Genomic DNA, 111,351 nt, shown 5'->3' on the forward strand with positions numbered 1-111,351 from the left:
CCTGGATCCATGAGTGCAAGACCCAGAAACTGCTCAAGCACGAGGGCGATCAAAGCTGGACCTACACCCAGTTCAACACCCCGTGGCCAGTCACTGCCCGTGATTCGGTATTGCACATCACTACCAGCGAAGCGGCCGACGGCAGCCTGACCCGCAAACTGGAGGGCGTGCCCACCTACATCCCTGAAGAGAAAGGCTTCGTGCGGGTGGCCCAGGTCGAGGGCTACTGGAAGTTCGTACCCAAAGGCGCCGACCAGGTGGAAGTGACTTACCAGGTGCACACCGAGCCGGGTGGTAGCGTGCCGTCCTGGCTGGCCAACAAGTTCGTGGTGGATGCGCCGTTCAACACCCTGAAGGCACTCAAGGCTCGCGCCGAAAAGCCTTGATCGGCTGAGTTTTGCCAGCATTACCAGGGCCGCCTTCGGGCGGCCTTGTCATTGATGTGTTCCGGCAGCGCGGTGGAACGATTGCCCGTTGCTCAGGGTCGAGATGTTGTCAGCCCACTCATGGGGCTATCGAGGAGGCACTGATGCAAAAGTGGCAAGTCACTTTCGTTGACGATCATGGTGTCCAGTCCGTCGAGCATTTCGACTGCGACCAGCAACCGACGATGGAACGCGCCGCCCAACTGGTGCGGGCCAAGTTGTTGCCAGTGAGTGCCGAACTGGACCTGAACGATCTGGACGGGCGCACCGAGGATCCCACCCTCAAGAGCCTGAAAGAGCAGAACAGCATTCAGATTCTCAGTATCACGCCGATCTAGAGAGGGTAGAGCGCGCTTCGCAGCAATTTCTGGCGACGTCCAGAGCAAGGCGCTAATCTGCAAACGAGATCAGCGAATTCTTCGCTAGGCTCTGATCTTGTCAGCTCCATGCTTGTTTCCTGACGACCCGCCCCGGGTCGTGATGCTGGTCCCTTTGGCCTGCGGTTCGGGAAACACGGAAAGTCTATCCATCGGTTTGAGGAGGACGTTTCATGAGCACAGCCGTTCAAGAAGACATCAGCAGCAGTGTGCTGCGCCGCATGAAAGAAGGCGGTTTCGACTTTTCACGATTCCATCCCATCGAGTTCTACGCCATTTTTCCGGATGAGGAGCGGGCACGCAGGGCGGCAGGACATTTTCGCGGTGAATCCTTGAATGCCCAGGTCAGCGTGCGTGACGACGGCGCCTGGTACCTGGAACTGAGCAAGGTGATGTACGCCACCTATGGCGGCATCGGGGATTTTGAACAGGACTTCGAGGCGGTGGTCGAGCCCCTGGGCGGCATCATTGAGGGCTGGGGAGTGAAACAGGAGATCCGTGGACGGCTGGTATAGCCTGCGCTAGATATACCGAGACAGACAATTGGCTGGCCCCTGGGCCGGCCAATTGTGTTTTCGGGGCCCGCACAAGATAAAAAAAAGCCACCCGAGAGGGTGGCTAAAAGGGAAGACCGGTCAGGAGAGGGAACCGGTCGGGAGAGCCCGGACCCGGTTGTCATCGGTGTCATCAAGGTTGCAGCAGCGACTTCATCAGGCTTGGCGAAGTGTTTGCTCGATGGACGCGATTATCCCCAGTGGCCAGCGGGCAGTGAAATCAACTCTGACTATGCTGGTGATAGCCAAGACCGATGCCAGCCATGGCCCGGGCAGGGGCGGTCCGCATGCATCGGTTATGCGGGCATCGGCCTTGGGCTGCAACGGACTGATTTTGGGGCGCTTGTGCCGAAGGCACAGGGCTGGCGAAGCCCGGGTGTGCAGGTGACAGGGAGTACGGCATGAACCACAGCGCTGTTGATGAAATGCATGGGGCCGACGGCCAGGTTCGCGAGCATTACCGCGAGTTCGCCCGTTGGTTGGCCAATACCCCCGACGAACTCCTGGCCCGCCGCCGTCGCGAGGCCGACCTGCTGTTCCACCGTGCCGGCATCACCTTCACCCTGTACGGCGATGAGCAGGGCACCGAGCGGCTGATTCCCTTCGACACCATTCCCCGCATCATCCCGGCCCGGGAATGGCGGATCATCGAACAAGGGTGCATCCAGCGGGTACGGGCGCTGAACCTGTTTCTGGCCGATCTCTACCACCAGCAACGAATCATCCGCGCCGCGATCATTCCCGCCGAGCAGGTCCTGGCCAATCAGCAGTACCAGCTGGCCATGCAGGGCCTGGACCTGCACGGTGATGTCTATGCCCATGTCTGCGGAGTTGATCTGGTACGCGACGGCGACGGCCGCTACTGCGTGCTCGAGGACAACCTGCGCACCCCCAGCGGCGTCAGCTACATGCTCGAAGACCGCAAGATGATGATGCGCCTGTTTCCCGAGCTGTTCGCCGCCCAGCGCATCGCCCCCATCGACCATTACCCGAACCTGTTGCTCGATACCCTGAAAAGCTCCAGCCCCCTGGACAATCCGACGGTGGTGGTACTGACCCCGGGGCGCTTCAACAGCGCATTTTTCGAGCATGCGTTCCTGGCGCGGGAGATGGGAGTGGAGCTGGTGGAAGGTGCCGACCTGTTCGTGCGTGACGACCGGGTGTTCATGCGCACCACCGCCGGCCCGCAGGCGGTGGATGTGATCTACCGTCGCCTCGACGATGCCTTCCTCGACCCCTTGGCGTTCAACCCCGATTCCCTGCTCGGCGTGCCCGGCCTGTTGGCAGCCTACCGCTCGGGCACTGTGGTACTGGCCAACGCCATCGGCACCGGGGTGGCCGATGACAAGTCGGTGTACCCCTATGTCACCGAGATGATCCGTTTCTACCTGGACGAAGAGCCGATTCTGCAGAACGTGCCGACCTGGCAGTGCCGCCGGCCCGCCGAGCTGTCCCATGTGCTGGCCAACCTGGCGCAACTGGTGGTCAAGGAAACCCAGGGTTCCGGCGGCTACGGCATGCTGGTGGGGCCGGCGGCCACGGCGGCGCAGATCGAGGAGTTCCGCGTACGGATCAAGGCCCGGCCCGAGGCGTACATCGCCCAACCGACCCTGGCGCTGTCCACCTGCCCGACCTTTGTCGAAAGCGGCATCGCCCCGCGGCATATCGATCTGCGGCCCTTTGTCCTTTCTGGTGGTGAAACCCGTGTGGTGCCCGGTGGTCTTACCCGTGTGGCCCTGCGTGAAGGTTCGTTGGTGGTGAATTCCTCACAGGGCGGCGGGACCAAGGACACTTGGGTGGTCGAGGATTAAGGAAGCCTGCCATGTTGAGTCGAACCGCGTCGGACCTGTACTGGATGTCACGCTACCTGGAGCGCGCGGAAAACCTGGCGCGGATGCTCGATGTCAGCTATTCCCTGTCGCTGATGCCCCAGGACGGGCGCGGCGATGGCCTGCACGAGCTGGCCATGCCACTGCTGATCACCGGCACCCTGGAGGATTACCACGCCCGCCACCAGGCCTTGCACGCCGAGCAGCTATTGCAGTTCTTCGCCCTGGACCCGGCCAACCCCGCCAGTATCTACAGTTGCCTGGGATCGGCCCGGGCCTGTGCCCATGCCGTGCGCGGGCGGATCACCGCCGACATGTGGGAAAACGTCAATGCCACCTGGCTGGACATCCACCAGATCGCCAGCCAGGGCCTCAGTGCCTATGGCATGAACCGCTTCTGCGAATGGATCAAGGAGCGCTCCCATCTGTTTCGTGGCGCCTCCTACGGCACCATCATGCGCAACGACGCCTTTCGCTTTATCCGCCTGGGAACCTTCATCGAGCGCGCCGACAACACCCTGCGCCTGCTGGACGCACGCTACGAGATGGCCGGCGACCAGGCCGATGCGGTGTGCGACGGCACCGCCCATGCCTATTACCAGTGGAGTGCGTTGCTGCGGGCCTTGTCTTCCTTCGAGGCCTACACCGAGGTCTATCGCGAGGCGCCCGGTGCCCGGCATGTGGCCGAGCTGCTGTTGTTGCGCGCCGACGTGCCGCGCTCGCTGCGGGCCTGTACCGAGGAGATCGACCAGATCCTCGCCAGCCTGCCCGGCGACAACGGGCGCCCGGCCCAGCGTCTGGCTGCGCAGATGGATGCACGCCTGCGCTACATCGGTATCGATCAGATTCTCGACGAAGGCCTGCACGCCTGGCTGACCGACTTCATCCCCCTGGTGCGCCAGTTGGGCAACGCGATTCACCGCTCTTATCTGGAGGCGGCATGAGACTGTCCGTGAGCCATGAAACCACCTATCGCTACGCCGATCCGGTAGGCGCCAGCATCCAGTACCTGCGCCTGACACCCCACGACAGCGAGCGCCAGCAAGTGCTCTGCTGGCAGCTGGATCTGCCACGACCGGTGCGTGCGCAGCGGGACCCCTTCGGCAACATCCTGCACGTACTGACCCTGGACGAGCCCCACGAAGCAGTGATCATCGGCGCCCGTGGCCAAGTGGATATCGATGAGCTGCGCGAGGCCGAGCATGAATGCCAGTCGCCCTTGCCGTTCCTGCGTTTCACCAGCCTGACCGAGGCGGATGCGCAACTGCGCGAGTTCGCCGGCCGGCAATGCGCAAGGCGGCGTGATCGTACAGGGTTGATCGACCTGATGCATGGGCTGCACCAGCTCATGGCCTACACGCCTGGGGCAACGGGCGTGACCACCAGCGCGGCGCAGGCTTTCGCCGGGCGCGCCGGGGTCTGCCAGGACCACACCCACGCCTTCCTTGCCTGTGCCCGTAGCCTGGGCGTTCCGTCACGTTTTGTTTCCGGTTATCTGTACCGCGAGGACAGCGGGCAATTACTTGGCCACGCCTGGGCCGAAGCCTGGCTGGAAGGCGCCTGGTACAGCTTCGATGTGACCCACCAACTGGCGCGGCCCGAGCGCCACCTCAAGCTGGCGGTGGGCCTGGACTACCTGGATGCCTGCCCGGTGCGCGGCATGCGCCGGGGCGCCGCCGGTGAGCAGATGCACGCCAGGGTGCTCCAGCAGTAACACGCGTTTTCGCTAGGCGCCGGCTGCCGGCGAAGGCGCCAGAGGTGGCAAAGGCGATGTCGCAAGGCTCAGGGAACCTGCTTGCGCCCCGCCATGTGCCTGAGATACCCCAGCAGCAGGTCCAGCTCCTGATCCGGCAGCACGTTGTTGTTGAACCCGGGCATCTTCGCCTGGGGCCAGCGCCTCATGCTTTGCGGATCGCGGATATAGCGCTTGAGGAAATCGCCGCTGAAATACTCGGTGGGGCTGTAGGGGATATTCAGGTCCGGACCGAACTGTGAATCGCCGGTACCGTTGAGCCGGTGGCAGGCCAGGCAGTTTTTCTGGAACAGGGCAAAGCCCTGGTTGATCGGATCAGTGGCCGCCAACTGCGGATCCGGAAGCAGGGCCGGGAAGCGCTGCGCCACTGGCTCCAGGCGCTGGATGCGCGCCACCTGGAACGGCCATTGCTCCGGGCTGATATGCCCGGCGGCAGGGTCGGTCCACACCAGATAGAAAGGCCCGGCGCTGGGTTTGTCGGCAGCCAGCGCAGGCCAGGGCCGGCTCGGGTCCTCCACGGCCAGCCAGGCCTGGGCGCCCTGGCGTTCAAGCAGCGGCGCGGCGCTGAGCTCCGCGGCAAAGCCGTCCAGGGCCACGGCTTGAAGATGGTCTTCGGCCTTCAGGCCCTTGAGCAGGGTCGCCATGGGCACGGCGCGGTACTGCATGTCGCGCTTGTAGGACACATCGTCCTTGATGGTAATGGTCTGGGCCTGGGGGTGCCTTAGCAGTTCCTCGGTCTGCCAGGTGTGGCTGGCGGAGCCCAGGTCGATCAGCAGTTGCGCGGCGTGCAGCGGGCTGCTCAGCAGCAGGGCAGCGCCAAGGAGGAATACTTTCAATTGATGGCCGTCGGGTCGTCGTCAGTGGGTTCGTCGCCGGGAAGCACGTCGTCCGGTCGCGACACATGGTCGAACAGGGCGTCCCGGAGCTCTTCGTAGTTGCCGCCGTTCACGATACCGAAATAGCCGTGCTTGACCAGCGTGTCTTCGGCTTCAAGGGCGTGCTGGTTGGTGTCGCTGTAGATCACCACGGTGGCGTTGGGGTCCAGCACCACTTTGCGCAACTGGTAGGCCAGGCCCTCGGCGCTGATGCCGGTGCCGTCCTCCAGTTCGAGATTGACCTGCAGCGAGTTGTGCACATTGCCGGCGGCAAAGTCGCTCTCGTTGCGCAGATCGAGGATCAACGCCCCATCATTGATTTCGTCCACCGCGCGGTTGACGTCGATGATTCCGGCGTGAGCGTGAAAGGCGCTCAGGAGTGTGGCGAGTGCAATCCAATGGCGCATGAGTCTTCCCCTTGGTGTTCCTCAGGAAGACTGGCACACAAGTCCGTGCCCCGGTAGGAACCGGGGACAATTTTCCGTCTTGTTGATCGAGCAGCCACAGATCAGCCGATCACTTTGGTGAGATTCGGCAAGATCAACAGCAGTGTGGTTGCGAAAAGAATGAGCCCCGCCTGACGTACTTTCGAATGCTTGAACATGGCTGAATGCCTTTTGTTGTTATTCCTGAGCGTCAATGCATGCCGGTGGGTGAACTCCATTACGAGTCACTATGAACCGGCTATGTGTCCTTTTTCTTACTTGCCCCAGTGCAGAATCCGTCTGGAACTTCCTACAGTTTCTACCTTAGGGGCCTTGAATCCTCTGGCTTAGATCCAATTCGTATGAATTTATATTTCTGATTTATTAAAAGGCTATATATCGGCCCGGGCGTGCCTTGGCCGCCCTCTGGCTAGACAGCTCGCGACCCTTCATCGGCAGAGCCCTTAGCTGCCTACCGTTCGTCTGAGCGTCGGCGTCAAGGCGGCTGAGCGCATCGGTCATTGAATCCGACGCTGCCGCGCCTAAGGTGGGAGCTCGACATTTTCCCCTGCACAGCGGTTCGAGGACGTCATGACCCAAGCTTTGATATTCGATGCGTTACGCACGCCCCGCGGCAAAGGCAAGGCCGATGGCGCCTTGCACAGCGTGAAACCGGTGAACCTGGCCGCGGGCCTGTTGCGCGCCCTGCAGCAGCGCTGCGAGCTGGACACCAGCCAGGTGGACGACGTGGTCCTGGGCTGTGTGACGCCCATCGGTGATCAGGGCGCCGATATCGCCAAGACCGCGGTCCAGGCTGCGGATTGGGATGTAAGCGTGGCCGGGGTGCAGATCAATCGCTTCTGCGCTTCCGGGTTGGAAGCGGTCAACCTGGGGGCGATGAAGGTGCGTTCCGGGTTCGAGGAACTGGTGGTGGTTGGCGGCGTCGAGTCCATGTCGCGGGTGCCCATGGGCAGCGACGGCGGGGCCTGGGTGCTGGACCCGGAGACCAACCTGCACAGCCATTTCACCCCCCAGGGGATTGGCGCCGACCTGATCGCGACCCTGGAAGGCTTCTCCCGGGAGGACGTCGACCGCTTCGCCCTGCACTCCCAGCAGAAGGCCGCCCGCGCCCGGGCTGGCGGGGCCTTTGCCAAATCCCTGGTGCCGGTGCAGGACCAGAACGGCATCGTGCTGCTGGACCATGACGAGTTCATTCGCGCCGATTCGACCCTGGAGGGCCTGGGCAAGCTCAAGCCGAGTTTCGAGATGATGGGGCAGATGGGCTTCGATGCCACGGCGCTACGGGTCTACAGCCATGTGGAGCGGATCGACCATGTGCACACCCCCGGCAACAGCTCGGGCATCGTCGACGGCGCGGCGCTGATGCTGATCGGCTCCGAAGCCAAGGGCCGCGAGCTGGGGCTCAAGCCCCGGGCGCGGATCGTGGCCACGGCGGTCACCAGCACCGACCCCACCATCATGCTCACCGGCCCGGCGCCGGCCACCCGCAAGGCCCTGGCCAAGGCCGGGCTGCGGGTCGAGGACATCGACCTGTTCGAAGTCAATGAAGCCTTCGCCTCGGTGGTGCTCAAGTTCATCAAGGACATGGCCATCGACCCGGCCAAGGTCAATGTCAACGGCGGCTCCATCGCCATGGGCCACCCGCTGGGGGCCACCGGCTGCGCGATCCTCGGCACCTTGCTCGATGAGCTGGAAACCCGGCGCCAGCGCTATGGCCTGGCGACCCTCTGTGTCGGCGGCGGCATGGGTATCGCCACCATCATCGAACGCCTCTGAGCCCCGACTTCAAGGAATCCCTTTCATGACCGATGCCATCCGTTACGAAAAAGGCCAGGACCAGATCGTCGTCCTGACCATCGATATGCCGGGCCAGAGCGCCAACACCATGAATGCCCTGTACCGCGACGCCATGGCCGGTGCCGTAGCGCGCTTGCAGGCCGAGCAGGAATCGATTGCCGGGGTGATCATCACCTCGGCGAAAAAGACCTTCTTCGCCGGCGGTGACCTCAATGAGCTGATCAAGGTCGGCAGGCCCGAGGCCAAGGCTTTCTACGACATGGTGCTGGCCCTCAAGGGCCAGCTGCGAGCCCTGGAAACCCTGGGCAAGCCGGTGGTCGCTGCAATCAATGGCGCGGCCCTGGGCGGCGGCTGGGAAATCTGCCTGGCCTGCCATCATCGCGTTGCCCTGGACGATAAATCGGTACAGGTCGGCCTGCCGGAAGTCACCCTGGGCCTGTTGCCCGGCGGCGGCGGGGTAGTGCGCATGGTGCGCATGCTGGGCCTGGAAAAGGCTCTGCCCTATCTGCTGGAAGGCAAGAAAGTGCGCCCGCAGCAGGCGTTGCAAGCAGGCCTGATCGATGCCCTGGCGACGGACCGCGACGACCTGCTGGCCAAGGCTCGGGCCTGGATCCTCGCCAACCCGGGCGCGCAGCAGCCCTGGGATGTGCGCGGCTACCAGATCCCTGGTGGCACGCCGTCGAACCCGAAGGTTGCGCAGATGCTGGCCATCGCCCCATCGATTCTGCGGACCAAGACCCAGGGTTGCTTCCCCGCGCCGGAAAAGATCCTCTGCGCTGCCGTCGAAGGCGCCCAGGTGGATTTCGACACCGCGCAACTGATCGAGACCCGTTACTTCACCGAGCTGACCACAGGCCAGGTGGCGAAGAACATGATCGGCACCTTCTGGTTCCAGCTCAACCAGATCAATGCCGGCAGCTCACGGCCACAGGGCATGTCGCCGCAGGTCACGAAAAAGCTCGGGGTGCTTGGCGCCGGCATGATGGGCGCGGGCATTGCCTATGTCAGTGCGGTGGCGGGTATCGAGGTGGTGCTCAAGGACATCAGCCCCGAGGCGGCCGAGAAGGGCAAGGCCCACTCGGCGGCGCTGCTGGAGAAAAAGGTGGCTCGCGGGCAGTTGAGCCGCGAGCAGCGGGACGCCACCCTGGCGCGGATCCGCACCACCGCCGAGGATGCCGACCTGGCCGGTTGCGACCTGATCATCGAGGCGGTGTTCGAGGATCGCGAGCTCAAGGCCAAGGTCTCCCGGGCTGCGCAGCAGGTGGTCGGCGGTGACGCGGTGATCGCCTCCAACACTTCGACCCTGCCCATCACGGGCCTGGCTACGGCGGTGCCGAACCCGGACAAGTTCATCGGCCTGCATTTCTTCAGCCCGGTGGAAAAGATGCCCCTGGTGGAAATCATCAAGGGGGCGAAAACCAGCGATGAAACCCTGGCCCGCGGCTTCGACTTTGTCTTGCAGATCAAGAAGACCCCGATCGTGGTCAATGACAGCCGTGGCTTCTTCACCTCCCGGGTGTTCGGCACTTTCACCAACGAAGGCATCGCCATGCTCGGCGAGGGCATCGCGGCGCCGATGATCGAGACCGAAGCGCGCAAGGCCGGGATGCCGGTGGGGCCGCTGGCAATTTCCGACGAGGTTTCCCTGAGCCTGATGAGCCATATCCGCCAGCAGACCGCCAAGGACCTGCAGGCCGAGGGCAAGCCGGCCATCGAACATCCGGCATTTGCCGTGATCGACCTGCTGCTCAACGAATACAAGCGCCCGGGCAAGGCGGCCGGTGGCGGTTTCTACGATTATCCGGCCGGTGCCCAGAAGCATTTGTGGCCGCAGTTGCGCACGCGCTTCTACAAGGCCGACGGGCAGATCTCGCCCCAGGATGTGCGGGATCGCCTGCTGTTCGTCCAGGCCATCGAGACCGTGCGTTGTGTGGAGGAGGGAGTGTTGCACTCCACGGCGGACGCCAACATCGGCTCGATCTTCGGCATCGGCTTTGCCGCCTGGAGCGGGGGCGCCCTGCAGTTCATCAATCAGTACGGGGTGCAGGATTTCGTCGCCCGTGCGCAGTACCTGGCCGAGCAATATGGCGAACGTTTCCGGCCGCCGACGCTGCTTCTGGAAAAGGCTCGCCTGGGCCAGTTGTTCTGACGCCGACAGGCGCTCAATGAGCTGATCCGGGGCTTGCCTTGCCGTGGTATTTCAAGGCAGGCTCTGGACTGTTCATTATTGCCATCGCCTTGTCAGGAATTTTTTATGTCGCTACGCATCTGCATTCTTGAAACCGATATCCTGCGTCCCGAACTGGTCGATCAATATCAGGGTTACGGGCAGATGTTCCAGCGCCTGTTTTCCCAGCAGCCCATCGCTGCCCAATTCAGCGTCTACAACGTGGTCCAGGGGGAGTACCCCAGCGATGACCTGGAATTCGACGCCTATCTGGTGACAGGCAGCAAGGCCGATTCGTTCGGCACCGATCCCTGGATCCAGACCCTCAAGACCTACCTGCTGGGGCGCTACGAGCGTGGCGACAAGCTGTTGGGCATCTGCTTCGGCCATCAGTTGCTGGCATTGCTGCTGGGGGGCAAGAGCGAGCGCGCGAGCCAGGGCTGGGGTGTCGGTACCCACAGCTACAAGCTGGCGGCCAAGGCGCCGTGGATGAGCCCGGTGGTGGAGGAGCTGACGCTACTGATCAGCCATCAGGACCAGGTTACTGCCTTGCCGGAGAACGCCACGGTGATCGCCTCCAGCGATTTCTGCCCGTTCGCGGCCTACCATATCAATGATCAGGTGCTGTGCTTCCAGGGCCACCCCGAGTTCATCCACGACTATTCCCGCGCCTTGCTGGACCTGCGCCAGGAGTTTCTCGGCGAGCAGATCTACCAGAAGGGCGTGGCCAGCCTTGAGCACGACCATCACGGCACCACTGTGGCGGAGTGGATGATGCGTTTCGTCGCTCACAAGCCCGAGGCTGCCTGAACCCGGCCATGGCCCTGCCGCAAGGCGCAGGGCCGTCGCTCCCTCAGAGCCAGCCGGAACGCTTGAAGCTGGCCCAGAGGCCGACACAACCCACGCTGATAAAACCCAGGACGCCAAAGTAGCCGTAGTGCCAACTCAGCTCCGGCATGTTCTGGAAGTTCATCCCGTAGATTCCCGCCACCGCCGTCGGAAACGCCAGGATCGCGGCCCAGGCGGCGAACTTGCGTTGCACGATGCTTTGCCGTGAAGCCTCCAGCAGTACGCCGATCTCGATGGTCTGGCTGGCGATATCGCGCAGGGTCGAGAGGTCTTCCATCTGCCGGGTGACGTGAATCTGCACATCCCGGAAGTACGGCCGCATGTTCTTGTCGATAAAGGGAAAACTGAGCTTCTGCAGCTCTTCGCTGATCTCCACCATGGGCGCTACATGCCGGCGCAGGCGCAGCACGTCGCGGCGCAGGCCGTGCAGGTGCTGGATGTCCCGTTCGTTCAGCGAGTCGCAGAGGACGTTGCGCTCCAGCTCGTCGATTTCCGCGTGGATGGCTTCGCTGACCGGCTGGTAGTTCTCGGTAACGAAGTCCAGCAGGGCATAGAGCACGAAGTCTTCACCGTGCTCCAGCAGCAGCGGGCGCGCCTCGCAGCGCTGGCGCACGTAGCCATAGGAGGCCGAGTGGCCGTTGCGCGCGGTGATGATGTAGCCGTTGCCGGCAAAGATGTGGGTTTCGATGAACTCCAGCTTGCCCTGCTCGCGCACCGGCGAATAGGTGACGATGAACAGCGCGTCGCCGAAGGTTTCCAGCTTCGGCCGGCTGTGCTTTTCCAGGGCATCCTCGATGGCCAGTTCATGCAGGTTGAACTGGCGCTGCAGGTTGGCCAGCTCGTGGGCGTTGGGTTCCTCCAGGCCGATCCAGACGAAGTGGCCGGGCTTGGCGGCCCAGGCGGCCCCTTCGTCGAGGCTGATATCCGTGACTTTCTTTCCGCCGCTGTAGACGGCGGCAGCAACAACTCTACCCATGGTTCCGGTTCACTTCTTCTTATCAAGGGGGCGGTGACAGATAAGGTGCAGCTTAGCCTGCAATGCTCCATCAGAGTCACTGGCCGCGAGGGAGTTCGCGGACAAATAAAAGCCCGCGCAAGGCGGGCTTTTTGTGGCGTCGGGGTTCAGGCGGCCTGCAGTTGGCGGTCCATGCTGGCGATGCATTCGCGCATCTGTTCGCGGCACTGGGCGATCAGCAGGGGCATGTCGTCCAGGGTCAGCCCGGCCGTGGGGATGGCGGGCAGCGAGCGGATCAGGATTTTGCCGCTGTTCCAGCGATCCAGGCGCATGTGCTTGATGTAGCTGCTGACGCACACCGGGACTATGGGCACGCCTGCGGCGATGGCCATCTGGAATGCACCTTTCTTGAAGGGCAGCAGCTCTTCCCCGAGGTTGCGGGTGCCTTCCGGGAAGACCCAGATCGAGGTGTCCTCGTGCTGCAAGGTGTGGGTGGTGGTGAGCATCGAGCGCCGGGCCTTGTGCGGGTTGCCACGGTCGATCAGCACGTTGCCTGCCAGCCAGAACAGCTGGCCGAACAGCGGCACCCATTTCAGGCTCTTCTTGCCGATGCACACGGTCCTTCGCGGCACCACGTTGCCGAATACGAACAGGTCGTAGTTGGACTGGTGGTTGGCGATGATCACGCAGCCCTGGGGTTTGTCCATCAGCGGGCCGATCTCGGCCTTGACCCGCAGGCGCAGGATGCACATCGCCGGCCAGGCGTAGAGGCGGGCGCACAGTCGGCTGTTGTCCGGGTTGAATGGGCGGCACAGGCCGAGCAGCAGGCCCAGGCTGCCTGCCAGGATAAAGTGCAAGCCCATCAACGACATACGAAGCAGATACAGCATCTAAACGGCCCACCCGGGGACAAAAGGTGGCGCAGTGTACGGATGTGCACTGTTTTCGGCAATTGCCGTTCTCAGCCGGGAGATGGGCGATGTTTAAGTACATGTTTCCAGCAATGGCTGGCGATGGTGATCTAGAGCGGTCGCGGCTTGTTGGCAAGGCATGCAGTAAAAAGCCCGGCGCGAAGGCCGGGCTGGTTCAGGTAGCAAATCCGCGGGTTTCAGCCCAGGTGCTCCTGGTCCTGGATGATCGCGTTGTCCAGGGCATCCAGCAGTGCCTTGCGCACCTTCAGCTTGGTGTTCTTGTGCGCCACCATGTTGATCTTCTTCAACTGGCGTGCAGCGGCCAGGGCGGCGCCTTGCAGTTCATCGGGCGCTACCACCTTGTCGAGGAAGCCGGCATCTACCGCGCTTTGCGGGTCGAACATCTCGCCATTGATTACCGAACGATGCAAAGCCGAGCGACGCAGGCGGTCACGGGCCAGCTCGATACCCGCGTGGTGCATGGTCATGCCGATCTGCACTTCATTGAGGCCGATGCTGAAGGGGCCTTCGACACCGATGCGATAGTCCGCCGACAGCAGCAGGAACGCGCCCTTGGCCACCGCGTGCCCCGGGCAAGCGACGATCACCGGGTAGGGGTGGGAAAGCAGGCGGCGGGCCAGGGTCGAACCCAGGGTTACCAGAGCCACGGCCTCCTTGGGGCCGGCTGTCATGACCTTGAGGTCGTAGCCGCCGGAGAGAATCCCCGGCTGGCCGGTGATGATCACCACCGCGCGATCGGCGGTAGCCTGATCCAGCGCCGCATTAAAGGCGGCAATCACGTCCGGGGAGATGGCATTGACCTTGCCATTGCTCAAGGTCAGGGTCGCGATACCGTCTTCGAGATGGTAGGAAATCAACTCACTCATGACGCAATTCCTTGTATTGAAGTGCTGCAGAAGTTACCCACCACGGTAGCTGCGGTAAAGCGCCATGACTGACTGGTGAGTCAGCCCCGAGGCCGCTAAGGGCCCTGCATCACACAGCGGGTAACGCATGGTTTCTTCTATAGGGTTGTGGGCAAGGCTGAAGAATGGCCGGTTTGCCTTATTGCATGGGGGGCTGCATTGCCCTTGGCCGGGGATCGAGCTTAAGCGCATGAAAATTCTGAAAAAAAAGTTTGCCATCTGAAAAGCGATCGACTACATTAGCGCGCCTCGACAGACTGAATCGGTTTGAAGAGATACGGTGAAGTGTCCGAGTGGCTTAAGGAGCACGCCTGGAAAGTGTGTATACAGGAAACTGTATCGAGAGTTCGAATCTCTCCTTCACCGCCAAATTTGAAACGACTAAACCCCTGAAAACGTTAAAGTTTTCAGGGGTTTTGTGTTTTCAGGGGGGCAAAAAAGGCCCATATGGGAACAACCATGGGAACACAGGCTGCCGGGGTGTCTGCGTTCTGACCCCGATTTATGGGGTTTCGTTACCACCTGGTGGCTGCAAGCCCAGGGCGTGCTGCAGCATTCCGATGACGTCGGGGCCGTCCTCGTTGATCCACATGCCATAGTGCTGTCGGATCATGTTCGCGCTGGTGTGGCCCATCTGCTCCGCAATCCAGTCGATCGATGCCACGCCGGTAGTCAACAACTGGCTGGCATACGTGTGACGGCACTGGCCAGGGCCGCGATATCTAACGCCGGCCGCTTTCAAGTGCGCTTTGAAGAACCTGTCCCTCACGACAAAGTCGCTGACGTGCGGCAGGCCGCTCTTGGTGTTCAGGAACACAAAGTGCAGTTTGTGCTTGCGGACTGTCTTGTTGTCCCGCTCTACAACATCGACGGTGTCCACGGTCTTGAGTTGGTTGATGGTGTCAAGCTTGCGCAGGGCATCCCACGCGGGCTCCAGCAAGCGCACCTTGCGCGTCGAGCGCCGGGTTTTCGTCACGCGGTAGGCTCCGCGCACCTTTGACCGACGGAAAGTCACTGTCCCCTGTTTCAGATCGACGTCCTCCCAGGCCAGCGCGATGGTCTCTGATACACGCGGGCCTGCCCAAATCATGAATTGCACCATCAGCAGTTCCTGGGTGCGGTTGGTGGGTGTCTCCAGGATCTGCTTGATTTCCGCCCTGGTGAACGGGTCGGGCGCTTCTGGATCGGGAAGGCGCACAAATAGCCCCTCTGTGGGGTCATGCGCGACCTTCTTCCGTGTGCGATAGAGCCTGAACACCTGGCGCACATTGCTGATGATGTCGCGGATGGTTTTGTTCTTCAGTCGCTTCGACAGCGGCCCCTGAATCCACTCTTGCAGGTCCAGGTGGTCAATCTGATCGATCTGAATGTCACCCCAACGCGGCCGCACGTGAACCTCAGCCTTGTTCTTGTACCCACGGAAAGAGGTCGCTGCCACGCTGTTGCTCTTGATCGTCAGCCACAGGTCCAGGTAATGCCCGAAGCTGTTCTCGACGAGCTTGGTCGACTCGGGAAAATGCCGGCGGTAATCGAAGGTACCAGCTTGTATCTCGTACTCGATTACCGTGACCAGGCGCTTTGCGTGCTCCCGGTTAGCCGGTGTGTTTCCGCCGGGCACCAGCTCCCGGCACAGCTCGCCATTGAAACGAAAATAGACCCGTACTGAGTTGCCACGGGCCTCTACGCCATCAGCCATATGCGTCCCCACGCGATGTATTGAAAGATCCAGCATGCTGAAAGAAAAAAGGCCCGTTGTCGGGCCTTTGTGTTCTGGGTTTAGTGTTGCCGATCACTGCTGGCGAAGTAACCAGAACAGGCCGGCACTTTTTCTAGGTGCGGGAGCAACCCCGGAATGAGCTTCCTCGGCCCGTCGCCGTGCATTGAGGATCTGACGTGCTTTGCTGCACTTCTGGTGGTTGCCGTGGGCACGGGATTTTCCGCACTGGTCGCAGATGCCGGTCAGGTCTAAGTTCCAAGGGAAGGATTTGTTGTTGCTCATGGAGTCCCCCATCACATCCGAAACGATTGATGGTTCAGTTGCGGTTGTAACTGCTGGGCAGCATCGATGTCGCCGGCTGACTGGATATCGCAAACGAAATAGAGTCTTTTGCGGTTCCTATCGGTGAGGTCCGCCGTGAGTTGTCGGGCGGAGGTACCGCACTGCTGATAGGAGTCAGGCCCAATCCAGCGTTGAACCGGGACCACCTGACAATCTGTGCGAGCGGCACTGGTGCACAGGTACAGCAAAAGGAATACGTTCATAGGGCCTCCTGCTGCGCAACGCTCAGCGCGATCGCTACGGGCTGAACCCAGACCGGCATGCTGTTGAGCATGAACGTCTCGCCGGCCTCGGCCAGGAGGAGCGTGGTGCCCATTACCTGGGCGATCGCTTCGGCCGCTGCTGGTGGAACTGCGTTGCCGATCCGTTCCCGCCAGGCCTGGTCGCTCAGGCCGTCCAGCTCAAGCCATTCCTCTGGCTCGACCAGACTCTGCAGAGCGGCCAGCTCCAGGGTGGTGAAGGGGCGGTGCCAGGTGCCGTCGAGGCTTTCGATTACACAGGTGAGCTTTTCATTGGGCTCCGGCATGCGAGGGTCTGCGACGGACCAACGGCCGTTGTCCTGGCGGGCACTCGCCGAAACAGCTCCGGCCTGGCCGCTCCAGTCGACAACTCCGTAATGGCCACCGGTGAGATAGGCGTCGCCCTTGTCGCGCTTCATTCCCGGGCGAGGGTCAGCGATCGACAGTGCCCCGCTGGCCACCTGTTGCGAACCAGTAACAGTTCCAGCCGTCTTGTCCCAAGGGCAGACCCCAAGCTTTCTGGTGCTCGCGCCGGCGTGCCAGTTGATGTAGCGAGGATCTTGCACGGCGAAAGCGCTCTGGCCGGTGGTGCTGCCAGCGATTACTGTGCTGCTGGGGCGCTCCCACGGTGTTACCAGGTACTTGCCAAAGCTACCTTCGGGCTGACGCGGGTCAGCAACGCTGAACGTCCCTTGCCCTGGTGACTTGACTCCAATCACCGCACCGCTGGTTTCATCCCAGCGCCGCACGCCGTACTGCTGGTATTGCAGCGCGCCGTCCCTGGCCCGTGGATCTGCCTCGGAGAACGCGCCATTGGTTGGCCGGCTCCGGCCGGCGACAACGCCCATTGAGTCGTCCCACTTGTTCACGCCGAGATACCCGCCGTAAGCCTCGGGCACTATCACGAAGTCGCGCAGATACCCGTCCTCGATGGCTAGGTCATTCAGGCTGCGCCAGTCCTTGCCGGCCTGAACCAGTGCCAGGCGCACCCAGGTTTTCCAGTGCAGCGATGGCACCCGGTGCATCGGGCCCGCGGCCTTGATATCGCCGGCCATCGGCATGCGGCCGAGGATCGATCCCACTGACTTAAGCGTCTTTTTCTCAGGCTCGTACAGGAAGGGCGGCACCTTCTCGATGTGGCGGGCCACTAGCAGGAACCGCTTGCGGCTCTGGGCCAGACCGCCAATGACGCCGCAGTCGTGTGTGGTTTCAGCCGAGGCATAGCCGTAGTGGCTCAGTAGCTTGTTGATCTGGTCCAGCAGGTGCCGGCCGCGGGTGGCGAGCCGTGGCACGTTTTCGAAGACGATCAGCGGCACCGGATCATCTGGCCAGGCTTCGCCCATAAGCCAGATGCAGCGCAGCGTCAGCTCGTTCAGGGCCTGGTATTTGGGGGTGAGGCTCATTTTTTCGGACAGCAGGCCCGAGGCGCCTTTGCAGGGACTGGAAATGAAGATCGCGTCGGGGCGCTGGTTACCGGCGGCGCGCCGAATGTCCTCCGCCGTTGCCTCGCGCCACCCTTGTGGTGGCTCTTTCCCGTGGAAGCGAACGTATTGATCGCGGGTGAACAGATCCAGCTGGGTGCCTGGGACGCCGGCGAGGCGTTCGAAGTCGCGCAGGCCCACCGGGTCAACGTCGACGCCCCCGATGCATCGCCAGGTGCCCAGCATGTTGCCGACTACGGATCTGGCTTGGTTGAAACCCTTGGCGCCGCCGCCAAGGCCGCAGCAGAAGTGAAAGTGCTTGAAGATGCGATTAATCATGCTGCACCTCCTTCAGCTCGACGCTGTAGAAGTTGATGGACGCAACTTCTGCCGCTACGCAGCGGATGCCACACCAGCCAAAAGGACTGTCGTCGGTACCGCCCCAGCCGTCTGCCTCATGAACATCAGCCGACCAGATCAGGCCAGGATGCGGGTCACCATCTGGGGACTCGTAATCAGTGCTGAAGTCGGTTCCACCCCCTTGGCTCATGTCGCTGATGATCCAGCTGCCGAAAAGGCGCACGGCTGCACGTACGGGGTTCCCGTCTTCGGATTCGACGTAGCTCCCTAAACAGCTCCAGAAGTTGCAGATCTCGGTAGCCCGCTCGGGTGTCAGCTTGTTGAGGTCAACTTCGAGCAGGACGTTATTGCCCCCGAAAGTTTCCTCCACACGGTAAAGCGCGGTGTTGCTGGCTTGGGGCACGGTGGCCGCAGGTTGGATGGTTTGCATGGTGCTTCTCCTTTTGGGGCGATGGGGAGTTGCAGCTCCCCGTTAAACGCCCGTTTTCCAGTTCAGCGCGCGAAACGCCGAGGCTTGTTCTGCTTGGCTGCGGCCTGTTCGGCCATGAATGCTGCCCACTCCGCTGTTTTGCGCTGTTGGCGGGTCTTGCTGCAGCGTTGGTGGGTGCGGGTGGATCTGGCCTTGCCGCAGATGTCACAGCGGCTCGGCAGGTCCAGGCGATGACTTGCCATCGCCGGGCGGGAGCGTTCGGCCATGTTCAGCGCTCTCCGCACAGCATGCGGGTCAGCTCGTTGGGCTGGCCGTCCGGAGTCAGCTTGGTCAGCGGCAGGGTGGTGCGGTGGCCGTTGCCGATACGAACCACTGCGAGCGGGCCATTGATCTCTACGATCACGCCATTGCGGGCGCTGAGCCTGTACCCGTTGCCCTGGGCTTTCAGGGCGGTGTAGCTGACCTTGTCGCCGACAGCGAATGGGGTTGTGGTAGCCTCTGCGGTGCCGCCTTTGGGTTGATTCACTTGCATGGTGCTTCTCCTTTGGGGTGGTCGGTGTCGAGGGATTGCAGTCCCTCGGCACCACTTCTTTTGCCGGCCGTGCCGGTGTCAGCTCAAGCGGTACTGCTTGCCGTCTTCAATCACGTAGAAATTCACATCGCTCAGTTGGTACACGCCGCCAGGGCCGCCGTGCACCACGTAGGCACCATAGGGCGCCTTGCCTACTCGAACCTCGAACAGCTTGTCGGTCTGGTGGGCGTACTCGCTGGACTTCTTGATCAGGGCGTAGAGCTGTTGACCGCTGCGGTGGCAACCCTCCGGGCCGTGCGCAGCCTCGAAGCCCAGCCATGCATTGCGGGTTTCCAGGTTGAGGAAATCGCCACCACCAGGGCGGAGGGTGAGGTCATAGCCCCGAGGCTCTGCCCAGGACTGAAACGCGAGGTGCATTTCCAGCTCGTTGAGGTTTAGTTCGCTCATTGCTGTGCCTCAGTAGGGAATGGTGTCGAGGAAGGCGATGTCGCGAATCAGCTTCCTGGCCTCAAGCTGAAGCTCCTGCGAGATCGAAAGAAGCTTGCAAAGCAGATCGATCAGACAAATCATCTGTGCGCAGTTGAGGGCTGTACGCGCGTTCAGGCTTGCCCCGTATTGACGCGCCAGTTGGCCCTGGTACGCCGGTAGAAACGCTTGAAGGTTGTTGCAAATCCAGTCTTCGGATTGATCCACCTTGATACCGAATGCACTTGCCTCGCAGGCGTCGAGGTCGCCGATGGCTTCTGGTCGAACTCTTGGCGTAGGGGCGTCAGTGGCGGATAGGTCGACCAAAATCATTCGGCTACTGACGGCTTCGCTGCACTTCAGCGGTTGGTTTGCGGTGATCACCAGAGCGCCGCGAAAAGTCCCCTTTTCCTTATCGCGCGCTGCGGATCGCAGAAAGATGCTGCCCGAGTTGTACAGCGGCTTCAGTTCATCCCAATCAACGGATCGCCCTGATTCATCGTTGTCTTCGCAAATGACGACACGCTGTCCTGCGAGGGCGAATGTGTGTGCTCGTCCGGCTGGTGTGGCGTGAGCCAGCGAATGACCGTAAGGCGTTTGCCCGTTCAGCTTCTGGAGGTAGTCGAGCAGCAGAGATTTACCGCTACCAGCTGCGCCGATGATCTGCAGGAACGGGAAGCTATTTTGGTCCTGGCGGATACGGGCGGCATGTGCAGCCCCCATCCACCAGGCCAAAGCAACTACACCCCGAGCGCCGAAGTAGGCGACAAAATCATTGAAGCGGATGGTCGATTTCAGTTCGTTTTGCATGGTGCTTCTCCTTTGGGGTTGCCCAGGCGTTGCAGCACCTGGGCGGTTGGGTTAGCGGACGATGGCCAGCAGTACGTCCGGCGCGAGGTTGCCCAGGACGATCAGGACAGCCAGTGCCGCGGCACTGCAGGTCAACGTGATCGCGTTGTCACTCAAGGTCGGTTCGTTGTCGTCTTGCATGGTGCTTCTCCTTTGGGGGGCCGAAGCGTTGCAGCGCTTCGGTGGTGGGGTTCAGGGCTGGAATACCCAGCAGCGAATGGTTTTCGGTTTGTCGAACGCGTCCAGCAACCGGGCTGAGTTGACGCCCTTGTTCGACTCCAGAAACTTGGGTGACTTGCTCGTTTTCAGCAGGCGCTTCAGATCGCTGAGCGCAGGCACCTGCTGGCGCTTGTTGGCAGCCATCTCGACGAATTCATTGAGGTTCACGGCGATTAACCCGTCCTTGCGCGCATGGTTGAGCGCGCCTTTCTCATCCATGCCGTTCAGGAATTCGTACAGGTCCCAAAATTCGCGCACGGTCGGGTGATCGGCGTTGATGGCCTGCTGGCGCTCCAGGGCCATGCGGTTGATCTCGGCGTGTGCGAGGGCCTTCCGGTGTTCGCCGAGGGGCACCACGTCTGCCAATGCATCCACCAGGCTGCGCAGTTGTGCATGGTTCTTGGCGATACGTACGGTACGAACGCCGGGCTGGGCCAGCAGCTCCTGCTCGTAGCCGGAGGTGTTTTCCTCCATCAGGCGCATGGTGTTGGCTTCGCGTTGCAGTGCCTTGATCAGGAAGCCGCTGATGTTTTCCATCGGCATGCGCTCCAGTTGCTCGGCGAACTGCTTGGTTTCCGGGGTGTGGTGCTCCCGGGTCAGGTGGACGTGGCAGAGTCGCTGCAGGATCGGCTCCGAGGCGTTCACCGGGTTGTTCTGCGCGATCAGCAGGGCGGCGCGGAAGGGCGGTTCGTGGGTGTCGTTGCCGTTGTTCTTGACGCCTGTAGAGCGAACGCTGCGGCCGTTGTAGGCGGTTTTCAGTTCGTCCCAGTCGAAGTGCTTCACCGGCTGGCCTTCTTTTTGCTCACGCTCCGACTCAATCAGCACTACGGGCAGGTTGCTGACCTGCGAGAAGTTGCGCGCACGGCTGGCGGCGGTCGCTTTGGATGGGTCGAAACCTTCGTAGTCGGTACGGCCGACCAGTTTCCACAACAGCTCCACCAGGGTCGTTTTACCCGAACCGGCTTCCCCTACCAGCTCCAGGAACATCAGTGATTTATGGATCTGGCGGATCTGCTCGGCGTGCAAGGCACCCAGCCACCAGGCCAGCACTACCAGACCCTGCACGCCAAAGCAGCGCCAGTAGATATCGAACCAGCCTTCGTTGTAGGTGTTGAGGTCGGTGTTGATGTGCAGCACCGGCGACTGGCTCTGCGACTTGATGCTCAGTTTTCCAAGGTCGAAAAAGTCTTCCTTGTTGCGCATCTGGATCTTCCCGCCGAAGAAGGCGAGGTCGTTGAAGACGTAGGCTCCGTGCTCGCGGCTGTAGCCGATCCATTCGATGGTGTTCACGGTTTTCAGGCAATCGAGCTGGGGAGCGAGAATCCGTTTCAGCTGTTGGGCGCTGCCCTCGAACATCGCACCGTTGGAGACGTTGAGCAGGCGATTGGCGAACTCAGGCGCCGAGGTGAGCTGCTTGGCCGTGAAGGTGCTTTTGATGATGGCCCCTTGCGGGCGCTCGATGCGGAAGTAGTACCAGGCCTCATCGGTCAGGTCGTTGCGCATGTAGTACAGCGCTTGGAAATTGCAGTTGGCGATGCTGGTCACTGAGCCTGACTGGCGCAGGGCCTTGTAGCGGCGCTGTTCATCACTGAGCAACTGGTCTTCATGACGCTCTGAGCTCTCCAGGTCGTTCATGGCGCGGTCGTAGCGCTCAAGGTCCAGCCGAAACCAATACAGGCGCTTGCGGAACGAAAAGTGGAATTCCTTGCGTTCGTCACGCAGGTAGATGAGAAAGCCCTTTTCCTCAGCTGAGTCGGCAAGTAGCAGGTCGCCCTGGTGAAGGGCCTCTTCCAGATCTTGCTGGATGCGTTCGGCCCGTTCGTCCTCACCCTCGATAGACTTCCAGCGCAGGTGCAGGTCGTTCCAATCGACTTTTTTGCCATTGGGCTGGGGGATCACGGCTGCCTTGCAGGTAAAACCTAGGTCGCGTGCTTCCTTCGCCCAACGGCGCATGTTGGCCTTGGCGACTGGCTCGTTATCGAGTGCCCACACCAGGCGTGGCAGGGGTTTGTCAGCGTCGCGGCGCAGTTTGACCAATGCCTTGAGGGAATCGATAGGGCAGGGGGCGCTGGACATCATGGACACGGCCGAGATGTCGTTGTGGCCCAGGGCAATGGCGTCAAAGATCCCTTCGTTTATCCAGAGCTCATCGACTTCCAGCAGATCCACGCTTGGAGGGCACCACCAGACGCCTTTGTAACCTGGCTGGCCCTCGCCGGTGGGGCGGAAGCGCGCCTTCATCTTGCCGAATCGTTCAGGTCGATCGATCAGGCGCTCCCAGTAGCCGCCTTTCTCCAGTGGGAAGCGCACCGTGGCGCTGCCGATGTTGAGGAGGCTGTCCCAGTAGTTTTCCTGGGTGAACCAACCGGCGATCAGCTCAAACTTAAAGCCCCGTGCAAACTCAAGATAGGCGCGCGCCGTGGCGAGCGGGTTGTCCGGCGTCGACGGGGCAGTCTTGCTCCAGTCGTTGAACAGATCGTCGTAGACGTCCTTTATATAGACACGGTGGTCGCACTTTTCTGGCCGTCCGCAGATCAACGTCCAGGGCGAGTCGTAGAAGGTGTACAGGGTCTTCTGGCCGCAACTTGGCGCAGGGCAAACACCCTTGCGCATGTAGTTGGTGCCGGGCATGTGCTTGAGCTGGTAATCCCGCTCAATGCGCTGGATGACTTCGGCTCGCAGCCTATGTTCCATTTCCATCGTGGCTTACTTCGCTTCGTCGAGACTATGTTTCAGGGCGCCAATCAGGCGTTTTTGCGCAGCCATGACCGGAAAGGCCACGAGCAGCGAACCGTGCCGGAGGCCTTCGGGGATCATGCGAAAGCGATCGTCATACCAGTGCTCGTTGAACTGGGCGCTGTAGTCAGCTCGGAGTGCTTGAAGCAGGGCTTCGGCCTGTTCGCGGGGCAGTTTTGCGGTGATGGCGATGTCGATTTCCATGGTTCACCTCAGATTTCGGGCAAAGCTCACCCAAACCCACGGGAAGCGGGGCAGGGCAGGGTGTTTTAAAAGGGTGTTATCGAGGGTGCGGCTTGTGCGCAGAGGCGCGCTGGGTGAGCAGAGTCTGTGGCAGAAGCCTTGCCGGAACTGGGTAGCGCAGATCGGCTCGGGTATCGATCAGATGCACGACCTTGCAGCCAGGACTGGAGCCCCAATCGACACCAATCCATTTGCGCTGCTGGATCACCTGTAGCTCGGTCCAGGCGTTGTGCACCAGCTGTTCAGCCATGAACACCGGCACTTCCAGGGCAGTCGTCAGGTGTCGGACGCAGTTGTCGTACAGCCTGTCGGAATCCACCAAGTACTGCGCTTCATGTCGTTGCAGATAGGCAAATGCCGCACGCTGCATGCTGCTGCGGTAGTCATGGGGCAGGTGTTCGTGATTCATGGCGCACACTCCATTTCCATTTGGTCGAGCAGATCGGGTTGATCGTTGGCGGTCTTCATTGCCGCACGGCGTAAGGCGATGTCGGCGACCGGAAGGCGCACGGATGGGTTAGCCATGCCGCTTGGGCTCATCTCGTGGGTCATCTCGAATTCAGCGCGTACTGACCAGCCACAAGCCTCGTTGGTGCACTGCAGGTAGGCCACCCGCAGAAAAATGTGGGTGCCCTCGCTGGTACGGATGCGCATGCGGCTGAGGCAGTGGGGGCAGACCAGTTTGTAGGTGCTCAATGCTGGCGCTCCTTGCTGTGCAGTAGGATCGTGGCCAGCACCTCAGAGTGTCGTGCCGACATGTAACGGTGATGTGCGGCGAGGATGGCCTCCGCTTCTCCAGGCTCTATAACACCGTCGTTCAGGGCCTTGGCGATGATCTGGTCGACATAGCCGCGCTTGGCGGCGGCATTCACCGAGCGGCTGTAGAGATCGACGTTGTCCAGGGTTTCGGGGTTGGCCAGGGGCACAAACATTCCACCGTAGAGGCTGGCGATGTACTCGGGTAAATGAGTAGTGCGGGAGTCCTGTTCCAGCAGGTGGATCTGTTCATCGCTGAGCGGTCGGCTGCCGGCATTCTCGTAAACGTGGTTGTCGAATTTCTTGAGTTCGTAACCGAGACGTGCGGCTGCGCACTCACGACCACCTGGGTAATCGCAGATCACCGCGCTCATCACCTGCCGTTTGGTTACTAGAACCGGGCGTTTCATCTTCTGGTTTTCTCCCTGAGCCAACGGGCCTAGTTTGTGACGACGCCGTCTTTGATTCCGAGTAGTACCGCGGCGCGGTGAGACTCTCCGCGCAGGCATTTCTTCTGTCCATTCAACACGGCATACACCGTGGATGGGGTGAGGTTGTGCTGATCGGCCCAGTCCTTGGCTGACAGACCTTGATGCGCGAGCCTCTCGCGGGCTTCCATGCACGCTTGCTCCGTGGGGTATCCGTTCGGCATAGTCTCGTTTCGTGTGATTTCGTGTGATGACAGGCGAAGTATTTCCCATGAATGTGGGAATGTCAATTCGCTGTGGAGACATTTGTGGGAATTGGTGATCGCCTAAAAGAAGAGCGCGAGCGGCTGGGCTTAAACCAGACCGAATTTGCGGCAAAGGCTGGTGCCTCGAAAAACAGCCAGTACAACTATGAGAAAGGCGAACGTAGCCCGGACGCGACGTACCTTGCGGCGGTGGCTGAGCAGGGCGTTGATGTGTTGTATGTAGTGACCGGTGAGCGCAAGTCCATGACGGTCGAAAGCATCGGTGCTGATGCGGCCAAATTTCTTGAGTTCTATCAGCACGTCACTGACCTGGATCGTGAAGTCTTGTTGCGCATGGTTTCGGCCTTTGCGAAAGCCGCGAGCATTGATGGGAAAAAGGATACCGACTGACCTGGTCAATCACTGTTCAGGTGAGTGGATGCAACACGCCGGCTACTATGGCCGGCTATTTCATGGATTTGAAAGGAGCGGTACGAATGGCGTTGAAGCCCTGCAAGTCTTGCAAGCACCAAGTTGATACCTCCGCGAAAACCTGCCCAAACTGCGGTGTAGCAAATCCTGGCGTCACTACATCACAAACCTTTGGTGGCTTGGTCATTCTTGGCATCATCGTTGCCGTGGGCTTTTCGATGTGCTCAGGCGGCAGCAAAGACAAAGCCGAAGAGAAAACTGCGAAAGTCGATGAGGCCGCATGCCGAAAGGACCTCCAGTGTATGGGCGACAAATATACCGTCGCAGCCGGTGTCTATTGCAAGGACCCCATCTCGCGCCTGGGGCAGTACTCCGCACGTTGGACCGATGGCACCTTTGAGCCAAAAATGAGCCACTTCCGCTGGCTGGACAAGGAGAAGGGGACCCTGACGTTCATTGGAGACAAGATCGAATTTCAGAATGGCTTCGGCGCCTATCAAAAACACATCTACGAATGCGACTTCAACCCCATGGGTAATCAAGTGCTGGCCGTACGTGCTGAGCCAGGGCAGCTCTGAAAGGGCGGTCCTTGAAGGAGTAAATAGTACTTACATTTCCGAAGTGGTGTGATTTAGCAGGGGCGGTCGTCTGTGCGGCGATCTCATTCAAACCGGTCTCAAGATTTTTCATAAAGAGGCTGGTGGCACAGAAAGATGTGCTGAGGATGGGTGACTCCCGGGCGAATCAGGTGGTGCAAACCACTGCGCCCTTCACAAGGAAATGGAGTACGCACTATGGTAAACCTTACCCCTTTGGAGCACCTCTTTTTGCAGCTCCTTGCAAAGCTGGATGACCAGCAGCGGCAAGACGTGCAGAGGATCATGGAGGCGTTCATACAGTCGTCGAAGTAAGGTTCCGAGCAAGGAAGCTGCGGCATTACGCTGTGGCTTTCACCGGACTCCCCGTTCTCCTTTAAGAATATGAAGCGTAAGTCGACAACCTGACTGTAAGGGGAGTCTCGGTGAAGCATTCGTCAAAGAGGAGTTCTGAGTACTTATGCTGCTCAGGTGCTTCTAAAAATCAAGTCTCCATAATCAGAACACATGGAATAGGAAGGATCTGTGATCGTTGAAAACGAAATAAAATCTGCAAAGCGCTTGTGGCGTATCGGACTGATCATCGTGATTGTGAGTTCTGTATTCATCCTGGCCTCGGTTGTGCTCTCGCTTTACGACTATGCCGATATCCATGGGTGGGAGCGCTTCAAGAGCTTTTTATACTCCATCTACAGGGAAACTCAGTTTCCGATTCTGGGCACGATCTGGAGTATTGCCGCTCGCCCGTATTTCTATGAGCCTTTGCATCTTCACAATCTCTGGTTTTTTGGTGAAGTGGTGGTTTGCATGATTGGCTTGGCAATGATGGGTGTTGCTGACAAAAACCTTAGAGACATTGCCGATGCTGCTTTCAAGGCAAAGCAGCAGCATCGCCAAGATCAGTTTCAGAAGAAAGAGCAGGAAAAGCTGAAAGAGCGAGAGAGAGAAAAGGACAAAGATCTTTCATAACCGCCTGAAGCGTAAGCCCGGTTCTATGCCGGGCTTATGCATTTTCTACTTGCATTCGTTTCCATTCCCGATCTACCGCCCTTTTCGCCGTTTTCTCTGTGGCATACAACCACCGTAACCGTCGCGGCTTACTCTGATTCCCTGCCGTGACCGTCTTTTCCTTTCCAGTTTTCTTGTCACGGTAGTAGGCGATGATCCCCGTGTAATCCCCTTTGTTCTCCTCTGCCAACCCTTCTACGGTGTCTTCGGGCAACTTGCTTTCCAGCTCCAGGCTGACGGTGTAGCCGCTGTCGGCGCTGAGGCTGTGCTGCACGTTGCCGCCGTACCAGATAATCGCATCGATCTCGGGCTTCACGCCTTCCAGGGTATAGGTCAGTTCGGGGATCAGATCCGGCCGGCCCACGGCCAGGGTGTAGCTCAGGGTGGCGCTGCCACGCTGCAGGCGGTTGAATTCGGCCCGGGCGGCTCGCAGTGCTGACTGGCGGTCGCTGAAGGTGTGACGCATGTCCTTGAGGTTGTCGCCGCCGCCGGCGATCGCCTCTTGTTTCTTGGCACTGTTCACGTCGTAGAAGTAGGCACGCACGCCGTCGTAGCTGTCGCGGTCGGCCTGCAGATAGCGGTGCTGGTCACCGTCGGCACGGGTGAGAGTGATGTGCGGGAGCTCCATGCCGCTGGCGGTCTTGCCGCCACCGGCCGGAATGCACAGCAGGCAGCCAGCCTTGACGGTGACCACGGCGTCGAACTCTTCACCGACTCGGCTGATCAGGTTGGCGTCTGATTCGTTGGCCTGGTCCAGCTGCAGGATGGGCAGGCCGTCCAGGGCGCCGGCGATGCTAGCAGTCAGGCCGTTGCCGATGGCGATATCGCCCAGGACATCGCCGAGGGTGGTGTTGCTCCAGCTCCGCTCGCGCTTTGTTTTCAGCCCTTTGCGCAGATCGGCCGAGCGCGCCCGGATGCTGAGCACGTCCGGAGCGCCGCTGTGCTCGGTCTCGTCGACGGTGTAGGTGCCTTTGTCCACCAGGCCAGTATCACTCCAGCCCAGCCATAGCCTGACCACGGCACCCTTCGGCGGAATGGCCAGCAGCCCGTCGTGATCGCTCAGGGTGATGCTGAGCTGATCGGCTTCAATGCCGCGGTTGTCGGTCAGTTGCAGGCTCATCAGGCGTGGGCTGATGAGTTGGGCGATATCGTTGCCGTCTACGGTGATGCGGAAGGCCGGGACAGCATAGGCGGCGTCGCGGCGGTACCGGTCGGCAGCGTCTTCGATAAAGCCCGTAACACGGACGAGGGCGGCATCAATCACAGCAGCATCCTCAAGATACTTACGCCAGTGCTGCCGGCGGCGCCGATCAGATCTATCCGGTCGTCATCGATGCGCTTGAGGTTGAGGGTGAACTCCAGACGCCGGGGTGTGCCATCACGGAAAAACACCGTCTTGGTCTCGCTCAGGCTCTCGATCACCCACAAACCGTAGATCCGGCCGCTGCCTTCGACCATGGGCCAGGCCTTGCCGGTGTTCGCCATCAGCCGCAGGGTGTCGAGGCTCAGCACAGATCCGGCCAACTCGGGGAGGATGACGCCAGGTAAGGTGATCGAGTCATCGCCTCGGCCCACAAACTGCCTGGCTGGAGCGGCACCGATGCGGGTATTGCTGACGTGCCGCCACTCGGTCTGTCGTTGCAGCTCCTGGTAGGCGGCTGTGGAAAGGCTGAAGACGAACATGCCCAAGGCCATCATCATGGCGATTTACTCCAGGTCGGACAGTTGGCTGCGCTTGCGGGCGCCTTTTTCGCTTTCAATGCGCGCAAGTTCTGCCCGCACGGCGCGGCCGATTGCCAAGGCATCCATGCCAGGCGTGGGGTGGATGTTGATTTCGTAGTTGTCGTGGCTGTCGTAGGCGGTCGCAGCGGCTGGACTGATGGGAGCGCGGGTATCGACCGAGAGGCCGGGCATGGCAGCAACGCCCAGGCCCATGCTGCCCGCCGTGGTGAGTTGCTGGCCGAGGTTGTTCACCGCGTTCAACGGGCCTTTCTGGCCGGCCTGCAGCCCTTGTGTCAGCCCTTCCATGGTGAAACCGCCGAGTTCGGCAAACACCCGTGATGGGCTGTGGATGTCGAGCTTTTCCTTGAACCAACCAATGGTTGAATCGCCGATCGCGCTGATGGTCTCTTTCACCTTGCCCATGCCGGCGAGGAGGCCATTCACCAGGCCATTGACGATCATGTTGCCGAACTCGGTGAACTTGGTCGGGAGATCGAGGCCAAGGTAGTTCAGGACCTCGGCGAATGCCCGGTAGATGATCCCGATGGGGCTGAAGTTGGCCAGGACGGTCAAGATGCCGCCAATGCCACCAGAGAACCCGGCTTTGATCTCGTTCCAGAGGCTGATGACATAGGCCTTCACCGCGTCCCAGTTCTTGTAGATCAGGTAGGCGGCACCGGCGAGGACTGCCACGACGGCAGCGATTGCCAGTACTACCGGATTGGCCGCGAGCCCCCACATAGCGATGCTGACTGTGCGCAGAGCAGCGATCAGCGGGCCGCCCAGGGCCATAGCCAGCACGCGGACTCCCTGGCCAATCAGGCCGAGGGCGCCACTGCCCTTGATGCCGAACAAGGTCAGTGCGTAGCGCACCATCGCGAAGGGACCAATCATGCTTGCCAGGCCGATGCTGAGGCCGCCCATGATGGTCATCAGTATGGCGATACCGGCGACGGTCTTGGCGATCTGGCGGGTCAACTCGGGGTTGGCCTTTACCCAGGCGCCCACACGGTTCGCAACCTCTCCCAACGACTGGATGAGTTCCTTCAGCTCTGGGGCCATCACGTTGCCGACGTCGGCCATTGCGTTGGTCCAACTGCCCTCGGCGGCTTCCAGAACGTTCGCCAGCGTCGACAGCTGCACGTTCACCCGGGTCCGCAGGTCGGCCTGGGTCTGCATCTTGCCCTCGACTTCGCGATAGCCGGCAATGCCCTTGGCCATCATGGTGTTGAGGGTAGTCAGGGTCTCGCTGTCGTCGCCGAACATGCTTTTGATCAGGTCGAGGCGAACCTCGGTGTTCAAGCCCTTGAGCTTCTCCAACTGGGCATACATCTTCTCGATGCCGCCGAATTCGCCTTTGCCGTCGGTGAAGTCGAGCTTCAGCGAGATCCCGCGTTCGGCCTTCAGGTCATCCAGTGACTTCTGGATTTTTGCGTTGGCCATCGCGCCCTGGAAAATCTTCCGGTAGGCGTTACCCGCCGCGCCGCCTTCCATACCGGCCTGATCCATCATCACCAGCAGGGGAGTGAGCACCTTACTCGCTTCCAGGCCCTGTTTCTTGATGATATCCATCACCGGGGAGATCTTGCTGAAACCCTGCAGCATGTTGCCGCTGTCGACGCCCAGGTAATAGGTGCGCTGGATGGTGTCCATCAGCGCCATCATGTCGCCTTCGGTGGTCCGGGTGGCATCCTGCATTTTCGCCGCGAACTCTGCGGCGGCGGTCACCGGCATCTGCAACTGAACGCCCAGGTACGCAGCGGCCTCGCCGGTACCGCCGAGGATGTTGGTGGCAGTAAGCCCCTGGCGGCGGAGCATCGTCATCATTTCCTGGAAGTCGGCAGTGGTGCCGGGCAGGCGGTCACCGAGCTGCGTGGCCAGGGTCGTCATTTTTTCGAACTCGGCAGCAATGGAGCCGTCCGGCGCCATCATCGATACCTTCAGCTGGGTCGCGGCGTTCTCTGCGGGGGCAAAGGCATCTACTGCCGCCTTCAGCGGCCGGCTCAGGGCGTAGCCGGCGCCAAGCCCCGCGGCTCCGCTTGCAGCCATGCCCCCGGATACGCTCTGAGCCTTCTCGTAACTTCTCTTCGCGTTGGCGAGCTGTCGTTGCTGTCCGGCCAGACGCCTGAGTTTGGCTTCTTGCTGCCCTATGGTCTGGTTGGTCTGGGTGATTTTGCTGCGTAGGTCACGCTCGGCTTGCCCGAGATTGCGCGTGCTGATGCCTGCGTCGTAGAGCTTCGTGCGCAGGCCCTGGAGCTGCTCGCCCTGTTGCTGGTGCTGTTGCTTGAGCCGCTGGGCCTCGCGAATCGCTGAACGCATGTTCCGAGTCATGGCCTGGGTCGGCGCACCGGTGGCGGCGAACTGCTGACTGAGCGCTCGCACGCGATCACGGGCGGCGCCGAGAGCTTGCTCGGTTTGCTCGGCGGCGGCGCGCTGAGTGCGCCAGGCGCTGATGTCTTTCTGCTGCGCGTTGAGCTGCTTGAGGTTGTCCCGGGCATCCTTCAATGCCCGGGCAGCACCGATGCTGCTCTTGTTGATTGACTTCAGGGGGCCGGTAGCCCTGTCGATGGCGTTCAGTAGCACCTGAAGTTTGAGGTCATTCGCCATCGGTGGAGCTCCGCACCCTGGCGCGCTCGCGCCAGTCCATCAGTTCCTGCAGGCCCAACTGGTCCATGTCAGCCGGCGCCCAGTGAAAAACTATGGCCAGATCGGCCATGGCGTCCTCTACGCAACGAGGGATACTTCCGTCTTCACCGACTTCTGCAACAAAAAACCGGAGATCTTGCTACCGCAGGCCAGCAGGTCGGCAGGGTCCATGGCCGCGGCCTCCGGGGCGGTGATGCCTGGGCTGCTGATGCGAGGCAGGATCTTGATCAGGGTGGCAACGTCCATGTTCAGCAGTTCGACCAGGTGCACGCCGCGCAACTCGCCAGCTTGGGGTTTGCGCAGGGTGATCTTGTCGATGGTGGTCTTGCCCCGGGGGATCGGGGTGTCGAGGACCACGGTGTTGTCTTCGACTTCGGCAGGGGCTTGGGTGTTGTCGTCGGTGTTCATTGAGTGCTCCAGGTTGCAGTGTTATCCGCTCTCGGACTGAGAGTGGCAGGGGATCAGATGCCGAGGGCGTTGCGCTGTTTCTCCAGCATGTCGACGCCGTTGACCTTCTCGATGAAGTTGAGCAGGTCGATTTCGATGATGTCTTCGTTGTCCACGGTCAGCTTGTAGTAGCTGCAGGTGGTGGTGATGCTGTGCTCGGTGTCTTCGCCGGGGGAGCCGTCGCCCATCTCGATGGTTTCGTGCCGGCCGCGTACCACCACCTCGACGGTACTGACTTCGCCGGTGTCGTCCTGCTGAAAGGCGCCGGAGAAGCGCAACATGATCCCGGAGGCATTCACCGAGCCGAACTGGCGCAGGGCGATGAGGTCGAGGCCGCCGGTTTTCCATTCGAACTGGATGCCGTCATCGGAGAAGCCCAGGTCTGCCTTGACCGAGCCGTTCATGCCGCCGCCCCGGTAGGCTTCCATCTTGCGGCCGAGGGGCGGCAGGGTGACCGACTTGACCACACCCAGGTAGCTGTTGCCGTCGTTGAACAGGTTGAGGTTTTTCAGTTTGCGAGGCATGGCCATGGTGGTGTTCTCCGGTGTCCTAGCACGGGGTGACTCCCTTCGCGGGGGAGCCCCTGGTTAGCTGTTGATCTTGCTGGCGAAGTCCATCAGGTAGCGGTCGGTGATCCGCTGCCGCAGGGTGAGGTCTTCCAGCGGTGGAACCGGCGTGTAGTCGTAGTCGATGAACAACTTGCCGGCCTTGAGGGTGTCCTTGTCGTTGGCGTCTTCCTGGTACCAGCAGTTGCCACCGATCAGGTACCCGGCCGAGATCAGCTCGCGGAACTTGGCGTTGATGCCGTTGATGATGTCTTTCACCAGGGTCGGGGTCATGGGCTTGTCTACGGCCCACATGTGCGCCTCGGCCATGGTGTCGGCGAGGATCTGCGCGGTACGGGTGTAGTTCTCGAAGGCGAACAGCGGATCGTCGCTGCAAGTCCGGCTGCCCCAGAAGCGGAACCCGCCCTCGTTGATCAAGGTGGTGACCTCGTTGGAGTTGAGGTAGTTGGCGTCGGTGGCCGGGTTCTGCAGGTCCCAGAACACGTCGGCGCTGATGCCGGTGACCCCGTTGACCGCGACGTTGGACAGGGTCTTGTGCCAGCCGACCTCCTGGTCGATCTTCGCCCGCAGGCCCAGGGCGCGGGCGACGGCGGAAGCTTTGGTGGTCGCATTGGCGGTGGTGTCCCAGTGTTCGAAGTCCGGCCAGATCACCATGACTTCGCGGGCGCCGAAGTTCTCGCGATAGGCGACGGCCTCTTCCTTGGTCTTGCTGTCCCGGGCGCTGACGTAGCAGAAGGCCCGCAACTGCTGGCCGATCGAGACCAGTGCCGTCGCCACCGGCAGGCTGTCGAGGCCTGGTACGCCGAGGATGCGTGGCACCAGGCCGACACGGGCTTTGGCGGCGAGCAGGGCTTTCATGCCGGTGTATTTGCCATCGGCGGTGGTGGTACCGATCAGGGCGCTGGTGGTCGCGGCTTCGGTTTCGCCTTCCTTGACCCGTACCACGATGACGTAAGGCTTGGTCTGGTCGGCAATGGTCTGCAGGTTGGCGCCCAGGGTGCCTTTGGTGCCGGCTTTGCCGACTGCGGTCTGAACGTTGGTCAGCAGGACCGGGGTGTCGAGCGGGAATGCCAGCGGATCAGCGTCGTCGGCAGTGCAGACCAGGCCGATAACAGCTGTGGGGATGGTGCGAATGGGGCGGGTGCCGTCGTTGAGTTCGAGGACCCGCACGCCGTGAAGAAAATCGGCCATGGGTTTTGCCTGCGCAGTAATGGGGTGACAGTGCACAGGCTGCCGCGCGCGCGTCGGATCGGCGAGCGCGCAGGTTTGTAGGGGAGGGGGCTACAGGTGTTCGGGCAGCCAGGCTGGTGCTAGCGGGCGGTGTTCGCTCAGCGGGAACCCGCCTGACTCCGGCCAGGCCCGTAGCGCCCGGCGGTAGGCCTGCAATTGGGCGTACTGCTCGGCGGTGAGAGTGGTCGCGGTACCATCTTCCAGCTCGTCACGGTGCCGGGTAACCACACCATCTGTCGCTGTGAGGTGCTGATCCCTCCATGCCCGTTCAACGGCTGCAAGGTCCTCCGCGCTCGGTGGCGGTGGGTCGATAAGCACCGGGAAGCCGTCCTTGCCCCAATCAATGACCTTGCCTGCGGCCTGACCTGTCATTAACTCAGCATGCCTTTCAGCGGCGATTTCGACGACATCCTTCGGCATAGAAATGTGAACAGTGGGATCGTAGAAGCTGCGAGTGGATTTCGAACTGAACATAGACCCTCCTCAATTTCCTAGGGCGATGAAAAAACCGCCAAGATCGGCATTCGGCACCCCTGTAGTACTAACCATTGCCGTGGCTTTAATTCCGTTTGTGCCCTTGCTTACCAGGGAAAACACTGTCGACCCTCCGTTGCCTAGTATTGCAGCGCTGTGGCACGCATTCGGGAACGCAATGTAAAAGAGAGCATTCCAGTTACCCGTTGCTCCTCCGGCCGACACAGCACTCCCCCATTGCAAAATTAAGCCCCCCGGCAGTCTCTGATAACCGGCTGGTGCTAACGACGCAGCAAAGCTCGCGGCATACTTGAGCATCGCCACACCCGAGGCGATCCATTGCGTCCCATTGCTTACCAGCGATACGGACTCGCCATCGTTCACGGTGATGCTGGATGCTGGCGCAAGCGCACTGTTCAGAAAAATAGTGTCAGTGCCCTGGCGCAGAATCGAACACGACAAAGACGATGCACCAATGTTGATTACGGACCCCACCGGCACGCTACTTAGCAGAGGCAGGGTCAACGTGTTGCAGGTCCCGAACACGTTGATATGAGCATTGACCTGCGATGGCTGAATAACCTGCCCCGCCGTGCCGTAGCTGAAAGCCCGGCCGAATCCGCCGATGGCCCGCTGTACGAACTCTGCCGTAGCCAGCGCCTTGTTGTTGGCGAACTGTGCGGGAGTCGGGGCCGTCGGATTGCCCAGGAGAATCGGCGAGTTGATCGGCGCGAACCCTTCGGTCACGTTTTGAAAGGCCAGGGGCGTTGTGCCCACGATGATGGTGCCGTCGGTGATCAACTGCCAGCGAGTGTCGGCCAGGGTGCTCCCTTGTTCCACGGACACAATCAAGGCCGAGGTTACCTTCGCGCTGGTGTCCGCATCTGCGGTGCGTGTCCAGACGCCCACCGCTGCGCTGTACAAGCCATTGTCCTTGGTTTCGGCCTGGTTTTTCACCAACACTCGATCACCCACCACCAATGCCACCCCGTCCACGCTTTGCAACCCGGCCAGGGCGATGTTGGCGGTGGTGGCAGCCCGTACCGATTGTTTGCTGTCGAGCTTGTAGATCTCCTCCAGCACCTTGGCATCGACGTAGGAGCGGGTGGCGAGCACGACGCTAGGGTCGATCTTCAGCTCTACGTTAGCCGTGTTGCTGACGATCAGGTTCATACGCACGACCTGAGTCCGACCGGAGCCTTGGGACAGCAACGGCTTGAAGCTTGGCGCGCAGTTGGCAACGGCCACCAGGTCGCCGGCGGTGTCGTACAGGCCAATCTCGCGAATCCACCAGCCGCCGACGCTTTCAGGAATTACCTGTTCGGCGATGATGATGTTGGGGTTGTTCGGGTCAACCTTCAACTGATTCAGCGGCGCCCGTCGGCGTTCGTTGATCAGTTGGGTCTGCTGCTCGTTTGGCATCGGTTCGGTGTTGTTGGCATCACCCACACCCATCTGGGCGAAGGTCCAGGGCACGCCCAGGGCGTCGGCGTTGGCCTGCTTGGCCTTACCTACGGCAGTGAGGATTGCGAAAAATTGGCTGTTCTGGTCTGTCATGGGTAGATGTCCATGGTGTCGATGTTGTGTTCACGGCCGCCCAGGCGGATAACGCCGCAGACCTCGATGTCGCGTTGGGTAGGGGGGTAGACGTCGATTTCGTCGCCATCGCTAAAGCCGGCGCCGAGGAAAATGCGGCCGGTGGTCTCCAGGCTTATAGCCATGCCGGTCAGGTGACGAGTCACGGGCCTGGCGTCATCCACAAGCCAGGTTAGTTCCTGGTACATCTCCTCGGTGATGCCGGTTTCGAGCACGCCGATCTTGATGGCAAAGGTTCCCGGCACACCTTCCGGTACTGCCTGCCACCATTCGAGGACCTCGATCAGGTACCCCAGCGGTTCCACCACGCGGCGCAGGGCGCCGATGGTGCCTTTGCGTGAGTGGATGTAGTGGGATGAGCGAATCGCCGAGCGCTTGGCAGTCTCAGGCCAATTGCTGTCCCAGCGGTCGACAGAGAAGGCCCAGGCGAGATAGGGCAGTAGCTCAACCGGGCAAGTGCCGGGGTTCCAAAGCTGGCGCAGCGGAATCGGCACACGCTGGATCTGCGCCAAGGCCACAGCGGCCTGGCGTTCGAGTGCTGTGGAGTTGCCAGGCAGCAGCGGCTGAGCGCTCATCACTCATCCCCCCGGCTCAATACGATGTTGGTGCAGTAGGGCGCCTGGGCTTTGCTGGCGACGATATCGACCCAGTTGTCCAGCAGCACCTTGCGCATGCCTTCAACGTGCAATGCCGCGTGGACTGCTGACTCGGTGACCTCCATCCCCAGGCGTCGGCGCTGATGCACATAGGCCTGCAAGCTCTTTTCCGCCGCGGCCAGTATGGGTTCGGCTTCTGGGCCGCTGGATAGCGGGTAGAGCTTGGCCTTGACCTGGTAGCGCAGGATGGTCGCGCCCTGGACGATCAGGCGGTCGGCCACCGGGCGGCGGTCGTCATCGCTGAGGTAGCTGCTGACCACGGCGAGCAGGTCCGCCGGCGCTGTGCCGTCGCCCAGCAGGCTCTGCACCGTCACGACTGCCACGGCCGGCGATGGGCTTTCGGCGGTGGCGTCGGCGACACGGCCATCAGCAGCCCGGGCGTGGAAGATGTAGCTGTTGCGAGGGCCGGCCGTGCTCAGGCCTTCCCAGGCCATCTGCGCGCGCTCACGGAGGCTGTCGTCGCCCTCCATAATTCGAGGTAGTGGAGGTACGGCGCTCGGCTTGGCCTCCTGAACTACCAGACGCTTGACGTTGTAGTTGGCGGCCAACTGCTCCAGGTCGGTGCCTTTGGCGGTCGCCAGTAGGTTGGCAAGCGCTGCCTCGTTCACCCGTTGGCGCCAGACCATTTCCCGGTAGGCGTTCTCCTGCAGCAGCTTGGCCATAGGCTCGGAATCCATATTGAGGCGGGCAGCGATCTCGGCCTGCTCCTCGGCCGGCCACAGGCTAATGGCATAGGCCTTGCGCTCGGCGAGGATCAACTCGTAATCGATCTGCTCGACGATCTGTGGCGGTGGCAGCTGGCTGAGATCGATGGCGGCGAAGGTGTTCATGCGCTGGCCCCCAGTTGGAGTGTGACGGCCAGGTTGAGCGGTTCATTGGTATCGACTCGACGACATTCAATATCCAACACCGACTGCCCTTGCAGCGTCGCACCCTTGAACTGCACCTGACTCAGGCTGACGCGGTGTTCCCAACGCATCAGCGCCATAACGGTGGCGGCATAGACCCGCAGACGGGTTAGATCATTGAACGGGTGGTCGACCAGCTCGGGCAACAGGCTGCCGTACTCCCGGCGCATGACGCGGGTGCCGAGGCGAGTGCTGAGGATGTCGCTGCACGACTGTTCGATGTGTTCGGTGGTGCTGATCGCTGCGCCGGTATCTCGGTTCATTCCGGGGCTCCTGTCTTGGCTCCGCCCGGCATCACTCCACCATGCAGGTGCTTGACCAGGCTGATGCCGGCCGCGACCACGTCCTGCGACACGGTGACCTTGCCGGTGACGGTCTGATTGCCGGTCTGGGTGTAGTCGCCCTGGTGGGTGATTGGGCCGACGATGGTGATGCCGCCCTCGCTGACCAGGTTGGTGGTACCGCCCGGGGCCAGGGTGGCATTCAGGTGATGGGCGACGCTGTCGTACTCGATCACCGTGCCGTCGCTGTAGCTGCGGCGGTGGAGTCCGGCGCGGTCACCGTTGGCCGGGGCGTTGTCGCTGAACAGGCCGGTTAAAGCCACGCCGTTGCCAAGTTGGCCCGAGGGGCTGATCAGTAAGACTTGCTCACCGGCGGTGGGCGGGTCCCACTCCTTGTCGGAACCGGCGCGCAGGGTCAGCCATGGCAGCCAGGTCGTGGTCAGTTCACCGGTTTTCACACGCACGCGCGGGGGCTTCATCTGGACTTCGGCGACAACGCCGAAGCGGACAAGGTTTTCAATCAGGCGGGCGAGGGTGGCTAGATCGTTCATGACGCCGATGGTGGCGCCGCGTGCGTGCGGGTGCAGCTTTGGCTCCTTGTATGAGGAACCGGTACAATCGAAACGCGATTAAAATCGCAGTTTTGATGGTTAACAGGGAGGTGATTATGTTGCTTGAGATATTAGGTAAGGCACCGACTGAGGCTTGGGTCGGTCTTGGTGGTGTGATATTTGGTTCGCTTCTTACGACTTTTGGTGTTTGGTTAACAAATCGGTCAAACGCTAAACAAGCTGCTCAGAGATTGGAGCATGAAGAAAGAGTATCTAGTGAAAAGGTTCGTAAAGAACGCTTAGAGGAGCTTTATGTTCTTGTTGGTGTTTGGGGTGATAAGGCTGTAAGTGATTTTGAAGATTTTGTTTCTAAGATGCGCGGTTTTAACTTGGATGAGCCTAGCTCTTCAGATGGAAAAGTACGTGGCGAGTCGCCGTTAATCAGGATTGGAATGATAATCTCCATATATAGTGATACGGCAGTCGATAGCTTTGGAGCTGTTCAAGAGTCTTTTGGTAAAGTAGGTAATCTTCAGTTTGAATCCTATATGGTCGCTGACGAAGTGGTTAAGCTTCGAGAAGTTATGGGTCTTATGAGTGTGGCTATTCAAGAATTTCAGACTGCGCTTAGAGAGTTTAAGGCCGCCATTGCCGTCGAGGCTCGATCGGTCTAGGTTTTATTTATTGGCTTGTTAGTTTTTTTAGTAGGCTGTCTCGAATTAAATCTAAATCTTCATTAGTAAAACCTAATACTTCCCGCTGTTCATACTTCACCTCTGGCGCCCCACGCTCGGCCCGGTCCTTCAGCCCGTATTGATGCACACGCGCAATACGGGCTACCCGCCCAGTAAACCCAACACTAATCGCATTGCCATCCCCCTGAACCTTCAAGAAGCTCGCTGTGCGCAGCTTCTTGAACATCTGGACCTGGCGCTTGATGCGTCCCTGTTTGCCCCGCAGGTTCCGCTGTTTACGCGGTGCGTACTTGCTCCCGTCCGGGTTGAGCTGGGCAATGATCCGCTGTTGCTGGTTGCGGCGCAGGGCCTGGCCGATGCTTCGGGCGAGCTGATTGCGGGCTGCGGGCTGTAACTGCCCCAGTAGACCCGCGGCCCAGTCTTCCAGCGCTTCAAGATCAGCCATTGGGCACTATCCATTCCGGGCCGCTCTCGGGCCATGTGGGGTTGCGCTGGGGTTCACCTGGGTGGCTGATAGTGGTGTTGCCTGCATCATCAGTACGAACGACCACCCGCTCGGTGAGGGGAAGGGTCAAGCTCATGTCGACCTTGCTCTTGTCGATGAGGTCCGCCTCGAACTTGATGCCGTCGGCGGACTTGTCGAAGTTCTCCAGCAATTCGGACTGGTTCACGCGCAGCCACTCCAGAAGAGGCAGCATGACGCTGTCTGGATGGCCGGCGAAGTCGGTCAAGATCACCTGCAGATCATAGTTGTACTCGAACGAAAGGCTGTGGGCCGCGGTGCAGCGGACCTTGCCATTGTCGATGAAGATCAGCAGCCGGTCGGGGTTATGGCGCAGTTCCGCGACCCGCTCCAGCAGGAACACTCGCAGGCTGTCGGGTTTGTTCATGGTTTGGCCTGCTGGTAGCGATAGATCATGTCGACCTGGCTTGCGCATTCGGCCCAGGCGGCCTCGCTACGGTCCTGGTCGGTGATCAGGTCGCCGTTACTGCTTGGGCTGGTCGCCGGCAGGCTGCAGGGCACCACGGCCGGACAGCCACTGACGATAAGCGTCGGCGCCGGTGAGGGCGGGGCGCTCGCGCAGCCGGCGAGCAACATCAGGCAAGGGCTGGTCAGCCCAAGCGCGCAGATCAGCGTTTTCACGTTTCAGCCCCTCGATGGTGAGTTGTCGTTTGGCGAGCCCCTGGCGTAGCAGGTCCTGTTCCGTGCGCAGGAGGGCCTGGGCCTCGCGTTCGCCGGAAAGAGCAGCCTCCAGGGCGTTGGCTTTGCCCTCGCTGCGTCCGGCCGCGGCCAGCGCGTCCTGGGTGTTTTTCTCGGCCACCTCCCTGTTCTTGTCGGCGACCTCGATGCGTTGTTCCTGATTCCAGGCGAGCAGGCCCAGCACGCTGACCAGGGCCAGGCTCAGCAGGATCTGGCGGATGGTGCTCATTTGAGGAACTCCCCCAGGACCATCTGGCGGTATTGCTCGTCGGTATAGATCGCGCGGGCCTCATTGAAGTAGGCCTCATCGATTACCCCCGGTGTCAGAAGATGGCGCTGATAGCTGCCGCCGTTGAGCTCGATCAGTTGCAACAGCAGATCCGTTTCCGGGGTATCGATCCCCAAGTCGCGGACTCGGCTCGCCGTTGTTGCGTAGTACCCGCTGTTGCGGACCTTGGCCGACTTGAGCCAGTCGAACTCGTCGTAGATCCAGATAGCTTGTTCCTGGTCGACGTCATCAGGAGGGGCCTGACGGTCCGAAAGTACGACTACTCCTGGCAGGCGCCCGTGTAAATTCTTCGCTTTTCGGGTGACGAAAATCACCGTCTCGCCCTGGGCGGTGAGCTCGTTTGCGAACTTCACCAAGCGGGAGGTTTTCCCTGTCAGGCGACCGGAAATTTCGAGGTAGGCGATCTTGGCTGTCATGCGCGGTACCAGCCCAGTTTGTTCATGGCGCCGACGTCCAGGTGTTCGAGCGGGCCGCGGATCACAATCACCCGGCAACCTGGATCGACGAATTGCAGCGCCTCGGCCAGCAGCTCCATGGCTTCTTGCTCGGTGTTTTCCGGCACGACCAGGACGTCACCGTCCGCTACCTTGAGCTTGTGCACCGCTTCGAGATCGATCATGCCGTTACCTCCTGACCGCAGCTGCAGGCGCTGTGCCTCTCATAGGCGCGCTGGAGCTTGGTGTCGTACAGGTTGCGTTGGTAGTTCGGTCCGTTGTACTGCCTGGCGAAGTCCGCCCACTTGCGGGCCTTTAGCGCCTTATGGAGGGCCGGATCGGTCTCGATGAAGCGGACAAAGGCGTCGAACTGGCGGGACTCGTTCGCGCTCATGGCCGTCACGAAGTCCTGCACGCTGGCATAGCCCAGGCGCTTCCAGTGAAAGCCCATGATCTGGAAGGCGCCCCAGGAAGCGGATTCGAGGGCCGCGGTGTCATCGATGAGGCGGGCCGTGGCTAGGCGCTGATGCTCAGCAGGTCCGCCGGCATAGCCACCGGGGTTCGGGTTGATGATGGCCGGGTACTGCGCCGCGAGCTCGTCGGCGTGGCACTTCAGTTCTGCCGGGTCGTCGCCTGGGTGGCGTGGCGTTTTCAACTGGCGGTACATGATGTGCCGTTCAAACAGGATCGCCGGCTTGCCGTTGGCGAAGAAGCCCTTGCCGTTCGATTCGACCTCATTGACCGCGTAGACACTGGCAAGAGGCAGATCCAGGCGTTGGGCGGCGCTGACCAGGTCGTTGTTCTTCAGCAACAGAGCGCAATCGCCACCGGTCAGGCTGGTTTGGGTTTTCTCGCCGGCGATACCGTCCACCACCAGGCCGGCCTTGAGCTGGTAGGCGCGCACGGCCATTTCGGTGGCGTCGCCGTAGTCGCCGTCCACCACCAGGCTGGCCCCGTGGCTGTTGAGGTTCTTCTGCAAAGTGCGAACCGCTTGGGAGCGGTCGCCGTGCCGGAGTGTGTTCATAGCTGCTCTACCTTGCGGTTGAAAAACTTGCGGGCTGCGGCGCGGGTGCCCTCGACGCCGAGTAGGCCGATCACGCCGCCGAAGAACGGGGCGGTCGATGCCGGGATGCCGAGCAACGCCAGGCCGTGGCTCGCAGCCAGGGCCAGCGCCCCGCAGAGCGGCGCCTCGATCAGCACCCGGCGCAGGGTGCCCCCGCCGTACATGATCCGTAGGGCCGCGATGATCAGCGCCAGGACGCCGGCGTACAGGGTCGGCCAGTTCTGTTCGAGCCAGGCGGCGAGCCAGGCCCAGGTGTCGGGACGGTCAGGCATTCGCTTCATTCCAGGGTCCAGGGTGGTAGGTCTCAAGGAGGCGGCTCAAATGGATCAGTCCCATAGGTTCACCATCTGCCGCTGTGAGGCTGTGGTCTGGGCTTCGGGCATTTGAACAGCGAGGCCTTGCGGCAGGGTGGGGCCGTGATCAGCCAGCCCGGGGTTGGCCTCAAGCACCGCCTCGGTGACGCCGGCGGTGCGGCCGTAGTGACGCCAGCAGAGGGCGTCGACGGTGTCGTTTTGCAGGGCGCGAAGGGTGACGGCCATCAGATCAGCTCCACGGTGGTGCGCTTGGTTCCCAGGAAATCGCGGATGGCCCAGCGCTGGTCGCGGTGGTAGTCATCGATGTTCGGGGCCAGTTCTTCGGCCTTGCGGTTGCCCGTGTTGGTGCTGTCATAGGAGCGGTAGCGTTCACAGACCTCAGCGCCAACGCCGGCCTCGATCGCTCGGCGGTACAGGTGGACCTGGGCGGATTCATCCTTGACCAGGGGGCTGGGGACGTCTTTCAGTTCGGCATAGCCTGCAGCTTGCTGGGCTATGCGCCAGTCATCGAGCTCCCGATTGACGCTGATGGCGGCGTTGATCACCGCTGTTTCCAGACGAGCCGGGGTGACGCTGCTGTCGATGCGCAAGGTGGCGCGCAGCTGGTCCAGGTCGATCGAGGGCCAGAATGGGTCGGTGTTGATGTGGCCGCTTGGCGTGGTGCCGCCGGCTACGAATCCGCTCATGGTGCTGCGCTCAATAAGTCGCCGGTGGTCGGGGCTTCACGTTCAGGCGGAGCGGTCTGGCCGATCCGCCCCGAGCCGGCGGGGTGCGTGGGGACGCTCGGTTAACTGCGTACCTTAAGGGGCGGGCGCAGTGTGTTTCTTGAGGAGGCGCTCGACGCGCTCCAGATCCTTTTTGCCGCCGCAGTTGCTGTGCAGCTCGATGGCGCGGGCCAGGTGTGTCTTGGCCTGTTCCAGGGGCTGCAGGGCAGTGTCTGCGGGGGCGTCATCAGCGACCTGAGCAGAAAGCGCCTTGCCGATGGCCAGGTGCAGCTTGGCCCGGGCCTGGTCCGGCATGTCTTCCTTGGTGGTGATCTGCTCGGTACGCAACAGCAGCTCCAGGTCAAAGCTGCCGCCGGACTTTTGGGCCTTCAACGCGGCTTCGGCGATCTCCTCGGCGACGATGGTGCCGGTGGTGCGCTCGAAGCGATCCGGCATCAGCAGTTGGTGCTCGATCACGTAGGCGGCGATGTCCAGGGCACCCTTGAAGTCGCCGGCGTCCATGCGCCAGACCATCAGGGTGGTCAGCACCTGGTCTTGGGCGCCTTTGCCCTCGGCGAGCATGCCTTCGACGTAGGGCTCGTACTCCGGCAGTAATTGCCGCTTGAGCTCTGCCTTGCCCTCGGTGGATTGCACCTGTTTTAGCCGCAGGTAATCCTGTTGGAGCTTGGCGAGGTGCAGCTCGTAGATGGTTGCGCCATCCATGGTCAGGGCTGGCCCGGCGACAGCAGCCGCTGCAACGGCTGCTGTTACGCGCTGGAAGTGACGACGGCAGGGGTTGGTCATGATTGCCGGCCTCAGCTCAGGGTGATGTTTTCGGCCATGGCAGCGCAGCCCAGGTCTTCAATCACGTAGCTTTCATTGACCGATTCGAAGTTTTCGATGCGGTCGCGTTTGGCGTTGTCGACGACGGTGCGGCGGCGGGTGCCTTCCTGCCAGTACAGCGACAGGTTGTCGAGGCGGGTCACCAACAGGCCGTTGGCCGGGAAGTGCGGCACCCGAACGGCTGGCAGGTTGCCAATGCGCTTTTGGCTGGTGACGATGTCGGCCGCGAGCATCTCGGTCGGCGCCTGGGTTTTGTTGATGATCGGGAAGTACTTGTCGGCCAGTAGCTGGCGACCGCAGACCACCACCAGTTCGGTGTCTTCCTGGTACCAGGGCTCAATGAACTCGTTGACCATGCTGACGACCAGGGCGTCGATGTTTTCGAAATCCTTGCCCGCGCCGATCTGGATCTTGCCGCTGCCGTCGACCACTTCGTGCAACACGCGAGCAGCGTTTTCCAGGCGCATTTTCTGCAGCCAGCCAATGTTCACGTCCTGCAACAGCGGGTTGGTGGATGGGTTGGAGGTCGCGGCACGGCTGGTGCCGTTCCAGCCGATCATGATTCGGTTGAGGGCCTGGGCCTTGATGATGGCGTCACGGATGCGCGCCTGAAAGTCCTTGAACTTGGCCCACTGGTCGAGTTTCTGGTAGCGAATCCCGGTGTCGAAGTTGGTCTGGGTGCAGGTGTACCCGCGATTGTCCAGGCCGCTCGGGTCGCGGGGCTCACGGTCCTTGACGGTGGTGTCGGTGGTGCTGGCAATGGTCCCGTCGATGCCGATGCCGATCTTCTCGCCCGACTGTTCGGAGACGCCGTAAACGTTGATGGCGCTGAGGAAGGCGCTGGACTCCTGAATGCGGGTTTCCAGGGTCTGGGCAACGCTGGGGGCGGCCGTGAATTTGGTGGTGACGTCGCTCACGCCGTGCAGCTGCGCGAGTTGTTGCAGGTAGGCGTTGTATAGGACGCGGGTATCGTTACGCATGGTGTTCTCCGATGTTCCTTGGCTTGGTGTTGTCCGTGTTGGGGTCAGCAGTCGGTGACGAGAGCCCCGTCACCACCCGTAGCCGCGGGGCGAGCGGTGAACTGCGGTTGCTGGCTGGTGCCGGCCGGAGTTTTTTCGAGTTTTTCCACCAGCGCCGAAAAGTCGGTAGCCAGCTTCTCGTGCTTGGCCAGCAGGCTTTCGCGGGCAGCTTTCTCGGCGGCGAAGGCCTGGCCCTGGCCGGCGACGTGCTCAGCCATGGCCTCGACGGCCTCGCCGAGCTCGGTGAATAGAGCGGCGTCCTTGCCTTCCTTGTCCTTGCTCTTACCGAGCAGGTCGAGCACGCGGCTGAACAGGCCAGCGACCTTGCCGCTTTCGTCCTCGACTTCCTCGAATTCGAGGGCCACCTCGATGGCCTCGGAAAACAGGTTGCTGGCGTCGCGCTTGCGGGCTGCCAGCGGGTTTTTGTCCGGGTGCTGGGCGCTGAACGTCAGCATTTCGGTACCCAGGCTGGCCGGGGTATCGGTCACCGCGATGCCGTCCAGGTAGGCGCGGCCGGTATCGGCGAACTTCGGGCGGATTTCGATGCTGGTGTAGAGCTTCTGCCGGGCCTTGTTCATGTTCACCAGGTCGGCAGTGGGTTCGATCTGGGCGAACAGGGCGAGCTTCTTGGCGCCGGCAATCTCGACCTCTTCGGTCTTCAACGCGACCACGTCGCCATAGGCGCGGAACGGGCTGTCCGGCAGCAGGCTACGCATGTGCTCAATCCAGACCCTGGCGCCGTAGGTGTTCAGGCTGTAGGTCTCGGCAGCGTCGACCAGCCATTGCCGTTCAATCTGGCGGCCATCGGTGGTGGCGCCTTCAACGGCGACGCGGAAGAACTTGGAACGGTGTTTCTTGGCTGGGGTGTCGGTTTTGCCGGCCATGCGTGAATCCTCAGTGCGGTGGCTGTGTGCCTTGGCGATGAGGGCATGTTGTTGAGCGCGGGCGAGACGGGCAACGAGGCGCTGTTGTAGATCCACGGCGTACAAGGGGCGGCGCGGGAAGTGTTCGCGCGCGGGCGGCAGCATCTGCGCCATGAATGCCATCGTCGATTTGCCAACCGATCACCGCCGCCACGCCAAACACCTGTATTGGCAGGGCTATCGCGTGTGCGAGATCGCCGAGCTGATCGGGGAGAAGGAAAAGACCCTGCACAGCTGGAAAGCCCGGGACGAATGGGACCGGGCCACACCATTGGAGCGCATCGAAGCGGCCACCGAAGCGCGCCTGGTGCAGTTGATCCTCAAGGACCCCAAGTCAGGGGCGGACTACAAGGAAATCGACCTGCTGCACCGCCAGCTGGAGCGCCAGGCGCGGATCCGGCGCTTCAACGAGGGCGGTACCGAAACCGAGCTGAACCCGAACCTGGCCAAGCGCAACGAAGGGCCGAAGAAGGCACCGAAGCGCAACGAGTTCGATGAAGAACACATCGAAAAGCTGACCGAGGCGTTCATCGATGGCTGCTTCGGCTATCAGCTGGACTGGTACAAGGCGGGCAACCAGCGTACCCGCGCCATCCTCAAGTCCCGGCAGATCGGCGCGACGTTCTACTTCGCTCGGGAGGCGTTGATCGATGCGTTGACCACTGGGCGCAATCAGATCTTCCTGTCCGCCTCGAAGAATCAGGCGCACATCTTCAAGGCCTACATCCAGGCCTTCGCCCGTGACACGGTCGGTATCGAGCTGACGGGTGATCCGATCATCTTGGGCAACGGCGCCGAGCTGCACTTCCTGGGCACCAACGCCCGGACCGCCCAGGGCTATCACGGCAACTTCTACTTCGACGAATTCTTCTGGACCTTCAAGTTCAAGGAACTCAACAAGGTCGCCAGCGGCATGGCGATGCAGAAGCAATACCGCCGGACCTACTTCTCGACGCCGTCGAGCATGGCGCATGAGGCCTACACCTTCTGGACCGGTGAGCGCTTCAACAAGGGCAAGCCGGCGGCTCAGCGGATCAAGCTCGACGTGTCCCACAATGCCCTGCAACAAGGGCGGCTTTGCGAGGACCGGATCTGGCGCCAGATCGTCACCATCCTGGACGCGGAAGGGCGGGGCTGTGATCTGTTCGACCTGGACGAGCTGCGGCTTGAGTACGACGCCGAGGCCTTCCAGAACCTGCTGATGTGCCAGTTCATCGACGACGGGGCCAGCATCTTCCCGCTTGCAATGCTGCAGCCCTGCATGGTGGACAGTTGGGACCTCTGGGCAGAGGACTACAAGCCCTTCGCCGCGCGGCCGTTCGGCGATCGCCAGGTCTGGGTGGGCTATGACCCGGCGGAAAACGGCGACAGCGCGGGCATGGTGGTGATCGCTCCCCCCATGGTGCCCGGCGGCAAGTTCCGAATCCTGGAGCGGCACCAGTTCCGGGGCATGGACTTCGCGGCCCAGGCCGAAGCCATTCGACAGGTCACCCAGCGCTACTGGGTGACCTACATCGGGATCGACATCACCGGCATGGGCTCAGGCGTGGCGCAGCTGGTGAAGTCGTTTTTCCCGAACATCACCACCTTCAGCTACTCGCCCGAAGTCAAAACCCGCCTGGTGCTGAAAGCCTACGACGTGATCAAGAACGGACGGTTGGAGTTCGATGCCGGCTGGACGGATATGGCCCAGTCGCTGATGGCTATTCGAAAGACCGTCACCGCCTCCGGGCGCCAGTTCACCTACACGGCCGGTCGCACCGACGAAACCGGCCATGCCGACTTGGCGTGGGCGACCTTCCACGCCCTGCACAACGAACCCCTCGAAGGGCAGACCACGGCGAACACCGGATTTATGGAGTCCTACTGATGAGCAGACGTAACCGCGGAAAACAGTTGGCACCCGCCAATGCCCCGAAAGAAGGGGAGCTGCTGCAGGCCGAGGCCGGCCCGGTGGAGGCCTTCACCTTTGGGGACCCGACGCCGGTGCTGGATGGCCGCGAAATCCTCGACTACCTGCAGTGCTGGCTCAATGGCCGTTGGTACGAAACGCCGATGTCCATGGATGGCCTGGCCAAGACCACCCGGGCCAGCGTGTATCTGCAATCGGGGCTGAACTTCAAGCGCAACATGCTGGCCCGCACCTTCATCCCCCACAAGCTGCTCAGCCGTCAGGCCTTCGAGCAGTTCGTCCTGGACTGGCTCTGGTGTGGCAACTGCTACCTGGAGAAGCGCAACAACATGCTGCGCAACACCCTGGGCTTGGTCCCGCCGCTGGCGAAGTACATGCGCCGCGGTGCCGATCTGGTGACCTACTACCAGGTGCGTGGCTGGAAGGACGAGCACGAATTCGCCCCGGGCTCCATCTGCCACCTGCGTGAAGCCGATATCAACCAGGAGATCTACGGCCTGCCGGAGTGGCTGGCGGCGCTGCAAAGCGCGCTGCTGAACGAGAGCGCCACGCTGTTTCGCCGCAAGTATTACAACAACGGCAGTCACGCCGGCTTCATCCTCTACATGACCGACGCGGCGCAGAAGGAAGAGGACATCGATTCGCTGCGTACCGCGCTGAAGAACTCGAAAGGCCCGGGCAACTTCCGCAACCTGTTCGTCTACGCACCCGCCGGGAAGAAGGACGGCATCCAGCTGATCCCGGTCAGTGAGGTGGCGGCAAAGGATGAATTCAGCTCAATCAAGAATATCAGCCGCGACGACCTGCTCGCGGCCTTGCGTATTCCGCCACAGTTGATGGGCATTGTGCCGCAGAACGCGGGCGGTTTCGGGTCCTTGCGAGAGGCTGCTGAGGTGTGGGCGGTCAACGAGCTGGAGCCACTGCAGGCGCGGCTGGCTCAGGTCAACGAGTGGCTTGGCGAGGAGGTTGTTAGTTTCAAAACGTTTGAAATAGCGGTATAGGAGGAGTAATCCCGCCATGTATTAAGGAGGCGTTGGGCTGAAGCGTGAGCATCAGCCCAATGTTGAGTTACTTAAGCACACCGAGTGTTCCAGATACGTTTTCTTCTATTTTGCGGTTAGGGCAAGCCTTAGACACTCTAAAGTCGCAGAGATTGTGTCAATGTTTTATAGGGTGGTCTAAAGAGTGAATTATATTGTTGTGAACGTCGTTGATTAGATTGATGTTGTCCTCGAATAATACGACTGCGTACTTCTTGAACTCAGAAAGCAATCCAATTTCAGAAAGTAGACCTCTCATTACTCCTGCTTGGCACCTACTAGTTGCATAAATCATTACTGTGCTAAATAAGTCGAGCGTTTCTTTTCTAAAGTCCACGCTACGAAAGCCTGAGTGTACGGAGTCGTTCCGGAAGTTGCGGATTTTTTTAACTACTTCCTTAAGTTCTTTTTGCCAGTATTTGTATTTTTTGTGATTTTCTAGGTTGGCCTTTATAGTGTCTGAAATAAGTTTTAATTGGCCGCCGTTGGGGAAGCCTAGAAATAAACGGATATAGCTTTCGACGCAGTTATCAGTTTCATCTTCTTTGAATAGTGCTTCTATGGAGAACCATAGAAATATAATTTTTAATTGTTGGTTTGTTTCGTTTTTGCTATTTCTTGCCCAGTGAAGCGAGCGCTTATAACGTTCGCTCAACTCGTTATTTAATGACAGTACATAATTAGTACTGTCGAAGCGTTGAATGGTTTTAGGATTCATAATAAAAGAGATTGAAGGTTCGAATCCAGTTTTTGTTATAGGGGTTAGCGTTCCTGTAGTTAAGTCTTTTATTAATCCGATTGGAGATGTTTTAATGTTCGAGACAGAAAACTCTGTTGATTTAAAGTCCAGGACTTCAAGGAATCTGTTGTCAGCAAAGTGAATCGCCTCAATAAACGTTTCGCACTCGACGATGGTTGCAATTCTAGCGCATACACTATATTTATTGAAGTCGAGCCCTCGTTCAGTGGCAGATATTTTAAGTGCGTCAACCTCTTGCTTTGTGTCTGCAGAATAAGACCGAATTTCTACGTCTCCATAAACCATTGTAGAGGGTATAGAAAAGCTTTGGTCGTCAAGAATTTTAATAACTAGGAAGCAATTCATTTTCGTCCTTGGATTGTGTTTATTAGTTTTTCTATAAGTATTTGCTTTAACCGTCTTTCTGTTGGTGGGCTTAATACTAGCTTATGCTTTGCGAGGACTTTAATTAAAGGTTTTGCAATTGAGTAGCTTCGCTGCTCTAAACATACCTCCAGAATGGTGGAAATGTGTTCAAATTTTGAAGACTCTTCAAGTAGTTTGCTGCTTACGAGTTCGCAGGCCAAGAGGTTGTTTCGTGAGTGATAGTAACGTAATTGAAACCATAGGAGTTCACTGGTTTCGGGATTTGAATCAACAAGCAAATTGTCGTATTTAATAAGCATGTCGTTATCAAAAGTGGCTATTGCAATCGTGTAGCCCAGTCTGATTGTTTTTTTATGAAGTGGACTTATTTTGCTTAGTTCTGAGAAAAAGTGTTTTGCCTCTATGTTTCTGCCATGCTTGATTAGGGCGTAGATGTAATCTGTAAGTCTTTTGGCATACTTTTTATTCGTGCTGGGTGTGTCTCTGTAGCTTTTTTCAATGTCTTCCAAGGCGCGGAACTCCTTTCTCAACGTAACATCCAATTTTTAATGTTTGCTGACGGTGTTTGTCGCTGAGTGTTGATCTGCAGCTACGAGTGGCAGTTATTTGGTGGGATTTAATCTCGCTCCGACATCAGCCACGCTGACCTACAGGGTCTGTAAACTCTATAACTTGGTACTGCACTCTGCCTACAGCATTGTTCAGCAATATCATTCAATCGCCTCGGGTGGTAGTCCAGCGATTTCTAAAATTTTGATCTAACCCTATCCTTCGCAATAAATCCGTGTCCCTCACAAACGGGACAATCTTCTCGCGCGGCAAACCGGTCCAGGCAGGCTGTGCACTTCCTGAATGCCGCAGCGAGGAGAAGAGGGCGAGTTCTTCTGTATGTTTCGAAGTCGTGATTCTCCAGGGCAATCAACGCTTGGTCCGCGAGGGTTCGGTATGCGTCCGGGTCCTCGATGTTCGCGTACTCGCGTCCGTTGATGCGTTGGCCAGTGATCACCAGGTCATAAAGGCTGCCGTCGGCCGTTGTGATCGTCAGGCCGTCCATTGACCACACATCCGAATTGATTCGGAACACTAGCCGACGACTTTCTTTCTCATCGATCACCTGGGCTGCCCATTCCTCCGAGCCTTCCGGGTAGTAAGTCCTTCCCCAGAGCTTGCCCAGCCGCGGCCCGCCGCCCCGAGGAACCAGGTCGTAGAAGGCGGACGATATGAATTCAGGTTCGCAATCGATCAGCGTCTCAACGGCGTGCCAGTACGCAGCGTTTGCGAGCTCATCCAGTTCGAACTTCTGAGCCTGATCGATGACCTCAACATCGACCATGTCTTTGCTGATGGCCAGGCAGCCTTGACGGTAAGCCTCGGGGTAACTCATGCGGAGTTCGTGGTCGTCCAGGTGTCGGCGCCAGTGGGCAAGCCACTCAGCTTTAGAGGGGATACTCATGAGATCAGACTGCTATAACTTATACTGTATGCACATACAGTAATTCAGCGGAGTCAAATCGGCGAATCAGGGCGACGAAGTGCTCAGCGCTAGCTCGGGGTAGTGACGTGCCACAAAATCGGGGCAGTGACGTGCTTCAGCGCCTGGCGCGCGCCGTCGTCCCCCCACCTCGCCTGCGGGCTAAATGGGTCGCTTTTTCTGCGCACCTGCAGATTATTCCCGACGGCCTCAGCTGGGGGCCTGCTGGGCTTTTCTGCGGGCCGAAAAGCCTGCGGAACCCTGCACCGAGGCCAAATTTATGAGGAGGCTTAGAAGCTTCCAGATTGTTGGAGGTAGCGGGGATGTCTGAGAAAGAGTAATTTCAGTAACCAGGGGCTGGTTCTGCTCTGGAGGTCCCATAAATCAAGGCTTCAGAGATTACAAAGAGTAGTAACACCGGAGTAACTCAAAGAGTAATTATTCTGTAAGTGGTTGAAATATAAGGGTTTTATAAAAGGAAAATATCACCTTATAAATAGGTAATCTGATTACTCTTAGGTTACTTAAAAATTACTTTTTGAGATCCGAGAAAAAACCTTGCAAATCAATGACTTGTGTTAATTTTTCGGCCAGGATTACTGATGTTACTCTTTTTTTGCTACCCCCCTGTACCTTGGATTTCAGCCCCTTATGCGTGTGATGCGCGCACGTACTGAGCTGTACGTTGAGGGCCATGGGAATGGCGTGGGAACGTTTTCTCGCTGCTGGCACCGCTGGAGCCCTTGTAAACCGAGGTGCTGCCCGGGCGATCGAGGGTGCGGGCACTTTCGAATCTCTCCTTCACCGCCACATTCTACAAACACAAACCCCTGACTTTCCTAAAGAAAGTCGGGGGTTTGTGGTTTTTGGCGTCTGAAAAATGTCCCGATGGAGCGGGTAGGGGGAAGTTGTGTTGGGTTGACCCCGGGGCAGCCTGTAGCAGGCTCTGGTGCGTGCTCATTCGGCAAGCCACGCACCAGCTACGCCTGAAGAGTTACCACTGGCCGCTTATGAGGCAGCCGACGATTTCCCAACCGCTGTATTCCCACCAGGAATATCGGCTATCGGAGCAGCTTCTGGCCAGGCTGGCCATCTGGATTTCGCCCGCTGCTTTTTGGGTTCCGAAAGGGGTGTCAGTAGAAGCTGTCACCTGATTGACGGTCTGCGGAGCCTTGATCGGGGTTGGATGTACGGAAGCGTTCGCGACAGTTGCGGTGAAAGCGATCGTCGCGGATACGGCCAGAGCAGTTATGGACTTTTTCATGTTCGAATCCTTTCAGTCATCTGACAAGCGGCTTATACCTGAGCCTGACCTGCCTTTATCAATAGCCTGAACAGATCGGGCGCTCGCATGGTGTGACGCCAGGAAAGCCTAGCACCGCGCTACTTCCCGCACAGTCGCTCAACGGCACTATTGACAAAGATATAAAAAGCTGGGTTTTTAAGGTGGTGGCGGCTGGTGAAGTAACGAAGAGCTTGAGCACATGCTTCCAGGCTGGTCTTTAAAGCTTTAATGCCAGCTGTAGTAACCCGACGGTAACCGGTCCATTTTCAGCTGTTGCCTGCGGTCGGGAGGTGGAGCGATCCAGCGTCGCCCCTGGCATGCAGCCACTCGTCGGCGCCTGTCTGTTTTGAACGGCGGGTCGGCAAATGACTGTCTAGTCTGAAATGCCGTGACGAGCAGTATTTTCCAGGCAATCAGGAGCTTGCCGGTACTGGTCGGTTGTTGGAGGGAGCTGGGTATGAGGAGTCTTGCTTATATTGAAGACAACGGGGATGAGTTCCCAATCAACAACTTGGTGCGTTGCGGTCAGGCTGCATTCGAAGCAGAGGTTGAATCTTCTGGCACAGTTGTCAGCAAGAGAAAGGCGGCGGTGCCTGTAGCCAGCAACAAGATGTTTTTCCCCAGGGCGTTGCCGAAGAGAAGGTAACGCAGGATGCAGGCGGCCCCGCTTTATGCGGGGCTTTTTATTGCCTGGAGGTTTTTCAGGGGAAAGATTGGCGAGGTCCCATTGTTTGCAAGGGAGCTTTTTGGGCTATTTGTTAAGATATTTTTTATTGGTTTAGGAATTTTCTTATCTCAATTTGTTATAAGTGGCGATATGTTCCTTATCCCGATTCAAACGGGGCTGCGCATCCAGCGATGATGCCTTTTATATGAAACGCGATAAGGAAATAAACGTGAAAGCCATTTTCAAACTCCTCGCATTGTCCACGCTTGTTGCCACCGCCGCAGGTTGCACCAGCTACAACATCAGCCAGCCATCTTCGCCAATCGACAGTCAGGTCAAGGCTGACCTGAAGGCGGATGTAGCAGTGGGCGAAGCGATTTCCGGTCAGTCGTCGGTCAACATTCTGTTTGGTTTCCTGAAGTTCGGTGGCGATAGCCAGTTTGCCGACGGTGTGGCTTACGGTGGTGATGGCGGTGGTGCACTGGGTGGCCTGGGCTTCGATCCGGTCAGTGCGGTCAAGTCCGCTGCGGCTTTCAAGGCAGTCAAATCTTCGGGCGCCGACCTGATCGTTGCTCCGCGTTATGAAGTGAGTGAAGAAAACTACTTCGTCTTCAAGAAAGTCTCGGTCACGGTCAAAGGCAATAAAGGCAGCATCCGCAGCATTCGTTGAGTGCAACTGCGTTCGAGCCTCTGTGGCGGAGATCGGGGCGTTGCACTGGTAACGTTCCAAGGCGTTGCCTGCCAGCGGCCCGGTCTGAACATTTCGGTAAGGTGAGCTGAAGATGCCTCGGGATAGGTGAAGCTCAAGGTCTGTTGGTGTTGCTCCCACTGACAGGCTCTTTTCACATAATCTTCACATTTGCCTGAGTAGGCTCGAACCATCCGTTAAAAGCAGCATCCCTAGCCCGTTCCCCAGCGGGCTTTTTTTTGCGCGGGGATAAAACTCTTTTAAAATCAGCTGTCCAAGGCACCTGGGAGTAACCGGGTGCGGCCGCGATAGCTCGAATTGGGCCGCGTGGCGCTGGGCTTTCTTGTCAGTCCGACAGTCTTTCTTTGAGGTTCAAGTCATGCGTTTAACTTTACCTGCCCTGGTTGTGGGACTTCTGCTGGCTCAAGGCGCTATGGCCGGCGATGGCACTGCGGCCATTGGTGGCGGGCTTGGTGGGGCGTTGGGCAATGTGGTCGGGCAGAAGCTCGGTGGCAGTACCGGGGCGGCAATCGGCGCGGGTGTTGCCGGTGCGGCAGGCAGTGCGGCCGGGGCGCGCAAAGGCAGCCGGGCCAAGGCGGCCATCGGTGGTGGCCTGGGTTCGGCCGGTGGCTCGCTGATCGGTAATCGTCTGGGCGGTAGCACCGGCTCGACCGTCGGCGCCGGTATCGGCGGCGCGGCCGGTGGCGCCCTGGGTAGCAGCATGGGTCACAAGAAGCGTCACTGATTCTGCCTTGCCTGAAGAAAACCCGGCCCTGCGCCGGGTTTTTTGTGTGGCTTGCCCCTGGCTTCGCCATACTCAAGGCTCTGAGTCCCGATGTTCAAGGAGACGATCATGCACCGCGAGACGCCAGGCCAGGCACAGCCCGCTTCCGACGAGCCGGAGGTGATCAACGACCCCGGGAATGAAGACCCCGGTTCATTGCAGGACGATGCACGCGTACCTCTGCAAGAGGCGCCAGAAGGCGACAAGAGCCCGCCTGGTGCAGCCGACTAAGGTCCGCAGCAACCGCCGTCCAGCCCCCTCGGTTGCTCCCGACCCAAGCCCGCCGCTATGCTGCTGAATCCTTTAATTGATGAATTGCCAAGAAGAACTGGCCGTACCTGAGCCGCTCCCTGGAATGTATTTTTGCTAACGGATCAGATGCGATGAATGCACAGTTGAATGATTTGGGGCCGATCAAGGCCGTCATTTTCGACATGGACGGCTTGCTCCTGGACACCGAGGGCATCTACACCGAGATCACCCAGTTGATCGCCGAGCGTTATGGCCGCACCTACGATTGGACCATCAAGCAGAACATCATCGGCCGGGGAGCCGGCGACCTGGCGCACTATGTGGTCCAGGCCCTGGACCTGCCCATCAGCGCCGAAGAGTTCCTGGTGATGCGCGAACCGTTGATGCGTGAGCGCTTTCCCCGCGCCCAAGCCATGCCCGGGGCCCAAGAGCTGGTGCGGCACTTGAAGGAACACCGGATTCCCATTGCCGTGGGCACCAGTTCGTCGCAGATGTCGTTCGGCGAGAAAACCACCCGCCATGGCGACTGGTTCGCGCTATTCGACACCATCGTCACCGCCGACGATCCGGAAGTGACGGCGGCCAAGCCGGCGCCGGATATCTTCCTCACGGCTGCCCGCCGCCTGGGGGTGGCTCCGGCCGAGTGTCTGGTGTTCGAGGATTCGCCGTTTGGCGTGACCGCGGCCAGGGCCGCTGGCATGAGCGTGATCGCAGTGCCCGATCCGGCGATGGCCGATAGCAAGTTTGCCCATGCCCACGGGATCATCCGTTCCCTCAAAGGCTTTCAGCCGGCTGCCTGCGGCTTGCCCCACCTGCACTGGGACTGATGGGCTGAGCGGCGGCAAACCGCTGTTTTAAAGGCACTGAAAAACGGGCCGCCGGTCATCGACGGCCCGTTTTTTTGCGGGGGATCAGGCGCTGAAGCCACCGTCGATGCTCAGGCTGGCGCCGGTGATGTAGCCGGCCTCGGGGCTGGCCAGGTAGGCGACGAAACCGGCGACTTCTTCGGCATGGCCATAGCGACGGATAGCCATCAGGTCCATCAGGCTCGCGGCGAAGTCGCTGTCCGCCGGGTTCATGTCGGTGTCCACCGGGCCGGGCTGGACGTTGTTGATGGTGATGCCCCGCGGGCCAAGGTCTCGGGCCAGGCCCTTGGTCAGGCCCACCAGTGCGGCCTTGCTCATGGCGTAGGGGCCGCCACCGGCGAAGGGCATGCGTTCAGCGTTGGTGCTGCCGATGTTGATGATGCGGCCACCTTCGCCCATGTGTCGTGCGGCTTCCTGGGTGGCGATGAATACGCTGCGCACGTTGATCGCCAGGGTCTGGTCGAAGTCCTCCAGCTTGAACTCGTCCAAGGGTGCGATGGCCAGCACCCCGGCGTTGTTGACCAGGATATCGAGGCGGCCAAAGGTCTTGACGCTGTCGTTCACTGCGCGGCGGATGGCCTCGGCGTCGGCGCTGTCGGCGTGGATCGCCAGGGCCTTGCCACCCTTGGCGATGATGCTGTCCTGCAGGGCCTGGGCCTTGCTCGCCGAACTGACGTAGGTAAAGGCGACGCTGGCGCCTTCTGCCGCCAAGCGCTCGACAATGGCTGCGCCGATGCCGCGGGAACCGCCCTGGATCAAGGCTACTTTGCCGCTGAGGTCATATGTGCTCATGTGCTTCTCCAGAGATTCAAGGCCGGGTGCCTTGTGCTTGGAGCGAGTATCTGCCGCTGATTAGCCTCTGTGTAGCCGGTAATTTCTATACTCTGTGTAAACCAGAAGTTTAGAGTGGCCTCTATGGAAGCCTTTAGCAGTATCGAATGTTTTGTCCGCAGCGCTGAAGTCGGCAGCTTTGCCGAGGCGGCGCGACGGCTCGGCCTGACCCCGGCGGCGGTGGGCAAGAGCGTGGCCAAGCTGGAAACCCGGGTTGGTGTGCGCCTGTTCCAGCGCAGCACCCGACGCCTGACCCTGACCGAGGCCGGCCGCCTGTTTCTCGCGGAAGTCGCCGACAGCCTGCAGACCATCCAGAACGCGGTCAGCACCCTGGCCGATGCCCAGGGGCGCCCGGCGGGGACGCTCAAGGTCAGCATGGGCACGGTGTTCGGCGGGCTGTACATAGTGCCGATGCTCGGCGCCTTTTTGCGCCGCTACCCGGATATTCATCCCGACTGGCATTTCGACAACCGCCAGGTGGACCTGATCGGCCAAGGTTTCGATGCGGCCATTGGCGGCGGTTTCGAATTGCCCCAGGGAGTGGTCGCCCGGCGGCTGTCGCCGGCTCACCGGGTGCTGGTGGCAAGCGCCGATTACCTGCGGGGGCGGGCACCGATCAACGGGCCCGAAGACCTGCGGCATTGCGGCGGGATTCTTATCCGCTCCCCCCAGACCGGGCGCATCCGCACCTGGCAGATGACCGGTCGGGGAGGGCTGATGTGCCCGCTGGAGCTCAAGGCCAGCATGACCATGAGCGATTCCGAGGCCGCCTGCATCGCCGCGGCCCAAGGGCTGGGCCTGGCCTTGGTGAGCATGCCGTTTGCCGTCAATTACCTGCGTTCCGGGGCCTTGCAGCGGGTGTTGCCGGACTGGTACGTGGACGATGGCTTTACCTCGATCTACTACGCCGAGCACAAGATGCTCCCGGGCAAGACGCGGGCCTTCGTCGACTTCGTCATTGAGCGGTTCGCCGAGCAAGGCCTGGCTCAGGCCTTCAGCGCCTTGTAGGAGCCGGCCTGGCGACGACTCTATGTACCGCCGGCCTCAGCGCCCCGCCCGCAAGGGCCAGCCCTGCACTCGCTTGGGCCGGGGCGTGGCATAGGTGCGTACCTTGGAGGTGGATAGCCCCAGACGCACCAGGGACTCGGCAATGGTCACTGCTGCCGTTACTCCGTCCACCACCGGCACCCCGGTGCGCTGGCGAATCTGTTCATCCAGGCCGGCCATGCCCCCGCAGCCCAGGCAGATGACTTCGGCCTTGTCCTCGGTCACCGCCCGTTCGGCCTGGCGCACGATGGCTTCCACGGCGCGCAGCGGGTCTTCCTCCAGCTCCAGTACCGCCAGGCCGCTGGCCCGCACCGAGGCGCAGCGGTCATAAAGGCCGGAGAGCTTGAGCCGGTCTTCGATCAGCGGCACGGTGCGGTCCAGGGTGGTGACCACCGAGTAGGCGTGGCCAAGGAACATGGCAGTGCTGGCGGCGGCGTCGGTGATGTCCACCACTGGCACGTTCAGCAGTTCCTGCAAGCCTTCGCGGCCGTGCTCGCCGTAGCCGGCCTGGATCACCGCGTCATAGGGCTGGTCGTAGGCCAGCACCCGGTCCATTACGGCGATGGCCGCCAGGTAGCTTTCGAAGTTGCCTTCCACCGATTCGGCACCGAAGTAGGGAGTCAGGCCGATGATCTCGGTACCCGGCGCTGCCACGCTTTGTGCCTGGTGGGCGATGGCCTGGGTGATGGAGTCGGTGGTGTTGACGTTGACCACGAGAATTCGCATGAGGGTTCCTTGCAGGTTGGGCAGTTCAGGCCCGGCGCGCCGGGCCGGGCAGGTTCAATGGCTGACGTTGTCCACGGCGATGCTTTCGCCGCTGACGTCCGCGTAGCCAGGTTGGCGCTTGGCGATGATCAGGTAGAGCATCCCGGCGATGCCGGCGCCGATCAGCCAGGAGAATGGCGAGACGCTGGCAAAACCCGGCACCAGGGCCAGCACGATGGCGATCAGCGCCGCGGGAATAAAGGCCGCCACTGCCCGCAGGTTGACCCCGTGGCTGTAGAAATAGGCGCCTTGCGGGTCTTCGCTATAGAGCTGCGGCACGTTGACCTGGGCTTTGCGCAGGATCCAGTAGTCCACCATGATCACCCCGTACAGCGGGCCGAGCAGGGCGCCCAGGCCGGAGAGGAAATACACGATCACCAGCGGGCTGTTGTACAGGTTCCACGGCAGGATCAACACCGCCAGCGCCGCGCTGATCAGCCCGGCGCGGCGGAAGGTCAGGTACTTGGGCGCCAGGTTGCTGAGGACGAAGGCCGGGGCGACGAAGTTGGCCATGATGTTCACCGCCACGGTCACGATCAGAAAGGCCAGGCAGCCCAGGACCAGGAACAGTGTGTTGGGGATCGAGGCGATGATCTCCGTGGGGCTTTCGATGACCCGGCCATTGATCTGGAACTGCGCGCCGCACAGCAGCACGGTGATGGTGGCGAACACCAGGATGTTCACCGGCAGGCCCCAGAAGTTGCCGACCTTGATGGTCTTGCGGCACGGCGAGGAGCGGGCGAAGTCGCAGAAGTTGAGGATCAGGGTGCCGTAGATCGCCAGCCACAGGGCGCCGCCGGCGAAGATCTGCCGCCACATTTCGCTGCCGGTCAGAGGTTCGCGGATCGACCAGGCGATCTGCCCGTCGGCCTGGGTGTACATCCAGGCGGCCAGGCAGGCCACGGTCAGCAGGATGATCGGCCCGGCGAAGGCTTCGTAGCGCCGGATCATTTCCATGCCATAGGCGAGGATCGCCAGTTGCACCAGCCAGATCACCAGGAAGCAGGCCCAGCCCAGGGTCGAGAGGCCGAGGATCGAGTTGTGATCGTAATCGGCGAAGCCCGGATGGATGGCCGTGAGCAGCACGCGAAACACCACCGAGGCCAGGTAGGTCTGGATGCCGAACCAGGCGATGGCGATCACTGCCCGGATGAGTGCCGGAATCTGCGCGCCATGGATGCCGAAGCTGATGCGGCTGATCACCGGGAACGGCACCCCGGTCTTCTGCCCCATGTAGCCGGACAGGTTCATGAAGAAATACACCAGCGCCGCGCCTATCCCCAGGGACAGCAGGATCTGCCAGCCGCCCAGGCCCAGGGCGTAGAGGCCGATGGCGAAGGAGTAGTTGGCGATGTTGTGCACATCGTTGGTCCACAAGGCGAAGATGCTGTAGCCACCCCAGCGCCGGCCTTCGACCTTGGTCGGTGCCAGGTCGCGGTTGTGCAGGCGTGGGCTGAGCGCGATGGGGGCCGCATCGGCGACAGGTTGTTGGACGTTGTGCGAATGCGGCGAGGAGGGCAGATCCAGTGCGATGTTGTTGGAAGGGCTGGTACGCATTCCGGCATGCTCCTGACTCCGGACCTGGATGACTGTGCTTGAGCGAGGGGGCTCGACAATCTTCGTCACAGGGGAGGAATCACTGGGTTCGGGGCATCTGCAGCTTGAGTCGTGGGTCAGGCGTGCGGACGGTTAGTGTATGTATGTTTTGGTTTTTTTGTATACAAAACATAAATCCACTAAAGCCACTTCTGTGCCAATTTCACGACTATGAAATTGGCTGCTGATTTCGTTTTGTTATGGGTTATTCCTAACCTTCTGAAAAGACGAGATTAAAAATTGACCGTTTGAACAGGTATTTATTTTTCGCCAGGCACGGCTTGGCGCCCAATGGATATCGGCGCAGGAAAGGCTTGTAACCTTTTGGGGCGGGGAATCTTTGAAGTGCACACAAAAATGGCACCGACGGTGACATTCTTGTGTACAGGTTTTGCTGCGGGTTGGCTTTCAGTGCGGACGTCCTTCAGGCGCGCCCGCAGGGAAGGGGGTCAGGCTTTGCTGATGATGTTGCCGGCGTGCAAGCCACATTCTTTCTGGGTGGCTTCCTCCCACCACCAGCGGCCTTCGCGCTCGTGCTGGTTGGGCAGTACCGGGCGGGTGCAGGGCTCGCAGCCGATGCTGATGAAGCCGCGCTCATGCAGGCTGTTGTAGGGCAGTTCGAGCATGCGGATGTAACCCCAGATCTCCTCGCTGCTCATTTGTGCCAGTGGGTTGAACTTGTACAGGGTGCGCTCCGGCGTGGAGAAGGCTGTGTCGACTTCCAGCACCGCCACCTGGCTGCGGGTACCCGGGCTCTGATCACGGCGCTGGCCGGTTGCCCAGGCGCTGACGGTGGACAGCTTGCGCCGCAGCGGTTCGATCTTGCGGATACCGCAGCACTCGCCATGGCCGTCCTTATAGAAGCTGAACAGGCCCTTTTCCTTGACGAAGGGTTCGAGCTTGCTGTGGTCCGGCGAGATCAGCTCGATCTGGATCTTGTAGTGTTCACGTACCTGATCGATGAAACGGTAGGTTTCCGGGTGCAGGCGGCCAGTATCCAGGCTGAACACCTTGACGTTCTTGTTCAGCTTCCAGGCCATGTCCACCAGCACCACATCCTCGGCACCGCTGAAGGAAATCCACAGGTCATCGCCGAACTGGGCAAAGGCCAGTTTGAGAATGTCCTGGGCAGACTTGTTGGCATAGGTCGCGGCGAGTTCAGCGACGTCGAACGATGGGGTCATCAGGGCGGTTTCCTACAGGTCGGTGGCGCTGTGCGCTCTATAGGGGGGCGATCTTAACAAAATCCACACGGCCCTGGCGCGCTCCTCTGCGTTGCGCCTGTGCAGGCGAATCGCTAGAGTTCGGCAGTCCTTTTGCTCGCTCAATTTAAATAATCAGAACCAATGGGAGTGTCTTGTGGAAATTGCCTGTCTCGATCTGGAAGGTGTACTGGTCCCGGAAATCTGGATCGCCTTTGCCGAAAAAACCGGGATTGAATCCCTCAAGGCAACCACCCGGGATATTCCCGACTACGACGTGCTGATGAAGCAGCGCCTGCGGATTCTCGACGAACACGGCCTGAAGCTTTCGGACATCCAGGAAGTGATCGCCACCCTCAAGCCACTGGACGGCGCGGTGGAATTCGTCAACTGGCTGCGCGAGCGCTTCCAGGTGGTGATCCTTTCCGACACCTTCTATGAATTTTCCCAGCCCTTGATGCGCCAGCTGGGCTTTCCGACCCTGCTTTGCCACCGCCTGATCACCGATGACGGCGGCCGGGTGAGCGGCTATCAGTTGCGCCAGAAAGACCCCAAGCGCCAGTCGGTGCTGGCCTTCAAGAGCCTGTACTACCGGGTGATTGCGGCGGGGGATTCCTATAACGACACGACGATGCTCGGTGAGGCGGATGCCGGCATCCTGTTCCACGCCCCGGACAACGTGATCCGCGAGTTCCCGCAGTTCCCGGCGGTGCACAGCTTTGCCGAGCTGAAGCAGGAGTTCATCAAGGCTTCCAATCGTCCCCTGAGCCTGTAAAACCGTTCTTGTAGGAGCCGGCTTGCCGGCGAAGGGGCCCCTGGATTTTGCGCAAATCCTGCCGACGCCTTCGCTGGCAAGCCAGCTCCTACGGGGGGAGAACGGCGCGCGCTTGTAGGAGCCGGCTTGCCGGCGAAGAGGCCCTAAAGCCCCTGCAATGTCTCCAGCAGCACCCGCACCTTGGTGATGGATTCCTGGTATTCCTCCTGCCAGTCGGAATCCGCGACTATTCCGCCGCCGCCCCAGCAACAGATCTGCCCATCCTTGGCCAGCAGGCTGCGGATGGCGATCGAACTGTCCATTTCTCCGCGCACGTCCAGGTACAGCAGCGAACCGCAGTACAGGGCACGCCGCGTGGGTTCCAGCTCGTCGATGATCTGCATCGAGCGGATCTTCGGTGCTCCGGTGATCGAGCCACCGGGAAAGCTGCCGGCGATCAGGTCCAGGGCGTCCTTGCCGTCCGCCAGCTCGCCAGTGACGCTGCTCACCAGGTGGTGCACGTTGGGGTAGCTTTCCAGGCTGAACAGCTCCGGTACCCGTACCGAGCCTATGCGGCAGGTGCGCCCCAGGTCGTTGCGCAGCAGGTCGACGATCATCAGGTTTTCCGCCCGGTCCTTGGGGCTGGCCAGCAGCTCGGCGGCATTGGCCGCGTCTTGCGCCGCATCCCGGCCGCGGGGGCGTGTGCCTTTGATCGGGCGGGTTTCCACCCGGCCCTGGCTGACGTGGACGAAGCGCTCCGGCGACAGGCTCAGCACCGCACCGCCTTCCGGCAGCCGCTGGAAACCCGAGAACGGGGTCGGGCAGGCGGCGCGCAGGGCGCAATAGGCCGCCCAGGGATCACCCTGGTACTGGCCGCGAAAGCGCTGGGCGAAGTTCACCTGGTAGCAGTCGCCGGCCTGGATGTAGTGCTGGATGCGCTGGAACGCCTGGCGGTAGTCCTCGGCGCTCAGATCAGCCAGCATGGCTCCGGTCAGCTTGAATGTCGGCTGCGACGCGGGCAGCGGCTGGCTGAACAGTTGAATCAGGCGCTGGCGCTCGGTGGCATCCAGGCTGGGGTGGAATACCAGCTGGCTGGTGCCTGCCTGGTGGTCGTTGATCAGCGCCCAGGCATACAGGCCAAAGCGTGCGTCGGGCAGTTGCAGGTCATCCCGGGCCTGGCTTGGCAGGCGCTCCAGATGGCGGCCGAAGTCATAGCTGAGGTAGCCGATCAGGCCGCCGGCGAAGGGCAGTTCATAAGGAGCGGGCAGTTGCGCCGGGCCCAGTTGCCCCAGGTTGTCCCGCAGGCGCTGGAGAAAGCCCCTGCCGCTTTCTTCGGCGGCCACGGTCAACTGCGCCAGGGGCCAGGCGCTGAGCAGGTCATAGCGCCCGCGCTCGGCACTGGGCCGGCCGCTGTCCAGCAGCACGGCGCCGGGGGCGTGCTCGATTGCCGCGAAATACTCGGCGGGGTTGGTGCGGTAGGGGAGCGGGTGTACGGAACAGGTCAACATGCGGGGCAAATCAGCCATCGGAGCGCGGTTGGCGATTGTATGCCTCTGCAGGAGTTGCTCCTAGAGGGGATGTCGGTGATTGCCCGGTTCGTGGCGTATTCACCGACCTGTAGCTGCTGCCGCAGGCTGCGAAAAGGTCCGCAGGGCCTTCCGTTCGCACCCTGCGGCAGGCGCTATCAGCCTTCCACGGCAGGGATATGGCCGAACAGTTCCTGGGCGAAGCGTACCCGCTCCTCGACGCTTTCCTCGATGCCCTGGGCCTTGAGCTCCTCAAGGTGGGCTTCGATGGCGTGGGTGCGCTGGGTCAGGCCGCAGTCGTTGGCGATCTGGATGTTCAGCCCCGGCCGCGCGTTGAGTTCGAGAATCAGCGGGCCCTTGTCCTGATCCAGCACCATGTCCACGCCGATGTAGCCCAGGCCGCAGAGTTCGTAGCAGCCGGCCGCTAGCTTCATGAAGCCGTCCCAGTAGGGCAGTTGCACGCCGTCCACCGCGTTGGTGGTGTCCGGGTGCTTGGTGATGATGTTGTTCAGCCAGGTACCGCGCAGGGTCAGGCCGGTGGCCAGGTCGACCCCGACGCCGATGGCGCCCTGGTGCAGGTTGGCCTTGCCCCCGGACTGGCGGGTCGGCAGGCGCAGCATGGCCATCACCGGGTAGCCCATGAGCACGATGATGCGGATGTCCGGCACGCCTTCGTAGCTGATGCTCTTGAAGATCTGGTCCGGGGTCACCCGGTACTCGATCAGCGCGCGATCGCGGTGGCCGCCCAGGGAATACAGGCCGGTGAGGATGCTGGAAATATGGTGCTCGATTTCCTCGTGGCTGATGATCTTGCCCGACACCGTGCGATAACGGCCCTCGAAGCGGTCGGCGATCACAATGATGCCGTCGCCGCCGGCGCCTTGCGCCGGCTTGATCACGAAGTCGTTGCGTTCACCGATGATCGCGTCGAGCTTGTCGATTTCCTTCTCGGTGGAGATCACCCCGTACAGTTCCGGCACATGGATGCCGGCCTTGATCGCCCGTTCCTTGGTGATGATCTTGTCATCGACGATGGGGTACAGGCTGCGCTTGTTGTACTTGAGCACGTAGTCGGCGTTACGCCGGTTGATGCCCATGATTCCCCGCGCTTCCAGGGCTTTCCAGGTCTTCCACAGGCCAAACATCAGGAGTCGGCCTTGACGAAGGCTTTGAAACGCACCAGCTCCGTCAGGCGGTAGCCGCGGTAGCGACCCATCGCCAGCATGAAGCCCACCAGGATCAGCAGCATCGCCGGGAAGGTAAAGACGAAGTAGGTGAGTTCCGGCACGCTCATGATCAGGTGCGCCAGGGAGGCGGCGAACAGGGTGCCGATGGCGACTTTCATCGCATGGCCGCCGCCGCGCTCTTCCCAGGTGATGGACAGGCGTTCGATGGTCATGGTCAGGATCACCATCGGGAACAGTGCCACCGATAGGCCGCGTTCCAGGCCCAGCTTGTGGCTGAACAGGCTGATGGCGGCGATCAGCACCACGACGAAGGTCAGTACCACCGAGAGTCGCGGCAGCATCTGCAACTTCAAGTGTTCGAGGTAGGAGCGCAAGGACAGCCCAAGCGCGGTGATCACCGTGAACAGCACGATGCCAAAGCCCAACTGGGTCTCGCGGAAGGCCAGGGCGATCAGCACCGGGGTGAAGGTGCCGAGGGTCTGCAGGCCGATCAGGTTGCGCAGCACCAGGATCACCAGCACGCCGATGGGGATCATCACCATGATCATGAAGGTCTGCTGGGTCTGCAGCGGCAGGCCGTACAGCGAGTATTCGAGGAAGTTGGCGTCGGTGTTCTCGTCGGTCAGCTTGGCCAGGCGAATGGCGTTCATTTCGCTGTTGTTGAGGCTGAAGGTGACGTTGGCTTTCTTGCCGCCATCGACGGTGATCAGGTTGTCGTCGCCGGTCCACCACAGCAGGCGGTCGCTGGGCATGCCCTGCTCACCGGTTTCCGGGTTGAAGTACAGCCAGTCGGTGCCGTTGAAGCTGCGCAGCCAAAGCTCCGGGGTCTGCGGCTGGTCGGCCACCAGGCGGATGGTGTGGACCTTTTCCACCGGCACGTGGGCGATGGACAGCAGCAGCTCGACAATCTTCGCCTTGTTGGTGCTGGACGGATCGCCGGCCAGCAGCAGCTTGGCGTTGTCGTCATTGGCGTTGTTGACCCGCTTGATGGCTTCGCTGATGAAGGTCTCGACGTCCGCCGAATGCTGGCGGATCGGTGCCAGCAGGGCGTCGGCGGCGATCTTTTCCGGGCCTTCCACGGCCATGCTGTCACGGAAGGTCGGGCCCTTGACCTTGGCTTTCTCGGCGCTGTAGCGCTTGGTCAGCACCAGGCGGTAGTACAGGGTCTGGTTGCCCTTGGCCCGGCGCGCCGACCAGGTGACCTTGCGGTTGCCGTCGACGCGGTTCACCGCCACCCCGTAGTTGTTGGAAATGAAGCTCTCGTTGAGGCTCACGTAATCGCGGCTCAGGGGCGGCACGAACATCTGGATCTTGATCGGGTCCTTGCCGTTGGCGACGAACTCGACCTTGGCATCGATGTTCCACAGATCGTCGGTAGCGTCTTCGGTCACCGGAATGCCGAGCACGAAGATCTGATAGGCCGTGATCGAAATGCCCAGCACCACCAGGATGGCGATCAGGACTTTCAGATGAAGGGTAAGAGAGCGCATTGGAATTACTCTGCGGTATGAGCGTCGGTGGCGCAGGCGGGTTTGCCAGCAGCGTATTTAAGACTGGGGTCGACCAGCGCATCGAAGCGTTTCAGGGCTTCGGAGCCGATCAGGAGCGGGTATTGGAATGCGCTGCGGTCGGTCAAGTTCACTTCGATGCTGCGCAGGGCGCTGCCCATGCAGACATCCAGGGCGATGACCGGCCGTGCGGTGTAGTTCTTGTCCTCATCGGGGTCGTAGTCGCCGGCACGGCGCTTGATCTTGCTGACCCGGGCCAGAGGCCGTTCGATGGGATGGGAATGGGCGGCGTCGATCGCCAGGTAGAAACGCACCCAGGACTCGCCATTGCGCTTGAAGCGCTTGATGTCGCGGGCACTCAGGGAAGCGGTCTTGGCCCCGGTGTCGAGCTTGGCCGCGACCTCCAGGTCGATGCCGGACAGCCGAGCGTATTCATTCAAGCCGTAGACAGTCTTGCCGGCGGCGGCGCTGATGCCGGGCAGGGCAAGCAGGCAGAGCAGTAGGGGAAGGGCCTTGAGTCTCATAGATCCTGATGGGCATGGGTTCTTCAGTTCAAGGCGACCGGCATTGCTGCGCAAGCTCCCTCGTATGCGTGCCATAAAAAGATGACAGGCCAATGCGGGCGGCATTCTAGCATGCTGGTTTTATGGCGCCAGCGCCGGGGGCGGGCCTTTTGTCTTGCTCTGGCGCTTAGGGTTATTAGACGATTGTCGACAATCTATATTTTTCCTTTGACTGTTTTCGGTGTATTGGCTAATTTTTGCCTCATTGATTTTAAAGGTGTCGACAATATGCTGGATCAACTCGAACACCCGATGCAGGCACAGGACGATTCTGAAACCCTGTCCGAAAACGTCTTCCGGCGGATCCAGGCGGCCATCGTCAAGGGTGAGATCGCCCCGGGCAGCAAGATCTCCGAGCCTGAGCTGGCGCGCACCTACGGCATCAGTCGCGGCCCGCTGCGCGAGGCCATCCACCGCCTGGAAGGTCAGCGCCTGCTGGTGCGGGTGCCCCATGTCGGCGCCCGGGTGGTGTCCCTGAGCCATGCCGAGCTGATCGAACTCTACGAAATCCGTGAGTCCCTGGAAGGCATGGCCTGTCGCTTGGCGGCCGAGCGCATGACCACCGAGGAAATCGACGAACTGCGCCGGGTGCTCGATACCCACGAACGCGATGCGGCGTTCCAGGCCGGCGTCGGCTACTACCAGCAGGAAGGGGACTTCGACTTCCACTACCGGATCATCCAGGGCGCCGGCAACCGCACCCTCACGCAGATGCTCTGTGGCGAGCTGTATCAACTGGTGCGCATGTACCGCATCCAGTTTTCCGCGACCCCCAACCGCCCGCACCAGGCCTTTGCCGAACACCACCGGATTCTCGATGCCATTGCCGATCGCGACGGCGAACTGGCCGAGTTGTTGATGCGCCGCCACATCGGCGCCTCGAAACGCAATATCGCGCGTCACTACCAGGACAGCGCCCATCAGACAGCCACTCCACGAGGTGAGTCATGAGTTCCAACAAGAGCACTCCAGGCCAGCGTTTCCGCGATGCGGTCGCCAGCGAACAGCCGTTGCAAGTGGTCGGCGCGATCAACGCCAACCATGCCCTGCTGGCCAAGCGCGCCGGTTTCAAGGCCATCTACCTGTCGGGCGGCGGAGTCGCTGCCGGCTCCCTCGGCGTGCCTGACCTGGGCATTACCGGTCTGGACGACGTCCTCACTGATGTGCGTCGTATCACCGACGTCTGCGACCTGCCGCTGCTGGTGGACGTGGACACCGGTTTCGGGTCGTCGGCCTTCAACGTGGCGCGCACCGTCAAGTCGATGATCAAGTTCGGCGCCGCGGCGATCCATATCGAAGACCAGGTCGGCGCCAAGCGCTGCGGTCACCGCCCTAACAAGGAGATCGTTTCCCAGCAGGAAATGGTCGACCGCATCAAGGCCGCGGTGGATGCCCGTACCGACGACAGCTTCGTGATCATGGCGCGCACCGACGCCCTGGCGGTGGAAGGCCTGGAGTCGGCCCTGGAACGCGCCGCGGCGTGCATCGAGGCCGGCGCTGACATGGTGTTCCCGGAAGCCATCACCGAGCTCGAGATGTACAAGATCTTCGCCGATCGGGTGAAAGCCCCGATCCTGGCCAACATCACCGAATTCGGCGCCACACCGCTGTACACCACCGAACAGTTGAAATCCGTGGATGTTTCCCTGGTGCTGTACCCGCTGTCGGCGTTCCGTGCCATGAACAAGGCCGCAGAAAACGTCTACACCGCGATCCGTCGCGACGGTACCCAGCAAAATGTGATCGACACCATGCAGACCCGCATGGAACTGTACGAGCGCATCGATTACCACAGCTTCGAGCAGAAGCTCGATGCGCTGTTCGCGCAGAAGAAAGGCTGAATCAATCCCTGTGGGAACGAGCTAGCTCGCGATGGCCGTCAGCGATAACGCGCAGCCCCTGATTCGCTGGGGCGCGCGGGCTCGGATCGCGAGCAAGCTCGCTCCTGCACTGTCGGGGGAGCCCCGACCCGTGAAGTTGCCAAGTCCCTAACAAATTCAAGATTGGAGAGAGCAATGGCCGAAGCAAAAGTATTGAGTGGTGCAGGTCTGCGCGGCCAGGTGGCCGGGCAAACCGCGCTGTCCACCGTGGGCCAGGCCGGTGCCGGGTTGACCTACCGCGGCTATGACGTGCGCGAACTGGCGGCCGATGCGCAGTTTGAGGAAGTCGCCTACCTGTTGCTGTACGGCGACCTGCCGACCCAGGAACAACTGGCCGCCTACAGCGCCAAGCTGAGCAAGCTGCGCGACCTGCCACAGGCGCTGAAGGAAGTGCTGGAGCGCATACCGGCCCAGGCCCATCCGATGGATGTGATGCGTACCGGTTGCTCGTTCCTGGGCAATATCGAGCCGGAGAAGGATTTCTCCCAGCAGCACGACGTCACCGACCGCCTGCTGGCGGCCTTCCCGGCGATCATGTGCTACTGGTACCGCTTCAGCCACGAAGGCGTGCGCATCAATTGCGTCAGCGACGAGCAGACCATCGGTGGCCACTTCCTGCACCTGCTGCATGGCAAGAAGCCCAGTGACTTGCACGTCAAGGTGATGAACGTCTCGCTGATCCTCTATGCCGAGCACGAGTTCAATGCCTCCACCTTCACCGCCCGGGTCTGTGCCTCTACCCTGTCGGACCTCTATTCCTGCGTCACCGCGGCCATCGGTTCGCTGCGCGGCCCGTTGCACGGCGGCGCCAACGAAGCGGCCATGGAGCTAATCGAGCGCTTCCAGAGCCCCGAGGAGGCGACTGCCGAGTTGCTGCGGATGCTTGAGCGCAAGGACAAGATCATGGGCTTTGGCCATGCGATCTACAAAGACAGCGACCCGCGCAACGAGGTGATCAAGGGTTGGTCGCAGAAGCTGGCTGACGAAGTCGGTGACAAGGTGCTGTTCCCGGTGTCCGAAGCCATCGACAAGACCATGTGGGAGCAGAAAAAACTCTTCCCCAATGCCGATTTCTACCACGCCTCGGCGTACCACTTCATGGGCATCCCGACCAAGCTGTTCACACCGATCTTCGTCTGCTCACGCCTGACCGGCTGGGCCGCCCACGTGTTCGAGCAGCGTGCCAACAACCGCATCATTCGTCCAAGCGCCGAGTACATCGGCGTTGAACAGCGCAAGTTCGTGCCAATCGAGCGCCGCTGACCGGGAGGGCGCCGGTACTGTTGATTGAATGCACCGCAGCACCTGCAGGAGCGAGCTTGCTCGCGATAGCGATGGACCAGCCGACAGCGATGTCGGACCTGATTCAGTCATCGCGAGCAAGCTCGCTCCTGCAAGGGATAGATGCCCATTCAACACGGTGCCAGGCGCTCCCTTTGAAACTACCGTGACCGAGCCCTGACCATGAACAGTGAATTTCGCAAGACGCTGCCCGGCAGCCAACTGGACTATTTCGACGCCCGGGCGGCGGTCGATGCGCTTAAGCCAGGCGCCTACGACAGCCTGCCCTACACCTCCCGCGTACTGGCGGAAAACCTGGTGCGCCGTTGTGATCCGGCAACCCTCAACGCTTCCCTCGGCCAACTGATCGAACGCCGCGACGACCTGGACTTCCCCTGGTTCCCGGCCCGCGTGGTGTGCCACGACATTCTTGGCCAGACCGCACTGGTGGACCTGGCCGGCCTGCGCGACGCCATCGCCGACCAGGGCGGTGACCCGGCGCTGGTCAACCCGGTGGTGCCGACCCAGTTGATCGTCGACCACTCCCTGGCGGTGGAGTGCGGCGGTTTCGACCCGGACGCCTTCGACAAGAACCGCGCAATCGAAGACCGGCGCAACGAAGACCGGTTCCACTTCATCAACTGGACCAAGAAGGCCTTCAAGAACGTCGACGTGATCCCGCCCGGCAACGGCATCATGCACCAGATCAACCTGGAGAAAATGTCCCCGGTGATCCAGGTGCTCGACGGTGTGGCCTTTCCTGATACCTGCGTCGGCACCGACAGCCACACCCCCCACGTGGATGCGCTGGGGGTGATCGCCATCGGCGTGGGCGGCCTGGAAGCCGAGAGTGTCATGCTCGGCCGCGCCTCGTGGATGCGCCTGCCGGACATCATCGGCGTCGAGCTCACCGGCAAGCTGCAACCGGGCATCACCGCCACCGACATGGTGCTGGCGCTGACCGAGTTCCTGCGCAAGCAGAAAGTGGTGGGGGCCTGGCTGGAATTCTTTGGCGAAGGTGCCGCGGCGCTGACCCTGGGCGACCGCGCCACCATCTCCAACATGGCTCCGGAATACGGCGCCACGGCGGCGATGTTCTACATCGACCAGCAGACCATCGACTACCTCAAGCTCACCGGCCGTGAAGACGAGCAGGTGCGTTTGGTCGAAAGCTACGCCAGGCACACCGGCCTTTGGGCCGACAGCCTGAAGAGCGCACGCTACGAGCGCGGCCTGCAGTTCGACCTGTCGTCGGTGGTGCGCAACATGGCCGGGCCGAGCAACCCGCACGCTCGGGTCGCCACCAGCGACCTGGCGGCCAAGGGCATCGCCGGGCAGTGGTCCGAAACCCCGGGGCAGATGCCGGACGGCGCGGTCATCATCGCCGCCATCACCAGTTGCACCAACACCAGCAATCCGCGCAACGTGATCGCCGCCGGCCTGCTGGCGCGCAATGCCAACAAGCTGGAGCTGACCCGCAAGCCATGGGTCAAATCGTCCCTGGCCCCGGGTTCGAAAACCGTGGCCATGTACCTGGAAGAGGCCGGCCTGGGCCATGAGCTGGAGCAACTGGGCTTTGGCGTGGTGGCTTTTGCCTGCACGACGTGCAACGGCATGTCCGGCGCCCTGGACCCGGTGATCCAGAAAGAAATCATCGACCGCGACCTGTACGCCACCGCCGTGCTCTCGGGCAACCGCAACTTCGATGGGCGCATCCACCCTTACGCCAAGCAGGCGTTCCTGGCTTCGCCGCCGCTGGTGGTGGCCTACGCCATTGCCGGCACCATCCGTTTCGATATCGAAAAGGACGTGCTGGGCCTGGACGCCAACGGCCGGGAAATCCGCCTCAAGGACATCTGGCCGAGCGATGAGGAGATCGATGCGGTGGTCAAGGCGGCGGTCAAGCCGGAGCAGTTCCGCAAGGTCTACATCCCGATGTTTGCCATCCACGAAGACACCGGCCCGAAAGTCGAGCCGCTGTATGAGTGGCGCCCGCAGAGCACCTACATCCGCCGTCCGCCGTACTGGGAAGGGGCCCTGGCCGGTGAGCGCAGCCTGACCGGGATGCGCCCGCTGGCGGTGTTGCCGGACAACATCACCACCGACCACTTGTCGCCGTCCAACGCCATCATGGCGGGTAGCGCGGCCGGCGAGTACCTGGCGAAAATGGGCCTGCCGGAAGAGGACTTCAACTCCTACGCGACCCACCGTGGCGACCACTTGACCGCTCAGCGCGCGACCTTCGCCAACCCGAAACTGTTCAACGAAATGGTCCAGGAAAACGGCAAGGTCAAGCAGGGCTCCCTGGCGCGGATCGAGCCGGAAGGCAAAGTGACGCGGATGTGGGAAGCCATCGAAACCTACATGCAGCGCAAGCAGCCGCTGATCATCGTTGCCGGTGCCGACTACGGCCAGGGCTCGTCCCGCGACTGGGCAGCCAAGGGCGTGCGCCTGGCGGGGGTGGAAGCCATCGTCGCCGAAGGCTTCGAGCGCATCCACCGTACCAACCTGGTGGGCATGGGCGTGCTGCCGCTGGAGTTCCTCGCGGGCACCGACCGCAAGACCCTGGGTATCGACGGCACTGAAACCTACGACGTGATCGGCGCGCGCACGCCTCGGGCGCAACTGACCCTGGTGATCAACCGCAAGAACGGCGAGCGGCTCGAGGTGCCGGTGACCTGCCGCCTCGACACCGCCGAAGAGGTATCGATCTACGAGGCGGGCGGGGTGCTGCAACGCTTCGCCCAGGACTTCCTGGAATCGGCAGTAGCCAGCTAAGCAACGTACCGGGGGCGGGCCGCAAGGCGCCGCCCCCGGTCATTATCGGGACCTGAAATTCATGGCATTCGTAGCGCAGATCAAGATTCCCGCCACCTACATGCGTGGCGGCACCAGCAAGGGCGTGTTCTTCAACCTGCAGGACCTGCCCGAGGCGGCCCAACTGCCGGGCGCAGCCCGTGATGCCCTGCTGTTGCGGGTGATCGGCAGCCCCGATCCCTATGACAAGCAGATAGACGGCATGGGCGGCGCCACGTCCAGCACCAGCAAGACGGTGATCCTGTCCAGGAGCATCAAGGCCGACCACGACGTCGACTACCTGTTCGGCCAGGTGGCCATCGACAAGGCCTTTGTCGACTGGAGCGGCAACTGCGGCAACCTCTCGGCGGCAGTGGGCTCCTTCGCCATCAGCAGCGGCCTGGTGGACCCGGCGCGCATTCCGCAGAACGGCGTGGCGGTGGTGCGCATCTGGCAGGCCAATATCGGCAAGAGCATCATCGCCCACGTGCCGATCACCAACGGCGAGGTCCAGGAAACCGGCGACTTCGAGCTGGACGGCGTGACTTTCCCGGCGGCTGAAGTGCAGTTGGAGTTCCTTGACCCTGCGGCCGAGGAAGAGGGCGCGGGCGGTTCGATGTTCCCCACCGGCAACCTGGTGGACGACCTGGAAGTGCCCGGTGTCGGCACCTTCAAGGCGACCCTGATCAATGCCGGGATTCCGACGATCTTCGTCAACGCGGCAGACATCGGCTATCGCGGTACCGAGCTGCAGGGCGATATCAATGGCGACCCCAAGGCCCTGGCGATGTTCGAGACCATCCGCGCCCATGGCGCCCTGCGCATGGGCCTGATCAAACACCTGGATGAAGCCGCCCAGCGCCAGCACACGCCGAAAGTGGCCTTTGTCGCCGCGCCTGCGGACTACCAGGCCTCCAGCGGCAAGGCGATCAAGGCCGGGGACGTTGACCTGCTGGTGCGGGCCATGTCCATGGGCAAGCTGCACCACGCGATGATGGGCACCGCGGCGGTGGCCATAGGTACCGCGGCGGCGATTCCCGGGACCCTGGTCAACCTGGCGGCCGGTGGTGGCGCGCGCAGCGCGGTACGTTTCGGTCATCCCTCGGGCACCTTGCGCGTCGGCGCCGAAGCCACCCGGAGCGGCGGTGACTGGACGGTGGTCAAGGCCATCATGAGCCGCAGCGCGCGGGTGCTGATGGAAGGTTGGGTGCGAGTGCCCGGCGACAGTTTCTAGGAAGAGAAGCGCTTGCTGTGGAGGGGCTTGCTGTCCAGCGGGAGCAAGCTCCCTCGCCACAGCCGCTGGTTGTGATTGAATCGCTGAGCAGGCGCAGACCTGCGATGCCGTTATTGACCTGAACCTGTCACTGAGGAATCGACACCACCTACCATCCTGTACTGGAGTGAAGCGCTCATGAGCAGCAACGTTGACCTGAACAACCGTCCCGATTACGACCAGGTCCTGCAGGACATTGCCGATTACGTCCTGGTTTATTCCATCGACTCCCGAGAAGCCCTCGATACCGCACGCAATTGCCTGATGGACACCCTGGGCTGCGGCCTGCTGGCCCTGCGTTTTCCCGAATGCACCAAGCACCTGGGGCCGATCGTCGAAGGTACCGTGGTGCCTTTCGGTGCCCGGGTGCCCGGCACCAGCTATCGCCTCGACCCGGTGAAGGCGGCCTGGGACATCGGCTGCATCGTGCGCTGGCTGGACTACAACGACACCTGGCTCGCGGCCGAATGGGGCCACCCCTCGGACAACCTCGGGGGAATTCTCGCGGTGGCCGATCACCTGTCACAAAAGCGCGTGGCCAATGGCGAAGCGCCGCTGACCATGAATGATGTGCTCAAGGCCATGATCATGGCCCATGAGATTCAAGGCGTGATTGCCCTGGAAAACTCCTTCAACCGTGTCGGCCTCGATCATGTGCTGCTGGTGAAAGTGGCTTCCACCGCAGTGTGCGCCAAGCTGATGGGGGCCAATCGCGAGCAGTTGCTGGCGGCACTGTCCCAGGCCTTTGTCGATGGCCAGGCGCTGCGCACCTATCGCCATGCACCCAATGCCGGTTCGCGCAAATCCTGGGCGGCGGGGGATGCCTCCAGCCGTGGAGTGCGCCTGGCGGATATCGCCCTGCGTGGCGAGATGGGCATTCCCGGCGTCCTGACGGCGCCGCAGTGGGGCTTCTATGACGTGCTGTTCAGCCATACCAACAAGGACCTGGCGCTCAAACCCGAGGGCCAGCGGCAGTTCAGCCTGACGCAGAAATACGCCAGCTACGTGATGGAAAACGTGCTGTTCAAGATCAGTTTCCCGGCAGAATTCCATGCGCAAACGGCCTGCGAAGCGGCGGTGACCTTGCATCCTCTGGTGCGCAACCGCCTGCACGAAATCGACCGCATCGTCATCACCACCCATGAGTCGGCGATCCGCATCATTTCCAAGGTCGGGCCGCTGGCCAATGCCGCCGACCGCGACCACTGCCTGCAATACATGACCGCCGTGCCCCTGGCCTTCGGCACCCTGGTGGCCGAGCATTACGAGGACGATTTCCATGCCGCGCATCCGATCATCGATCAGTTGCGCGAGAAGATGCATATCGTCGAAGAGCCTCGCTACACCCGTGAATACCTGGAGGCCGACAAGCGCTCCATTGCCAATGCGATCCAGGTGTTCTTCAAGGACGGCTCCAGCACCGAGCAGGTCGCGGTGGAATACCCCATTGGCCACCGGCGCCGCCGCGCCGAAGGCATCCCGCTGCTGGAAGACAAGTTCAAGGCCAACCTGGCCACGCGTTTCACGGCCCAGCGTTCGACGCAGATTTTCCAGCTGTGCAAGGATCAGGCGCGGCTTGAGGCGACGCCGGTGCACCGGTTCGTCGACCTGCTGGTGATCTGAAACCCACCCTTGTAGGGGCGAGCTTGCTCGCGATGAACGTCAATGATGACGCGGGCTCGCTGGGCTGACGCGGTGTCCTTGAAGCCTTCGCGAGCAAGCTCGCTCCTACAGAGTCTCTTTAGCGTCGGGCGGGCTTTCTGGACAGCCATTTGTCCAGGGGCAGTTTGGTGATGGCGAAACCGCCGAGCAAGGTCGAGGAATACAGCAGCAGGTCCCGGGACAGGCTCTGGCCTTCGTACCAGGCGCCGATGATCACCGCGAACACCGGAAAAATGATGAACACGAAGGACAGGATCACCGGGTTCAGTCGTTTGAGCAGGAAAAAATAGACAATGAACCCACCCACAGAAGCCGCCAGCCCCAGATACAGCAGGGCGCCCCAGGAACGCGGGCTGATGGCGGAAAAGTCCGGGTGCTCGATCCCCAACCCCGCCAGGCACAGCAGTAGACCGGCGATGCCGATCGGCAAGGTGTTGTAGGTGATGACGCTGATGGCGCTGCCGTGTTTCTTGGTGACCACGTAACACAGTGCATGCAGCAGCGCCGCGCCGAGAATTGCCAGTACTCCCGAGAGTTCATTGTGGTCGCTGAGCAGGCCCTGGCCGCGAATGATCTGGAACAGGCTGGCAAAGCCGATGGCGATGCCGAGCAGTTGCGCCAGGTGAATCTTCTCCCGCAGCAGCAGGGCGGAAAAAATCAGGATGAACACCGGCATGCAACTGAACAGCAGCGCGGTCAGGCCGGAGGAAACGTGCACCTCGCCGTAGTTGAGCAGGGTGTAGGGCAGGCTGAAGTAGCACAGGGTGACGAATACCAGGAAGCCCCGGCTGCCCTTGGGAAACATCAGCGGCTCGCGGCGCAGCCAGGCAAAACAGGCGAACAGCGGAAAGGCAATCAGAAAGCGCAGGCCTGCGGCGGTCAGTGGCGGCACGCTTTGCACCGCAATCTTGATGCCCAGCCAGGTGGTGCCCCAACTCAGGCAGACAATCAGGAACAGGGTGCAGGTCACCAGGGTGGCAAGCCAGGGGCGGGGCAGGGCCCGGGTGTCGGATATGACGGTGCTGGTATTCACGCAGGCATTCCTTTCGTGATGAGCAATTGACCTCTATATTGGGCGAGTCATTTGCGGTAATTGAGCCCTTGAGCAACGCTATTGGTGAAAATGATGGCTGTCAAAGTAAGTATTGACACAGTGTCAATGATGCGTTCCGCATTGCAGGAAGGGGTGGGCGCCAAGTACAAGCGACTGGCCGAGACCCTGGAAAAGGCCATTGCCGACGGTACGCTTGCCCCCGGTAGCAAACTGCCGCCCCATCGCCTGCTGGCGGACAAGCTGGGCGTGACCATTGGCACCATCAGCCGCGCGTACGCCGAGCTGGAACGCCTGGGACAGGTGGTGGCACGGGTCGGCGATGGTACTTATGTGCGCCAGGACGGTTTGCAGCGCCAGCGCGACAGCGGCTTTCGCAACGTCGCCGAGGAGCCGGAGGCGCTGTTCGACATGAGCCGCAACACCCATATTCCCGGCCAGGAAAGCCATTTCATCGCTCAGGGCTTGCGGGCATTGGCAGAAGACCCTTTGGGGCTGCAGCAAATCGCCCGTTACAGCGCCGAGGCCGGTCTGGCGCGGTATCGCGCCGTGGGTGCGCGCTGGCTGACCCAGGATGGCCTGCAGGCGGATCCCGAGCAGGTGATTTGCGTCAACGGCGCCCAGCACGGCTTGCATGTCGCCTTGCTGGCACTGCTCAAGCCCGGCGATACGCTGGCCACTGAACACCTGACCTATCCGGGCCTGATCAGCACGGCGCGAATGTTGGGCATCAAGCTCCTGGGGTTGCCGATGGACGCACAGGGGCTGTTGCCGGAGGCCCTGGACGAAGCGTGCCGGCAGCACCGCATTTCAGCGCTGTATTGCACCCCGACCCTGCAAAACCCCACGGCTGCGGTGCAGTCCGCTGCGCGGCGCGAGGCCGTGGCGGAGCTCTGTCGCCGGCATAACCTGTTGATTCTGGAGGATGAAACCCACGCCGTGCTGATGGAGCGGCGCCCGGCGCCCCTGGCCCATTTCGCAGCGGAGCGCACGGTGCTGATCAGCAGTCTGAGCAAGGCCGTGGCGTCAGGGCTGCGGGTCGGTTTCCTGCATGCGCCGTCGCCCCTGGTGGGACGTTTGGCCGCAGCGGTACGCGCCACCTGCTGGATGGCCACGCCTTTGCCGCTGGAGCTGGTAGCGGGCTGGATCGACACGGGAGTTGCCGAGCGCCTGCGTCAGCAGCAGATGGCCGAAATCGCCCGGCGCAAGGAGCTGGTCACGGAGGTGTTGCAGGGGCTGGAGTGGCGCAGTCCGGAGGGTTGCCCGCATTTCTGGATCAGGGTTCCGGAGCCGTGGCGTGCCTCTGAAATCGAGGCGGATCTCAAGCATCAGGGATACCTGGTGGCCACTGCCGAAGCCTTTGCCGTGGGCCAGGCGGCGGTGCCGCAATTCGTCCGGGCCAGTGTCTGCAATACCTCCGCGGATGATCGTCGGCTGCAGGACGGCTTTGCCGCGTTGGCCGCGGCCTTGAAGCAGGAGAGCGGGCTGTCCCGCTGGTAGGGCGGTAGGCGAGGGGCAGTGCGGGCCTCGCCGTCGGTCGCGCAGAGGTTACTTGAAGCGCCGTTCCACGCCTTTTTCCACGAGGATCTTGGCCGAGATCTCTTCCACCGAGAAATGGGTGGAATTGATGTGGGGGATGTTTTCGCGGCGGAACAGGTTTTCCACTTCGCGCACTTCGAATTCGCACTGGGCGTAGCTGGAATAGCGACTGTTGGGCTTGCGCTCGTTGCGGATCGCGGTGAGGCGGTCGGGGTCGATGGTCAGGCCGAACAGCTTGTGCTTGTGGGCGCGCAGGGCATTGGGCAGCTGCAGGCGCTCCATGTCTTCCTCGGTCAGCGGGTAGTTGGCCGCGCGGATGCCGAATTGCATGGCCATGTACAGGCAGGTCGGGGTCTTGCCGCAACGCGACACGCCCACCAGGATCAGGTCGGCCTTGTCGTAGTAGCGGGTGCGGGCGCCGTCGTCGTTGTCCAGGGCGAAGTTCACCGCCTCGATCCGCTCCATGTAGTTGGAGTTGTGGCCAATGGAGTGGGATTTGCCGACGGAGTAGGAGGAATGTTCGCTCAGCTCCTGTTCCAGGGGCGCGAGGAAGGTCGAGAAGATGTCGATCATGAAACCATTGGAGGTCGCGAGGATCTCACGAATGTCCTGATTGACGATGGTGTCGAAGATAATCGGGCGATGGCCGTCTTTTTCGGCGGCTATATTGATTTGTTGTACCATGGCCCGCGCTTTTTCCATGCTGTCGATATACGGCCGCGTGAATTTGCTGAAGGTAACGTTTTCGAACTGCGCCAACAGGCTCTGGCCGAGGGTTTCCGCTGTGATGCCGGTACCGTCGGAGATAAAGAAAGCAGATCGTTTCATTTGCGGCTTGGGCCTTAAGCTAGTGACGATTCTTGGATATGATAGGCGCGATTTGTCGGCCGGGAATGGCCCGCATTCTCACTTATTTTCCAGGTCCAGGCCATATAGCGGGCAAACGCTCCCTGGAGCAGCCGGCTTCTGAGCTTTTCCAACACAGTTAGTGGAGAGATCACCTTGGTAGAGTACGTAGTTTCCCTCGATAAGCTCGGCAAACACGATGTTGAGCATGTGGGGGGCAAGAACGCATCCCTGGGCGAGATGATCAGCAACCTCGCAGGTGCGGGCGTATCGGTCCCTGGTGGCTTCGCCACGACAGCTCAGGCTTATCGTGATTTTCTTGAGTTGAGTGGTCTGAACGACCAGATCCATGCAGCGCTCGATGCGCTGGATGTCGATGACGTCAACGCCCTGGCCAAGACCGGCGCGCAGATCCGTCAGTGGATCATGGAGGCCGAGTTCCCCGAGCGCCTCAACACCGAGATCCGTACCGCCTTCGCCGCACTGTCGGCGGGCAATCCCGACATCGCCGTGGCCGTGCGTTCCTCGGCCACCGCCGAAGACTTGCCGGACGCCTCCTTTGCCGGCCAGCAGGAAACCTTCCTCAATATCCGTGGCGTGGACAATGTGATTCGCGCTGCCAAGGAAGTGTTCGCCTCGCTCTTCAACGACCGCGCCATTTCCTACCGCGTGCACCAGGGGTTCGACCACAAGCTGGTGGCCCTGTCTGCCGGTGTGCAGCGCATGGTGCGTTCGGAAACCGGCACCGCCGGCGTGATGTTCACCCTCGACACCGAATCGGGCTTCCGTGACGTGGTCTTCATCACCGGCGCCTATGGTCTGGGTGAAACCGTGGTCCAGGGCGCGGTCAACCCGGACGAATTCTACGTCCACAAGAACACCCTTGAAGCCGGTCGTCCGGCCATCCTGCGCCGCAACCTGGGCAGCAAGGCGATCAAGATGATCTACGGCGACGAAGCCAAGGCTGGTCGCTCGGTGAAAACCGTGGACGTGGACGCCGCCGATCGCGCGCGTTTCTGCCTGACCGATGCTGAAGTCAGCGAGCTGGCCAAGCAGGCGATGATCATCGAGAAGCACTATCAGTGCCCGATGGACATCGAATGGGCCAAGGACGGCGACGACGGCAAGCTGTACATCGTCCAGGCTCGTCCGGAAACCGTGAAGAGCCGTACCCAGGCCAATGTCATGGAGCGCTACCTGCTCAAGGAAACCGGCACCGTGCTGGTGGAAGGCCGTGCCATCGGCCAGCGCATTGGCGCCGGCAAGGTGCGGATCATCAAGGACGTGTCCGAGATGGACAAGGTCCAGGCCGGCGACGTGCTGGTCTCCGACATGACCGACCCGGACTGGGAACCGGTGATGAAGCGCGCCAGCGCCATCGTCACCAACCGCGGCGGCCGGACCTGCCACGCAGCAATCATCGCTCGCGAGCTGGGCATTCCGGCAGTAGTGGGTTGCGGCAACGCCACCGAGCTGCTGAAAGATGGCCAGGGCGTGACCGTTTCCTGCGCTGAAGGCGACACCGGTTTCATCTTCGAAGGCGAACTGGGCTTCGACATCAAGCAGAACTCGGTGGATGCCATGCCGGAGCTGCCGTTCAAGATCATGATGAACGTCGGCAACCCGGACCGTGCCTTCGACTTCGCCCAGCTGCCGAACGCCGGCGTGGGCCTGGCCCGCCTGGAGTTCATCATCAACCGCATGATCGGCGTGCACCCCAAGGCACTGCTGAACTACGCCGGGCTGCCACAAGAGATCAAGGACAGCGTCGACAAGCGTATTGCCGGCTACCACGATCCTGTGGACTTCTACGTCGACAAGCTGGTTGAAGGCATCAGCACCCTGGCTGCGGCGTTCACACCGAAGAAGGTCATCGTGCGCCTGTCGGACTTCAAGTCCAACGAATACGCCAACCTGATCGGTGGCAAGCTCTACGAGCCGGAAGAAGAGAACCCGATGCTGGGCTTCCGCGGTGCTTCGCGTTACATCAGCGAATCCTTCCGTGACTGCTTCGAGCTCGAATGCCGCGCCCTGAAGCGCGTGCGCAACGAGATGGGCCTGACCAACGTCGAAATCATGGTGCCGTTCGTGCGCACCTTGGGCGAGGCCAGCCAAGTAGTTGATCTGCTGGCTGAAAACGGCCTCAAGCGCGGCGAGAACGGCCTGCGCGTGATCATGATGTGCGAACTGCCGTCCAACGCCATTCTGGCTGACGAGTTCCTGGAGTACTTCGATGGTTTCTCCATCGGCTCCAACGACCTGACCCAACTGACCCTGGGCCTGGACCGTGACTCGGGGATCATCGCCCACCTGTTCGACGAGCGTAATCCTGCGGTCAAGAAGCTGCTGGCCAATGCCATTGCCGCCTGCAACAAGGCTGGCAAGTACATCGGCATCTGCGGCCAGGGGCCTTCGGACCACCCGGACCTGGCCAAGTGGCTGATGGAGCAGGGCATTGAAAGCGTTTCGCTGAACCCGGACTCGGTACTGGAAACCTGGTTCTTCCTGGCTGAAGGTCAGGGCGCGGCGTAATCGGTGAGTGCAGAGCCGGTCGGTCGCAAGGCTGGCTGGCTCTTGAAGATTCAAGCAGGGCGTGCTTCTTCTGGATGCCGCCCTTTTTTGTGCAAGAAGAATATGCAAAGCAGCAGCAACCTATTTCCGGTCGCCTTGATCAGTGCCGAGCGTCGAGGCGACCTCAGCGAAGATGTCTATCGCTTGAAGCCCGGCAACAGTCCCGACCCTTCCGTGGAGTTGGCCGTCACCCGCCTGGGGCTGGCCGATGAGCCTGAAGCCCGGGGGATCCCCGTGGTCCTGCTGCATGGCAGCTTTTCCAATCGACGTTTCTGGTATTCGCCCAAGGGCATCGGGCTGGGGGCCTATCTGGCCCGCGCAGGCTTCGATGTGTGGATTCCTGAAATGCGCGGTCACGGTTTGTCGCGCCGCAATGCCGACTACCGCAAGAACCGTGTCGCCGACTACGCTCGGTACGATTTGCCGGCAATTGCCGCCTTCGTCCGTGAGCAAAGTGCGCAGGTTCCCCATTGGATCGGTCATTCCCTGGGCGGCACTACCCTGGCGGCGGCGTTGGGCGGGCAATACCTGGGTGATGCGGGCGTGGCTTCGGCGGCGTTTTTCGGTACCCAGATCAGCCGTACCTACTGGCCCTTGAAGATCCCGATGGTGGAGTGGGGTGGGCGCCTGGTGATCAAGCGCTTTGCTCAGTTGTCCGGCTCGCGGCTCAAGCGCGGCCCCGAGGACGAGCCCATCGGGCTGGCTCTGGAGAGCATGCGCTGGCATGGATTGTTTGGTCGTTTCGGCGATGCCGACAAGGATTGGTGGGCGGGCCTGGCGCAGGTTACGGTGCCGGCACTGGCAGTCAGTGCCGCAGGGGATCATCAGGATCCGACCTGGGCCTGTCGCAAGTTGTTCGAGCAGTTGGGCAGCGAGCAGAAACAATTTGTCTGCCTGGGGCGCGAGCAGGGATTCAGCGGTAATTTCGGTCACGTCGAGATGCTGGTGAGCAAACCGGCGCAGACTGAGGTCTGGCCGCTGGTCGCGTGCTGGCTCAAGGATCAGCAGGCTCCATTGCTGGTTTCTGTTGCCGAACCCGTGGCTGCGGTTTGAGGCGAAGGCTCTGACAAGGGCATTTCGCTCGATAGCGCTTGCGGCTAAGATATGACGCATTGCGCTTTTCTGGTCACATTCAGTTATTGAGTCGGCTTTCCGTTCCGCTGGCCTGGCTGCGAAAATACGGGGCAGGCGGGTTCGCTCATCAGGCCTTGCAGGTTAAACATCTGCGGTCTGGGCGCGTATCTATATAAGGCAGCACCGACACCTTCGATCGTGTTCTTTCTGTTACAGGAGTTTCTCGATGAACCATTACCTCACTCCCGACCTGTGCGACGCCTACCCGGACCTGGTGCAGGTGGTAGAGCCGATGTTCAGCAATTTCGGTGGTCGCGATTCCTTTGGCGGTGAAATCGTCACCATCAAGTGCTTCGAGGACAACTCGCTGGTCAAGGAACAAGTGGAACTCAAGGGGCAGGGCAAGGTGTTGGTGGTGGATGGTGGCGGCTCGCTGCGCCGCGCCCTGCTGGGCGACATGCTGGCCGAGAAGGCCGCAAAAAACGGTTGGGAAGGATTGGTGATCTACGGTTGCATCCGTGATGTGGATGTCATCGCCCAGACCGATCTTGGCGTCCAGGCCTTGGCCAGCCACCCGATGAAGACTGACAAGCGCGGCATCGGCGACCTCAATGTGGCGGTGACCTTTGCCGGTGTGACTTTTCGTCCTGGCGAGTATGTCTACGCCGACAACAATGGCGTGATCGTTTCGCCAAGCCCGCTGAAAATGCCTGAATAAACAATCGACCTGACAAGGGATGCGGATGTTCGAGGAAGAAAACGCGCAATGGGGGCTGGTACATGCCCTGGTGCTGGATGGTGAAGGCGGTGCGCGTTCGATTGCCCGGACTGAGCTCGACGACCTGCAACTGCAGGCCCATGAAAGCCTGTGGCTGCATTGGGATCGCAGTCATCCGCAGACCCAGACCTGGTTGCGTCGTTCCAGCGGCCTGAGCGAGTTCAGCTGTGACCTGCTGCTGGAGGAAAACACCCGCCCACGCCTGCTGGCGCTCCCGGACTCGGAGTTGCTGCTGTTTCTGCGGGGTATCAACCTGAACCCGGGGGCTGAGCCGGAAGACATGGTCTCGGTGCGGATCTTTGCCTCTGCCCAGCGGGTGATTTCCTTGCGCCTGCGTCAGTTGCGCGCCACCGATGAGCTGTTGGTGCAGCTTGCCGAGGGCCGAGGGCCGAAGACGTCTGCCGAACTCCTCCTTTATATGGCCGAGTACCTGACCCACAAGGTGCAGAATCTGGTCAGCGACCTCTCGGAAGTGGTCGATGGCGAGGAAGAAAAACTGGATGCCGACGAACGGTATACCCCCGAGCACGGCAGCATTTTGCAGATCCGTCGGCGGGCTGCCGGGCTCAAGCGCTTCCTGGCGCCGCAGCGGGATATCTTCGCCCAGTTGAGCCGGATAAAACTGCCCTGGTTCGCCGTGGATGATGGTGATTACTGGAACGAGCTGCACAACAGTCTGACCCGTTACCTGGAAGAGCTGGAATTGACCCGAGAGCGCGTGGGGCTTGTGCTGGAGGCCGAAGACCGGCGTTTGAGCGTGCGCATGAATCGCACCATGTACCGCTTCGGGATCATTACCGGGATCTTCCTGCCGATGAGTTTTCTCACCGGCCTTTTGGGGATCAACGTTGGCGGCATTCCGTTCTCGGCCAGCCCTTATGGTTTCATCATCGCCTGCCTTTTATTGTTGGCGGTGGCCGTGGGGCAATGGTGGTTGTTTCGTCGTTTGCGCTGGGTGTGATGATGCTTCATGTGACCCGAATAAATCTGATCGCGTCTTTTTCAGACATCACCAGAGGTGCGTATGCACGATCCGTTTGAACAGTCTTTGCGTGACATGCTCAAAGCCTCGCCATCGAGCCGCGATGACGATGCCTGCCTGGGCCGCGTACTGAAAACCGCCAACCGTCAGGTGGGGGCGGGGGATCTGTTCAGCCTTCTGGGCCGCTGGCTGCCGGCGCTGATGATCGCCTTGAATAACGGATCGGCTCATATTGCGCCGGTTTCTCGTCGTAAATCTTCTGCTCGCACTGCTGATAAGGCTGATTGAATATGGAACTGGATCTCTGGACGCAGAGCCTCGTCACGGCGATGACCGCCTTGTGGACCAAGGTGGCGAACTTCATTCCGAACCTGTTCGGCGCGTTGGTGGTGCTGTTGCTGGGCTTCGTGGTGGCCAAGCTGCTCGATACCCTGCTCTCGAAATTGCTGGCCAAGCTGGGCCTGGATCGCCTCATGGGCGGCACCGGCCTGACCAAGTTGTTGTCTCGTGCGGGTTTGCAGGTACCCATCTCGACCCTGATCGGCAAGATCGTCTATTGGTTCGTTTTGCTGATTTTTCTGGTTTCTGCTGCTGAATCCCTTGGCCTTGAGCGAGTTTCGGCTACGCTCGATATGCTTGCGCTGTATTTACCGAAGGTTTTCGGTGCTGCGCTGGTGCTGCTGGTGGGGGTTTTGCTGGCGCAACTGGCCAATGGCCTGGTACGCGGCGCCGCAGAAGGCGTAGGCCTGGATTACGCCAGCGGCCTGGGGCGAATTGCCCAGGGGTTGGTGATCATCATCAGTATTTCCGTGGCGATCAGTCAGTTGGAGGTCAAAACCGACCTGCTCAACCATGTGATCGTCATTGTATTGATTACCGTTGGTCTGGCTGTTGCGCTGGCCATGGGGTTGGGAAGCCGGGAAATTGCCGGGCAGATTCTTGCGGGAATCTATGTGCGTGAGTTGTATCAGGTTGGGCAACAAGTACGTGTTGGTGAGGTCGAAGGCCAGATCGAAGAGATTGGCACGGTTAAAACTACATTGCTGACCGATGAGGGTGAGCTAGTCTCTCTCTCCAATCGGATCCTGCTGGAGCAGCATGTAAGTAGCCGCTAACCCGGCAAACCCTGCTAATGTATGCCGCCGCAAAATGCCCGTCATCGGGCTGCGGCGGACATTGACCTGACTGTCGGCACGACTCGTTTTGAATAAAACCCAATCGCTATCCACGCGCTATGACCCCCGTGAGCTCTCTGATGAGGAGTTGGTTGCGCGCTCACATACGGAGCTGTTTCACGTAACACGCGCCTATGAAGAGTTGATGCGGCGCTATCAGAGGACCCTATTTAATGTTTGTGCACGTTATCTGGGGAACGATCGGGATGCGGATGATGTCTGTCAGGAAGTGATGTTGAAGGTGCTGTATGGCCTTAAGAACTTTGAGGGTAAATCGAAGTTCAAGACATGGCTATATAGCATCACGTACAACGAATGCATCACGCAGTATCGCAAGGAGCGGCGCAAGCGTCGGTTGATGGACGCTTTAAGTCTTGACCCCCTCGAGGAGGCCTCTGAAGAGAAGGCGCCGAAACCTGAGGAAAAGGGTGGACTTGATCGCTGGTTGGTGCATGTGAACCCGATTGATCGGGAAATTCTGGTGCTACGATTTGTCGCAGAGCTGGAATTTCAAGAGATCGCGGACATCATGCATATGGGGTTGAGTGCTACAAAGATGCGTTACAAACGTGCTCTTGATAAATTGCGTGAGAAATTTGCAGGTATTGCTGAAACTTAGTTCGGCGCAAATATCTCTTACGTCTAGGTGAGTTCTGATAGACTTACCGCCGAGTTGTCCCCCGGTATGTGGGACTGCTTTACAATCACCAGATGGGGATTTAACGGATGAAACTGAAAAACACCTTGGGCATTGCCATTGGTTCTATTGTTGCCGTGACTTCGTTCGGCGTTCTGGCGCAAGGCCAAGGCGCGGTCGAGGGTGAACTGTTTTACAAAAAACAGTACAACGACAGCGTTAATCACGTTGAAGACGGCTTCAACCCAGGCGCATCGATCGGCTACTTCCTGACCGACGATCTGTCGTTGAACGCCACCTACGACAAGACCAACCACACCCGTTCCAACGACGGTACTGGTAACCAGAAAATCAAAGGCGACAACTTCGGCCTGAACGCTCAGTACCACTTTGGTACCGTGGGTGACGCTCTGCGTCCATACGTTTCCGGCGGTGTTGCTCACAAGAGCATGACCAACGTTGAGGCCGACGGCCACAGCGGTCGCGACCAGTCGACTTTCCTGACTGCAGGCGCTGGTGTTAAGTGGTACATCACCGACAACCTGTTCGCCCGTGCTGGCGTTGAAGCTGACTACAAGCTGGACAACGGCAAGTGGGACTACGCTCCTACCATCGGTCTGGGTGTGAACTTCGGTGGCAGCGGCGGCAAAGTCGCTCCAGCTCCAGTAGCACCAGCTCCAGCTCCAGAGCCAGCTCCAGAAGCTCCAGTTGCTGAAGTGGTTCGTGTTGAGCTGGACGTGAAGTTCGACTTCGACAAGTCGGTCGTCAAGCCTAACAGCTACGCTGACATCAAGAACCTCGCTGACTTCATGAAGCAGTACCCACAGACCACCACCGTTGTTGAAGGTCACACTGACTCCGTCGGTCCTGACGCTTACAACCAGAAGCTGTCTGAGCGTCGTGCAAACGCCGTTAAACAAGTTCTGGTTAACCAGTACGGCGTTGGCGCTAACCGCGTTCAATCCGTTGGTTACGGTGAGTCCCGCCCAGTTGCCGACAACGCAACTGAAGCTGGTCGCGCAGTTAACCGTCGCGTAGAAGCCTCGGTAGAAGCTCAAGCTAAGTAATTAGCCTTGTAGCTTGGAAAAGCCCGGCCTAGGCCGGGCTTTTCTTTGCCTGCGATTTGCCTTCCCGGTGCGGGTCATCGTAGGCCAGTAACCGGTCTATGGTGCGCCGCGAAGCCCAGGTCGATGGCGGACTTTTCCGGGGCATCGCTGCCGTTGACCCAGGCCAGCGGGGTGTTGGGGAGATCGGTCATGACGTGGCACCTTGCATAAAAAAGCGTCGTACCCGCCGACCGGGTGAGGCCGGGGCGGGTGACGACGCCATTGTCCTGGGACCTCAGCCGCCCTTGGCCGAGGTCTGCATGCACATGAGAGTGCAAGGCATATGCCAGCCCGGCGGGGATTTCACTTCGCGCCTCGCCTGCAAGCCCCGGGGCCGGCTATAATCGGCGCCCTATTTCGCCGCCAACCGAGTTCATCCCGCCCATGTATACCCTGGCCCGCCAGCTGTTGTTCAAACTCTCCCCGGAAACCTCCCACGATCTGTCCCTGGACCTGATCGGCGCGGGCGGGCGTTTGGGCCTTAACGGGCTGTTGTGCAAGGCCCCGGCGCAGATGCCGGTCAAGGTCATGGGCCTGGAGTTTGCGAACCCGGTAGGGCTGGCTGCGGGCCTGGACAAGAACGGCGCAGCCATCGACGGCTTCGCCCAATTGGGGTTTGGTTTTGTCGAGATCGGCACCGTCACCCCACGCCCGCAACCGGGCAACCCCAAGCCGCGGATCTTCCGCCTGCCCCAGGCCGAGGCCATCATCAACCGCATGGGCTTCAACAACCTGGGGGTCGACAACCTGCTGGCACGGGTCGCGGCCTCGCAATACAAAGGCGTGCTGGGGATCAATATCGGCAAGAACTTCGACACCCCGGTGGAGAGGGCGGTGGATGATTACCTGATCTGCCTGGACAAGGTCTATGCCCACGCCAGCTATGTCACGGTCAACGTCAGCTCGCCTAATACCCCGGGCCTGCGCAGCCTGCAATTTGGCGAGTCGCTCAAGCAACTGCTGGCGGCCTTGAGCCAGCGCCAACAGGAACTGGCTGCGATCCACGGCAAGCGTGTACCGCTGGCCATCAAGATCGCTCCGGACATGAGCGACGAGGAAACCGTGGAAGTGGCCCGCGCTCTGCTTGAAACCGGCATGGATGCAGTGATCGCCACCAACACCACTTTGAGCCGTGAAGGTGTCGAAGGCCTGGAGCACGGCGCCGAGGCCGGCGGCCTGTCCGGCGCACCGGTACGGGAAAAGAGCACCCACACGGTCAAGGTACTGGCTGCTGAACTGGCCGGCCGTTTGCCGATCATCGCCGTGGGCGGCATCACCGAAGGCAAGCACGCGGCTGAGAAGATCGCTGCGGGCGCCAGCCTGGTGCAGCTGTATTCGGGGTTCATCTACAAGGGGCCGGCGCTGATTCGCGAGTCGGTGGATGCCATCGCGGCCATGGGCTGAGAGGGAAGGACAGCACGCGGGCATAAAAAAGGGCTCCTCGAAGGAGCCCCTGGGCCGAAGCCCGCCGCCCGGATGGGGCGTGCGTGGTTAAGTCGTCATCTATTCAAGTTTTAGGTGTCGGAATGTGCCCTGATCAGCCGACAGCGCGAAGTTCGTTGAGTCTGTGAATGCCCGCAGTGCCTGTCATACCGTCCCAGTTGTCGCCGCGTCCTTCTCGCCAGCCGTTAATCCAGGCTTGGCGTACCGACGGTAGAGTAAATGGGCAAAGCTCACGGGACTTGCCATTAACGCCATACTGATATCCGCGTAAAAACGCTTTTTCCAACGGATCACGCTTTAGTCTTCTCATAGGGTGTTTCCCTCACTTGTTGACTGCTTTATGTCCCGTCGACCTTCGTTGAGGTCGGGCAGATTGCTTCTGCCGTTGGTGCTCGCTGCCGGCGTCGCGAGCCTTGATGTTGACGCCGTTGCGGCGCCAACCTGTGTTGAGTTCTAACCAATAGGTCACAGCAAGTGAATGATCGTTTTGTCATAAGGACGTAACGATAATGCTGTCCAGGCCATAAGCCTGGGGCGGTTTTGTATCGTGCCTGTCACGCAAAGCCCCCTGTGATCAGCCTCTCACTAGATGATGAGGTTAATGCTTTAGTGAGAATGTCGAACGGTTGCACTCAACTACTATTCGACGAAGGGTCGACTTATGTCATTTTGTTGCCCTGACTTTTTATCTGTCCCGGCCTCTAAGCTCTTTTGCCCTGCAAGAAAGCCAGCCTGCCGGGGTGGGACGGCGCAGTTTCGCGCCACACGAGCGCTCTTGAAGAAAAGCGCTTGATTGAAAACCGAACGGGCGATGCGTTGCCCGTTCACTTATTGCTAAAGGCCCTGGTATTCCCATGTCGGATCGTTACGAACTCTTCCTCACCTGTCCCAAAGGCCTTGAAGGCCTGCTGATCGAGGAAGCCGTCGGGCTTGGCCTTGAGCAAGCGCGTGAGCACACTTCTGCCGTGCGCGGCATGGCCGACATGGAGACAGCCTATCGCCTGTGCTTGTGGTCGCGCCTGGCCAACCGGGTGCTGCTGGTGCTCAAGCGCTTCCCGATGAAGGACGCCGAGGATCTCTACCACGGCGTGCTGGATGTCGACTGGCAGGACCACATGCTGGCCGACGGCACCCTGGCCGTGGAGTTCAGCGGCCATGGCTCGGGCATCGACAACACCCACTTCGGCGCCCTGAAGGTCAAGGACGCCATTGTCGACAAGCTGCGCACTCCGACCGGCGAGCGCCCTTCGGTGGACAAGCTCAACCCCGACCTGCGCATCCACCTGCGCCTGGACCGCGGCGAAGCCATCCTCTCCCTGGACCTCTCCGGCCACAGCCTGCACCAGCGCGGCTACCGCCTGCAGCAAGGCGCCGCGCCGCTCAAGGAAAACCTGGCGGCGGCGATCCTGATCCGTTCCGGCTGGCCGCGCATCGCTGCCGAAGGCGGCGCCCTGGCCGACCCGATGTGTGGTGTGGGCACCTTCCTGGTGGAGGCGGCGATGATCGCCGCGGACATCGCCCCCAATCTCAAGCGTGAACAATGGGGCTTCACTGCCTGGCTCGGCCACGTGCCGGCGCTGTGGCGCAAGTTGCACGACGAAGCGCTGGCCCGGGCCCAGGCCGGCCTGGCCAAGCCACCGCTGTGGATCCGCGGCTACGAAGCCGATCCGCGTCTGATCCAGCCCGGCCGCAACAACGTCGAGCGCGCCGGCCTGAGCGAGTGGATCAAGATCTACCAGGGCGAAGTGGGCACCTTCGAGCCGCGCCCGGACCAGAACCAGAAAGGCCTGGTGATCTGCAACCCACCCTACGGCGAGCGCCTGGGTGACGAAGCCAGCCTGCTGTACCTCTACCAGAACCTCGGCGAGCGCCTGCGCCAGGCCTGCCTGAACTGGGAGGCGGCGGTGTTCACCGGCGCCCCGGACCTGGGCAAGCGCATGGGCATCCGCAGCCACAAACAGTACTCGTTCTGGAACGGCGCCTTGCCCTGCAAGCTGCTGCTGATCAAGGTCCTGCCGGATCAGTTCGTCACCGGCGAGCGCCGCACCGCCGAGCAGCGCCAGGTGGAACGCGAGCAGGCCCAGGCCGCCGCGGACGAAGCACCCGTGCGCCAGTACAACAAGAATGGCAACCCGATCAAGCCGGCCCCGGCTCCTGCTCCCGTGGTCGAACAGGCGCGCCTGAGCGAGGGTGGGCAGATGTTCGCCAACCGCCTGCAAAAGAACCTCAAGCAACTGGGCAAGTGGGCCAAGCGCGAGGGCATCGAGTGCTACCGTGTCTACGATGCCGACATGCCGGAATACTCCCTGGCCATCGACCTCTACCAGGATTGGGTGCACGTGCAGGAGTACGCGGCGCCCAAATCGGTGGACCCGGAAAAGGCCCAGGCACGTCTGTTCGATGCCCTGGCGGCGATTCCCCAGGCGTTGAATGTCGACAAGAGCCGGGTGGTGATCAAGCGTCGCGAGCGCCAGAGCGGCACCAAGCAGTACGAGCGCCAGAGTGCCCAGGGCCAGTTCACCGAAGTTCGTGAAGGCGGGATCAAGCTACTGGTGAACCTTACCGACTACCTGGATACCGGGCTGTTTCTCGATCACCGGCCGATGCGCATGCGTATTCAGCAAGAGGCGGCGGGCAAGCGTTTCCTCAACCTGTTCTGCTACACCGCCACCGCCAGTGTGCACGCGGCCAAGGGCGGCGCGCGCAGCACCACCAGTGTCGACCTGTCGAAAACCTATCTGGACTGGGCACGCCGCAATTTCTCGCTCAACGGTTTCTCCGACAAGAACCGCCTGGAGCAGGGCGATGTGATGGCCTGGCTGGACAGCTGCCGTGACGAGTTCGACTTGATCTTCATCGACCCGCCGACCTTCTCCAACTCCAAGCGCATGGAAGGGGTGTTCGACGTGCAGCGTGACCAGGTGCAGTTGCTGGACCTGGCCATGGCACGCCTGGCGCCGGGGGGCGTGCTGTATTTCTCCAACAACTTCCGCAAGTTCCAGTTGGATGAAAACCTCGCCGCGCGCTACCAGATCGAGGAAATCACGGCGAAAACCATCGATCCGGATTTCGCCCGCAACGGCAAAATCCACCGTGCCTGGAAAGTCACCGCACGCTGATGGCCGGATATGTCCCCGAGGCCTGTTTTTTCAGGTTTCGGGGGCTGTTTAGCGCTGGTCAAATTAGTGGCTAATAGCTATAACTCACACTTGGTCCGGATGATGCCCAAACTCGCTGGCGTGATGAGTTCTGCTTATGCCTCTGCATGTTGTACGCCCGAAAATCCTGGGTTTCATAAGTGAAGAGGTATCTGCATGGCTGGTGGCGGTGCTGGTCCTGGTTGCGGGCGGCATCCTCACCGGGCTCTTGGCCTGGTCCACCTACAGCCTGAACAAGCAGCAGGTGCGCCAGCGCTTCCAGTTGCTGGCCGGCGAACGCTACAGCCGCATCGAAGAACGCTTTCAAGACCAGGAACAACGCCTGGACGGCTTGCGGCGCTTCTTTGTCAATTCCGACCTGGTGACCCGCCAGGATTTCGATGGCTACGCCAAACCCTTGTTGCGCCGCACCCAGGCCTATGCCTGGGCGCCTCTGGTGAGCCGCGCCCAGCGCCCGAGGTTCGAGCAGTCGATTCGCGATCAGGGGCTGCCGGGGTTTTCCATTTTGCAGTTGAATGCCACGGGCCAGATGGAGCCGGCCGGCGAGCACGATGACTACGCGCCGGTGCTGTACAGCCAGACCCAGAGCCCCCTGGGGTCGCCCCTGGGTTACGACCTCCTGGCTCAACCCCTGCGCCGAGCCACCCTGGAACGTGCTCGGGAACTCAATGGCCTGGCGGTCTCGCCGCCTTTGCAACTGGTGGCCGTGGACCAGGCCTATGCGCGAGGGGTGCTGCTGGCGGCGCCGGTCAGGCGCGCGCAGGATGCTTCCGGCCCCCAGGACCGGCCCTACGGTTATGTTCTGGCGATCATCAGCCTGCGGCAACTGGTGGCGGACGGCCTGCCGGTTCCTGCCAGCGATAACCTGTCGGTGCGGATTCTCGACCTGTCCACCGAGGGCCAGCATGAGGTGCTCTACGAGTCGAACAACCCGCCCATCAGCAGCGGCCTGACCGCCAGCCGCCTGCTGCGCCTGGCGGACCGGGACTATCAGGTGGACATCCGCCCCAGCGCGGCCTTCCTGCACGCCAACCATTCAGCCCTGGGTAGCCTGGCGATTCTTGGCGGCATGCTCAGCTTGCTGCTCAGCGCCTTGCTCTACGTCTTGGTCAGCCAGCGTCAGCGGGCTCTGGCCCTGGTGGAGCAGCGCACCGAGGAGCTGCGTAGCAGCGAGCAGGCGTTGCGCGGCACCCACAGCCAGTTGCGCTGCGTGCTTAATGCCGCCACTCAGGTAGCGATCATTGCCACCGACCTGCGCGGAGTGATCAGCACTTTCAATGCCGGGGCCGAGCAGATGCTTGGTTACAGCAGCAGTGAGGCGGTGGGGCACCTGACCCTGGAAAGCCTGCACCTGCCCGAAGAGTTGGAAAGCTGGGCCCAGAGCCTCACCCAGCGTTACGGCAAAGCCATCCCGGTGTCCCAGGCGATGCTGGTGGAAGAGGGCATGGCCGGCGGGCATGAGGCCCGGGAATGGACCCTGGTACGGCGTGACGGTAGCCATCTGCAAGTCAACATGCTGGCCACCCCGGTGCTCGACGATCAGGGGTTGTGGATCGGCCATCTGGCCATCTGCATCGATATCACCGAACGCAAGCGTGTGCATGAAGCCCTGGCCGCCCGTGACCGCTTGCTGCAGCGGCTCAGCGCCCACGTGCCCGGCGGGATCTATCAGTTCAAGCTGGACGCCGACGGGCATACCAGTTTTCCCTATGCCAGCGATGGCCTGCGCGAGATCTACGAGATCGAGCCGCAACTGCTGCAGCAGGATGCCGAGGCGGCATTCGAGCGCATCCATCCTGAGGATGTGGAGCGGGTGCGTGAGTCGATCCGGGTTTCGGCGCAGCAGCTCAGTCCCTGGCGCGAGGAGTACCGGGTCTGCCTGCCGCAGCGGGGGGTGCGCTGGATGCGCGGCGCAGCGAGCCCGGAAAGCCTGCGGGGCGGCGGTGTGCTCTGGCACGGCTATATATCGGATATCTCCGATCTCAAGCGGGTCGAGGAGGAACTGCGGGCATTGTCGGTCACCGACTCCCTGACCGGTATCCACAACCGGCGCTATTTCCAGGAGCGGCTCCAGGCCGAGATGCACCGCCTGGAGCGAGGTGGTGGCGTCATGGCGGTGATCATGCTGGACATCGACCATTTCAAGCGGATCAACGATCAGTACGGTCACGGTGTGGGGGATCAGGTGCTGCGCGGGTTGTGCGAGCGCATCGGCCGGCGCCTGCGGCGCATCGACGTCTTCTGCCGTCTGGGGGGAGAGGAGTTCATGGTCCTGTGCCCGGACACCAGCGGCCAGCAAGCGCTGATTCTGGCGCAGGAGCTGTGGCACGGTGTGCGCAGTTCGCCGATCGGGCCGGTGGAGAGTGTCACCGCCAGTTTCGGTATCGCCAGTTGGCGTGCGGGGGAGGGTGCAGATGAGCTGCTGCTGCGGGCCGACTCTGCGGTCTATGCCGCCAAGCAGGCGGGGCGGGACCGGGTCCTGATGGAACAGCCGTGAACACTGGCGGCGCGCAAGGCTTGCCGCCGCCAGCATCGCCGCTTACAGCACCGAAGCGCTGGTCGCCAGTTTCGGCTGGCGGTACAGGTCCAGCAGGACCTGGTCGAGCACCGAAGAGGCGCCGAATGGCCGTGGATCGTTGAGGATTGCCACCACCGCCCAGGTATTGCCGTTGTCGTCGCGGCTGTAGCCGGCGATGGCGCGTACGGTGTTCAGGGTGCCGGTCTTGATGTGCGCCTCACCAGACATGGCGGTGCGCTTGAGGCGCTTGCGCATGGTGCCATCCATGCCGGCGATCGGCATCGAGCTGATGAACTCGGCGGCGTAGGGGCTCTTCCACGCCGCTTGCAGCAGGCCGGCCATTTCCCGGGCACTGACCCGCTCGGCACGCGACAGGCCAGAACCGTTCTCCATCACCAGGTGCGGCGAGGTGATGCCTTTCTTCGCCAGCCATTGGCGCACCACACGCTGGGCTGCCTTGGCGTCGTCGCCATCGGCTTCGTTGCGGTACTTGGCCCCCAGGCTCAGGAACAACTGCTGGGCCATGGTGTTGTTACTGTATTTGTTGATGTCGCGGATGATTTCCGCGAGGTCCGGGGAGAAGGCGCGGGCCAGGACCTTGGCATCCTTGGGTACCACGGCCAGGCGATCCTGGCCCTGGATGCTGCCGCCCAGCTCGCTCCAGATCGCCCGCACCGCGCCGGCGGTGTAGGTGGCGTGGTCCAGCAGCGACAGGTAAGTCTGGGAACTGCAACCGTCACCCAACTGACCGCCGACGGTCACGATCACGCTGCCATCGGCCTGGGTGACGGGGTTGTAGCGCACGTCTCCGGTGCACTGCTTGGTGTTGACCGCCTTGACCTGGTTGTCGATGCGGATCTTGGCGATCGGCGGCTCCACCGAAACCAGGACCCGCCCCGAGTCATTACGGGCGACGAAGCGCAGGGCCTTGAGATTGACCATCAGGGCGTCCGGCTTGACCAGGAATGGCTTGTTCTCGTCGTTGCCATCGTCATTGAATTCCGGCAGTTGCGGCTGCACGAAGAAGTTGCGGTCCAGCACCAGATCGCCAGTGACTTGCTGTACGCCGTTGGCCCGCAGGTCACGCATCAGCAGCCAGAGCTTCTCCATGTTCAGTTTGGGGTCGCCGCCGCCCTTGAGGTACAGGTTGCCATTGAGGATGCCGCCGCTGAGGGTGCCGTCGGTGTAGAACTCGGTTTTCCACTGGTGGGTCGGGCCGAGCATTTCCAGGGCCGCGTAGGTAGTCACCAGTTTCATGGTGGAGGCCGGGTTCACCGATACGTCGGCGTTGAAGATGGTCGGGGTGCCGGGGCCGTTCAGGGGAATCATCACCAGGGACAGGGCGTTATCCGGAAGTTTGCTGGCTTTGAGGGCTTGCTGGACCTTGGGGGTCAGGGTGGTGTTGACCGGGGCCGCGGAAACGGGAAAGGCCAGGGGGAGAAAAACACTGGCCAGCAACAGAGGACGCAACGATTTGATCATATGAAATGGAACCCTGCAGTCGAGGGGAAAAAAGGCGAGGGCATGCAGATAAAATCCCTCAGTGGTCATGAAAGTGTCGGCATTATGCCCCAAGGTATAGCGGCTTGTGCCGTGCCACGGGCCGCTGGGGCGGTATTTTTTTTACCAATGGCAGGGTTGCATCCTCATAGAGTCAGGCAATCGCCGGCCTAAACTGGTAAAGTGCCGCCCGTTATTACTTATGAGGATTGTTCCATGGCCACTAACCGTTCCCGCCGTCTGCGCAAAAAACTCTGCGTAGATGAATTTCAGGAGCTGGGTTTTGAGCTGAACCTGGATTTCAAAGAAGGTCTGGCTGACGAAGCTATCGACGCTTTCCTCGACGCATTCCTCAAAGAAGCGATGGAAGCCAACGGCCTGGGCTATGTAGGCGGCGACGACTTCGGTCTGGTTTGCCTGAGCAAGCGCGGTTCCGTCAGCGAAGAGCAACGTGCCACCGTTGAAGCCTGGCTCAAGGCGCGCACCGAGCTGACCACCGTTGAAGTCAGCCCGCTGCTGGACGTGTGGTACCCGGACAACGCGATCAACCCAGTCGCGTGATGTCATGCATGAGCGACCCGTCCGGGTCGCTCATGCGTTGTTGCCCGAGGGCAACCTGTCGATTTTCCCCTTTGTATCCTTGCCTCTGGCACGGGCCAGCCCCGGGCGTTGTCGTGGGCGCCGTTCGCCGGCAAGCCGACGCGTGAGCGAGCGCCGGTCGGTGTAGAAGCCGGCTTGCCAGCGAAGCCCTTCAGGCGCTGCGCCAGTTCAGGATCATCAGGGTCACCACCCCGGCAACAATTCCCCAGAACGCCGAGCCGATGGAGAACAGCGTCAGCCCCGACGCCGTGACCATGAAGGTGATCAGCGCCGCTTCCCGTTCCTTCACTTCGCTCATGGCGATGCTCAGGCCGTTGATAATCGAGCCGAACAGCGCCAGGGCCGCGATGGACAGCACCAGCTCCTTGGGCAGGGCGGCGAACAGCGCCGCCAGGGTGGCGCCGAAGACCCCGGCGATGCCGTAGAAAATCCCGCACCACACCGCCGCGGTGTAGCGCTTGCTGTGATCCTCATGGGCATGGGGGCCGGTGCAGATGGCGGCACTGATGGCCGCCAGGTTGATGCCATGGGAGCCGAAGGGCGCCAGCAGCAGCGAGGCCAACCCGGTGGCGGTGATCAGCGGCGAAGCCGGGACGTTGTAGCCGTCGGCCCGCAGCACGGCGATCCCCGGCATGTTCTGCGAGGTCATGGCCACCACGAACAGCGGAATGCCGATGCTGATGGTGGCGGCCAGGGAGAAGTGCGGCGTGGTCCATACCGGGGTCGCCACTTCCAGGTGAAAGCCGCTGAAGTCCAGCAGGCCCATGGCCCCGGACAAGGCCGTACCGATCAGCAGCGCAGCCAGTACCGCATAGCGCGGCGACAGGCGCTTGACCACCAGGTAGGTGAGGAACATGCCCAGTACCAGGCCGGTGCGGTGCTGGGCGGCGACGAAGATTTCACTGCCGATCTTGAACAGGATCCCCGCCAGCAGGGCCGCCGCCAGGGACGCCGGGATCTTTTTCATCAGCCGCTCGAAGCTGCCTGTCAGGCCGCACAGGGTCACCAGCACGGCGCAGGTGATATAGGCGCCGATGGCTTCGCCGTAGGTCACTCCGGACAGGCTGGTGATCAGCAGGGCGGCGCCGGGGGTCGACCAGGCGATGGTGATGGGGGTGCGATAGCGCAGGGAGAGGCCGATGCTGCACACCGCCATGCCGATGGAAATGGCCCAGATCCACGAGGAAATCTGACCGCTGGTCAGCCCGGCGGCCTGCCCGGCCTGGAACATCAGCACCAGGGAACTGGTATAGCCGGTCATCATGGCGATGAAGCCGGCCACTATGGCAGACGGCGAAGTGTCGGCCAGAGGGCGTAGCTGCGCGGGAGTGGCATCGGACATTACTGCTGTTCCTTGTTCTTGAAAGACGCAAAAAACCTCATCCGGCGCGCATTGATCGAGGCGGGCTCGAGCAATGGGCCAGTAATGGGGTTCAAGGTCCAAGCCTAAACTTAAAAGTAACTTTGCATTGCAATACAGCCGTGACTACAAATAGCCGTACAGTCGTTGAACAAGTCGCGGGCCCGACAACACTTTTTGCTAGTGATGGCCATGGGTTGTGTACAATGTGCCCCTGTTTTAACGCGATACTTGCCAGCGACCCACCGTGGCGTATTAAAGTCACGCTGAAATCGCCGCAGTCCTCCCGACCCGAGTGCCCATGAACGAACAGTTGCAACCTCTCAAGAAACAACCGCGAGCAGGCAAAGCCGGTCGCAGCGGAACCCAGGACGATATTGTCTACGCGCACATCTTTGAGGCCATCCTCGAGCAGCGCCTGGCGCCGGGCACCAAATTGAGCGAAGAGGCGCTGGGGGAGATTTTCGGAGTCAGTCGGACCATCATCCGTCGTGCGCTGTCGCGCCTGGCCCATGAAGGCGTGGTCCTGCTGCGGCCCAACCGTGGCGCGGTCGTCGCCAGCCCGAGCGTCGAGGAAGCCCGCCAGGTATTTCTCGCCCGGCGCCTGGTGGAGCGGGCCATTACCGAACTGGCCGTGCAGCATGCCACTGCCGAGCAGTTGCTGGAGTTGCGGCAGATGGTCAACGAGGAACGCGACAGCTTTTCCCGCGGCGATCGTGGTGCCGGTATCCGCCTTTCCGGGGAGTTTCACCTGAAGCTGGCGGAAGCGGCGAAGAATGCCCCGCTGATCAGCTTCCAGCGCAGCCTGGTGTCCCAGACCTCGCTGATCATTGCCCAGTACGAAAGCGGCAACCGTTCGCACTGCTCCTACGATGAGCACACCCAACTGATCGATGCCATCGAAGCCCGGGACGGCGAGCTGGCAGTGAACCTGATGATGCACCACATGGACCACATCGACAGCAAGCTCAACCTCGACGAGGAAAGTGCCTCGGACGACCTGCATGCGGTGTTCTCGCACTTGCTGCAGACCAAGAAACCGGGGCGGCCAAGCGCCAAGCTCTAAGCTGCAAGCCTTGCGTTTCAAGCAATCCCTCGCTTCGTGTGCTGCACGGAGCGAGGGATTCTTGTTTCTGGGGCCCCTTGCCGGGCCTTGGCTTGGGCATTTTGTTGCGGTTTTTGTTTCGGATTGTATACAGTGCCTGCTTCGAGGCGCATGGCCCGGCAGCAGTCGGCCAAGGCTCGCCTCTCGCCCTGCGAAAGGAGCCCGCGGCATGAGCGGCAGAACGCTACGTATTCATTCCTCCGCGATCCACTATTTCGACATGGTCCGGCGCTGCCGCTCGATCCGCGAGGCTGCCCGGCGCTTGAATGTCGCGTCCTCGGCAGTGAACCGGCAGATTCTCAAGATCGAGGACGAGATCGGCGCGCCGCTGTTCGAGCGCTTGCCCGGCGGCCTGCGCCTGACCATGGCCGGGGAGATTCTCAGCCGTCACGCCAACCTGGTGTTGCAGGACCTGGAGCGGGTACGCCTGGAGTTCGACGCCTTGCGCGGCCTGAAAAGCGGCCACGTCGAGATCGCCACCGCCGAAGGTGCCACGGTGGATCTGCTGCCCTCGGTGCTCAAGCGCATGCGTGATCACTACCCGCAAGTGACCATCGGTGTGACCGTGCAGGGTTCGCAATCCATTCCCCAGGCCCTGATCAACAGCCGCGCCGACCTGGGCCTGGCCTTTGCTGTGCCACGGGCCGCGGAAATCCGCCAGTTGAGTGTCGGGCATTTCCGCCTCGGGGCGCTGGTCAGTCCGGACCACCCGCTGGCCGAGCGCGGCAGCGTCAATTTCGCCACCTGTGCCGAGCACGGGCTGATCCTGGCCAAGAGCGAGCTGTCGATCCATCACCTGCTGGCGCCGCTGCACAAGCGTCTGGGCCTGCTGGACAAACCGCCGCTGCAGAGCAACTCCATGGAGCTGGCGCGGCAGATGGCCCGGCACAACATGGGGGTGGCGTTCCAGACCCGGGTCGGGGTCGAGGCGGATCTGCAAAAGGGCGAGCTGTTGCATATTCCCCTGAGCGACCAGGGCGGCATCTACAGCGACCTGGGGCTTTACGCCCGCAGCGGGCGCGACCTGCCCAGCGCGGTGGAGGCGCTGGCGCATTTGCTCAGTGAGGAGATCGCTCTTCGCGAACGGGCCGAGCGCGCCTTCGGCCAGCCGGTGCTCTGAGTCCGGCCTCCTGGGCCTGTGTTGCCATTTCGGCAGCGCCCTGGTCGATATTCTGTGCTTTGGGCGCTGTAGCGCTTGTGTCGATACTGCGTGCGGTCGGCAGCCAGCGAAGCTGCCTAAAGCCACACCGCCACAGGACATAATAAAAATGAAAAAGGCACTACAAGGCGCAACCCTGCTGATGAGCATGATCGGAGCAGGGGAAGCGGCCGCCCTCGAGTGGATGAACAACAGCGTCGGCTTTCGATACGGCAAGGAGTTCACCAACCCGAACAACCCGCACTACATCAGCAAGCGCATCTACAGCTTCACCCACGCCAGCGGTTACCAGTACGGCAGCAACTACCTGCACCTGGATGTGCTGCTCTCCGACAACGACGACCCGCGCAAGGGCACCAACAAGGGCAGCAGCGAGGTCTACGGGGTCTATCGCCACCAGCTCTATTCCTCCCGGGTATTGGACACGCCGCTGGGCACCGGCCTGATCAAGGACTACGCGCTGACCATGGGTTTTGACGCCAGCCGCAACAACAACCTGGGGTCGGCGAAAAAGCGTGCCCTGGTCTTCGGCCCGACCCTTAAGTTCAACACCGTCGGGGTGCTGGACCTGAGCCTGCTGTACTACAAGGAAAACAACCATTCCGGGATCCCCGGGGCCAAGGACCCGGATCACACCTTCGACGACACCTACCTGCTCAACCTGGCCTGGATGCGACCTTTCGAAGTCGGCACCCACGCTGCCAAGTTCCAGGGTTTCGTCAACTACACCGGGGAGAAGGGCCACGACTACAACTACCGCGACACTGCCCCTGAAACCCTGATGCGTACCTCGTTGATGGTGGCAGTGCTGCCGGGCAAGAACGTCAAGCCCAACCTGTATCTGGGTGTCGGCTACGAGTACTGGCACAACAAGTTCGGGGTGGACGGCGGCCGTGGCAGCCGCACCTCGACACCGACCCTGAACATGGAAGTGACCTTCTAGGCTCGCCCGCAGTCCGGGCCTGGATGCAGGCAAAAAAATCCCCCGTACGCGTCTGGCGAACGGGGGATTTTCATTTTCCGGGGTTAGCGCTGGTGGACCTGCTGGCCGGCGGCAAAGGTCTGCAGCACGGTGCGATCGTCGCCCAGGGTCATCAGCACGAACAGGGTTTCGGCAATGCTGTTGGCTTGCTTGAGGCGGTAGCTGAGCAGCGGAGTGGCGTGGTAGTCGAGGACCAGGAAGTCGGCGTCGGTGCCCGGATGCAGGGTGCCGATCTTGTCTTCCAGGCGCAGGGCCCGGGCGCCGCCGAGGGTGGCCAGATACAGCGACTTGAACGGGCTCAGGCGCGCGCCTTGCAGTTGCATGACCTTGTAGGCCTCGTTGAGGGTCTGCAGCAGCGAGAAGCTGGTGCCGCCACCGACGTCGGTGCCCAGGCCGACATTGAGCTTGTGCTTTTCCGCCATCGGCAGGTTGAACAGGCCGCTGCCGAGAAAGAAGTTCGAGGTGGGGCAGAAGGCCACGGCCGAACCGGTTTCAGCCAGGCGTGCGCATTCGTCGTCGCACAGGTGCACGCCGTGGGCGAACACCGAACGCTCGCCGAGCAACTGGTAGTGGTCGTACACGTCCAGGTAACCCTTGCGCTCCGGGAACAGCTCCTTGACCCATTGGATTTCCTGCAGGTTCTCACTGATGTGGGTCTGCATGTAGAGGTCGGGGTATTCGGTCAGCAACTGGCCGGCCAGGGTCAGTTGCTCCGGGGTGCTGGTGGGGGCGAAGCGCGGGGTGACTGCGTAGTGCAGGCGGCCTTTGCCGTGCCAGCGCTCGATCAGCGCCTTGCTTTCCTGGTAGCCGGATTCGGCGGTGTCGGTCAGGTAGTCCGGGGCATTGCGGTCCATCATCACCTTGCCGGCGATCATCCGCAGGTCAAGCTTCTCGGCGGCGGCAAAGAAGGCATTGACCGACTGCGGATGCACGCTGCCGAACACCAGGGCGGTGGTGGTGCCGTTGCGCAGCAGTTCCTTGATGAAGATGTCCGCCACTTCATTGGCGTGATCCGGGTCGGCGAACTGGCTTTCGCAGGGGAAGGTGTAGGTGTTGAGCCAGTCCAGCAACTGCTCGCCATAGGCGCCCACCATGCCGGTCTGCGGCAGGTGGATATGGGTGTCGATGAAGCCCGGTGTGATCAGGGCATCGGGATAGTGCTCGACCTGCACCCCGGCGGGCAGACCGGGCAGCAGTTCGCTGGCGTGGCCGAGGGCACTGATCCGGCCGTTTTCCACTACCAGCAGGCCGTCTTCGAAGTACTCATAGGAGGCTTCGATGCCGACTTCGGCCGGGTCGGCGATGCTGTGCAGGATGGCGGCACGGTAGGCTTTGCGAGTCAAAGGCATGGGGGATTCTCAGTGTGTGGCGTGTCAGTTTGCAGCCTGGCTGCGGCGTGATACCGGCAGCAGTTTGGCAATGGGTTCGGCACTGGCGCTGGGCTGGCCGAAATGGGCGTTATAGGTGGCGATGATCTCGCCGGCAATGGAGATGGCGATTTCCACAGGCAACTTGCCTTTGACTTCGCCGAGCCCCATCGGGCAGCGCATGCGCTGCAAGGTTTCGGCGTCGAAACCGCGGTCACGCAGGCGGTGTTCGAACTTGACCCGTTTGGTCCTCGAGCCGATCAGGCCGAAATAGGTGAAATCGTTGCGCTTGAGCAGGGCCGCGGTCAACTCCAGGTCCAGCTGGTGATTATGGGTCATGACGATGCAATAGCTGCCGGCGGGCAGGTTGTCGATTTCGTCCACCGGTTCTTCGCTGACGATCTTGCGTACTCCAGGGGGGATCTGCTCGGGAAACTCCTGCTCCCGGGAATCGATCCAGCGTACCCGGCAGGGCAGGCTGGCAAGCAGTGGCACCAGCGCGCGGCCGACATGCCCGGCACCGAACACGGCGATCTGCGCCTGCACCTGGCCCATGGGTTCGAACAGCAGCACCGTGGCACCGCCGCAGCACTGACCGAGGCTGGCGCCGAGGCTGAAGCGCTGCAGATGGGTCGCCTGCTTGCCGGCAGCGAGCATGTCCCGGGCGATCTGCATGGCCTTGTATTCCAGGTGCCCGCCGCCAATGGTGTCGAAGGCCTGGGTGGCGCTGACCACCATTTTCGAGCCGGCATTGCGCGGCGTCGAGCCGAGCTCCTCGATGATGGTCACCAGCACGCAGGGTTCACCCTGGGTCTGCAGGTCGGCGAGGGCGCTGATCCAGTTGTACATGTTCACCTCGACATCTTGGTTGTCTGTGTGGGCCTCTTCCTCGGCAAGCCGGCTCCTGCAGGAGCCGGCTTGCCGACGCGGGCCGTTACAGCGGCGCCAGCTCGGCTTGCTGATCCGTGGTCCTGGTCACTTGCAAGCGACGCATCTGCTCGCAGCCCCACAACACTCGCTCCGGTGTCGCCGGCGCATCGATCTGCGGCTGGTGGCGGTAGTCGCCGAGGCTCGCCACCGCATCCTTGATCGCGCACCAGGCGGCGATACCCAGCATGAACGGCGGTTCGCCCACGGCCTTGGAATGGAACACCGTGTCTTCCGGGTTCTTGCGGTTTTCCACCAGCTTGACTCGCAGGTCCAGGGGCATGTCGGCCACTGCCGGGATCTTGTAGCTGGCCGGGCCGCAGGTCATCAGCTTGCCCTTGGTGTTCCACACCAGTTCCTCGGTGGTCAGCCAGCCCATGCCCTGGATGTAGCCGCCCTCGACCTGGCCGATGTCGATGGCCGGGTTCAGCGAGGCGCCGACGTCATGCAGGATGTCGGTGCGCAGCATCTTGTACTCGCCGGTCAGGGTGTCGACTATCACCTCGGCGCAGGCCGCGCCGAAGGCGAAGTAGTAGAACGGCCGGCCCCGGGCCTGGGCACGGTCGTAGTAGATTTTCGGGGTCTTGTAGAAGCCGGTGCTGGAGAGCGACACCTGGGCAAAATAGGCCTGCTGGATCAGTTCCTCGAAGGTCAGGATATGCTCGCGGACACGCACATGGCCGTTGTGGAATTCCACATCTTCTTCGCTGACCTGATACTTGCGCGCGGCAAATTCCACCAGGCGGTTCTTGATGGTTTGCGCCGCGTTCTGCGCGGCCTTGCCGTTTAGGTCGGCACCACTGGAAGCGGCGGTGGGCGAGGTATTGGGCACCTTGTCGGTATTGGTGGCGGTGATCTGCACCCGGTCGATGTTCACCTGGAACACCTCGGCCACCACTTGCGCCACCTTGATGTTCAGGCCCTGGCCCATTTCGGTGCCGCCGTGGTTCAGGTGGATGCTGCCGTCGGTGTAGACATGGATCAGCGCGCCGGCCTGGTTGAGGAAGCTGGCGGTGAAGGAAATGCCGAATTTCACCGGGGTCAGTGCCAGGCCCTTTTTCAGGATCGGGCTGTTGGCGTTGTACAGGCGGATGGCTTCGCGGCGCTCGGCGTACTGGCTGCTGGCTTCCAGTTCGGCGGTCATTTCCTCGAGCATGTTGTGCTCGACGGTCTGGTAGTAGTGGGTGACGTTGCGCTCGGTCTTGCCGTAGTAGTTGGCCTTGCGTACCGCCAGAGGGTCCAGGTGCAGATGGCGGGCGATGGCGTCCATCACCTCCTCGATGGCGACCATGCCCTGCGGGCCACCGAAGCCGCGATAGGCAGTGTTCGACGCAGTGTTGGTCTTGCAGCGGTGGCCGTTGATGGTGGCATCGCCCAGGTAGTACGAGTTGTCGGAGTGGAACATGGCACGGTCGACGATGGATGCCGAGAGGTCCGGTGAACAGCCGCAGTTGCCCGCCAGTTCCAGCTGGATGCCGTGCAGGCGCCCGCTGCTGTCGAAGCCCACGTCGTATTCGACGTAGAAAGGGTGGCGCTTGCCGGTCATCAGCATGTCTTCGACCCGTGGCAGGCGCATCTTGGTCGGCTGGCCGGTCAGGCGTGCCACCACCGCGCACAGGCAGGCGGGGCTGGCGGCCTGGGTTTCCTTGCCGCCGAAGCCGCCGCCCATGCGCCGCATGTCCACCACTATCTTGTTCATCGAGACGTCCAGCACTTCCGCCACCAGCTTCTGCACTTCGGTGGGGTTCTGGGTCGAGCAGTAGACGATCATGCCGCCGTCTTCGGTGGGCATCACCGAGGAGATCTGGGTTTCCAGGTAGAAGTGTTCCTGGCCGCCGATGTGCAGCGTGCCCTGGATGCGGTGCTCGGCACTGGCCAGGGCGCTGGCCGAGTCGCCGCGCTGGTGGGTGTGGCTGTCCAGCACGAAGTGGCGCTTGCGCAGGGCCTCGACCACGTCGAGCACCGGCTCCAGGTCTTCGTATTCGATGATCGCGGCCATGGCCGCCTTGCGCGCGGTTTCCAGGTCCCTGGCGGCCACCGCCAGCACCGGCTGGCCGACGAACTCCACGGTGTCGATGGCCAGCAGCGGGTCGCCGGGCAGCAGCGGGCCGATATCCTTGAGGCCGGGAATGTCCTCGTGGGTAATGGCGATGCGCACGCCTTCGAAGGCGTAGCAGGGGGCGGTGTCGATGCTGATGACCTTGGCGTGGGCCCGATCCGACAGTCGCGCGTAGACGTGCAACTGGTTGGGGAATTCCAGGCGGTCGTCGATGTACACCGCTTCGCCGGACACATGTTTGTCGGCGCTGTCGTGCTTGACGCTGCGGCCGACGCCGCTGGTCAGGTCCTGGTGAAACAGGGCCGTGAGTTCGGCCTGGGTCTTCTCGACCTTGTGATGATTAGACATAAGCGGTCACCCGGGTCTCGATGTGCGGTGCATGCAGTTCGATGAAGTATTTGCGCAGCAGGTTCTGCGCGCTCAGCAGGCGGTATTCCTTGCTGGCGCGAAAATCCGAGAGCGGGGTGAAGTCTTCTGCCAGGGCGGCGCAGGCCCGCTCGATGCTCGATTGATTCCAGGGCGCGCCGATCAGTGCGGCTTCGCAGCTCTTGGCGCGCTTGGGGATCGCCGCCATGCCGCCGAAGGCGATGCGCGCATCGCTGACCACGCCGTTGTCGATGCGCAGGTTGAAAGCCGCGCAGACCGCGGAAATGTCGTCGTCCAGGCGCTTGGAGACCTTGTAGGCGCGGAACAGCCGTTCGGCGCTGGCCCGGGGCACGATGATCTTCTCGATGAACTCGCTTTCCTGGCGGGCGGTGACCCGGTAATCGATGAAATAGTCTTCCAGGGCCAGGGTGCGGCGCACTTCGCCCTTGCACAGGACGATCTGCGCGCCCAGGGCAATCAGCAGCGGCGGCGAGTCGCCGATGGGCGAGGCGTTGCCGATGTTGCCGCCCAGGGTGCCCTGGTTGCGGATCTGCAGCGAGGCGAAGCGCTGCAGCAGTTCGCCGAAGTCCGGGTACTCGGCGCGCAGGGCGTCGTAGCAGTCGGTGAGGGCGGTGGCGGCGCCGATTTCCAGGCGATCGTCGAAGTGCTCGATGCGCTTCATCTGGGCAATGTTGCCGACGTAGATCATCACCGGCAGGGTGCGGTGGAACTGGGTCACCTCCAGGGCCAGGTCGGTGCCGCCGGCCAGCAGCCGGGCTTGCGGGTAGGCGTCATAAAGGTCGGCCAGATCGGCCACCGTCAGCGGCACCAGGCAGCGCTTGTCGCCACTGTTGAGCTCACCGGTGTCCTTGGGCGCAATGGCCTTGAGGCGGCTGATTGTCTCGGCCTGGCGCGCATCGAACTGATCGCTCTGCCCACCACAGCAGGCCTGCTCGGCGGCGGCGAGGATCGGCCGGTAGCCAGTGCAGCGGCAGAGGTTGCCGGCCAGGGCTTCAAGGGCCTTGTTGGCGTCGGGCTGGCTGCTGTTTTTCTGCAGGGCGAACAGCGACATGACGAAGCCCGGGGTGCAGAAGCCGCACTGCGAGCCGTGGCAGTCGACCATGGCCTGCTGCACGCTGTGCAGTTGCCCCTGGTGCTTGAGGCCTTCGACGCTGATCAGGTGCTTGCCGTGCAGGGAGGAAACGAAGGTCAGGCACGAATTGAGGCTGCGATAGCGAATGCTTTCGCCGCCTTGCGCATCCGTCTGCAACTCGCCCACCACCACGGTGCAGGCGCCGCAGTCGCCGCTGGCGCAGCCTTCCTTGGTGCCGGGCTTGCCCAGGTGCTCGCGCAGATAGTTGAGCACGGTCAGGTTGGGGTCCAGGGCATGCTCGCTACGGAGTTCCTGGTTGAGTAAAAACTGGATCACGGAAGGCCTCGCAGACTCATTATTGTTGTTAACCGACGTCAGCCGAATTTAGTCATGTCTGACTTTTCGGTCAATGATTTTCTGACTTCAAGGTCAGGAAATTTTTGACTCCAACAATTCAAGTATGAACGGCTATGGAAAATTGCTCGGATCACGGTCAATTTGCTTATTTCGTGCCAAATTCCGCCCCTTGGGCACTCCGCGATGAAGTGGCAATTGCGCTACACTGCGCGGCTTGTGCCGATTAAAGATTTTGAAGGAAAACCATGACGTTCAAGGCGCCGGACAGCCTCGCCGAGCAAATTGCTCACCACCTCGCCGAACGTATCATTCGCGGGGATCTCAAGCCTGGGGAGCGCATTCAGGAACAGAAGGTCACCTTGGCCCTCAATGTCAGCCGTGGTTCGGTCCGCGAGGCCTTGCTGATCCTCGAGCGCCGCCATCTGATCGCCATCCTGCCGCGCCGTGGTGCCCATGTGACCGAGCTCACCGAGCACAAGGTCCGCAGCCTGTGCACGCTGATGAGCGAGCTGTACATCCTGCTGGGCAACTCGGTGGCCAGCGGCTGGACACAGCAGAGCGACATGACGCCATTCCTGCAGATCCAGCAGCGCCTGGAGAGTGCCTACGAACGCCAGGACATCCGCGCCTTCGTCGAAGACAGCTTCAGCGTGATGCGCGCGGCCTATCCGTTCGCCAACAACCCCTACCTGCAGGAGACTGTCGAGAACCTGCAGCCGGCCATGAGTCGCGCCTATTACCTGGCGCTGGACCAGCGCAAGGCGTCCATGAGCGAGTACCTGGCGTTGTTCGAGCAATTGCTGGCCGCGGTATTGGCCCGTGACCTGGTGCAGATCCGCCAGGTGCTGACGGCCTACGCCGAGCGCAGCAGCGATCTGGTGGTATCTGCGTTGGCGGATGCGTAAACGTGCGACTCAAGTGCATCAAGCTGGCGGGGTTCAAGTCCTTCGTCGATCCGACCACGGTGAACTTCCCCAGTAACATGGCGGCTGTGGTCGGGCCCAATGGCTGCGGCAAGTCGAACATCATCGACGCCGTGCGCTGGGTCATGGGCGAAAGTTCGGCGAAGAACCTGCGCGGCGAGTCGATGACCGACGTCATCTTCAACGGCTCCACCAGCCGCAAGCCGGTGAGCCAGGCCAGCATCGAACTGGTGTTCGACAACTCCGATGGCACCCTGGTGGGCGAGTACGCCGCCTATGCGGAAATCTCCATTCGCCGCAAGGTGACCCGAGACAGCCAGAACAGTTATTTCCTCAACGGCGCCAAATGTCGCCGTCGGGATATCACCGACATCTTCCTCGGCACCGGCCTGGGGCCACGCAGCTACTCGATCATCGAGCAGGGCATGATCTCCAAGCTGATCGAAGCCAAGCCCGAGGATTTGCGCAACTTCATCGAGGAAGCCGCGGGCATCTCCAAATACAAGGAGCGCCGGCGCGAGACGGAAAACCGCATCCGCCGCACCCACGAGAATCTCGCCCGCCTGACCGACCTGCGCGAAGAGCTGGAGCGTCAGCTCGAACGCTTGCATCGCCAGGCCCAGGCCGCCGAGAAGTATCAGGAGTACAAGGCCGAGGAGCGCCAGCTCAAGGCGCAACTGTCGGCTCTGCGCTGGCAGGCATTGAATGAACAGGTGGGCCAGCGCGAGTCGGTGATCGGTAGCCAGGAAGTCAGTTTCGAGGCCCTGGTGGCCGAGCAGCGCAATGCCGATGCCGCCATCGAACGCTTTCGTGACGGGCACCACGAGCTCTCCGAACGCTTCAATCTGGTGCAGGGGCGCTTCTATTCGGTGGGCGGTGACATCGCCCGGGTCGAGCAGAGCATCCAGCATGGCCAGCAGCGCCTGCGGCAGTTGCAGGACGACCTCAAGGAAGCCGAGCGCGCGCGCCTGGAAACCGAGTCGCACCTGGGGCACGACCGCACTTTGCTGGCGACCCTGGGGGAAGAACTGGCGATGCTCGAGCCCGAGCAGGAAGTCACCGCCGCCGCAGCCGAAGAAGCCGCCGCGACCCTGGAAGAAGCCGAAACCACCATGCACGGCTGGCAGGAGCAGTGGGACGCCTTCAACCTGAGTTCCGCGGAACCGCGGCGCCAGGCGGAAGTGCAGCAGTCACGCATCCAGCAGCTCGAAGGCAGCATGGAGCGGCTGTCCGAGCGCCAGCGGCGCCTGGGCGAGGAGCGCGAGTTGCTTTCGGCCGACCCGGAAGATGCGGCGATCCTCGAACTCAACGAACAACTGGCCGCCAGTGAGGCGACCCTGGAAGACCTGCAAGCCAGCGAGGAGTCCCAGGTCGAGCGCCTGGAACAACTGCGCCAGCAATTGCAGCAGGCGACCCAGGCACAGCAGCAGGCCCAGGGTGAATTGCAGCGCCTCAATGGCCGGCTGGCCTCCCTGGAAGCCTTGCAGCAGGCCGCGCTGGACCCCGCTACTGGCACTGCTGAATGGTTGCGTGAGCAGCAGTTGGCCGAGCGTCCGCGCCTGGCCGATGGCATGCATGTGGAAGCGGGCTGGGAGCTGGCGGTGGAAACCGTGCTTGGCGCCGATCTGCAGGCGGTGCTGGTGGACGATTTTACCGGCCTTGACCTCGCGGGTTTCCAGCAAGGCGATCTGCGCCTGCTGAGCCAGCAAGGCGATGCAATGCGCATCCCCGGCAGCCTGCTGGACAAGGTGGAATCCACGGTGGATCTGTCGCCTTGGCTGGGTCAGGTCAAACCGGTGGAAAACCTCGAACAGGCCCTGGCCTTGCGGGGGCAACTGGCTGCCGGACAGAGCCTGATCAGCCGCGATGGCTACTGGGTCGGCCGGCATTTTTTGCGGGTGCGCCGAGCCAGCGAAGCGGAAAGCGGCGTGCTGGCCCGGGGTCAGGAAATCCAGCAATTGACCCAGGAGCGCGATGAGCGCGAAGCCAGTGTCGAGGCCCTGGAAAGCCAGTTGCTCAACTTGCGGGCCCAGCAGCGCCAGCAGGAGAACGGTCGCGAGCATCTGCGCCGTCTGCTGCAGGACGAAGCCCGCCAGCAAGGTGAGCTGAAGGCCAAGCTGTCTGCCGGCAAGGCCAAGGCCGAACAACTGACCTTGCGGCGTACCCGTCTCGATGAAGAGCTGGTGGAGCTTGGCGAACAGCGCGAGCTGGAACACGAACAGATTGGGGAGGCGCGCCTGCAATTGCAGGACGCTCTCGACAGCATGGCCCTGGACACCGAGCAGCGTGAGCTGCTGCTGGCCCAGCGCGACAGCCTGCGCGAGCGTCTTGACCGGGTGCGCCAGGAAGCGCGCCAGCACAAGGATCACGCCCACCAGTTGGCAGTGCGCATGGGCTCGCTCAAGGCCCAGCACGATTCCACCCGGCAGGCTCTGGAGCGTCTGGAGCTGCAATCCGAGCGTCTGACCGAGAAGCGCGAACAACTCAGCCTCAATCTGGAAGAAGGCGAGGCGCCATTGGAAGAGTTGCGCCTGAAGCTCGAAGAGCTGCTGGAAAAGCGCATGACCGTGGATGTGGAGCTCAAGACCGCGCAGATCGCCCTGGAAGATGCCGACCGCGAACTGCGCGATGCCGAGAAGCGCCGCAACCAGGCCGAGCAGCAGTCGCAGTTGATTCGTGGCCAGTTGGAGCAGCAGCGCATGGAATGGCAAGCCCTGACCGTGCGCCGCAAGACCTTGCAGGAGCAACTGCTGGCCGACGGCTACGACCTGGACGGCGTGCTGGCGACCCTGACCGCAGAAGCCAGCGAGCAGGCCGCCGAAGAAGAGCTGGAACGGATTGCCGCACGGATCCAGCGCCTGGGCGCAATCAACCTGGCGGCCATCGACGAGTATCAGCAGCAGTCCGAGCGCAAGCGCTATCTGGATGCCCAGGACGCCGACCTGGTGGAGGCCCTGGAAACCCTGGAGAACGTGATCCGCAAGATCGACAAGGAAACCCGTAATCGATTCAAAGATACCTTTGATCAGATCAACGGTGGTTTGCAGGCACTCTTTCCAAAAGTTTTCGGTGGCGGCAGCGCTTATTTGGAACTGACGGGCGAAGATCTACTCGATACAGGGGTAACGATCATGGCGCGTCCTCCGGGCAAGAAGAACAGCACCATTCATTTGCTCTCCGGTGGCGAAAAGGCATTGACCGCATTGGCCCTGGTATTTGCCATCTTCAAGTTGAACCCGGCGCCGTTCTGCATGCTCGACGAAGTTGAC

At 61.3% G+C, this 111,351-nt stretch carries 113 protein-coding genes, 1 tRNA gene and 1 pseudogene (2 of these 115 running past the window's edge); 46 read left to right on the forward strand and 69 right to left on the reverse strand.

Annotation, left to right across the window (positions count from 1 at the left end; all coding sequences use genetic code 11):
* The 6 genes from A9971_RS01585 to A9971_RS01610 form a co-directional block, all read left to right on the forward strand.
* Positions 1 to 386 carry the 3' portion of an START domain-containing protein gene (locus A9971_RS01585; RefSeq protein ID WP_011060148.1) on the forward strand. Its footprint begins 223 nt before the window's first position, so 386 of the gene's 609 nt are visible here — the last part of the coding sequence; the start codon falls outside the window, past its left edge; the stop codon is at positions 384 to 386.
* 143 nt (positions 387 to 529) lie between these two features.
* Positions 530 to 763, forward strand: a complete 234-nt coding sequence (locus A9971_RS01590; protein WP_015634724.1) for a hypothetical protein — start codon at positions 530 to 532, stop codon at positions 761 to 763.
* 212 nt (positions 764 to 975) lie between these two features.
* On the forward strand, positions 976 to 1,317 hold the full coding sequence (locus A9971_RS01595; protein WP_011060150.1) for a ribonuclease E inhibitor RraB: 342 nt from the start codon (positions 976 to 978) through the stop codon (positions 1,315 to 1,317).
* A 440-nt stretch (positions 1,318 to 1,757) separates the two neighbouring features.
* A complete protein-coding gene (locus tag A9971_RS01600) occupies positions 1,758 to 3,167 on the forward strand; it encodes a circularly permuted type 2 ATP-grasp protein (RefSeq protein ID WP_183000749.1) in 1,410 nt (469 codons plus the stop codon).
* 11 nt (positions 3,168 to 3,178) lie between these two features.
* On the forward strand, positions 3,179 to 4,129 hold the full coding sequence (locus A9971_RS01605) for an alpha-E domain-containing protein (protein ID WP_011060152.1): 951 nt from the start codon (positions 3,179 to 3,181) through the stop codon (positions 4,127 to 4,129).
* The gene (locus tag A9971_RS01610) at positions 4,126 to 4,899 is read left to right on the forward strand and encodes a transglutaminase family protein (RefSeq protein ID WP_053149888.1); all 774 of its coding nucleotides are present in this window, start codon (positions 4,126 to 4,128) and stop codon (positions 4,897 to 4,899) included. The genes A9971_RS01605 and A9971_RS01610 overlap by 4 nt, the downstream gene beginning before the upstream one ends.
* A gap of 68 nt (positions 4,900 to 4,967) precedes the next feature.
* On the opposite strand, the gene A9971_RS01615 is transcribed toward A9971_RS01610, so the two are convergent.
* From A9971_RS01615 to A9971_RS01625, 3 genes are all read right to left on the reverse strand, one after another.
* On the reverse strand, positions 4,968 to 5,774 hold the full coding sequence (locus tag A9971_RS01615; RefSeq protein WP_053149891.1) for a cytochrome c: 807 nt from the start codon (positions 5,772 to 5,774) through the stop codon (positions 4,968 to 4,970).
* The gene (locus A9971_RS01620) at positions 5,771 to 6,220 is read right to left on the reverse strand and encodes a rhodanese-like domain-containing protein (RefSeq protein WP_011060155.1); all 450 of its coding nucleotides are present in this window, start codon (positions 6,218 to 6,220) and stop codon (positions 5,771 to 5,773) included. The genes A9971_RS01615 and A9971_RS01620 overlap by 4 nt, the downstream gene beginning before the upstream one ends.
* Positions 6,221 to 6,321: 101 nt before the next feature.
* A complete protein-coding gene (locus A9971_RS01625; protein ID WP_015634727.1) occupies positions 6,322 to 6,477 on the reverse strand; it encodes a hypothetical protein in 156 nt (51 codons plus the stop codon).
* 352 nt (positions 6,478 to 6,829) lie between these two features.
* Here A9971_RS01625 and A9971_RS01630 point away from each other — a divergent pair, with 352 nt between their 5' ends.
* From A9971_RS01630 to A9971_RS01640, 3 genes are all read left to right on the forward strand, one after another.
* Entirely contained in the window at positions 6,830 to 8,035 is a 1,206-nt protein-coding gene (locus A9971_RS01630; RefSeq protein WP_011060156.1) for an acetyl-CoA C-acetyltransferase, read from the forward strand.
* Between the two features lie 25 nt (positions 8,036 to 8,060).
* Positions 8,061 to 10,205 (forward strand): 3-hydroxyacyl-CoA dehydrogenase NAD-binding domain-containing protein, encoded by a 2,145-nt coding sequence (locus A9971_RS01635; RefSeq protein WP_183000750.1) that lies wholly within the window; start codon positions 8,061 to 8,063, stop codon positions 10,203 to 10,205.
* A gap of 105 nt (positions 10,206 to 10,310) precedes the next feature.
* Entirely contained in the window at positions 10,311 to 11,033 is a 723-nt protein-coding gene (locus tag A9971_RS01640) for an amidotransferase (RefSeq protein ID WP_015634730.1), read from the forward strand.
* A 43-nt stretch (positions 11,034 to 11,076) separates the two neighbouring features.
* On the opposite strand, the gene A9971_RS01645 is transcribed toward A9971_RS01640, so the two are convergent.
* The 3 genes from A9971_RS01645 to A9971_RS01655 form a co-directional block, all read right to left on the reverse strand.
* Positions 11,077 to 12,048, reverse strand: a complete 972-nt coding sequence (locus A9971_RS01645; RefSeq protein ID WP_019093266.1) for a magnesium and cobalt transport protein CorA — start codon at positions 12,046 to 12,048, stop codon at positions 11,077 to 11,079.
* A 146-nt stretch (positions 12,049 to 12,194) separates the two neighbouring features.
* On the reverse strand, positions 12,195 to 12,917 hold the full coding sequence (locus A9971_RS01650) for a 1-acyl-sn-glycerol-3-phosphate acyltransferase (RefSeq protein WP_183000751.1): 723 nt from the start codon (positions 12,915 to 12,917) through the stop codon (positions 12,195 to 12,197).
* A gap of 218 nt (positions 12,918 to 13,135) precedes the next feature.
* The gene (locus A9971_RS01655) at positions 13,136 to 13,825 is read right to left on the reverse strand and encodes a crotonase/enoyl-CoA hydratase family protein (RefSeq protein WP_011060161.1); all 690 of its coding nucleotides are present in this window, start codon (positions 13,823 to 13,825) and stop codon (positions 13,136 to 13,138) included.
* A gap of 318 nt (positions 13,826 to 14,143) precedes the next feature.
* On the opposite strand from A9971_RS01655, the gene A9971_RS01660 reads away from it, so the two are divergent.
* Positions 14,144 to 14,233, forward strand: a tRNA-Ser gene (locus A9971_RS01660).
* Between the two features lie 133 nt (positions 14,234 to 14,366).
* Here A9971_RS01660 and A9971_RS01665 read toward each other — a convergent pair.
* The 16 genes from A9971_RS01665 to A9971_RS01735 all read right to left on the reverse strand — a co-directional run bounded on the left by A9971_RS01665 (position 14,367) and on the right by A9971_RS01735 (position 24,825).
* On the reverse strand, positions 14,367 to 15,560 hold the full coding sequence (locus tag A9971_RS01665) for an Arm DNA-binding domain-containing protein (RefSeq protein ID WP_183000752.1): 1,194 nt from the start codon (positions 15,558 to 15,560) through the stop codon (positions 14,367 to 14,369).
* A 93-nt stretch (positions 15,561 to 15,653) separates the two neighbouring features.
* On the reverse strand, positions 15,654 to 15,863 hold the full coding sequence (locus tag A9971_RS01670; RefSeq protein WP_183000939.1) for a hypothetical protein: 210 nt from the start codon (positions 15,861 to 15,863) through the stop codon (positions 15,654 to 15,656).
* Between the two features lie 11 nt (positions 15,864 to 15,874).
* The gene (locus tag A9971_RS01675) at positions 15,875 to 16,126 is read right to left on the reverse strand and encodes a hypothetical protein (protein WP_183000753.1); all 252 of its coding nucleotides are present in this window, start codon (positions 16,124 to 16,126) and stop codon (positions 15,875 to 15,877) included.
* On the reverse strand, positions 16,123 to 17,922 hold the full coding sequence (locus A9971_RS01680; protein ID WP_183000754.1) for a DNA cytosine methyltransferase: 1,800 nt from the start codon (positions 17,920 to 17,922) through the stop codon (positions 16,123 to 16,125). The genes A9971_RS01675 and A9971_RS01680 overlap by 4 nt, the downstream gene beginning before the upstream one ends.
* Positions 17,915 to 18,373, reverse strand: a complete 459-nt coding sequence (locus A9971_RS01685; protein WP_183000755.1) for a DUF2528 family protein — start codon at positions 18,371 to 18,373, stop codon at positions 17,915 to 17,917. The genes A9971_RS01680 and A9971_RS01685 overlap by 8 nt, the downstream gene beginning before the upstream one ends.
* A 62-nt stretch (positions 18,374 to 18,435) precedes the next feature.
* Complete coding sequence (locus A9971_RS01690) at positions 18,436 to 18,639, reverse strand: hypothetical protein (protein WP_053157186.1); 204 nt, start codon at positions 18,637 to 18,639, stop codon at positions 18,436 to 18,438.
* A 2-nt stretch (positions 18,640 to 18,641) separates the two neighbouring features.
* Positions 18,642 to 18,905: a hypothetical protein gene (locus A9971_RS01695; protein WP_183000756.1), complete on the reverse strand. Its 264-nt coding sequence runs from the start codon at positions 18,903 to 18,905 to the stop codon at positions 18,642 to 18,644.
* A 78-nt stretch (positions 18,906 to 18,983) separates the two neighbouring features.
* Positions 18,984 to 19,352 (reverse strand): hypothetical protein, encoded by a 369-nt coding sequence (locus A9971_RS01700; protein ID WP_183000757.1) that lies wholly within the window; start codon positions 19,350 to 19,352, stop codon positions 18,984 to 18,986.
* 9 nt (positions 19,353 to 19,361) lie between these two features.
* Complete coding sequence (locus A9971_RS01705) at positions 19,362 to 20,180, reverse strand: DUF5906 domain-containing protein (RefSeq protein WP_183000758.1); 819 nt, start codon at positions 20,178 to 20,180, stop codon at positions 19,362 to 19,364.
* 51 nt (positions 20,181 to 20,231) lie between these two features.
* Complete coding sequence (locus A9971_RS32820) at positions 20,232 to 20,360, reverse strand: hypothetical protein (protein ID WP_256674751.1); 129 nt, start codon at positions 20,358 to 20,360, stop codon at positions 20,232 to 20,234.
* A gap of 51 nt (positions 20,361 to 20,411) precedes the next feature.
* Positions 20,412 to 23,132, reverse strand: coding sequence for a toprim domain-containing protein (locus A9971_RS01710; protein WP_183000759.1), 2,721 nt, complete (start codon positions 23,130 to 23,132; stop codon positions 20,412 to 20,414).
* Positions 23,133 to 23,144: 12 nt separating this feature from the next.
* On the reverse strand, positions 23,145 to 23,378 hold the full coding sequence (locus tag A9971_RS01715) for a hypothetical protein (RefSeq protein WP_053149916.1): 234 nt from the start codon (positions 23,376 to 23,378) through the stop codon (positions 23,145 to 23,147).
* Between the two features lie 76 nt (positions 23,379 to 23,454).
* On the reverse strand, positions 23,455 to 23,826 hold the full coding sequence (locus A9971_RS01720; RefSeq protein ID WP_183000760.1) for a hypothetical protein: 372 nt from the start codon (positions 23,824 to 23,826) through the stop codon (positions 23,455 to 23,457).
* Entirely contained in the window at positions 23,823 to 24,113 is a 291-nt protein-coding gene (locus A9971_RS01725; protein ID WP_015634839.1) for an ogr/Delta-like zinc finger family protein, read from the reverse strand. Before A9971_RS01725 ends, A9971_RS01720 begins: the two co-directional genes overlap by 4 nt.
* Positions 24,110 to 24,583: a YmfL family putative regulatory protein gene (locus A9971_RS01730; RefSeq protein ID WP_015634840.1), complete on the reverse strand. Its 474-nt coding sequence runs from the start codon at positions 24,581 to 24,583 to the stop codon at positions 24,110 to 24,112. Before A9971_RS01730 ends, A9971_RS01725 begins: the two co-directional genes overlap by 4 nt.
* Positions 24,584 to 24,612: 29 nt before the next feature.
* Positions 24,613 to 24,825 carry a DNA-binding protein gene (locus A9971_RS01735; protein WP_183000761.1) on the reverse strand — a complete coding sequence of 71 codons (213 nt, stop codon included), beginning with the start codon at positions 24,823 to 24,825 and terminating at the stop codon, positions 24,613 to 24,615.
* An 84-nt stretch (positions 24,826 to 24,909) separates the two neighbouring features.
* Here A9971_RS01735 and A9971_RS01740 point away from each other — a divergent pair, with 84 nt between their 5' ends.
* From A9971_RS01740 to A9971_RS01750, 3 genes are all read left to right on the forward strand, one after another.
* Positions 24,910 to 25,257, forward strand: coding sequence for a helix-turn-helix domain-containing protein (locus A9971_RS01740; protein WP_183000762.1), 348 nt, complete (start codon positions 24,910 to 24,912; stop codon positions 25,255 to 25,257).
* An 86-nt stretch (positions 25,258 to 25,343) separates the two neighbouring features.
* A complete protein-coding gene (locus tag A9971_RS01745) occupies positions 25,344 to 25,856 on the forward strand; it encodes a zinc ribbon domain-containing protein (RefSeq protein ID WP_183000763.1) in 513 nt (170 codons plus the stop codon).
* Positions 25,857 to 26,399: 543 nt separating this feature from the next.
* Entirely contained in the window at positions 26,400 to 26,843 is a 444-nt protein-coding gene (locus tag A9971_RS01750; RefSeq protein ID WP_183000764.1) for a hypothetical protein, read from the forward strand.
* Between the two features lie 34 nt (positions 26,844 to 26,877).
* Here the strand turns inward: A9971_RS01750 and A9971_RS01755 are convergent, their stop codons facing one another.
* The 13 genes from A9971_RS01755 to A9971_RS01815 all read right to left on the reverse strand — a co-directional run bounded on the left by A9971_RS01755 (position 26,878) and on the right by A9971_RS01815 (position 37,959).
* Positions 26,878 to 28,146: a phage late control D family protein gene (locus tag A9971_RS01755; protein ID WP_183000765.1), complete on the reverse strand. Its 1,269-nt coding sequence runs from the start codon at positions 28,144 to 28,146 to the stop codon at positions 26,878 to 26,880.
* On the reverse strand, positions 28,143 to 28,583 hold the full coding sequence (locus A9971_RS01760; protein WP_015634845.1) for a phage tail protein: 441 nt from the start codon (positions 28,581 to 28,583) through the stop codon (positions 28,143 to 28,145). Before A9971_RS01760 ends, A9971_RS01755 begins: the two co-directional genes overlap by 4 nt.
* Positions 28,584 to 28,589: 6 nt before the next feature.
* Entirely contained in the window at positions 28,590 to 31,211 is a 2,622-nt protein-coding gene (locus tag A9971_RS01765) for a phage tail tape measure protein (RefSeq protein WP_183000766.1), read from the reverse strand.
* Complete coding sequence (locus A9971_RS01770; protein WP_123726300.1) at positions 31,201 to 31,320, reverse strand: GpE family phage tail protein; 120 nt, start codon at positions 31,318 to 31,320, stop codon at positions 31,201 to 31,203. The genes A9971_RS01765 and A9971_RS01770 overlap by 11 nt, the downstream gene beginning before the upstream one ends.
* An 8-nt stretch (positions 31,321 to 31,328) precedes the next feature.
* The gene (locus tag A9971_RS01775) at positions 31,329 to 31,658 is read right to left on the reverse strand and encodes a phage tail assembly protein (protein WP_183000767.1); all 330 of its coding nucleotides are present in this window, start codon (positions 31,656 to 31,658) and stop codon (positions 31,329 to 31,331) included.
* A gap of 53 nt (positions 31,659 to 31,711) precedes the next feature.
* Complete coding sequence (locus tag A9971_RS01780) at positions 31,712 to 32,227, reverse strand: phage major tail tube protein (RefSeq protein WP_183000768.1); 516 nt, start codon at positions 32,225 to 32,227, stop codon at positions 31,712 to 31,714.
* A 57-nt stretch (positions 32,228 to 32,284) separates the two neighbouring features.
* On the reverse strand, positions 32,285 to 33,454 hold the full coding sequence (locus A9971_RS01785) for a phage tail sheath protein (RefSeq protein WP_183000769.1): 1,170 nt from the start codon (positions 33,452 to 33,454) through the stop codon (positions 32,285 to 32,287).
* A gap of 90 nt (positions 33,455 to 33,544) precedes the next feature.
* Positions 33,545 to 33,967: a phage tail assembly chaperone gene (locus tag A9971_RS01790; RefSeq protein ID WP_183000770.1), complete on the reverse strand. Its 423-nt coding sequence runs from the start codon at positions 33,965 to 33,967 to the stop codon at positions 33,545 to 33,547.
* Between the two features lie 9 nt (positions 33,968 to 33,976).
* Positions 33,977 to 35,524, reverse strand: a complete 1,548-nt coding sequence (locus A9971_RS01795) for a phage tail protein (RefSeq protein WP_183000771.1) — start codon at positions 35,522 to 35,524, stop codon at positions 33,977 to 33,979.
* Positions 35,521 to 36,138, reverse strand: coding sequence for a phage tail protein I (locus A9971_RS01800; protein WP_183000772.1), 618 nt, complete (start codon positions 36,136 to 36,138; stop codon positions 35,521 to 35,523). Before A9971_RS01800 ends, A9971_RS01795 begins: the two co-directional genes overlap by 4 nt.
* The gene (locus A9971_RS01805) at positions 36,138 to 37,049 is read right to left on the reverse strand and encodes a baseplate J/gp47 family protein (protein WP_015634853.1); all 912 of its coding nucleotides are present in this window, start codon (positions 37,047 to 37,049) and stop codon (positions 36,138 to 36,140) included. The genes A9971_RS01800 and A9971_RS01805 overlap by 1 nt, the downstream gene beginning before the upstream one ends.
* Entirely contained in the window at positions 37,046 to 37,390 is a 345-nt protein-coding gene (locus A9971_RS01810; protein ID WP_015634854.1) for a GPW/gp25 family protein, read from the reverse strand. Before A9971_RS01810 ends, A9971_RS01805 begins: the two co-directional genes overlap by 4 nt.
* Positions 37,387 to 37,959 carry a phage baseplate assembly protein V gene (locus A9971_RS01815; protein WP_183000773.1) on the reverse strand — a complete coding sequence of 191 codons (573 nt, stop codon included), beginning with the start codon at positions 37,957 to 37,959 and terminating at the stop codon, positions 37,387 to 37,389. The genes A9971_RS01810 and A9971_RS01815 overlap by 4 nt, the downstream gene beginning before the upstream one ends.
* A 116-nt stretch (positions 37,960 to 38,075) precedes the next feature.
* On the opposite strand from A9971_RS01815, the gene A9971_RS01820 reads away from it, so the two are divergent.
* Positions 38,076 to 38,633, forward strand: a complete 558-nt coding sequence (locus tag A9971_RS01820; RefSeq protein ID WP_134532572.1) for a hypothetical protein — start codon at positions 38,076 to 38,078, stop codon at positions 38,631 to 38,633.
* 7 nt (positions 38,634 to 38,640) lie between these two features.
* Here the strand turns inward: A9971_RS01820 and A9971_RS01825 are convergent, their stop codons facing one another.
* The 13 genes and pseudogenes from A9971_RS01825 to A9971_RS01880 all read right to left on the reverse strand — a co-directional run bounded on the left by A9971_RS01825 (position 38,641) and on the right by A9971_RS01880 (position 45,405).
* Entirely contained in the window at positions 38,641 to 39,099 is a 459-nt protein-coding gene (locus tag A9971_RS01825) for a phage virion morphogenesis protein (protein WP_183000774.1), read from the reverse strand.
* On the reverse strand, positions 39,092 to 39,544 hold the full coding sequence (locus A9971_RS01830) for a phage tail protein (RefSeq protein ID WP_183000775.1): 453 nt from the start codon (positions 39,542 to 39,544) through the stop codon (positions 39,092 to 39,094). Before A9971_RS01830 ends, A9971_RS01825 begins: the two co-directional genes overlap by 8 nt.
* Positions 39,541 to 39,726: pseudogene (gene lysC / locus A9971_RS32825) on the reverse strand (Rz1-like lysis system protein LysC); the annotation flags it as partial. The pseudogene lysC and the gene A9971_RS01830, both read right to left, overlap by 4 nt.
* A complete protein-coding gene (gene lysB / locus A9971_RS01835; RefSeq protein WP_183000776.1) occupies positions 39,641 to 40,084 on the reverse strand; it encodes an Rz-like lysis system protein LysB in 444 nt (147 codons plus the stop codon). The gene lysB and the pseudogene lysC, both read right to left, overlap by 86 nt.
* The gene (locus A9971_RS01840) at positions 40,081 to 40,560 is read right to left on the reverse strand and encodes a hypothetical protein (RefSeq protein WP_183000777.1); all 480 of its coding nucleotides are present in this window, start codon (positions 40,558 to 40,560) and stop codon (positions 40,081 to 40,083) included. The genes lysB and A9971_RS01840 overlap by 4 nt, the downstream gene beginning before the upstream one ends.
* Positions 40,557 to 40,763, reverse strand: coding sequence for a hypothetical protein (locus A9971_RS01845; RefSeq protein ID WP_183000778.1), 207 nt, complete (start codon positions 40,761 to 40,763; stop codon positions 40,557 to 40,559). The genes A9971_RS01840 and A9971_RS01845 overlap by 4 nt, the downstream gene beginning before the upstream one ends.
* Complete coding sequence (locus A9971_RS01850; protein ID WP_183000779.1) at positions 40,760 to 41,602, reverse strand: N-acetylmuramidase family protein; 843 nt, start codon at positions 41,600 to 41,602, stop codon at positions 40,760 to 40,762. The genes A9971_RS01845 and A9971_RS01850 overlap by 4 nt, the downstream gene beginning before the upstream one ends.
* Entirely contained in the window at positions 41,599 to 41,922 is a 324-nt protein-coding gene (locus A9971_RS01855; RefSeq protein ID WP_015634861.1) for a phage holin, lambda family, read from the reverse strand. Before A9971_RS01855 ends, A9971_RS01850 begins: the two co-directional genes overlap by 4 nt.
* Before the next feature lie 45 nt (positions 41,923 to 41,967).
* Positions 41,968 to 42,180: a tail protein X gene (locus tag A9971_RS01860; protein ID WP_183000780.1), complete on the reverse strand. Its 213-nt coding sequence runs from the start codon at positions 42,178 to 42,180 to the stop codon at positions 41,968 to 41,970.
* Positions 42,180 to 42,641 carry a head completion/stabilization protein gene (locus tag A9971_RS01865; RefSeq protein WP_110596781.1) on the reverse strand — a complete coding sequence of 154 codons (462 nt, stop codon included), beginning with the start codon at positions 42,639 to 42,641 and terminating at the stop codon, positions 42,180 to 42,182. Before A9971_RS01865 ends, A9971_RS01860 begins: the two co-directional genes overlap by 1 nt.
* A gap of 114 nt (positions 42,642 to 42,755) precedes the next feature.
* Positions 42,756 to 43,463: a terminase endonuclease subunit gene (locus tag A9971_RS01870; protein ID WP_183000781.1), complete on the reverse strand. Its 708-nt coding sequence runs from the start codon at positions 43,461 to 43,463 to the stop codon at positions 42,756 to 42,758.
* Positions 43,464 to 43,474: 11 nt separating this feature from the next.
* A complete protein-coding gene (locus A9971_RS01875; RefSeq protein ID WP_183000782.1) occupies positions 43,475 to 44,482 on the reverse strand; it encodes a phage major capsid protein, P2 family in 1,008 nt (335 codons plus the stop codon).
* A gap of 44 nt (positions 44,483 to 44,526) precedes the next feature.
* Positions 44,527 to 45,405 carry a GPO family capsid scaffolding protein gene (locus tag A9971_RS01880; protein ID WP_183000783.1) on the reverse strand — a complete coding sequence of 293 codons (879 nt, stop codon included), beginning with the start codon at positions 45,403 to 45,405 and terminating at the stop codon, positions 44,527 to 44,529.
* 151 nt (positions 45,406 to 45,556) lie between these two features.
* Between A9971_RS01880 and A9971_RS01885 the strand changes: the two genes are divergently transcribed.
* A complete protein-coding gene (locus A9971_RS01885) occupies positions 45,557 to 47,314 on the forward strand; it encodes a terminase ATPase subunit family protein (protein WP_183000784.1) in 1,758 nt (585 codons plus the stop codon).
* Complete coding sequence (locus A9971_RS01890) at positions 47,314 to 48,357, forward strand: phage portal protein (RefSeq protein WP_183000785.1); 1,044 nt, start codon at positions 47,314 to 47,316, stop codon at positions 48,355 to 48,357. The genes A9971_RS01885 and A9971_RS01890 overlap by 1 nt, the downstream gene beginning before the upstream one ends.
* A gap of 157 nt (positions 48,358 to 48,514) precedes the next feature.
* Here the strand turns inward: A9971_RS01890 and A9971_RS01895 are convergent, their stop codons facing one another.
* The 4 genes from A9971_RS01895 to A9971_RS01910 form a co-directional block, all read right to left on the reverse strand.
* Complete coding sequence (locus A9971_RS01895; RefSeq protein WP_183000786.1) at positions 48,515 to 49,501, reverse strand: HEPN domain-containing protein; 987 nt, start codon at positions 49,499 to 49,501, stop codon at positions 48,515 to 48,517.
* On the reverse strand, positions 49,498 to 50,031 hold the full coding sequence (locus A9971_RS01900) for a hypothetical protein (protein ID WP_183000787.1): 534 nt from the start codon (positions 50,029 to 50,031) through the stop codon (positions 49,498 to 49,500). Before A9971_RS01900 ends, A9971_RS01895 begins: the two co-directional genes overlap by 4 nt.
* Before the next feature lie 236 nt (positions 50,032 to 50,267).
* Complete coding sequence (locus A9971_RS01905) at positions 50,268 to 50,906, reverse strand: hypothetical protein (protein WP_259652330.1); 639 nt, start codon at positions 50,904 to 50,906, stop codon at positions 50,268 to 50,270.
* A 1,081-nt stretch (positions 50,907 to 51,987) separates the two neighbouring features.
* Positions 51,988 to 52,257: a hypothetical protein gene (locus tag A9971_RS01910; RefSeq protein WP_019093267.1), complete on the reverse strand. Its 270-nt coding sequence runs from the start codon at positions 52,255 to 52,257 to the stop codon at positions 51,988 to 51,990.
* Positions 52,258 to 53,174: 917 nt separating this feature from the next.
* On the opposite strand from A9971_RS01910, the gene A9971_RS01915 reads away from it, so the two are divergent.
* From A9971_RS01915 to A9971_RS01930, 4 genes are all read left to right on the forward strand, one after another.
* The gene (locus A9971_RS01915; RefSeq protein WP_041116840.1) at positions 53,175 to 53,615 is read left to right on the forward strand and encodes a hypothetical protein; all 441 of its coding nucleotides are present in this window, start codon (positions 53,175 to 53,177) and stop codon (positions 53,613 to 53,615) included.
* Positions 53,616 to 54,012: 397 nt separating this feature from the next.
* On the forward strand, positions 54,013 to 54,378 hold the full coding sequence (locus A9971_RS01920; RefSeq protein ID WP_015634733.1) for a glycine zipper domain-containing protein: 366 nt from the start codon (positions 54,013 to 54,015) through the stop codon (positions 54,376 to 54,378).
* 108 nt (positions 54,379 to 54,486) lie between these two features.
* Positions 54,487 to 54,648 (forward strand): hypothetical protein, encoded by a 162-nt coding sequence (locus A9971_RS01925; protein ID WP_171820693.1) that lies wholly within the window; start codon positions 54,487 to 54,489, stop codon positions 54,646 to 54,648.
* A 152-nt stretch (positions 54,649 to 54,800) separates the two neighbouring features.
* Positions 54,801 to 55,496: an HAD-IA family hydrolase gene (locus A9971_RS01930; RefSeq protein ID WP_183000789.1), complete on the forward strand. Its 696-nt coding sequence runs from the start codon at positions 54,801 to 54,803 to the stop codon at positions 55,494 to 55,496.
* 84 nt (positions 55,497 to 55,580) lie between these two features.
* Here A9971_RS01930 and A9971_RS01935 read toward each other — a convergent pair whose 3' ends face one another.
* Positions 55,581 to 56,327 (reverse strand): 3-oxoacyl-ACP reductase family protein, encoded by a 747-nt coding sequence (locus A9971_RS01935; protein WP_183000790.1) that lies wholly within the window; start codon positions 56,325 to 56,327, stop codon positions 55,581 to 55,583.
* A 123-nt stretch (positions 56,328 to 56,450) separates the two neighbouring features.
* Between A9971_RS01935 and A9971_RS01940 the strand changes: the two genes are divergently transcribed.
* On the forward strand, positions 56,451 to 57,374 hold the full coding sequence (locus A9971_RS01940) for a LysR family transcriptional regulator (protein WP_183000791.1): 924 nt from the start codon (positions 56,451 to 56,453) through the stop codon (positions 57,372 to 57,374).
* A 36-nt stretch (positions 57,375 to 57,410) separates the two neighbouring features.
* Here the strand turns inward: A9971_RS01940 and A9971_RS01945 are convergent, their stop codons facing one another.
* The 3 genes from A9971_RS01945 to A9971_RS01955 form a co-directional block, all read right to left on the reverse strand.
* The gene (locus A9971_RS01945; RefSeq protein WP_183000792.1) at positions 57,411 to 58,139 is read right to left on the reverse strand and encodes an aspartate/glutamate racemase family protein; all 729 of its coding nucleotides are present in this window, start codon (positions 58,137 to 58,139) and stop codon (positions 57,411 to 57,413) included.
* A 54-nt stretch (positions 58,140 to 58,193) separates the two neighbouring features.
* Complete coding sequence (locus A9971_RS01950) at positions 58,194 to 59,735, reverse strand: NCS1 family nucleobase:cation symporter-1 (RefSeq protein ID WP_183000793.1); 1,542 nt, start codon at positions 59,733 to 59,735, stop codon at positions 58,194 to 58,196.
* Between the two features lie 488 nt (positions 59,736 to 60,223).
* On the reverse strand, positions 60,224 to 60,958 hold the full coding sequence (locus A9971_RS01955) for a phosphoadenylyl-sulfate reductase (protein WP_011060174.1): 735 nt from the start codon (positions 60,956 to 60,958) through the stop codon (positions 60,224 to 60,226).
* 175 nt (positions 60,959 to 61,133) lie between these two features.
* Here A9971_RS01955 and thrH point away from each other — a divergent pair, with 175 nt between their 5' ends.
* A complete protein-coding gene (gene thrH, locus A9971_RS01960) occupies positions 61,134 to 61,751 on the forward strand; it encodes a bifunctional phosphoserine phosphatase/homoserine phosphotransferase ThrH (RefSeq protein WP_041116852.1) in 618 nt (205 codons plus the stop codon).
* Positions 61,752 to 61,894: 143 nt separating this feature from the next.
* Here thrH and pabB read toward each other — a convergent pair whose 3' ends face one another.
* The 4 genes from pabB to A9971_RS01980 form a co-directional block, all read right to left on the reverse strand.
* Entirely contained in the window at positions 61,895 to 63,238 is a 1,344-nt protein-coding gene (gene pabB / locus A9971_RS01965) for an aminodeoxychorismate synthase component I (protein ID WP_041120590.1), read from the reverse strand.
* Positions 63,239 to 63,414: 176 nt separating this feature from the next.
* Positions 63,415 to 64,401 (reverse strand): alpha-L-glutamate ligase-like protein, encoded by a 987-nt coding sequence (locus A9971_RS01970; RefSeq protein WP_183000794.1) that lies wholly within the window; start codon positions 64,399 to 64,401, stop codon positions 63,415 to 63,417.
* Positions 64,401 to 65,933, reverse strand: coding sequence for an inactive transglutaminase family protein (locus A9971_RS01975; RefSeq protein WP_011060178.1), 1,533 nt, complete (start codon positions 65,931 to 65,933; stop codon positions 64,401 to 64,403). Before A9971_RS01975 ends, A9971_RS01970 begins: the two co-directional genes overlap by 1 nt.
* Positions 65,934 to 65,938: 5 nt before the next feature.
* Complete coding sequence (locus A9971_RS01980) at positions 65,939 to 66,475, reverse strand: ATP-dependent zinc protease (protein ID WP_011060179.1); 537 nt, start codon at positions 66,473 to 66,475, stop codon at positions 65,939 to 65,941.
* A gap of 267 nt (positions 66,476 to 66,742) precedes the next feature.
* Here A9971_RS01980 and A9971_RS01985 point away from each other — a divergent pair, with 267 nt between their 5' ends.
* The 6 genes from A9971_RS01985 (at position 66,743) to prpD (ending at position 75,367) form a co-directional block, all read left to right on the forward strand.
* Positions 66,743 to 67,465 carry a GntR family transcriptional regulator gene (locus tag A9971_RS01985; protein ID WP_011060180.1) on the forward strand — a complete coding sequence of 241 codons (723 nt, stop codon included), beginning with the start codon at positions 66,743 to 66,745 and terminating at the stop codon, positions 67,463 to 67,465.
* Positions 67,462 to 68,355 (forward strand): methylisocitrate lyase, encoded by an 894-nt coding sequence (prpB, locus tag A9971_RS01990; protein WP_011060181.1) that lies wholly within the window; start codon positions 67,462 to 67,464, stop codon positions 68,353 to 68,355. The genes A9971_RS01985 and prpB overlap by 4 nt, the downstream gene beginning before the upstream one ends.
* Positions 68,356 to 68,529: 174 nt before the next feature.
* A complete protein-coding gene (gene prpC / locus A9971_RS01995; protein WP_011060182.1) occupies positions 68,530 to 69,657 on the forward strand; it encodes a 2-methylcitrate synthase in 1,128 nt (375 codons plus the stop codon).
* Between the two features lie 201 nt (positions 69,658 to 69,858).
* On the forward strand, positions 69,859 to 72,453 hold the full coding sequence (gene acnD, locus A9971_RS02000; protein WP_183000795.1) for a Fe/S-dependent 2-methylisocitrate dehydratase AcnD: 2,595 nt from the start codon (positions 69,859 to 69,861) through the stop codon (positions 72,451 to 72,453).
* A gap of 61 nt (positions 72,454 to 72,514) precedes the next feature.
* Positions 72,515 to 73,705, forward strand: coding sequence for a 2-methylaconitate cis-trans isomerase PrpF (gene prpF / locus A9971_RS02005; RefSeq protein WP_015634743.1), 1,191 nt, complete (start codon positions 72,515 to 72,517; stop codon positions 73,703 to 73,705).
* Between the two features lie 177 nt (positions 73,706 to 73,882).
* Complete coding sequence (gene prpD / locus A9971_RS02010; RefSeq protein ID WP_183000796.1) at positions 73,883 to 75,367, forward strand: 2-methylcitrate dehydratase; 1,485 nt, start codon at positions 73,883 to 73,885, stop codon at positions 75,365 to 75,367.
* A 118-nt stretch (positions 75,368 to 75,485) separates the two neighbouring features.
* Here the strand turns inward: prpD and A9971_RS02015 are convergent, their stop codons facing one another.
* Complete coding sequence (locus A9971_RS02015; RefSeq protein WP_072451600.1) at positions 75,486 to 76,439, reverse strand: DMT family transporter; 954 nt, start codon at positions 76,437 to 76,439, stop codon at positions 75,486 to 75,488.
* Positions 76,440 to 76,532: 93 nt separating this feature from the next.
* Between A9971_RS02015 and A9971_RS02020 the strand changes: the two genes are divergently transcribed.
* Positions 76,533 to 77,957, forward strand: a complete 1,425-nt coding sequence (locus A9971_RS02020; RefSeq protein WP_183000797.1) for a PLP-dependent aminotransferase family protein — start codon at positions 76,533 to 76,535, stop codon at positions 77,955 to 77,957.
* Between the two features lie 48 nt (positions 77,958 to 78,005).
* Here the strand turns inward: A9971_RS02020 and A9971_RS02025 are convergent, their stop codons facing one another.
* On the reverse strand, positions 78,006 to 78,824 hold the full coding sequence (locus A9971_RS02025; protein ID WP_183000798.1) for a pyruvate, water dikinase regulatory protein: 819 nt from the start codon (positions 78,822 to 78,824) through the stop codon (positions 78,006 to 78,008).
* Between the two features lie 174 nt (positions 78,825 to 78,998).
* Here A9971_RS02025 and ppsA point away from each other — a divergent pair, with 174 nt between their 5' ends.
* From ppsA to A9971_RS02070, 9 genes are all read left to right on the forward strand, one after another.
* Positions 78,999 to 81,374, forward strand: coding sequence for a phosphoenolpyruvate synthase (ppsA, locus tag A9971_RS02030; protein ID WP_041116859.1), 2,376 nt, complete (start codon positions 78,999 to 79,001; stop codon positions 81,372 to 81,374).
* 102 nt (positions 81,375 to 81,476) lie between these two features.
* Complete coding sequence (locus A9971_RS02035; RefSeq protein ID WP_015634749.1) at positions 81,477 to 82,466, forward strand: alpha/beta fold hydrolase; 990 nt, start codon at positions 81,477 to 81,479, stop codon at positions 82,464 to 82,466.
* 247 nt (positions 82,467 to 82,713) lie between these two features.
* Complete coding sequence (gene rraA, locus A9971_RS02040) at positions 82,714 to 83,205, forward strand: ribonuclease E activity regulator RraA (protein ID WP_011060191.1); 492 nt, start codon at positions 82,714 to 82,716, stop codon at positions 83,203 to 83,205.
* A gap of 25 nt (positions 83,206 to 83,230) precedes the next feature.
* The gene (locus tag A9971_RS02045) at positions 83,231 to 84,226 is read left to right on the forward strand and encodes a zinc transporter ZntB (protein WP_011060192.1); all 996 of its coding nucleotides are present in this window, start codon (positions 83,231 to 83,233) and stop codon (positions 84,224 to 84,226) included.
* A 63-nt stretch (positions 84,227 to 84,289) separates the two neighbouring features.
* A complete protein-coding gene (locus A9971_RS02050) occupies positions 84,290 to 84,535 on the forward strand; it encodes a hypothetical protein (RefSeq protein WP_011060193.1) in 246 nt (81 codons plus the stop codon).
* A gap of 2 nt (positions 84,536 to 84,537) precedes the next feature.
* Positions 84,538 to 85,362: a mechanosensitive ion channel family protein gene (locus tag A9971_RS02055; RefSeq protein WP_008048604.1), complete on the forward strand. Its 825-nt coding sequence runs from the start codon at positions 84,538 to 84,540 to the stop codon at positions 85,360 to 85,362.
* Positions 85,363 to 85,450: 88 nt separating this feature from the next.
* Positions 85,451 to 86,041: an RNA polymerase sigma factor SigX gene (gene sigX, locus A9971_RS02060; RefSeq protein WP_011060195.1), complete on the forward strand. Its 591-nt coding sequence runs from the start codon at positions 85,451 to 85,453 to the stop codon at positions 86,039 to 86,041.
* A 107-nt stretch (positions 86,042 to 86,148) separates the two neighbouring features.
* On the forward strand, positions 86,149 to 87,126 hold the full coding sequence (locus tag A9971_RS02065; RefSeq protein ID WP_011060196.1) for an OmpA family protein: 978 nt from the start codon (positions 86,149 to 86,151) through the stop codon (positions 87,124 to 87,126).
* 423 nt (positions 87,127 to 87,549) lie between these two features.
* Entirely contained in the window at positions 87,550 to 88,569 is a 1,020-nt protein-coding gene (locus tag A9971_RS02070) for a quinone-dependent dihydroorotate dehydrogenase (RefSeq protein ID WP_015634759.1), read from the forward strand.
* Positions 88,570 to 88,702: 133 nt separating this feature from the next.
* Here the strand turns inward: A9971_RS02070 and rmf are convergent, their stop codons facing one another.
* Positions 88,703 to 88,918, reverse strand: coding sequence for a ribosome modulation factor (gene rmf / locus A9971_RS02075; protein ID WP_015634760.1), 216 nt, complete (start codon positions 88,916 to 88,918; stop codon positions 88,703 to 88,705).
* Between the two features lie 544 nt (positions 88,919 to 89,462).
* On the opposite strand from rmf, the gene rlmKL reads away from it, so the two are divergent.
* Together rlmKL and A9971_RS02085 are read left to right on the forward strand one after the other, a co-directional pair.
* Positions 89,463 to 91,727, forward strand: coding sequence for a bifunctional 23S rRNA (guanine(2069)-N(7))-methyltransferase RlmK/23S rRNA (guanine(2445)-N(2))-methyltransferase RlmL (rlmKL, locus tag A9971_RS02080; RefSeq protein WP_019093276.1), 2,265 nt, complete (start codon positions 89,463 to 89,465; stop codon positions 91,725 to 91,727).
* Positions 91,728 to 91,863: 136 nt separating this feature from the next.
* Positions 91,864 to 94,263, forward strand: a complete 2,400-nt coding sequence (locus A9971_RS02085) for a diguanylate cyclase (RefSeq protein ID WP_183000799.1) — start codon at positions 91,864 to 91,866, stop codon at positions 94,261 to 94,263.
* A 42-nt stretch (positions 94,264 to 94,305) separates the two neighbouring features.
* Here A9971_RS02085 and dacB read toward each other — a convergent pair whose 3' ends face one another.
* Positions 94,306 to 95,766, reverse strand: coding sequence for a D-alanyl-D-alanine carboxypeptidase/D-alanyl-D-alanine-endopeptidase (dacB, locus tag A9971_RS02090; RefSeq protein WP_015634763.1), 1,461 nt, complete (start codon positions 95,764 to 95,766; stop codon positions 94,306 to 94,308).
* A 234-nt stretch (positions 95,767 to 96,000) separates the two neighbouring features.
* On the opposite strand from dacB, the gene A9971_RS02095 reads away from it, so the two are divergent.
* Positions 96,001 to 96,345, forward strand: coding sequence for a YggL family protein (locus A9971_RS02095; protein WP_011060201.1), 345 nt, complete (start codon positions 96,001 to 96,003; stop codon positions 96,343 to 96,345).
* Positions 96,346 to 96,535: 190 nt separating this feature from the next.
* Here A9971_RS02095 and A9971_RS02100 read toward each other — a convergent pair whose 3' ends face one another.
* Positions 96,536 to 97,726 (reverse strand): benzoate/H(+) symporter BenE family transporter, encoded by a 1,191-nt coding sequence (locus A9971_RS02100; protein ID WP_015634764.1) that lies wholly within the window; start codon positions 97,724 to 97,726, stop codon positions 96,536 to 96,538.
* A gap of 319 nt (positions 97,727 to 98,045) precedes the next feature.
* Here A9971_RS02100 and A9971_RS02105 point away from each other — a divergent pair, with 319 nt between their 5' ends.
* The 3 genes from A9971_RS02105 to A9971_RS02115 all read left to right on the forward strand — a co-directional run bounded on the left by A9971_RS02105 (position 98,046) and on the right by A9971_RS02115 (position 100,951).
* Positions 98,046 to 98,810 (forward strand): GntR family transcriptional regulator, encoded by a 765-nt coding sequence (locus A9971_RS02105; RefSeq protein ID WP_011060203.1) that lies wholly within the window; start codon positions 98,046 to 98,048, stop codon positions 98,808 to 98,810.
* Between the two features lie 208 nt (positions 98,811 to 99,018).
* Complete coding sequence (locus A9971_RS02110; RefSeq protein ID WP_015634765.1) at positions 99,019 to 99,969, forward strand: LysR family transcriptional regulator; 951 nt, start codon at positions 99,019 to 99,021, stop codon at positions 99,967 to 99,969.
* Between the two features lie 148 nt (positions 99,970 to 100,117).
* Positions 100,118 to 100,951 (forward strand): hypothetical protein, encoded by an 834-nt coding sequence (locus A9971_RS02115; protein WP_015634766.1) that lies wholly within the window; start codon positions 100,118 to 100,120, stop codon positions 100,949 to 100,951.
* An 83-nt stretch (positions 100,952 to 101,034) separates the two neighbouring features.
* Here A9971_RS02115 and guaD read toward each other — a convergent pair whose 3' ends face one another.
* The 4 genes from guaD to xdhA all read right to left on the reverse strand — a co-directional run bounded on the left by guaD (position 101,035) and on the right by xdhA (position 107,138).
* Positions 101,035 to 102,339 carry a guanine deaminase gene (gene guaD, locus A9971_RS02120; protein ID WP_041116876.1) on the reverse strand — a complete coding sequence of 435 codons (1,305 nt, stop codon included), beginning with the start codon at positions 102,337 to 102,339 and terminating at the stop codon, positions 101,035 to 101,037.
* Between the two features lie 24 nt (positions 102,340 to 102,363).
* Positions 102,364 to 103,206, reverse strand: coding sequence for a xanthine dehydrogenase accessory protein XdhC (gene xdhC, locus A9971_RS02125; protein ID WP_183000800.1), 843 nt, complete (start codon positions 103,204 to 103,206; stop codon positions 102,364 to 102,366).
* Positions 103,207 to 103,291: 85 nt separating this feature from the next.
* Positions 103,292 to 105,691 carry a xanthine dehydrogenase molybdopterin binding subunit gene (xdhB, locus tag A9971_RS02130; RefSeq protein WP_183000801.1) on the reverse strand — a complete coding sequence of 800 codons (2,400 nt, stop codon included), beginning with the start codon at positions 105,689 to 105,691 and terminating at the stop codon, positions 103,292 to 103,294.
* Positions 105,684 to 107,138 carry a xanthine dehydrogenase small subunit gene (xdhA, locus tag A9971_RS02135; RefSeq protein WP_183000802.1) on the reverse strand — a complete coding sequence of 485 codons (1,455 nt, stop codon included), beginning with the start codon at positions 107,136 to 107,138 and terminating at the stop codon, positions 105,684 to 105,686. The genes xdhB and xdhA overlap by 8 nt, the downstream gene beginning before the upstream one ends.
* 266 nt (positions 107,139 to 107,404) lie before the next feature.
* Between xdhA and A9971_RS02140 the strand changes: the two genes are divergently transcribed.
* Positions 107,405 to 108,064 (forward strand): GntR family transcriptional regulator, encoded by a 660-nt coding sequence (locus A9971_RS02140; protein WP_011060210.1) that lies wholly within the window; start codon positions 107,405 to 107,407, stop codon positions 108,062 to 108,064.
* Between the two features lie 2 nt (positions 108,065 to 108,066).
* Positions 108,067 to 111,351 carry the 5' portion of a chromosome segregation protein SMC gene (gene smc, locus A9971_RS02145; RefSeq protein WP_053157085.1) on the forward strand. The gene runs 204 nt beyond the window's last position, so only the first 3,285 of its 3,489 coding nucleotides appear in the window; its start codon is at positions 108,067 to 108,069; its stop codon lies off the right edge, out of view.

Origin of the sequence: Pseudomonas sp. UME65, assembly GCF_014170225.1 — a bacterium.
In the GTDB taxonomy this organism is placed as follows: Bacteria; Pseudomonadota; Gammaproteobacteria; order Pseudomonadales; family Pseudomonadaceae; genus Aquipseudomonas; species Aquipseudomonas protegens.

Bases quoted from the DNA above. Each gene is read 5' to 3' on its own strand.
- A9971_RS01590 (WP_015634724.1), top strand. From the start codon at position 530: ATGCAAAAGTGGCAAGTCACTTTCGTTGACGATCATGGTGTCCAGTCC.
- A9971_RS01595 (WP_011060150.1), top strand. From the start codon at position 976: ATGAGCACAGCCGTTCAAGAAGACATCAGCAGCAGTGTGCTGCGCCGC.
- A9971_RS01600 (WP_183000749.1), top strand. From the start codon at position 1,758: ATGAACCACAGCGCTGTTGATGAAATGCATGGGGCCGACGGCCAGGTT.
- A9971_RS01605 (WP_011060152.1), top strand. From the start codon at position 3,179: ATGTTGAGTCGAACCGCGTCGGACCTGTACTGGATGTCACGCTACCTG.
- A9971_RS01610 (WP_053149888.1), top strand. From the start codon at position 4,126: ATGAGACTGTCCGTGAGCCATGAAACCACCTATCGCTACGCCGATCCG.
- A9971_RS01620 (WP_011060155.1), bottom strand. From the start codon at position 6,220: ATGCGCCATTGGATTGCACTCGCCACACTCCTGAGCGCCTTTCACGCT.
- A9971_RS01625 (WP_015634727.1), bottom strand. From the start codon at position 6,477: ATGGAGTTCACCCACCGGCATGCATTGACGCTCAGGAATAACAACAAA.
- A9971_RS01630 (WP_011060156.1), top strand. From the start codon at position 6,830: ATGACCCAAGCTTTGATATTCGATGCGTTACGCACGCCCCGCGGCAAA.
- A9971_RS01635 (WP_183000750.1), top strand. From the start codon at position 8,061: ATGACCGATGCCATCCGTTACGAAAAAGGCCAGGACCAGATCGTCGTC.
- A9971_RS01640 (WP_015634730.1), top strand. From the start codon at position 10,311: ATGTCGCTACGCATCTGCATTCTTGAAACCGATATCCTGCGTCCCGAA.
- A9971_RS01645 (WP_019093266.1), bottom strand. From the start codon at position 12,048: ATGGGTAGAGTTGTTGCTGCCGCCGTCTACAGCGGCGGAAAGAAAGTC.
- A9971_RS01650 (WP_183000751.1), bottom strand. From the start codon at position 12,917: ATGCTGTATCTGCTTCGTATGTCGTTGATGGGCTTGCACTTTATCCTG.
- A9971_RS01655 (WP_011060161.1), bottom strand. From the start codon at position 13,825: ATGAGTGAGTTGATTTCCTACCATCTCGAAGACGGTATCGCGACCCTG.
- A9971_RS01665 (WP_183000752.1), bottom strand. From the start codon at position 15,560: ATGGCTGATGGCGTAGAGGCCCGTGGCAACTCAGTACGGGTCTATTTT.
- A9971_RS01670 (WP_183000939.1), bottom strand. From the start codon at position 15,863: ATGAGCAACAACAAATCCTTCCCTTGGAACTTAGACCTGACCGGCATC.
- A9971_RS01675 (WP_183000753.1), bottom strand. From the start codon at position 16,126: ATGAACGTATTCCTTTTGCTGTACCTGTGCACCAGTGCCGCTCGCACA.
- A9971_RS01680 (WP_183000754.1), bottom strand. From the start codon at position 17,922: ATGATTAATCGCATCTTCAAGCACTTTCACTTCTGCTGCGGCCTTGGC.
- A9971_RS01685 (WP_183000755.1), bottom strand. From the start codon at position 18,373: ATGCAAACCATCCAACCTGCGGCCACCGTGCCCCAAGCCAGCAACACC.
- A9971_RS01690 (WP_053157186.1), bottom strand. From the start codon at position 18,639: ATGGCCGAACGCTCCCGCCCGGCGATGGCAAGTCATCGCCTGGACCTG.
- A9971_RS01695 (WP_183000756.1), bottom strand. From the start codon at position 18,905: ATGCAAGTGAATCAACCCAAAGGCGGCACCGCAGAGGCTACCACAACC.
- A9971_RS01700 (WP_183000757.1), bottom strand. From the start codon at position 19,352: ATGAGCGAACTAAACCTCAACGAGCTGGAAATGCACCTCGCGTTTCAG.
- A9971_RS01705 (WP_183000758.1), bottom strand. From the start codon at position 20,180: ATGCAAAACGAACTGAAATCGACCATCCGCTTCAATGATTTTGTCGCC.
- A9971_RS32820 (WP_256674751.1), bottom strand. From the start codon at position 20,360: ATGCAAGACGACAACGAACCGACCTTGAGTGACAACGCGATCACGTTG.
- A9971_RS01710 (WP_183000759.1), bottom strand. From the start codon at position 23,132: ATGGAACATAGGCTGCGAGCCGAAGTCATCCAGCGCATTGAGCGGGAT.
- A9971_RS01715 (WP_053149916.1), bottom strand. From the start codon at position 23,378: ATGGAAATCGACATCGCCATCACCGCAAAACTGCCCCGCGAACAGGCC.
- A9971_RS01720 (WP_183000760.1), bottom strand. From the start codon at position 23,826: ATGAATCACGAACACCTGCCCCATGACTACCGCAGCAGCATGCAGCGT.
- A9971_RS01730 (WP_015634840.1), bottom strand. From the start codon at position 24,583: ATGAAACGCCCGGTTCTAGTAACCAAACGGCAGGTGATGAGCGCGGTG.
- A9971_RS01735 (WP_183000761.1), bottom strand. From the start codon at position 24,825: ATGCCGAACGGATACCCCACGGAGCAAGCGTGCATGGAAGCCCGCGAG.
- A9971_RS01745 (WP_183000763.1), top strand. From the start codon at position 25,344: ATGGCGTTGAAGCCCTGCAAGTCTTGCAAGCACCAAGTTGATACCTCC.
- A9971_RS01760 (WP_015634845.1), bottom strand. From the start codon at position 28,583: ATGATGATGGCCTTGGGCATGTTCGTCTTCAGCCTTTCCACAGCCGCC.
- A9971_RS01765 (WP_183000766.1), bottom strand. From the start codon at position 31,211: ATGGCGAATGACCTCAAACTTCAGGTGCTACTGAACGCCATCGACAGG.
- A9971_RS01770 (WP_123726300.1), bottom strand. From the start codon at position 31,320: ATGGCCGATCTGGCCATAGTTTTTCACTGGGCGCCGGCTGACATGGAC.
- A9971_RS01775 (WP_183000767.1), bottom strand. From the start codon at position 31,658: ATGAACACCGACGACAACACCCAAGCCCCTGCCGAAGTCGAAGACAAC.
- A9971_RS01780 (WP_183000768.1), bottom strand. From the start codon at position 32,227: ATGGCCATGCCTCGCAAACTGAAAAACCTCAACCTGTTCAACGACGGC.
- A9971_RS01785 (WP_183000769.1), bottom strand. From the start codon at position 33,454: ATGGCCGATTTTCTTCACGGCGTGCGGGTCCTCGAACTCAACGACGGC.
- A9971_RS01790 (WP_183000770.1), bottom strand. From the start codon at position 33,967: ATGTTCAGTTCGAAATCCACTCGCAGCTTCTACGATCCCACTGTTCAC.
- A9971_RS01795 (WP_183000771.1), bottom strand. From the start codon at position 35,524: ATGACAGACCAGAACAGCCAATTTTTCGCAATCCTCACTGCCGTAGGT.
- A9971_RS01800 (WP_183000772.1), bottom strand. From the start codon at position 36,138: ATGAGCGCTCAGCCGCTGCTGCCTGGCAACTCCACAGCACTCGAACGC.
- A9971_RS01805 (WP_015634853.1), bottom strand. From the start codon at position 37,049: ATGAACACCTTCGCCGCCATCGATCTCAGCCAGCTGCCACCGCCACAG.
- A9971_RS01810 (WP_015634854.1), bottom strand. From the start codon at position 37,390: ATGAACCGAGATACCGGCGCAGCGATCAGCACCACCGAACACATCGAA.
- A9971_RS01815 (WP_183000773.1), bottom strand. From the start codon at position 37,959: ATGAACGATCTAGCCACCCTCGCCCGCCTGATTGAAAACCTTGTCCGC.
- A9971_RS01820 (WP_134532572.1), top strand. From the start codon at position 38,076: ATGTTGCTTGAGATATTAGGTAAGGCACCGACTGAGGCTTGGGTCGGT.
- A9971_RS01825 (WP_183000774.1), bottom strand. From the start codon at position 39,099: ATGGCTGATCTTGAAGCGCTGGAAGACTGGGCCGCGGGTCTACTGGGG.
- A9971_RS01830 (WP_183000775.1), bottom strand. From the start codon at position 39,544: ATGAACAAACCCGACAGCCTGCGAGTGTTCCTGCTGGAGCGGGTCGCG.
- lysB (WP_183000776.1), bottom strand. From the start codon at position 40,084: ATGAGCACCATCCGCCAGATCCTGCTGAGCCTGGCCCTGGTCAGCGTG.
- A9971_RS01840 (WP_183000777.1), bottom strand. From the start codon at position 40,560: ATGACAGCCAAGATCGCCTACCTCGAAATTTCCGGTCGCCTGACAGGG.
- A9971_RS01845 (WP_183000778.1), bottom strand. From the start codon at position 40,763: ATGATCGATCTCGAAGCGGTGCACAAGCTCAAGGTAGCGGACGGTGAC.
- A9971_RS01850 (WP_183000779.1), bottom strand. From the start codon at position 41,602: ATGAACACACTCCGGCACGGCGACCGCTCCCAAGCGGTTCGCACTTTG.
- A9971_RS01855 (WP_015634861.1), bottom strand. From the start codon at position 41,922: ATGAAGCGAATGCCTGACCGTCCCGACACCTGGGCCTGGCTCGCCGCC.
- A9971_RS01860 (WP_183000780.1), bottom strand. From the start codon at position 42,180: ATGGCCGTCACCCTTCGCGCCCTGCAAAACGACACCGTCGACGCCCTC.
- A9971_RS01865 (WP_110596781.1), bottom strand. From the start codon at position 42,641: ATGAGCGGATTCGTAGCCGGCGGCACCACGCCAAGCGGCCACATCAAC.
- A9971_RS01870 (WP_183000781.1), bottom strand. From the start codon at position 43,463: ATGACCAACCCCTGCCGTCGTCACTTCCAGCGCGTAACAGCAGCCGTT.
- A9971_RS01875 (WP_183000782.1), bottom strand. From the start codon at position 44,482: ATGCGTAACGATACCCGCGTCCTATACAACGCCTACCTGCAACAACTC.
- A9971_RS01880 (WP_183000783.1), bottom strand. From the start codon at position 45,405: ATGGCCGGCAAAACCGACACCCCAGCCAAGAAACACCGTTCCAAGTTC.
- A9971_RS01885 (WP_183000784.1), top strand. From the start codon at position 45,557: ATGAATGCCATCGTCGATTTGCCAACCGATCACCGCCGCCACGCCAAA.
- A9971_RS01890 (WP_183000785.1), top strand. From the start codon at position 47,314: ATGAGCAGACGTAACCGCGGAAAACAGTTGGCACCCGCCAATGCCCCG.
- A9971_RS01895 (WP_183000786.1), bottom strand. From the start codon at position 49,501: ATGAATTGCTTCCTAGTTATTAAAATTCTTGACGACCAAAGCTTTTCT.
- A9971_RS01905 (WP_259652330.1), bottom strand. From the start codon at position 50,906: ATGAGTTACCCCGAGGCTTACCGTCAAGGCTGCCTGGCCATCAGCAAA.
- A9971_RS01910 (WP_019093267.1), bottom strand. From the start codon at position 52,257: ATGAAAAAGTCCATAACTGCTCTGGCCGTATCCGCGACGATCGCTTTC.
- A9971_RS01920 (WP_015634733.1), top strand. From the start codon at position 54,013: ATGCGTTTAACTTTACCTGCCCTGGTTGTGGGACTTCTGCTGGCTCAA.
- A9971_RS01925 (WP_171820693.1), top strand. From the start codon at position 54,487: ATGCACCGCGAGACGCCAGGCCAGGCACAGCCCGCTTCCGACGAGCCG.
- A9971_RS01930 (WP_183000789.1), top strand. From the start codon at position 54,801: ATGAATGCACAGTTGAATGATTTGGGGCCGATCAAGGCCGTCATTTTC.
- A9971_RS01935 (WP_183000790.1), bottom strand. From the start codon at position 56,327: ATGAGCACATATGACCTCAGCGGCAAAGTAGCCTTGATCCAGGGCGGT.
- A9971_RS01940 (WP_183000791.1), top strand. From the start codon at position 56,451: ATGGAAGCCTTTAGCAGTATCGAATGTTTTGTCCGCAGCGCTGAAGTC.
- A9971_RS01945 (WP_183000792.1), bottom strand. From the start codon at position 58,139: ATGCGAATTCTCGTGGTCAACGTCAACACCACCGACTCCATCACCCAG.
- A9971_RS01950 (WP_183000793.1), bottom strand. From the start codon at position 59,735: ATGCGTACCAGCCCTTCCAACAACATCGCACTGGATCTGCCCTCCTCG.
- A9971_RS01955 (WP_011060174.1), bottom strand. From the start codon at position 60,958: ATGACCCCATCGTTCGACGTCGCTGAACTCGCCGCGACCTATGCCAAC.
- pabB (WP_041120590.1), bottom strand. From the start codon at position 63,238: ATGTTGACCTGTTCCGTACACCCGCTCCCCTACCGCACCAACCCCGCC.
- A9971_RS01970 (WP_183000794.1), bottom strand. From the start codon at position 64,401: ATGTTTGGCCTGTGGAAGACCTGGAAAGCCCTGGAAGCGCGGGGAATC.
- A9971_RS01975 (WP_011060178.1), bottom strand. From the start codon at position 65,933: ATGCGCTCTCTTACCCTTCATCTGAAAGTCCTGATCGCCATCCTGGTG.
- A9971_RS01980 (WP_011060179.1), bottom strand. From the start codon at position 66,475: ATGAGACTCAAGGCCCTTCCCCTACTGCTCTGCCTGCTTGCCCTGCCC.
- A9971_RS01985 (WP_011060180.1), top strand. From the start codon at position 66,743: ATGCTGGATCAACTCGAACACCCGATGCAGGCACAGGACGATTCTGAA.
- prpB (WP_011060181.1), top strand. From the start codon at position 67,462: ATGAGTTCCAACAAGAGCACTCCAGGCCAGCGTTTCCGCGATGCGGTC.
- prpC (WP_011060182.1), top strand. From the start codon at position 68,530: ATGGCCGAAGCAAAAGTATTGAGTGGTGCAGGTCTGCGCGGCCAGGTG.
- acnD (WP_183000795.1), top strand. From the start codon at position 69,859: ATGAACAGTGAATTTCGCAAGACGCTGCCCGGCAGCCAACTGGACTAT.
- prpF (WP_015634743.1), top strand. From the start codon at position 72,515: ATGGCATTCGTAGCGCAGATCAAGATTCCCGCCACCTACATGCGTGGC.
- prpD (WP_183000796.1), top strand. From the start codon at position 73,883: ATGAGCAGCAACGTTGACCTGAACAACCGTCCCGATTACGACCAGGTC.
- A9971_RS02020 (WP_183000797.1), top strand. From the start codon at position 76,533: ATGGCTGTCAAAGTAAGTATTGACACAGTGTCAATGATGCGTTCCGCA.
- A9971_RS02025 (WP_183000798.1), bottom strand. From the start codon at position 78,824: ATGAAACGATCTGCTTTCTTTATCTCCGACGGTACCGGCATCACAGCG.
- A9971_RS02035 (WP_015634749.1), top strand. From the start codon at position 81,477: ATGCAAAGCAGCAGCAACCTATTTCCGGTCGCCTTGATCAGTGCCGAG.
- rraA (WP_011060191.1), top strand. From the start codon at position 82,714: ATGAACCATTACCTCACTCCCGACCTGTGCGACGCCTACCCGGACCTG.
- A9971_RS02045 (WP_011060192.1), top strand. From the start codon at position 83,231: ATGTTCGAGGAAGAAAACGCGCAATGGGGGCTGGTACATGCCCTGGTG.
- A9971_RS02050 (WP_011060193.1), top strand. From the start codon at position 84,290: ATGCACGATCCGTTTGAACAGTCTTTGCGTGACATGCTCAAAGCCTCG.
- A9971_RS02055 (WP_008048604.1), top strand. From the start codon at position 84,538: ATGGAACTGGATCTCTGGACGCAGAGCCTCGTCACGGCGATGACCGCC.
- A9971_RS02065 (WP_011060196.1), top strand. From the start codon at position 86,149: ATGAAACTGAAAAACACCTTGGGCATTGCCATTGGTTCTATTGTTGCC.
- A9971_RS02070 (WP_015634759.1), top strand. From the start codon at position 87,550: ATGTATACCCTGGCCCGCCAGCTGTTGTTCAAACTCTCCCCGGAAACC.
- rmf (WP_015634760.1), bottom strand. From the start codon at position 88,918: ATGAGAAGACTAAAGCGTGATCCGTTGGAAAAAGCGTTTTTACGCGGA.
- rlmKL (WP_019093276.1), top strand. From the start codon at position 89,463: ATGTCGGATCGTTACGAACTCTTCCTCACCTGTCCCAAAGGCCTTGAA.
- A9971_RS02085 (WP_183000799.1), top strand. From the start codon at position 91,864: ATGCCTCTGCATGTTGTACGCCCGAAAATCCTGGGTTTCATAAGTGAA.
- dacB (WP_015634763.1), bottom strand. From the start codon at position 95,766: ATGATCAAATCGTTGCGTCCTCTGTTGCTGGCCAGTGTTTTTCTCCCC.
- A9971_RS02095 (WP_011060201.1), top strand. From the start codon at position 96,001: ATGGCCACTAACCGTTCCCGCCGTCTGCGCAAAAAACTCTGCGTAGAT.
- A9971_RS02100 (WP_015634764.1), bottom strand. From the start codon at position 97,726: ATGTCCGATGCCACTCCCGCGCAGCTACGCCCTCTGGCCGACACTTCG.
- A9971_RS02105 (WP_011060203.1), top strand. From the start codon at position 98,046: ATGAACGAACAGTTGCAACCTCTCAAGAAACAACCGCGAGCAGGCAAA.
- A9971_RS02110 (WP_015634765.1), top strand. From the start codon at position 99,019: ATGAGCGGCAGAACGCTACGTATTCATTCCTCCGCGATCCACTATTTC.
- A9971_RS02115 (WP_015634766.1), top strand. From the start codon at position 100,118: ATGAAAAAGGCACTACAAGGCGCAACCCTGCTGATGAGCATGATCGGA.
- guaD (WP_041116876.1), bottom strand. From the start codon at position 102,339: ATGCCTTTGACTCGCAAAGCCTACCGTGCCGCCATCCTGCACAGCATC.
- xdhC (WP_183000800.1), bottom strand. From the start codon at position 103,206: ATGTACAACTGGATCAGCGCCCTCGCCGACCTGCAGACCCAGGGTGAA.
- xdhB (WP_183000801.1), bottom strand. From the start codon at position 105,691: ATGTCTAATCATCACAAGGTCGAGAAGACCCAGGCCGAACTCACGGCC.
- A9971_RS02140 (WP_011060210.1), top strand. From the start codon at position 107,405: ATGACGTTCAAGGCGCCGGACAGCCTCGCCGAGCAAATTGCTCACCAC.